This window comes from Kitasatospora sp. NPDC015120, from assembly GCF_043080305.1.
Taxonomy (GTDB): Bacteria; Actinomycetota; Actinomycetes; order Streptomycetales; family Streptomycetaceae; genus Kitasatospora.
In genome coordinates, this window is record NZ_JBIBVJ010000001.1 from 546,924 (window position 1) to 639,812 (window position 92,889).

114 protein-coding genes and 1 pseudogene are annotated in these 92,889 nt (G+C 72.0%); 15 read left to right on the forward strand and 100 right to left on the reverse strand.

Annotation, left to right across the window (positions count from 1 at the left end; translation table 11 throughout):
• Positions 1 to 137: 137 nt before the first annotated feature.
• Both ACF1AK_RS02450 and ACF1AK_RS02455 read right to left on the reverse strand, forming a co-directional pair.
• Complete coding sequence (locus ACF1AK_RS02450; protein ID WP_387671264.1) at positions 138 to 632, reverse strand: DUF3145 domain-containing protein; 495 nt, start codon at positions 630 to 632, stop codon at positions 138 to 140.
• A 354-nt stretch (positions 633 to 986) separates the two neighbouring features.
• Complete coding sequence (locus ACF1AK_RS02455) at positions 987 to 2,024, reverse strand: NADP-dependent oxidoreductase (protein ID WP_391496892.1); 1,038 nt, start codon at positions 2,022 to 2,024, stop codon at positions 987 to 989.
• Positions 2,025 to 2,114: 90 nt separating this feature from the next.
• On the opposite strand from ACF1AK_RS02455, the gene ACF1AK_RS02460 reads away from it, so the two are divergent.
• Both ACF1AK_RS02460 and ACF1AK_RS02465 read left to right on the forward strand, forming a co-directional pair.
• Complete coding sequence (locus tag ACF1AK_RS02460; RefSeq protein WP_391496893.1) at positions 2,115 to 2,579, forward strand: MarR family winged helix-turn-helix transcriptional regulator; 465 nt, start codon at positions 2,115 to 2,117, stop codon at positions 2,577 to 2,579.
• A gap of 150 nt (positions 2,580 to 2,729) precedes the next feature.
• Complete coding sequence (locus ACF1AK_RS02465; protein WP_391496894.1) at positions 2,730 to 4,265, forward strand: LCP family protein; 1,536 nt, start codon at positions 2,730 to 2,732, stop codon at positions 4,263 to 4,265.
• 58 nt (positions 4,266 to 4,323) lie between these two features.
• On the opposite strand, the gene ACF1AK_RS02470 is transcribed toward ACF1AK_RS02465, so the two are convergent.
• The 43 genes from ACF1AK_RS02470 to ACF1AK_RS02680 form a co-directional block, all read right to left on the reverse strand.
• Entirely contained in the window at positions 4,324 to 5,244 is a 921-nt protein-coding gene (locus ACF1AK_RS02470) for a 1-aminocyclopropane-1-carboxylate deaminase/D-cysteine desulfhydrase (RefSeq protein WP_391496895.1), read from the reverse strand.
• 659 nt (positions 5,245 to 5,903) lie between these two features.
• Positions 5,904 to 6,158, reverse strand: a complete 255-nt coding sequence (locus ACF1AK_RS02475) for a hypothetical protein (protein WP_391496896.1) — start codon at positions 6,156 to 6,158, stop codon at positions 5,904 to 5,906.
• Between the two features lie 25 nt (positions 6,159 to 6,183).
• A complete protein-coding gene (locus tag ACF1AK_RS02480) occupies positions 6,184 to 7,083 on the reverse strand; it encodes a DUF6349 family protein (protein ID WP_391496897.1) in 900 nt (299 codons plus the stop codon).
• A gap of 62 nt (positions 7,084 to 7,145) precedes the next feature.
• Complete coding sequence (locus ACF1AK_RS02485; protein ID WP_391496898.1) at positions 7,146 to 7,595, reverse strand: hypothetical protein; 450 nt, start codon at positions 7,593 to 7,595, stop codon at positions 7,146 to 7,148.
• Positions 7,592 to 8,059: a hypothetical protein gene (locus ACF1AK_RS02490; protein WP_391496899.1), complete on the reverse strand. Its 468-nt coding sequence runs from the start codon at positions 8,057 to 8,059 to the stop codon at positions 7,592 to 7,594. The genes ACF1AK_RS02485 and ACF1AK_RS02490 overlap by 4 nt, the downstream gene beginning before the upstream one ends.
• 760 nt (positions 8,060 to 8,819) lie before the next feature.
• The gene (locus ACF1AK_RS02495) at positions 8,820 to 9,356 is read right to left on the reverse strand and encodes a hypothetical protein (protein ID WP_391496900.1); all 537 of its coding nucleotides are present in this window, start codon (positions 9,354 to 9,356) and stop codon (positions 8,820 to 8,822) included.
• Positions 9,357 to 9,411: 55 nt separating this feature from the next.
• Positions 9,412 to 9,831, reverse strand: a complete 420-nt coding sequence (locus ACF1AK_RS02500; RefSeq protein ID WP_391496901.1) for a hypothetical protein — start codon at positions 9,829 to 9,831, stop codon at positions 9,412 to 9,414.
• A gap of 75 nt (positions 9,832 to 9,906) precedes the next feature.
• Positions 9,907 to 10,779: a hypothetical protein gene (locus ACF1AK_RS02505; RefSeq protein WP_391496902.1), complete on the reverse strand. Its 873-nt coding sequence runs from the start codon at positions 10,777 to 10,779 to the stop codon at positions 9,907 to 9,909.
• Between the two features lie 72 nt (positions 10,780 to 10,851).
• Positions 10,852 to 11,064, reverse strand: a complete 213-nt coding sequence (locus ACF1AK_RS02510; protein ID WP_391496903.1) for a hypothetical protein — start codon at positions 11,062 to 11,064, stop codon at positions 10,852 to 10,854.
• Positions 11,065 to 11,091: 27 nt separating this feature from the next.
• Positions 11,092 to 12,030, reverse strand: coding sequence for a hypothetical protein (locus ACF1AK_RS02515; RefSeq protein WP_391496904.1), 939 nt, complete (start codon positions 12,028 to 12,030; stop codon positions 11,092 to 11,094).
• A 164-nt stretch (positions 12,031 to 12,194) separates the two neighbouring features.
• Positions 12,195 to 13,280 carry an N-6 DNA methylase gene (locus tag ACF1AK_RS02520; RefSeq protein WP_391496905.1) on the reverse strand — a complete coding sequence of 362 codons (1,086 nt, stop codon included), beginning with the start codon at positions 13,278 to 13,280 and terminating at the stop codon, positions 12,195 to 12,197.
• Between the two features lie 91 nt (positions 13,281 to 13,371).
• Complete coding sequence (locus ACF1AK_RS02525; protein WP_391496906.1) at positions 13,372 to 13,971, reverse strand: hypothetical protein; 600 nt, start codon at positions 13,969 to 13,971, stop codon at positions 13,372 to 13,374.
• Positions 13,968 to 14,624 (reverse strand): hypothetical protein, encoded by a 657-nt coding sequence (locus ACF1AK_RS02530; protein WP_391496907.1) that lies wholly within the window; start codon positions 14,622 to 14,624, stop codon positions 13,968 to 13,970. The genes ACF1AK_RS02525 and ACF1AK_RS02530 overlap by 4 nt, the downstream gene beginning before the upstream one ends.
• Positions 14,621 to 14,995: a hypothetical protein gene (locus ACF1AK_RS02535; protein WP_391496908.1), complete on the reverse strand. Its 375-nt coding sequence runs from the start codon at positions 14,993 to 14,995 to the stop codon at positions 14,621 to 14,623. Before ACF1AK_RS02535 ends, ACF1AK_RS02530 begins: the two co-directional genes overlap by 4 nt.
• Positions 14,996 to 15,052: 57 nt before the next feature.
• Positions 15,053 to 15,403: a hypothetical protein gene (locus ACF1AK_RS02540; RefSeq protein ID WP_391496909.1), complete on the reverse strand. Its 351-nt coding sequence runs from the start codon at positions 15,401 to 15,403 to the stop codon at positions 15,053 to 15,055.
• A gap of 121 nt (positions 15,404 to 15,524) precedes the next feature.
• Positions 15,525 to 15,875: a hypothetical protein gene (locus tag ACF1AK_RS02545; protein WP_391496910.1), complete on the reverse strand. Its 351-nt coding sequence runs from the start codon at positions 15,873 to 15,875 to the stop codon at positions 15,525 to 15,527.
• Between the two features lie 60 nt (positions 15,876 to 15,935).
• The gene (locus ACF1AK_RS02550; protein ID WP_391496911.1) at positions 15,936 to 16,217 is read right to left on the reverse strand and encodes a hypothetical protein; all 282 of its coding nucleotides are present in this window, start codon (positions 16,215 to 16,217) and stop codon (positions 15,936 to 15,938) included.
• Between the two features lie 128 nt (positions 16,218 to 16,345).
• Complete coding sequence (locus tag ACF1AK_RS02555) at positions 16,346 to 17,497, reverse strand: PP2C family protein-serine/threonine phosphatase (RefSeq protein ID WP_391496912.1); 1,152 nt, start codon at positions 17,495 to 17,497, stop codon at positions 16,346 to 16,348.
• A gap of 10 nt (positions 17,498 to 17,507) precedes the next feature.
• On the reverse strand, positions 17,508 to 17,648 hold the full coding sequence (locus tag ACF1AK_RS02560; RefSeq protein WP_391496913.1) for a hypothetical protein: 141 nt from the start codon (positions 17,646 to 17,648) through the stop codon (positions 17,508 to 17,510).
• A 16-nt stretch (positions 17,649 to 17,664) separates the two neighbouring features.
• Complete coding sequence (locus ACF1AK_RS02565; protein WP_391496914.1) at positions 17,665 to 18,120, reverse strand: hypothetical protein; 456 nt, start codon at positions 18,118 to 18,120, stop codon at positions 17,665 to 17,667.
• A complete protein-coding gene (locus ACF1AK_RS02570) occupies positions 18,120 to 18,683 on the reverse strand; it encodes a hypothetical protein (protein WP_391496915.1) in 564 nt (187 codons plus the stop codon). The genes ACF1AK_RS02565 and ACF1AK_RS02570 overlap by 1 nt, the downstream gene beginning before the upstream one ends.
• 84 nt (positions 18,684 to 18,767) lie before the next feature.
• Positions 18,768 to 19,064 carry a hypothetical protein gene (locus ACF1AK_RS02575; protein WP_391496916.1) on the reverse strand — a complete coding sequence of 99 codons (297 nt, stop codon included), beginning with the start codon at positions 19,062 to 19,064 and terminating at the stop codon, positions 18,768 to 18,770.
• 151 nt (positions 19,065 to 19,215) lie between these two features.
• The gene (locus ACF1AK_RS02580; RefSeq protein ID WP_391496917.1) at positions 19,216 to 19,551 is read right to left on the reverse strand and encodes a hypothetical protein; all 336 of its coding nucleotides are present in this window, start codon (positions 19,549 to 19,551) and stop codon (positions 19,216 to 19,218) included.
• A 45-nt stretch (positions 19,552 to 19,596) separates the two neighbouring features.
• The gene (locus ACF1AK_RS02585; RefSeq protein WP_391496918.1) at positions 19,597 to 19,944 is read right to left on the reverse strand and encodes a hypothetical protein; all 348 of its coding nucleotides are present in this window, start codon (positions 19,942 to 19,944) and stop codon (positions 19,597 to 19,599) included.
• A gap of 115 nt (positions 19,945 to 20,059) precedes the next feature.
• Entirely contained in the window at positions 20,060 to 20,656 is a 597-nt protein-coding gene (locus ACF1AK_RS02590; protein ID WP_391496919.1) for a hypothetical protein, read from the reverse strand.
• A gap of 265 nt (positions 20,657 to 20,921) precedes the next feature.
• A complete protein-coding gene (locus tag ACF1AK_RS02595) occupies positions 20,922 to 21,362 on the reverse strand; it encodes a hypothetical protein (protein WP_391496920.1) in 441 nt (146 codons plus the stop codon).
• A gap of 138 nt (positions 21,363 to 21,500) precedes the next feature.
• On the reverse strand, positions 21,501 to 22,994 hold the full coding sequence (locus ACF1AK_RS02600) for a DNA cytosine methyltransferase (protein WP_391496921.1): 1,494 nt from the start codon (positions 22,992 to 22,994) through the stop codon (positions 21,501 to 21,503).
• The gene (locus tag ACF1AK_RS02605; protein WP_391496922.1) at positions 22,991 to 23,551 is read right to left on the reverse strand and encodes a hypothetical protein; all 561 of its coding nucleotides are present in this window, start codon (positions 23,549 to 23,551) and stop codon (positions 22,991 to 22,993) included. The genes ACF1AK_RS02600 and ACF1AK_RS02605 overlap by 4 nt, the downstream gene beginning before the upstream one ends.
• A 61-nt stretch (positions 23,552 to 23,612) precedes the next feature.
• Positions 23,613 to 24,089 carry a hypothetical protein gene (locus ACF1AK_RS02610; protein ID WP_391496923.1) on the reverse strand — a complete coding sequence of 159 codons (477 nt, stop codon included), beginning with the start codon at positions 24,087 to 24,089 and terminating at the stop codon, positions 23,613 to 23,615.
• 60 nt (positions 24,090 to 24,149) lie between these two features.
• Positions 24,150 to 24,581, reverse strand: a complete 432-nt coding sequence (locus tag ACF1AK_RS02615; RefSeq protein WP_391496924.1) for a hypothetical protein — start codon at positions 24,579 to 24,581, stop codon at positions 24,150 to 24,152.
• An 88-nt stretch (positions 24,582 to 24,669) separates the two neighbouring features.
• The gene (locus tag ACF1AK_RS02620) at positions 24,670 to 24,792 is read right to left on the reverse strand and encodes a hypothetical protein (RefSeq protein ID WP_391496925.1); all 123 of its coding nucleotides are present in this window, start codon (positions 24,790 to 24,792) and stop codon (positions 24,670 to 24,672) included.
• On the reverse strand, positions 24,789 to 24,992 hold the full coding sequence (locus ACF1AK_RS02625) for a hypothetical protein (protein WP_391496926.1): 204 nt from the start codon (positions 24,990 to 24,992) through the stop codon (positions 24,789 to 24,791). The genes ACF1AK_RS02620 and ACF1AK_RS02625 overlap by 4 nt, the downstream gene beginning before the upstream one ends.
• Positions 24,985 to 25,809, reverse strand: a complete 825-nt coding sequence (locus ACF1AK_RS02630; RefSeq protein ID WP_391496927.1) for a hypothetical protein — start codon at positions 25,807 to 25,809, stop codon at positions 24,985 to 24,987. The genes ACF1AK_RS02625 and ACF1AK_RS02630 overlap by 8 nt, the downstream gene beginning before the upstream one ends.
• A gap of 48 nt (positions 25,810 to 25,857) precedes the next feature.
• Positions 25,858 to 26,262, reverse strand: coding sequence for a hypothetical protein (locus tag ACF1AK_RS02635; RefSeq protein ID WP_391496928.1), 405 nt, complete (start codon positions 26,260 to 26,262; stop codon positions 25,858 to 25,860).
• Positions 26,263 to 26,349: 87 nt separating this feature from the next.
• On the reverse strand, positions 26,350 to 26,739 hold the full coding sequence (locus ACF1AK_RS02640) for a hypothetical protein (protein ID WP_391496929.1): 390 nt from the start codon (positions 26,737 to 26,739) through the stop codon (positions 26,350 to 26,352).
• A 96-nt stretch (positions 26,740 to 26,835) separates the two neighbouring features.
• A complete protein-coding gene (locus tag ACF1AK_RS02645) occupies positions 26,836 to 27,735 on the reverse strand; it encodes a helix-turn-helix domain-containing protein (RefSeq protein ID WP_391496930.1) in 900 nt (299 codons plus the stop codon).
• Between the two features lie 49 nt (positions 27,736 to 27,784).
• Positions 27,785 to 28,924, reverse strand: coding sequence for a hypothetical protein (locus ACF1AK_RS02650; RefSeq protein WP_391496931.1), 1,140 nt, complete (start codon positions 28,922 to 28,924; stop codon positions 27,785 to 27,787).
• 305 nt (positions 28,925 to 29,229) lie between these two features.
• Positions 29,230 to 30,333: an AAA family ATPase gene (locus tag ACF1AK_RS02655; RefSeq protein ID WP_391496932.1), complete on the reverse strand. Its 1,104-nt coding sequence runs from the start codon at positions 30,331 to 30,333 to the stop codon at positions 29,230 to 29,232.
• A gap of 27 nt (positions 30,334 to 30,360) precedes the next feature.
• A complete protein-coding gene (locus ACF1AK_RS02660; protein WP_391496933.1) occupies positions 30,361 to 30,732 on the reverse strand; it encodes a hypothetical protein in 372 nt (123 codons plus the stop codon).
• A gap of 213 nt (positions 30,733 to 30,945) precedes the next feature.
• A complete protein-coding gene (locus tag ACF1AK_RS02665) occupies positions 30,946 to 31,536 on the reverse strand; it encodes a hypothetical protein (protein ID WP_391496934.1) in 591 nt (196 codons plus the stop codon).
• 279 nt (positions 31,537 to 31,815) lie between these two features.
• On the reverse strand, positions 31,816 to 32,067 hold the full coding sequence (locus ACF1AK_RS02670; protein ID WP_391496935.1) for a hypothetical protein: 252 nt from the start codon (positions 32,065 to 32,067) through the stop codon (positions 31,816 to 31,818).
• 29 nt (positions 32,068 to 32,096) lie between these two features.
• Positions 32,097 to 32,954, reverse strand: coding sequence for a peptidoglycan-binding protein (locus tag ACF1AK_RS02675; RefSeq protein WP_391496936.1), 858 nt, complete (start codon positions 32,952 to 32,954; stop codon positions 32,097 to 32,099).
• An 83-nt stretch (positions 32,955 to 33,037) separates the two neighbouring features.
• Positions 33,038 to 33,397, reverse strand: a complete 360-nt coding sequence (locus ACF1AK_RS02680) for a hypothetical protein (protein ID WP_391496937.1) — start codon at positions 33,395 to 33,397, stop codon at positions 33,038 to 33,040.
• 157 nt (positions 33,398 to 33,554) lie between these two features.
• Here ACF1AK_RS02680 and ACF1AK_RS02685 point away from each other — a divergent pair, with 157 nt between their 5' ends.
• Both ACF1AK_RS02685 and ACF1AK_RS02690 read left to right on the forward strand, forming a co-directional pair.
• Positions 33,555 to 34,226 (forward strand): hypothetical protein, encoded by a 672-nt coding sequence (locus tag ACF1AK_RS02685; protein ID WP_391496938.1) that lies wholly within the window; start codon positions 33,555 to 33,557, stop codon positions 34,224 to 34,226.
• A 67-nt stretch (positions 34,227 to 34,293) separates the two neighbouring features.
• Positions 34,294 to 34,596, forward strand: coding sequence for a hypothetical protein (locus ACF1AK_RS02690; protein ID WP_391496939.1), 303 nt, complete (start codon positions 34,294 to 34,296; stop codon positions 34,594 to 34,596).
• A gap of 63 nt (positions 34,597 to 34,659) precedes the next feature.
• On the opposite strand, the gene ACF1AK_RS02695 is transcribed toward ACF1AK_RS02690, so the two are convergent.
• The 12 genes from ACF1AK_RS02695 to ACF1AK_RS02750 form a co-directional block, all read right to left on the reverse strand.
• Entirely contained in the window at positions 34,660 to 36,675 is a 2,016-nt protein-coding gene (locus ACF1AK_RS02695) for a hypothetical protein (RefSeq protein ID WP_391496940.1), read from the reverse strand.
• Positions 36,676 to 36,679: 4 nt separating this feature from the next.
• Positions 36,680 to 37,771, reverse strand: a complete 1,092-nt coding sequence (locus ACF1AK_RS02700) for a hypothetical protein (RefSeq protein ID WP_391496941.1) — start codon at positions 37,769 to 37,771, stop codon at positions 36,680 to 36,682.
• Positions 37,771 to 38,700 carry a hypothetical protein gene (locus ACF1AK_RS02705; RefSeq protein ID WP_391496942.1) on the reverse strand — a complete coding sequence of 310 codons (930 nt, stop codon included), beginning with the start codon at positions 38,698 to 38,700 and terminating at the stop codon, positions 37,771 to 37,773. Before ACF1AK_RS02705 ends, ACF1AK_RS02700 begins: the two co-directional genes overlap by 1 nt.
• 15 nt (positions 38,701 to 38,715) lie before the next feature.
• On the reverse strand, positions 38,716 to 39,627 hold the full coding sequence (locus ACF1AK_RS02710; protein ID WP_391496943.1) for a hypothetical protein: 912 nt from the start codon (positions 39,625 to 39,627) through the stop codon (positions 38,716 to 38,718).
• A complete protein-coding gene (locus ACF1AK_RS02715) occupies positions 39,627 to 43,808 on the reverse strand; it encodes a phage tail tape measure protein (protein ID WP_391496944.1) in 4,182 nt (1,393 codons plus the stop codon). Before ACF1AK_RS02715 ends, ACF1AK_RS02710 begins: the two co-directional genes overlap by 1 nt.
• 10 nt (positions 43,809 to 43,818) lie before the next feature.
• Positions 43,819 to 44,121, reverse strand: coding sequence for a hypothetical protein (locus tag ACF1AK_RS02720; protein ID WP_391496945.1), 303 nt, complete (start codon positions 44,119 to 44,121; stop codon positions 43,819 to 43,821).
• 26 nt (positions 44,122 to 44,147) lie between these two features.
• The gene (locus ACF1AK_RS02725; RefSeq protein WP_391496946.1) at positions 44,148 to 44,756 is read right to left on the reverse strand and encodes a hypothetical protein; all 609 of its coding nucleotides are present in this window, start codon (positions 44,754 to 44,756) and stop codon (positions 44,148 to 44,150) included.
• Positions 44,757 to 44,767: 11 nt separating this feature from the next.
• Positions 44,768 to 45,313 carry a hypothetical protein gene (locus tag ACF1AK_RS02730; protein ID WP_391496947.1) on the reverse strand — a complete coding sequence of 182 codons (546 nt, stop codon included), beginning with the start codon at positions 45,311 to 45,313 and terminating at the stop codon, positions 44,768 to 44,770.
• Between the two features lie 132 nt (positions 45,314 to 45,445).
• A complete protein-coding gene (locus ACF1AK_RS02735) occupies positions 45,446 to 45,883 on the reverse strand; it encodes a hypothetical protein (RefSeq protein WP_391496948.1) in 438 nt (145 codons plus the stop codon).
• A complete protein-coding gene (locus ACF1AK_RS02740; protein WP_391496949.1) occupies positions 45,884 to 46,156 on the reverse strand; it encodes a hypothetical protein in 273 nt (90 codons plus the stop codon).
• Positions 46,153 to 46,557, reverse strand: coding sequence for a hypothetical protein (locus ACF1AK_RS02745; protein ID WP_391496950.1), 405 nt, complete (start codon positions 46,555 to 46,557; stop codon positions 46,153 to 46,155). The genes ACF1AK_RS02740 and ACF1AK_RS02745 overlap by 4 nt, the downstream gene beginning before the upstream one ends.
• On the reverse strand, positions 46,557 to 46,964 hold the full coding sequence (locus ACF1AK_RS02750; protein ID WP_391496951.1) for a hypothetical protein: 408 nt from the start codon (positions 46,962 to 46,964) through the stop codon (positions 46,557 to 46,559). Before ACF1AK_RS02750 ends, ACF1AK_RS02745 begins: the two co-directional genes overlap by 1 nt.
• Before the next feature lie 118 nt (positions 46,965 to 47,082).
• On the opposite strand from ACF1AK_RS02750, the gene ACF1AK_RS02755 reads away from it, so the two are divergent.
• Positions 47,083 to 47,697 (forward strand): GIY-YIG nuclease family protein, encoded by a 615-nt coding sequence (locus ACF1AK_RS02755; RefSeq protein ID WP_391496952.1) that lies wholly within the window; start codon positions 47,083 to 47,085, stop codon positions 47,695 to 47,697.
• Positions 47,698 to 48,428: 731 nt separating this feature from the next.
• Here the strand turns inward: ACF1AK_RS02755 and ACF1AK_RS02760 are convergent.
• From ACF1AK_RS02760 to ACF1AK_RS02770, 3 genes are read right to left on the reverse strand one after another with little or no spacing between them, the layout of a single operon-like run.
• Positions 48,429 to 48,860 carry a DUF6093 family protein gene (locus ACF1AK_RS02760; protein WP_391496953.1) on the reverse strand — a complete coding sequence of 144 codons (432 nt, stop codon included), beginning with the start codon at positions 48,858 to 48,860 and terminating at the stop codon, positions 48,429 to 48,431.
• Positions 48,857 to 49,306 carry a DUF6093 family protein gene (locus tag ACF1AK_RS02765; RefSeq protein ID WP_391496954.1) on the reverse strand — a complete coding sequence of 150 codons (450 nt, stop codon included), beginning with the start codon at positions 49,304 to 49,306 and terminating at the stop codon, positions 48,857 to 48,859. The genes ACF1AK_RS02760 and ACF1AK_RS02765 overlap by 4 nt, the downstream gene beginning before the upstream one ends.
• Before the next feature lie 54 nt (positions 49,307 to 49,360).
• Complete coding sequence (locus ACF1AK_RS02770) at positions 49,361 to 49,774, reverse strand: hypothetical protein (RefSeq protein ID WP_391496955.1); 414 nt, start codon at positions 49,772 to 49,774, stop codon at positions 49,361 to 49,363.
• Between the two features lie 145 nt (positions 49,775 to 49,919).
• On the opposite strand from ACF1AK_RS02770, the gene ACF1AK_RS02775 reads away from it, so the two are divergent.
• Positions 49,920 to 50,165 (forward strand): hypothetical protein, encoded by a 246-nt coding sequence (locus tag ACF1AK_RS02775; RefSeq protein ID WP_391496956.1) that lies wholly within the window; start codon positions 49,920 to 49,922, stop codon positions 50,163 to 50,165.
• A gap of 292 nt (positions 50,166 to 50,457) precedes the next feature.
• Here the strand turns inward: ACF1AK_RS02775 and ACF1AK_RS02780 are convergent, their stop codons facing one another.
• From ACF1AK_RS02780 to ACF1AK_RS02885, 22 genes are all read right to left on the reverse strand, one after another.
• Complete coding sequence (locus tag ACF1AK_RS02780; protein WP_391496957.1) at positions 50,458 to 51,555, reverse strand: hypothetical protein; 1,098 nt, start codon at positions 51,553 to 51,555, stop codon at positions 50,458 to 50,460.
• A gap of 6 nt (positions 51,556 to 51,561) precedes the next feature.
• Positions 51,562 to 51,819, reverse strand: coding sequence for a hypothetical protein (locus tag ACF1AK_RS02785; protein ID WP_391496958.1), 258 nt, complete (start codon positions 51,817 to 51,819; stop codon positions 51,562 to 51,564).
• Positions 51,820 to 51,881: 62 nt separating this feature from the next.
• Positions 51,882 to 52,397 (reverse strand): pyridoxamine 5'-phosphate oxidase family protein, encoded by a 516-nt coding sequence (locus tag ACF1AK_RS02790; RefSeq protein ID WP_391496959.1) that lies wholly within the window; start codon positions 52,395 to 52,397, stop codon positions 51,882 to 51,884.
• Positions 52,398 to 52,536: 139 nt separating this feature from the next.
• On the reverse strand, positions 52,537 to 52,737 hold the full coding sequence (locus ACF1AK_RS02795; protein WP_391496960.1) for a hypothetical protein: 201 nt from the start codon (positions 52,735 to 52,737) through the stop codon (positions 52,537 to 52,539).
• Between the two features lie 116 nt (positions 52,738 to 52,853).
• On the reverse strand, positions 52,854 to 54,833 hold the full coding sequence (locus tag ACF1AK_RS02800) for a hypothetical protein (protein WP_391496961.1): 1,980 nt from the start codon (positions 54,831 to 54,833) through the stop codon (positions 52,854 to 52,856).
• A gap of 143 nt (positions 54,834 to 54,976) precedes the next feature.
• Complete coding sequence (locus ACF1AK_RS02805; RefSeq protein ID WP_391496962.1) at positions 54,977 to 55,579, reverse strand: hypothetical protein; 603 nt, start codon at positions 55,577 to 55,579, stop codon at positions 54,977 to 54,979.
• A gap of 41 nt (positions 55,580 to 55,620) precedes the next feature.
• Complete coding sequence (locus ACF1AK_RS02810) at positions 55,621 to 56,103, reverse strand: hypothetical protein (protein WP_391496963.1); 483 nt, start codon at positions 56,101 to 56,103, stop codon at positions 55,621 to 55,623.
• A gap of 225 nt (positions 56,104 to 56,328) precedes the next feature.
• Positions 56,329 to 57,048, reverse strand: a complete 720-nt coding sequence (locus ACF1AK_RS02815) for a glycosyltransferase (protein ID WP_391496964.1) — start codon at positions 57,046 to 57,048, stop codon at positions 56,329 to 56,331.
• A 37-nt stretch (positions 57,049 to 57,085) separates the two neighbouring features.
• Complete coding sequence (gene murF, locus ACF1AK_RS02820; RefSeq protein ID WP_391496965.1) at positions 57,086 to 58,474, reverse strand: UDP-N-acetylmuramoyl-tripeptide--D-alanyl-D-alanine ligase; 1,389 nt, start codon at positions 58,472 to 58,474, stop codon at positions 57,086 to 57,088.
• A 30-nt stretch (positions 58,475 to 58,504) separates the two neighbouring features.
• On the reverse strand, positions 58,505 to 59,134 hold the full coding sequence (locus ACF1AK_RS02825; RefSeq protein WP_391496966.1) for a C39 family peptidase: 630 nt from the start codon (positions 59,132 to 59,134) through the stop codon (positions 58,505 to 58,507).
• Positions 59,135 to 59,228: 94 nt separating this feature from the next.
• Positions 59,229 to 59,684, reverse strand: coding sequence for a hypothetical protein (locus ACF1AK_RS02830; protein ID WP_391496967.1), 456 nt, complete (start codon positions 59,682 to 59,684; stop codon positions 59,229 to 59,231).
• Positions 59,685 to 59,692: 8 nt separating this feature from the next.
• On the reverse strand, positions 59,693 to 60,319 hold the full coding sequence (locus tag ACF1AK_RS02835; protein WP_391496968.1) for an HAD-IA family hydrolase: 627 nt from the start codon (positions 60,317 to 60,319) through the stop codon (positions 59,693 to 59,695).
• 128 nt (positions 60,320 to 60,447) lie between these two features.
• Positions 60,448 to 62,043, reverse strand: a complete 1,596-nt coding sequence (locus ACF1AK_RS02840; protein ID WP_391496969.1) for a glycosyltransferase family 4 protein — start codon at positions 62,041 to 62,043, stop codon at positions 60,448 to 60,450.
• Complete coding sequence (locus ACF1AK_RS02845; RefSeq protein ID WP_391496970.1) at positions 62,028 to 63,209, reverse strand: hypothetical protein; 1,182 nt, start codon at positions 63,207 to 63,209, stop codon at positions 62,028 to 62,030. Before ACF1AK_RS02845 ends, ACF1AK_RS02840 begins: the two co-directional genes overlap by 16 nt.
• 134 nt (positions 63,210 to 63,343) lie before the next feature.
• Positions 63,344 to 64,258, reverse strand: a complete 915-nt coding sequence (locus ACF1AK_RS02850) for a UTP--glucose-1-phosphate uridylyltransferase (RefSeq protein WP_391496971.1) — start codon at positions 64,256 to 64,258, stop codon at positions 63,344 to 63,346.
• 77 nt (positions 64,259 to 64,335) lie between these two features.
• Positions 64,336 to 64,818 carry a hypothetical protein gene (locus ACF1AK_RS02855; protein WP_391496972.1) on the reverse strand — a complete coding sequence of 161 codons (483 nt, stop codon included), beginning with the start codon at positions 64,816 to 64,818 and terminating at the stop codon, positions 64,336 to 64,338.
• Positions 64,815 to 65,357, reverse strand: a complete 543-nt coding sequence (locus ACF1AK_RS02860; RefSeq protein WP_391496973.1) for a 2'-deoxycytidine 5'-triphosphate deaminase domain-containing protein — start codon at positions 65,355 to 65,357, stop codon at positions 64,815 to 64,817. The genes ACF1AK_RS02855 and ACF1AK_RS02860 overlap by 4 nt, the downstream gene beginning before the upstream one ends.
• 21 nt (positions 65,358 to 65,378) lie before the next feature.
• Positions 65,379 to 65,909: a deoxycytidine deaminase gene (locus ACF1AK_RS02865; protein WP_391496974.1), complete on the reverse strand. Its 531-nt coding sequence runs from the start codon at positions 65,907 to 65,909 to the stop codon at positions 65,379 to 65,381.
• Positions 65,906 to 66,460, reverse strand: coding sequence for a hypothetical protein (locus ACF1AK_RS02870; protein WP_391496975.1), 555 nt, complete (start codon positions 66,458 to 66,460; stop codon positions 65,906 to 65,908). Before ACF1AK_RS02870 ends, ACF1AK_RS02865 begins: the two co-directional genes overlap by 4 nt.
• A gap of 313 nt (positions 66,461 to 66,773) precedes the next feature.
• Positions 66,774 to 67,292 (reverse strand): hypothetical protein, encoded by a 519-nt coding sequence (locus tag ACF1AK_RS02875; protein WP_391496976.1) that lies wholly within the window; start codon positions 67,290 to 67,292, stop codon positions 66,774 to 66,776.
• Positions 67,289 to 67,798, reverse strand: a complete 510-nt coding sequence (locus ACF1AK_RS02880) for a hypothetical protein (protein ID WP_391496977.1) — start codon at positions 67,796 to 67,798, stop codon at positions 67,289 to 67,291. Before ACF1AK_RS02880 ends, ACF1AK_RS02875 begins: the two co-directional genes overlap by 4 nt.
• Before the next feature lie 223 nt (positions 67,799 to 68,021).
• Positions 68,022 to 68,615: an ATP-binding protein gene (locus tag ACF1AK_RS02885; RefSeq protein WP_391496978.1), complete on the reverse strand. Its 594-nt coding sequence runs from the start codon at positions 68,613 to 68,615 to the stop codon at positions 68,022 to 68,024.
• Positions 68,616 to 68,976: 361 nt separating this feature from the next.
• Here ACF1AK_RS02885 and ACF1AK_RS02890 point away from each other — a divergent pair, with 361 nt between their 5' ends.
• Complete coding sequence (locus ACF1AK_RS02890) at positions 68,977 to 69,837, forward strand: helix-turn-helix domain-containing protein (protein ID WP_391496979.1); 861 nt, start codon at positions 68,977 to 68,979, stop codon at positions 69,835 to 69,837.
• On the forward strand, positions 69,830 to 70,054 hold the full coding sequence (locus ACF1AK_RS02895; protein WP_391496980.1) for a DUF397 domain-containing protein: 225 nt from the start codon (positions 69,830 to 69,832) through the stop codon (positions 70,052 to 70,054). The genes ACF1AK_RS02890 and ACF1AK_RS02895 overlap by 8 nt, the downstream gene beginning before the upstream one ends.
• A 136-nt stretch (positions 70,055 to 70,190) precedes the next feature.
• Here ACF1AK_RS02895 and ACF1AK_RS02900 read toward each other — a convergent pair whose 3' ends face one another.
• The 3 genes from ACF1AK_RS02900 to ACF1AK_RS02910 form a co-directional block, all read right to left on the reverse strand.
• Positions 70,191 to 70,427, reverse strand: coding sequence for a DUF397 domain-containing protein (locus ACF1AK_RS02900; protein WP_391496981.1), 237 nt, complete (start codon positions 70,425 to 70,427; stop codon positions 70,191 to 70,193).
• A gap of 130 nt (positions 70,428 to 70,557) precedes the next feature.
• Entirely contained in the window at positions 70,558 to 70,944 is a 387-nt protein-coding gene (locus tag ACF1AK_RS02905) for an ASCH domain-containing protein (RefSeq protein ID WP_391496982.1), read from the reverse strand.
• Positions 70,945 to 70,954: 10 nt separating this feature from the next.
• Entirely contained in the window at positions 70,955 to 72,337 is a 1,383-nt protein-coding gene (locus ACF1AK_RS02910; RefSeq protein WP_391496983.1) for a transcriptional regulator, read from the reverse strand.
• Positions 72,338 to 72,814: 477 nt separating this feature from the next.
• Between ACF1AK_RS02910 and ACF1AK_RS02915 the strand changes: the two genes are divergently transcribed.
• The 4 genes from ACF1AK_RS02915 (at position 72,815) to ACF1AK_RS02930 (ending at position 77,216) form a co-directional block, all read left to right on the forward strand.
• On the forward strand, positions 72,815 to 74,515 hold the full coding sequence (locus ACF1AK_RS02915) for an asparagine synthase-related protein (RefSeq protein WP_391496984.1): 1,701 nt from the start codon (positions 72,815 to 72,817) through the stop codon (positions 74,513 to 74,515).
• Positions 74,509 to 74,820: a PqqD family peptide modification chaperone gene (locus ACF1AK_RS02920; RefSeq protein WP_391496985.1), complete on the forward strand. Its 312-nt coding sequence runs from the start codon at positions 74,509 to 74,511 to the stop codon at positions 74,818 to 74,820. The genes ACF1AK_RS02915 and ACF1AK_RS02920 overlap by 7 nt, the downstream gene beginning before the upstream one ends.
• Positions 74,817 to 75,251, forward strand: a complete 435-nt coding sequence (locus tag ACF1AK_RS02925; protein WP_391496986.1) for a lasso peptide biosynthesis B2 protein — start codon at positions 74,817 to 74,819, stop codon at positions 75,249 to 75,251. Before ACF1AK_RS02920 ends, ACF1AK_RS02925 begins: the two co-directional genes overlap by 4 nt.
• A 96-nt stretch (positions 75,252 to 75,347) precedes the next feature.
• Positions 75,348 to 77,216 (forward strand): ATP-binding cassette domain-containing protein, encoded by a 1,869-nt coding sequence (locus ACF1AK_RS02930; RefSeq protein ID WP_391496987.1) that lies wholly within the window; start codon positions 75,348 to 75,350, stop codon positions 77,214 to 77,216.
• A gap of 22 nt (positions 77,217 to 77,238) precedes the next feature.
• On the opposite strand, the gene ACF1AK_RS02935 is transcribed toward ACF1AK_RS02930, so the two are convergent.
• From ACF1AK_RS02935 to ACF1AK_RS02980, 10 genes are all read right to left on the reverse strand, one after another.
• Positions 77,239 to 78,045, reverse strand: a complete 807-nt coding sequence (locus tag ACF1AK_RS02935; protein WP_391496988.1) for a hypothetical protein — start codon at positions 78,043 to 78,045, stop codon at positions 77,239 to 77,241.
• Positions 78,042 to 78,371, reverse strand: coding sequence for a hypothetical protein (locus ACF1AK_RS02940; RefSeq protein WP_391496989.1), 330 nt, complete (start codon positions 78,369 to 78,371; stop codon positions 78,042 to 78,044). Before ACF1AK_RS02940 ends, ACF1AK_RS02935 begins: the two co-directional genes overlap by 4 nt.
• Positions 78,372 to 78,448: 77 nt before the next feature.
• Complete coding sequence (locus tag ACF1AK_RS02945) at positions 78,449 to 78,745, reverse strand: hypothetical protein (RefSeq protein WP_391496990.1); 297 nt, start codon at positions 78,743 to 78,745, stop codon at positions 78,449 to 78,451.
• Complete coding sequence (locus ACF1AK_RS02950) at positions 78,745 to 79,800, reverse strand: major capsid protein (RefSeq protein WP_391496991.1); 1,056 nt, start codon at positions 79,798 to 79,800, stop codon at positions 78,745 to 78,747. The genes ACF1AK_RS02945 and ACF1AK_RS02950 overlap by 1 nt, the downstream gene beginning before the upstream one ends.
• Position 79,801: 1 nt before the next feature.
• Positions 79,802 to 80,224, reverse strand: a complete 423-nt coding sequence (locus ACF1AK_RS02955) for a head decoration protein (protein ID WP_391496992.1) — start codon at positions 80,222 to 80,224, stop codon at positions 79,802 to 79,804.
• A gap of 129 nt (positions 80,225 to 80,353) precedes the next feature.
• Complete coding sequence (locus tag ACF1AK_RS02960) at positions 80,354 to 80,977, reverse strand: hypothetical protein (RefSeq protein ID WP_391496993.1); 624 nt, start codon at positions 80,975 to 80,977, stop codon at positions 80,354 to 80,356.
• 339 nt (positions 80,978 to 81,316) lie between these two features.
• A complete protein-coding gene (locus ACF1AK_RS02965) occupies positions 81,317 to 83,164 on the reverse strand; it encodes a hypothetical protein (protein WP_391496994.1) in 1,848 nt (615 codons plus the stop codon).
• A 78-nt stretch (positions 83,165 to 83,242) separates the two neighbouring features.
• Positions 83,243 to 84,040, reverse strand: coding sequence for a histidinol-phosphatase (gene hisN, locus ACF1AK_RS02970; RefSeq protein WP_391496995.1), 798 nt, complete (start codon positions 84,038 to 84,040; stop codon positions 83,243 to 83,245).
• Positions 84,041 to 84,135: 95 nt separating this feature from the next.
• Complete coding sequence (locus ACF1AK_RS02975) at positions 84,136 to 84,381, reverse strand: hypothetical protein (RefSeq protein ID WP_391496996.1); 246 nt, start codon at positions 84,379 to 84,381, stop codon at positions 84,136 to 84,138.
• Positions 84,382 to 84,543: 162 nt separating this feature from the next.
• Positions 84,544 to 84,882 carry a helix-turn-helix domain-containing protein gene (locus ACF1AK_RS02980; protein ID WP_391496997.1) on the reverse strand — a complete coding sequence of 113 codons (339 nt, stop codon included), beginning with the start codon at positions 84,880 to 84,882 and terminating at the stop codon, positions 84,544 to 84,546.
• 102 nt (positions 84,883 to 84,984) lie between these two features.
• Between ACF1AK_RS02980 and ACF1AK_RS02985 the strand changes: the two genes are divergently transcribed.
• The gene (locus ACF1AK_RS02985; protein WP_391496998.1) at positions 84,985 to 86,355 is read left to right on the forward strand and encodes an IS110 family transposase; all 1,371 of its coding nucleotides are present in this window, start codon (positions 84,985 to 84,987) and stop codon (positions 86,353 to 86,355) included.
• 172 nt (positions 86,356 to 86,527) lie between these two features.
• On the forward strand, positions 86,528 to 87,178 hold the full coding sequence (locus ACF1AK_RS02990; RefSeq protein ID WP_391496999.1) for a hypothetical protein: 651 nt from the start codon (positions 86,528 to 86,530) through the stop codon (positions 87,176 to 87,178).
• A gap of 35 nt (positions 87,179 to 87,213) precedes the next feature.
• Here ACF1AK_RS02990 and ACF1AK_RS02995 read toward each other — a convergent pair whose 3' ends face one another.
• The 3 genes from ACF1AK_RS02995 to ACF1AK_RS03005 all read right to left on the reverse strand — a co-directional run bounded on the left by ACF1AK_RS02995 (position 87,214) and on the right by ACF1AK_RS03005 (position 89,818).
• Complete coding sequence (locus ACF1AK_RS02995) at positions 87,214 to 87,594, reverse strand: hypothetical protein (protein WP_391497000.1); 381 nt, start codon at positions 87,592 to 87,594, stop codon at positions 87,214 to 87,216.
• Between the two features lie 143 nt (positions 87,595 to 87,737).
• Entirely contained in the window at positions 87,738 to 89,270 is a 1,533-nt protein-coding gene (locus ACF1AK_RS03000; RefSeq protein WP_391497001.1) for a terminase large subunit domain-containing protein, read from the reverse strand.
• Positions 89,267 to 89,818 (reverse strand): hypothetical protein, encoded by a 552-nt coding sequence (locus ACF1AK_RS03005; RefSeq protein ID WP_391497002.1) that lies wholly within the window; start codon positions 89,816 to 89,818, stop codon positions 89,267 to 89,269. The genes ACF1AK_RS03000 and ACF1AK_RS03005 overlap by 4 nt, the downstream gene beginning before the upstream one ends.
• 183 nt (positions 89,819 to 90,001) lie before the next feature.
• On the opposite strand from ACF1AK_RS03005, the gene ACF1AK_RS03010 reads away from it, so the two are divergent.
• On the forward strand, positions 90,002 to 91,210 hold the full coding sequence (locus tag ACF1AK_RS03010; RefSeq protein WP_391497003.1) for a hypothetical protein: 1,209 nt from the start codon (positions 90,002 to 90,004) through the stop codon (positions 91,208 to 91,210).
• A gap of 513 nt (positions 91,211 to 91,723) precedes the next feature.
• On the opposite strand, the pseudogene ACF1AK_RS03015 reads toward ACF1AK_RS03010, so the two are convergent.
• Both ACF1AK_RS03015 and ACF1AK_RS03020 read right to left on the reverse strand, forming a co-directional pair.
• Positions 91,724 to 92,008 (reverse strand): annotated as a pseudogene (locus ACF1AK_RS03015) (HNH endonuclease); the annotation flags it as partial.
• A 75-nt stretch (positions 92,009 to 92,083) separates the two neighbouring features.
• On the reverse strand, positions 92,084 to 92,889 hold an 806-nt coding region (locus ACF1AK_RS03020), incomplete at its 5' end, for a tetratricopeptide repeat protein (RefSeq protein ID WP_391497004.1).

Genomic DNA, 92,889 nt, shown 5'->3' on the forward strand with positions numbered 1-92,889 from the left:
GGGGGGCCCATCGGGGGGGGGGGGCCCTCCCCCCCCCGCCCCCCGGGCCGCCCCCCCCCCCCCCCCCCCCCCCCCCGGGCGGGGGGGGGGGGGGGGGCGGGGGCCCCCCCCCACCCCTCTCCCGTGTCCCCGTGCGGTCAGACCACCTGGTGCAGCCAGCGCACCGGGGCGCCCTCCCCGGCGTACCGGAAGGGCTCCAGCTCGTCGTCCCAGGGCTTGCCGAGCAGCATGGCGATCTCCGCCTCCAGGTCCGCCCCCTCGCTGCGGGCCCGGCGCAGGACGGCCCGCAGGCGGTCCTCGGGGATCAGGATGTCCCCGTGGATGCCGGTGACGGCGTGGAAGATGCCGAGCGCGGGCGTGCTGCTGTACCGCTCGCCCTCGGCGGCGGCGCAGGGCTCGCTGGTGACCTCGTAGCGCATCAGCTGCCAGCCGCGCAGCGCGGAGGCGAGCTTCGAGGCCGTACCGGGCTCGCCCTGCCAGGAGAGCTCGGCACGCCAGTGCCCGGGCGCGGCCGGCTGGCGGATCCAGTCCAGGCTCACCCGCACGCCGAGCACCCCCGCGACGGCCCACTCGACGTGCGGGCACAGCGCGCGGGGCGCGGAGTGGATGTACAGGACTCCACGTGTCGTCACCGGGACCTCCAGGCTGTGGACGAGGGTCGCCTTCCCCAGCTGCCTCGTGTTCGTGCCCGTAGTTGATCCGCAGTTACCCACGTTAGCCGACATTAAGCCACTAAATTGAGCAAAACGGACAGGCTTTCGCTCAATGCTAGTCGAATCCGCAACGAGGTCCACCCCTCGGTCGGATCTCTCCCCCGAACGGCCCCATCGCCGGGCGTGACCACCGTACCGCGCCGCCCCGCAGCACGGATGACGCACTTTCGGATTGGGGCGGAATGCGGTAGTGCGCCCGACGCCCCTCCGCCGGGTACGCAAACCGCCCCGCGCCGGCCGGGCCGGTGCGGGGCGGTCGGGCGTGACCGGGCGTCAGCCGTCCAGGCGGACCACCATCTTGCCGGTGTTGGCGCCGCGCAGCATGCCGAGGAAGGCGTCCAGCGCGCTGTCGATGCCCCGGGTCTCCGTCTCGCGGTACTTGAGCTCGCCCGAGCGCACCCACGCCGAGACCTCCTCGACGAACCTCGGCCGGAGGTCCTGGTGGTCGTTGACGAGCAGGCCCTCCATGCGGAAGCGCTTGGCGATGATCTGTGCGAGGTTGCGCGGAGCCGGGGTGGGCTCGGTCGCGTTGTACTGCGAGATCATGCCGCACACGACGATACGGCCGTGCAGGTTCATCGCCTCGATGGCGGCTTCCAGGTGCTCGCCGCCCACGTTGTCGAAGTACACGTCGATGCCGTCGGGGGCCGCGGCCAGGAGCTGCTCGACGACCGGGCCGTTCCGGTAGTTGAACGCGGCGTCGAATCCGTACTCCTTCACGAGGAGCTCGACCTTCTCGTCCGAGCCGGCGGACCCGATCACCCGCGCCGCGCCCTTCAGCTTGGCGATCTGGCCGACGACGCCGCCCACGGCGCCCGCCGCACCGGACACGAACACCACGTCACCGGGCTTGATCCCGGCGATCCGGGTCAGTCCCGCGTACGCGGTCAGGCCCGGCATGCCCAGCACGCCCAGGTAGGCCGGCAGCGGCGCGGCGTCCGGGTCCACCTTGACGGCCGCCCGGGCGTCGAGGGTCGCGTACTCGCGCCACCCGTGGAAGTGCAGGACGTGGTCGCCCTCGGCGAAGCCCTCGGCCCGCGAGGCGACGACCCGGCCGACCGCGCCGCCCAGCATGGGCTTGCCCAGTTCGTACGGCTCCGCGTAGGACTTGCGCGTCGACATCCGGCCGCGCATGTAGGGGTCGACCGACAGGTGGGTGTTGCGGACCAGGACCTCGCCCGGGCCCGGGGTGCGGACCGGCGCCTCGACGAGGGCGAAGTCGGCCGGGACCGGCCACCCCTGGGGGCGGGCGGTGAGGTGCCACTCGCGGGAGGTGGCGGGTGCTTCCGGCGCGGTCGGCTCGGCGGCCATGGTGATCTCCCCACGTGAAAGGTTGAGTCGGTGAAGTAACAATGGGCGTGAATAGTTCACGTTGTCAAATGTTCAGGTAGACTGGTGACCATGAACGCCCAGCCGCCCCGGGACACCGTGCCACAGGCCGACGAGATCACCCGCGAGGTCGTCGATCTCATGGCCAACCTGGTCGCGCTCTTCCACCGCGAGTACGAGGAGGCCGCCGCCGCCCGCTCGCTCACCGGAGCGCAGGCCAAGGTCCTCGCCCTGCTGCGGCGCGGCCCGATGCCCATGCGCCAGATCGCCCAGACGCTCAGCTGCGAGCCCTCCAACATCACCGGCATCGTCGACCGGCTGGAGACCCGCGGCTTCGTCACCCGCCAGCCCGACCGCCAGGACCGCCGGGTCAAGCTGGTCGCCGCCACCGACACCGGCAGCACCGCCTCCGAGGAACTGCGCGAGTCGCTGAACTTCGCCCGCGAGCCGCTCGCCGCACTCGGCCCGCAGGAGCGGACCCAGCTGCGCGACCTGCTCCGGCGGATGCTCGCCGGCGCCTCCGGACCGGGGGCGTGAGGAGCATCACAGCACCGGCCGCCGAATTGGCCGCCGATCGGAGGTAACCGAACACTCCCCCGAAACGTCTAACGTTCGGACAACCGGCACCCGCCCGCGACCAGGCGGTACGGGTGGGGCAAGAGAGCGGACAACGGGGGGACGGGAAGGATGAGCAGCAGCTCGCGCCGTCGGCGTGTCATACGGACCGTCATAGGACTCGCCGCCGTCCTGGTGCTGTCCGTGGCCGGGGCCGGGGCGTGGTTCTACCACCGGCTCGACACCAACATCACCACCTTCGACGCCGGCGGCGTCGCCACCGAACGCCCGCCCGCGCCCGTGCCGGCCACGCCGGGCGCCTCGGTGCCGGTCAACGTCCTGCTGCTCGGCTCGGACACCCGCAACGACGGCAACGCCGACCTCGGCGGCGGCGACGAGGGCGTCGGCCACTCCGACACCGCGATCCTGTTGCACATCTACGCCGACCACAAGCACGCCGTCGGCGTCTCCATCCCCCGCGACAGCCTGGTCACCGTCCCGTCCTGCCGGCTGCCCAACGGCGACTGGACCAAGCCGCGGACCAACCAGATGTTCAACGAGGCCTTCACCGTCGGCGAATCCGCCCAGGGCAACCCGGCCTGCACCCAGAACACCGTCGAGGCCCTCACCGGCCTGCGCATCGACCACACCATCGTGGTCGACTTCAAGGGCGTCGCGGCGATGACCGAGGCGATCAACGGCGTGGACGTCTGCGTCCCCAACGACGTCAACTCGCACAACATCAAGCTCAAGAAGGGCCAGCAGAAGATATCCGGCCAGCCCGCCGTCGACTACCTGCGCGCCCGCTACGGCTTCGGCGACAACTCCGACATCGGCCGGATGAAGCGTCAGCAGGCCTTCCTCTCCTCCATGATCCGCAAGATCCAGTCCCAGGGCTTCTCGCTGCCGACCCTGCTCCCGCTCGCCGATGCCGCGACCCGCTCGCTCACCGTCGACGAGGGCCTGGGCACCGCGATGAAGCTGGTCGACTTCGCCCAGTCGCTGCAGCAGATCAAGCTCTCCGACATCACCTTCGTCACCGCCCCCTGGCGGTTCTCCACCGTGCAGAAGGGCCGGATCGACCTCGTCCACCCCGACGTGGACACCCTGTGGCAGCTGCTGCGCGAGGACCGCACCCTGGACGGCCAGGCCACCGGCGAGGTCCCCGCCGCGGCGAGCGCGAGCACCGCCCCCGCCACCTCCGAGCCCTCCCCCGCCGCCTCCCCGCTCACCGCCGACCAGCTCGCCACCCCGGTCACCGTGGTCAACGGCGTCGGCACCGACGGACTCGCCGGCCGCGGTTCGGCGGCGATCCGCGCCCAGGGCTTCCAGAACGTCGCGCTCGGCCAGACCACGGGCGGGCGGCTGCGCACCGAGATCGCCTACGACCCGCCGTTCAAGGCCGTCGCCGACCAGCTCGCCCCGCTGTTCCCGGGCTCCCGGATGACCGAGGAGCCGGGCTCCGAGGGCATCACCGTCACCCTCGGACGCGACTACCGCCCCACCGCCGGCGCCGGGCCCGCCACCGGGGCCCCCGGAGCACCCGGGGCCCCCGCCACCGCGTCCGCCGAGCCCACCGGGCCGCTGCCCACCGGCGTGCCCAGCGGCATAGCCGAGAACAGCCGCACCGCGGACACCGACCCCTGCAGCGACCTCACCTTCGGCTGAGCCCTGGACCAGGCCCGGCCCGGACGGCCCGGAGCGGCCCGGCTCACCGCGGGCCGGCTCACCGCGGGTCGGGCAGTCCGGTGACGACGGCGGTGAGCCGGGTGCCGGGAGGGAAGGCCCCGGCCGCGGTGAGACCGTGCAGGGCCGCCAGCGTCTTCGCCACGTAACGGCGTTCCAGGGCGACGCCGTGCCGTCGCTCGAAGCCGGCCGCGAACTCCTCCAGCGCGGCCGGCACCCGTCCGTAGCCGCCGCCGTGGTGCCCGTGGTCGATCCGCCAGCCGCCGAACTCCCGCCCGTAGGCCTCCCGGTGCAACCGGGTCACCTCGCCCTCCAGGTAGCCCTCACCGCCGCGCAGCACCGCCACGCCCAGCGCCCGCGCCCCCGGCGGCAGCCCGGCCGCGATCCCGGCCAGCGTGCCGCCGGTGCCGACCGGGCAGCACACCACGTCCCGCTCCCCGAGCCCCGCCAGCTCCGCCACCACCGCCTGCGCACCGCGCGCGGCGAGCGCGTTGGAGCCTCCCTCGGGCAGCACCAGGCACGGCCCCCAGCGCCGTCGCAGCTCCGCCTCCCCGGCCCCGGCCGCGCCCCCGGCCACCCGCCCGGCCGCCTCCCGGTACTCGGCCCGGGAGAGGAACACCAGCTCCATCCCGGCCTCCTCGGCGGCCCGCAGCGACCAGTTCCGCGGCGCCCGGGCCAGCTCCTCGCCCCGCACCAGCCCGACGCTCGACAGCCCCAGCGCCCCCGCCGCCAGCGCCACCGCCCGCAGATGCGTCGAGTACGCCCCGCCGAAGGTCACCAGCCGCCGGTGCCCCGCACGCACCGCCAGCTCCAGATTGGGCCCCAGCTTGCGCCACTTGTTCCCCGGCACCAGCGGGTGCACCAGATCGTCCCGCTTCAGCCGCAGCTCCACCCCGGCCCGTTCGAACGCCTCGTCGGCACACTCGACCAGCGGAGTCGGCACACGCGGGGCTTCAAGCACCCGCCCAGAATACGGAGCACCCGGCCCCTCGCCGCCGCCCCTCCCCGTCGGCCGGGGCGCCGTCGTCCGGGTGAAACCCTGGCGCGTCGCGGCGTGGCGGCAGGCCCGATCCCCTAGGGTTTTCCCAGCCGGGGGGCGCTCGCACGGGTACGGAGGGTGGGGCGGGTGGGACTCGAACCCACGACCAAGGGATTATGAGACCCATCAACGATTCAGTCGGGCTTCACTGCCTGCCTTCCCTCTTCCCTGTTTTGCCAGGTCAGAGGCCCTTCGAGCCCAATCGCCTTCTCTGTCCTTCTTCGGCTTTCGTCGGGCTTCTCCCCCGCGCATTCCCCGCTGGTTCCCCAAGCGGCCTGCCCGGAGCACTTCCGTGCCGGCGCCAGGCCACTTGACCTCGGCCGATCGGCTCGCCGGAAAGCGGACCAGGGGATCGCCTTACCGCAGCAAAGCGGTTCCACTCCCGATATCCGGCGGCACGGGGAGCCCCACCGGATAGTTGGCTCAGCGACAATAGCGCACCCAAATTCCGCGCGGAATCCTTCTCCTACTCGACCTTGGGCAGTTACTTGGTGTAGCTGCCGTCCTTGTCGTCGAGGTGGCTGCGGGCCGGACGTACGCCCCTCCGCCCCGGACGGTGGAGGGGCGGTTCATATCCGTGGTCAGCGGCGGGGAAGGTCCTTGAAGGCGATGTCGGCGGTGTTGCCGTCGGCGTCGGTGATGGTGACCGTCGTGATGTGGTCGAGGAGGTTGAGCAGGAGGGCACCGGTCAGCTCCGCTTGGGTGGGGAGGGCGGCGGCGACGGTGGCGGCGACGGCGTTCGCTGGCGGGGCGGGGTCTTCGCCGCCGGGCCAGATGGTGGCTGCGGTGAAGGGGATGGTGGCGGTGACGGTGAGGGTGAAGGGCTGGCCGGTCATGCGGTGATCCTTCCGGGTGGGTGGGTCAGAGGAGGGTCTGCTGCTGGTGGGCGGCGGGGGCGGGGGCGGGGCGGTGGACCTTGATGAGGTAGCCGCCGCCGGGGGCCTTGCTGTGCTCGTGCCAGTCGTTGGCGGTGGTGGTCCACACCTTGAGGGGGCCGCCGGTGTCGAACCAGCCGGGTGGGAAGGTGGCGTCGCGGTAGGCGCGGAGCAGGGTGGCGTTCCGGCCGCCGACGCTCTGGGGCAGGGTGGGGAGGTCTCGCCAGCCGGGGTGGGTGTGGTCGAGTGCGTCTTCGATCGCCGCGTTCTGGTGCCGGCGGGCCGGGCCCTCCCAGTTGCAGGCGAGGCAGGCGCCTCGGCGTTCGGTGTGGGTGTTGAGGTGCCGGTCGAGGTGGGTGGGGGTGTGGCGGGTGGTCGGGGTCGTGGGGTGGCGGCCGTTGAAGCCGGGCTTCGCGTAGCCGATCATCCAGCTCGCGCGTCGGGCGTCGCGGGGGACGCCCTTGGGGAGGGCGACGTAGGCGTTGTGGCGGGCGAGGGCGCCGACGGCGGTGTGCGCGGTGATCCAGGCGCTGATCGCATCGACGCAGGCGGCGGTGTCGGCCGTGTGGCCGAGGTTGCGGGGCCCCTCGTAGATCAGGTGGTAGGGGCCGAGGGGGTCGGCGGGGTCGTAGTGGTGAAGGGCCGTCCAGGCTTCGTGGTCGTCGGGGTGGTGGGAGACGTCGGCCTGTTCGGTGACCCAGATGGAGGTGCCGTCGGGGAGGTCGATGCTGATGGCCCGGCCTGCGCTGCTCAGGTTGATCGAGGGGGTGATGCCGGCGGCGATGAGGGTGTCCCAGAGGAGGTATCCGGCGGCGGGGCGGTCCGGGTCGGATTTGTGGTCGGTGCGAGCGGCGATCAGCTCGCGGAGGTCGGCGAGGGTGGTCACGGGTTCTCCAGGTGGACGGGTGGGGCCGGGGCCCGGGTGGGCGGGCCCCGGCGGGGCGGGTGTCAGCGCAAGGTGTCGTCGTCGGGGTGGTCCCAGGGTCCGGGCAGGCATTCCTTCCCACCTGCGGTCAGCACGGTGTCGAGGAAGGTCCACAGGATGCGCAGCGGGTGGTCGGCCGGGAGGCGGTTGGCGGTTTCGGCGAGCGTGGCGTGGATCTCGTCGGTTCCCCACCCGTCGAGGCCGGGGGCGCCGGGGTGGCGTAGCTCGTGCTGGACGACGGCCAGGTGCTGGTCGTACGCCTCGTGTACGGCTGAGGCGTTCCAGGGTGTGGTCTGGAGGTCGCCGCAGACGCATGTTCCGGTGAACAGGCCGGGGCCGAGCTGCTCCATCACCAGGCGGTGGCCGTCGCGGAAGACGGAGAACAGCGGATCGTCCGGCCAGTGCGGGAAGTCGGTGCACTGCTCGCCGCAGGGGCCCGGGGTGTTGGCGGTGCGCCACGGGGTGGTGGTCACGGTGTGGTCCTTGTCGGTTCAGTCAGGCTGGGCTGCTGGGCGGGCGGGAGGAGGTGGAAGCCCTCGGCGGCGAGGAGGGCGCCGCGTCGCAGCTGGTAGTGGCCGCCGTCGCATCGGAGGTCGTAGGCGGTGTACTGGCTGCCGGGCCCGCAGATCGGGAGTTCGATCCGGAGGACGGCGGTGACGGTCCAGAAGCAGTGGGGGTTGCGGAGGCGTTCGCCGCGCTGGAGGGTTCGGCCGGGCTGGGTCGGGGTGGAGGTGGTGGCGTTCTGGTGGAGGTGTCGGCCGGTGCAGGGCGGGCAGAGCCGGTCGGTTCGCTCCCACGGGCGGAAGGCGCTTCGGGTGGTGGCGCCGCAGTCGGCGCAGGTGGTGGTGTCGTGGTGGCCCCCGAGCTTGTAGTGGGTGACGCCGGGGAAGCGGGTGATGCGGACGGTGCCGAGGTGGCGACTGCGGATGCTGATCATGGGTCCTCTCAGGTGTGAGCAGGGTGGGCTGGTGGTGGAGGTCGTTGAGCCAGTTGAGTAGGCGGGGAAGGTTCTGGTCGGGGCCGTAGGTGAGGTAGGTGCCGTCCGCCGAGGTGCAGCCGAACCAGTCGGCGAGGCCGAGGCGCTTGCGGGAGTTGACGCGGCCCATGTGGACGGGCTTGCCGAGCTGGTGGGCTTGGCGGGCGAGGCGTTCGGCGACGGCGCCGGTCTTCCAGGCGGTGGTGCCGGCGAGGAAGAGGACGTCGAAGTCCGTCCACGGGAGCAGGTCGTTGGCGTCGCAGCCGTCTTGGGCCGCGTAGGCGGCGGGGATGCCGAGGGATTGGATGCGTGGGAGCCACGGGGTGGAGTCCGTGAACGTTCCGGCGGCGTCGAATGGGCGGTCGGGGGCGACGGCGAACAGGCAGTTCTGGGGGCCGTGGCGGTGGACCTGGTGGGTGAGCCAGGTCCACCACCGTTCGGGGCCTGGCCAGCCGCTGCCGAAGCGGCCGTTGTCGGCTGCCCACCACGCGCCGGGCGGGATCTTGTTGCCCTGGCGCGGGGTGGTGATGCAGCCGAGGTCGCCGGCGGTCATGGCGTGGCGGATCTCAGGGGTGGACGGGTTAGCGAGGTACAGCATCGGTGGGGCTCGTTCGGAGTATTCGGGCGTTGAGGAGGCAGAGCTGCGGGACGCGGGCGGGTATGTCGGCGGGTCGGGTGTCGGTCCGGGAGTGGGCGGTGGGTGGGGTGTTGGTGTGGCGGGTCACGGGTGGTGCTCCGGGGTGAAGAGGTGGCGGGTGTTGGTGACTGGCTCGCATTCGGCGGGGCAGCGGGTGCGCTTCCAGGGGCGGCCGTAGTGCTCGTGGTGGCGGTCGGGGTCGTCGGGGGTGCAGCGGACGGGGCGCCATCCACGTGATCCGCAGTGGGGGCACAGGCCGAGGGGGTCGGTGCCGTCGGGGGTCACGGGGTGGGGGTAGGGGCGGGCGGAGCCGTCGGCGGGGCGTCCGTTGGCGGGGTTGAAGAGGTAGTACGGGGATCGGGGGTGGACGGGTATGGACCACCAGCGGTGTTCGGGGTCGGTGGTGAGGATGTGGCGGGCGTTGAGGATCGCGTAGCCGTCGCGCAGGGGGGCCCAGCGGACGAACGCCCAGCCGGGGCCGGCGAAGCGGCTGTGGGTGCGGGTGGCATCGCGGGTGCGGGCGTCGGGGATCGTGGGGGCTGCTTGTTCGAGTTCTCGGCGGGTTCGGGCGACGACCACGGGGACGAGGTCGAGGGGCACGTCGCTGATGTCGATCTCCACGGGAGGAGTCCTGGTGTCGGGGCCGGGCGGCCAGCGCCGCCCGGCCGGGTGGCGGCTACGGCAGGCGGTTGCAGGTGCCCTGGTGGGTTCCGATCCGGGCGGTGACGTGGAGGGGTTCGGGGCCGCCGGTCCAGGTGATGGTGCGGCCGTTGGGGCCGGTGGTGAGCGTGAAGTCGATGTCGGGGAAGGCGTCGGCGAGGCGCTGGGTGATCTCGGTGTCGGGGCGTTCGACGCGGTAGGTGCCGGGGGTTCCGGTGCAGCCGACGTGGCGGCGGTTGTGGCCGCGGCTGGCGCGAAGGTGGGAGTAGAAGAGGGCTCCGGTCCAGTCGCATCCGGTTCGGCCGCAGGCCAGGTCCTCCCACAGGACGTCGGATCCGGGGTAGGGCCGGGGGGAGTGCAGCTCGAGGTCGTCGAGACGGTCCAGGGCCTTCGTCGCGGACTCGGCGTTGCGGCGGGAGGTCAGGTTGAGGGGCATCGGGTTAGTCCTTGGTGTAGGTGGTGAGCCAGTCGCCGACGGCTCGGATGTCGTTGGTGAGGTGGTGGATGTCGCTCACGCGCTCGCCGTCCGGACGGTGGTGGCCGGGTGGGCGGGCTGGTGGACCGGTATGCCGTTGCGGAGCGAGGCGTGCTCGGTGAACCAGCGCCGGGCGGCTTCGTCGGTGGCGGGCTGGGTGTAGCGGCGGCGGTTCTGGTTGAACCAGAAGCCGCCGGTGCGCTCCCATATCTCGCCGTCGTGGACGATGTGGTCCCCGTCTGCGAGGTGCGCCGGCACGGGCGGGTACGGGATCGGGGGAAGACTGGCGGGGTCGATCTGGCGGTGGGCGACGAGGGTGACGGGCGTGTTGCCGGTCGGGCGCATGGTGGTGGGGAACTGCCACCAGGTGTCGGGGAGGGCCTTCATGCCGCCCCGGGTGGGCGGGGTGACGGTGCGGGTGGTCCGGCGGTACTCGCTGCGCCCGAGGTGCCGGACGTTGGTGACGACGGATTCGTGGCCGCTGGCGGTGTGCACGATGATGTCGCCGGGGCGTAGCCAGCGGCTGGGGAGGGTCATGACGCCGAACTCGTTGACGGGGCGTTCGGGGTGGCGGGCTGCCGGGGTGGAGTTCCAGCGGGTGATGTAGGCGGCGATGTCTTCGGCGAGGGCGTTGATGGCGTCGGCCGGGCTGGTGTCGCCGAGGGCGCGGTGGTGGATGGTGACGGCGTGGCTGGGGTTGGTGGCGGGGTCGCCGAGGTGGTGGGTGGCGGTGAGGCCGGTGAGCTCGTCCGGGGTGGTGGTGATGTCGGCGCGGTGGTCGGAGATCCGTATCTCGGTGCCGCCGGGCAGGGTGACCACGAGGTATGGGGCTCGGCCGCCGTTGCTGGTGGTGATCCTTCTGCGGTGGAGGGCGAGGCTGGCGAGCTGGCCGACGGTGGTGTCGATCACGGGTTGTCCCTTCTGGCGGGGCGGGGGCCGGGGGCGCGGGTGCGCCCCCGGCGTCGCGGGAGGGCTGGTGGTTCAGGAAGTGGGGGTTCGGCGGTTGCGGGAGGCTGTGGTGAGGTGCTGCACATCGCGGGCGAACTGCTGGTTCTCGGCGTGCCGCTGTGCTCGGCGGCGGGCGGCCTTCGCGGCGGTGCCGGTGCCGGCGTAGCGGTAGCAGGTGCAGCCGCGTTGGGCGTATCGGCACTTGCGGCGGTAGCCGGGGTTGGTGTTGGCGAGGAGGCGGGCCACGGGTGGCTCCTTGGGGCTGCGTCGTGGTCAGTTCGGGTTGGTGGTGTTGGCCGTGGGCTTGCGGGGGCGGGTGTTGGAGGCGGGGGCGGCTGTCTTGGCGGCCCGGGTCGACGGCTTGGCCGGGGTGGTCTTCTTCGCGGGGGCCGTCTTCTTCGCGGGGGCCGTCTTCTTCGCGGGGACCGCGTTCTTCGCCGGGGTGGTCTTCTTCGCCGGGGTGGTCTTCTTCGCCGGGGTGGTCTTCTTCGCGGGGGCCGTCTTCCTCGCCGGGGTGGTCTTCTTCGCGGGGACCGCGTTCTTCGCCGGGGCCGCTGCCGGCTCGGGGGCGCGCTTGCTGGCGGGCCGGGTGGTGTCGGCGGTGGGCAGCTCGGCCGGGTCGGCGCCGCTCTGGGCGGAGGTGGTCGGCTCGGACTGCACCGGCGGGGTCGGCTGCTCGGCGTCGCCGGGCTCCGTGGCTCCGGTGTCTGCCTCGACCTCGGCGGACTTGGCGGTGTCCGCGTCAGGCTCCGGGAGGTTGCCGGTGTCGCTCGGGTCCGGGCCGTCCTCGTCGTTGGTCGCCTCCTGGTTGGGGTGGTGGGCGGCCGCGTCGGCCTCCCAGGGGCGGTGGCCGACGTAGTAGGGCTTGGCGTCGAAGGCGGGGAGCAGGTCGTGGGTGAAGATGTCGTGGATGGCCAGGGCGGGGTCACCGTCGAGGTCGTGGAGGTTCAGGACCTTGTGGTAGCTGCGGCCGGGGCGAAGCGGGCGGGGGTGGCCGGGGCTCGGTGCCGCGGCGGGGGTGCGGGGGGCGGTGATCCAGAGCTGGAGGGTCGTTCCCTCGGTGCGGGCCCGGCCGCCGAGGGTTCGGCCGTCAGCGTTGGTGAGGCGCTGGACGTTCAGGTCGTCGTCGGCGTGGGCGGTCGGGCGGTAGTCGTTGAGCATCTCGGCGAGGTCGTTGAACGCGATGGCGAGGGTGGAGGCGGTGATGATCATGGTTGGCTCCTCCGGGGGTGGGTCGGCGCGGTGCCGCCCCACCCCCAATCATTTAGATTCAATACTCGTTTTGATCAAAGAGGGGGCTTGTTTCCCCGCTCCCCCCTGGCTTGTGTTTAGATTCTATACTCATTTTGGGGTGGGTGTCCAGTCTCCTTCCCAGGTCAGGCGGCCTGCGCCGACACCGCTGCGGCCACCATCCGCTCGGCCCCGCCGATCGCCGCCATCATCGTCATGTCGCGCACGATGCCGTCCCGGTGCTTAAAGATCGCGGCCTTCTCCTCCAGAGCCAGCTGTTCGGTGATCGCTTCGCGCAGGGTGTCCCCGCACCAGACCGTGGTGTGCGGGCCGAGGTCCCAGAGGATCAGGTTCGTTGCCGCGCCGGCTGCGGCGATGGGGTCGATGTCGGCCAGGTGCCAGCGGCAGGTCCGCGGGTCGATCTGGTGCTCGCGCATCAGCTGGGCGGCGGCGCGCACCATCCCCCCGGTGCCGGCGGCCGGGTCGCAGATGCTGAACCCGGGCTCGACCTGGGAGCAGTCCCCGAGCTCCATCCTCGCCATCAGCTCGCAGACCTCCGGCGGGGTGTGGTACTCCCCCAGCCCCTCGCGGGCTCCGTGGCTGCGCAGCCCGGTGATCGTCCACGACATCAGGTCGCACTCGGCGAGGTCGTAGGGGTCGATGGAGCCGGTGAGCTCCAGCAGGCTGTTGGTGATCGCGGCGTGCGCAACGGCCTTGACGCACGACAGCTCGTGGTCGTTCAGCGACTCCTCCATCCACGAGTAGATCGGCCGGGCCCGGTTGGCGAGGTCGGGGCGGCGCAGCCACCAGTAGGCCCAGCACTCGCGCATCAGCTGGAGGAGGTCCTTGGCGTCCAGGTCGAGCATCCAGTCGGTCTGCAGGTGTGCGTCTTCGCCCTTGATCGGCCACAGGGACAGGGCGGCGACCACGCCGACGGGTATCTCCATCCGGCTGCCGCCGTGGTTGCGGTGCCACGCGCCGGCGACGGCTTCGGCCGTACGGCGCGCCGCCTCGTGCGGGCTGGTGCCGCGGGGCACGGGGAAGCGGCGGGCCTTGCGCTTCGGGGCGGGCCTCGTGACGGGTTCGGGCGTGTTCACGACCACGGGGGCGACCGGGGCCGTCCGCACGGCGCGCGGACGGGACTCGTCCCTCGGGCGGAAGTAGTCGACCTCGTCGTCCTCGTCGTCCACGACGGCCGGGGCGAACAGGTTGAGCTGCTGGGTCCGCTTCATGGCGGTTTGTCCTCTGATTCTGGGCATGGAAAAGCCCGGCCGGTCAGGGAGGCGACCGGCCGGGCCGCAGGAAGGGCAGGAGAGGGAGAAGTCAGCCGGAGGGCGGCGCCTCGGCCAGCCGCTGCGCCTCGGTCTCGACGAGGTGGCGGGCGATGGCCGTGGCGTACCGGCCGCTGATCGTGCCCGCGTCGGCGAGGCGGGCGGCGATGGCGAGCGTGGCGGCGTCGGCGCCCTCGTGGTCCAGGCTGTTCAGGTACTCGGCGGCTGCGGTGACCTCCGCCTGGAGGCCGATCAGGGTGTCGGCCAGGCCGGGGCCGTCCTGGAAGACGCCCCGACGCGGTCGGCGCGGTGCGCGGGCACTCCCCTGCCGACGCGCCGGCTCCCCGGACGGGCCGGGTGGGGCGGCCTCTCCGCCTACCTGGGTGTCGAGGCTGTGCAGCAGGTGGGCGGCGGCCCGCACGTACTCGCCGCTCAGGTGGAGCGCGGTGTAGGCGAAGAAGGCCGGGCCCGCTGTCGCGGTGAGGCGTTCGCGGTGCTGCTGCGGGGTCAGTCCTCGCAGTTCGCGGGGGCGGTGCCCGTAGGCCCCGGTGATCGCGGCGTCCACCATCTCGCGGGCGGTCCGCTCGATGTGCGGCTGGAGTCCGAGGCGGGCGCTCACTTCACGCAGGGCGGCGGGGAACGACCCGTTCACCGGCCCTCCCCTCGGGGGGTCGTCAGGGACAGCACCCAGTAGTGGTCGTCGATGTACGGGTCGCCGTTCAGGTGGGCGTCCAGCACGGCGAGGGCCCGGTCGTAGGCCGAGGGGATGGAGTTGGCGTTGAGAACGAAGGCGAACCCGCCGGCGTCGAGGACGGCTCGCTTCGCGCCCTCCGCCAGGTCCCCCGCGGTGATGGCCGTGATCTCCCAGTCCTTGTCGAGGACGACCGACCAGCGGGGTGCGTCCGTCCGGGGCTCTGCTGGTGTGCAGTCCTCGCACCGGTGGGGGCGGTGGTAGGCGTTGGCCCTCTCGGTGAGCATCTCGGTGACGGCCTCCGGCGCGTCGGCTGCGGCCTCCATGGCCGCGGTGAACCACGTGTGGCTGCGTTCCGCGCTGACCGGCCCGGACTCCAGGTCGTGCAGGTGGAGGCGGAGCTCGGCGGGGTTGAACGGGACTCGCTCCCGGGCGAGGAGCCGCCCGTCGGCGTAGCCGAGGACGTGGGTGGCGCCGGTCAGGGAGTCCCGGTCGATGACGAGGTCGACCCGGCCCGGGGTACCGAGCAGGATCGAGGACATGGCGGCGAGGTTGGTGACCGCAGTCAGGGTGGCGTGGACCGCTTGGGGCACGTTCGGCGCGGGGGCGTTCATGAGCTCCGGTCCGTTGCTCGGGGGTGCAGGTGGCCGTTGTTGAGGATGCAGATCCCGGTGACGGTGGCCAGAACGGTGACGTTGCGCAGGTCGCCGCCCTGGTGGATCGCCTTGTGGAACAGCTCGGGGTAGTGGAAGTGGCGTGCCAGCTGCCGGTACTGGCCGAGGTCGATGACATTGAATCCGGGCAGTCGATTGGCCCAGGCGAGGGTGATGCCGTGCTCGACCAGGGCGCCGGCGGCGTGGACTTGGGCGGGGGGAAGGTTGTGGCCGACGATCTGGGAGACGACGGCGGGCAGGTGGTGCTCGGGGACGTAGGCGAGTTGTTCGCGGAGCGGGGCGGACAGGTCGGGGCTGGGGGTGTGAGTCATGGCGGGTCCTTCGGGTGGGCCCGGCCGCGGGGGCGGCCGGGCCGGGATGAGGGAGGTTCAGGAGTTGAGCTGCGGGTCGTTGAGGAGCGCGACCGCGATGTCCGCGACGACCTCGCCGATCCGGCCGTAGTCCGCCCGGATCGCCAGGGCGTGCTCGTACAGGTCCGCGTAGTAGCGGTCGCGGACGAGTTCGTGGAACTGGACGAACGTCAACGAGGCGAAGGCGTCGGGGCGGATGCCCCAGCCCACGGAGATGGCGTGCTCGACCATGCCGAAGCCGTTGGCGACGATGCCCGCGCCGATGCAGTCGGCGGAGTTGATGGCGTCGAGGATCGCGAAGAGGTGGTGCTCGGGGCCGCGGATCTCGGCGATGCCAACGGAGAGGCCGGGGCCGATTTCGATGCTCATGGTGTGTTCCTGTCGGTGTACGCGTCGGGACGACGGGTCGGTGGGGGTGAAGCGCGCCGGCCGGTCTGCGTGTTGATCGGGGTGTTCGCGCGGGAGGGGGTGGTCCGGGAGCCGGGGAGGGTCAGGGGTTGAGCTGCGGGTCCTCGGCCAGTGCGGCGGTGATGTTCTCGACGATGTCGCCGATCCAGTCGTAGTCCGCCCGGACCTCGATGACGCGGCGGAACACCTGGCCGAAGTGGCGGTTGCGGACGAGGTCGTGGAACTGGTCGTGGGTGAGGGGCTGGTTGCTGTGGGAGCGCAGCAGCCAGGCAGTGGTGGTGGCGCTGGTGATCATGGCGAAGGCGTGGTTGACGAGCGCGGCGGAGACGGGCCCGGCGTCGTCGAGGATTTCGGCGACGGTGGCGACGTGGTTCTCGGGGCAGCGGGCTCCGATGATCGCGGTGTTGAGCGGGTCGACGGCGAGGTCGGTCACGGAGTTCTTCCTTCTGGATGGGGCGCCCCGGCCGGGTGGCCGGGGCGCCGGCGGGGCGGGTCAGGCGGTGAGGTAGTCGAGGACGGCGAGGGAGAAGCCTCGGGGCAGTGCGCCGGGCCCGGCGTCGGTGCTGGTCGCGTAGTTCTCGGCGATGTCGAGGGCGTCGAGGACGGCGGCCTCTCGGTCGGGTCGGGCCATGAGCCGGGCGACGGAGTCGAGGGCGAGGGCGGCGGCGGAGAGGGTGAGGTGGTGGATGTCCTGTTCGGCGCGGGCCGCTCGGGAGCGGGCGAGGCTGGCGTAGTGGCGGGCTTCGGCGGCGGCAGCGGCGGTCAGGGCGTTCACGGTCGTTCCTCCCTCTTCGGGTTGGGGCCTCCCCCCTTCCCTCTTGATTTAGATTCTATACTCATTGCGAATGGGGGTCCACTCCCGCAGGAAATTCTCAGCCGGTGGACGTCGGGTATTTCCGCAGGTCAGGGCTTCGGAAGTGCCACGACGAGGGCGGTCGCGTTGTCGGCGTGCTCCTCTCCGTACACTCGCAGGCTGGCCACCCGGGCCCGCTCGACCGCGTCGCTGACCAGCGCCCCCGCTGCGGACTTCGCCGGGTACAGATCGAGGACCGTCGCCGGGTAGGCGCCGAACCCTCCGGCCAGCCGCCCGCCGGCTTCCTCCAGCGGCTGATAGGCGCCGTCGCTGCACAGCAGGATCCGGTCCACGCGGCCCCGGCTGACCGTCCGCTCGCCGATCTCCCCGTAACGCAGGTCCGCCAACAGGTTGTGGTGGTCGTTGGGGCCCACGGGCTGGTTCCGGGACCTCTTCCTCTGCGCCAGGTTGTGGTCGGTGGTCAGCAGCTCACCCAGGCCGGTCGGGCTGATCGCGTAGGCGCGGGAGTCGCCAGCCCAGCCGACGCGCAGGCCCGTCCACGTGGGGTGCCAGGTCACGACGACCGCCGTCGTGCCCGCTACCCAGCTGTCGGTGCTCGCCATCCAGCCCGGCACCGCGTCCCGTCCGAGCCTGATCGCGTCGCCGGGCGAGCCGGTGGACGCCGCGCTGCGGGCCAGGAGGGGCGCGAAGTGCCGGACGAACCCGGCGACCTCTTCATCGTCCCCGATGCCGTCGCACACCACGAACGCCCAGACCCCGCTGGCCCGGTCCCGGTGGACGGCGAGGGCGTCGCACTGCTCCCTGCGAAGGCCGCGCGACTGCGCCGCGGAGACGACCGGGCCGACCGGGTGGATCCACTTCGTTGAGTCGGCGAGGTCGGACAGCCGGGTGATCTCGTCCCGGCCGAGGTCCTGGTAGGTGCCGTCAGCGCGCCGCCGGCCGGTGACGAACACGGAGCCCCGGAAGAACGGGGCCCGCCCGCCACCGGCGAGGCCCGCCCACAGCTGCTGCGCGTAGCGGTTGGCCTCCTCCTCGAACGGCCCGTTGCCGTGGTGCAGGATGTACGGGCCGATGGGCAGCGAGGAGTATCCGGGGCCGAGGTTCGACTTCAGCACGGACTGTTCGGCCGACGTGTGGACGACCACCGGGCGGCCCACCGGGCGGCCCAGCTCGTCCTGGATTCCGTCCGGGTCAAGGACGAGGGCAAAGGTCTTGATCATGTCGTTCAACTCTCTTGTCATTCGGGGATATTCAGAGCATGGCGATCAGTGCCTCGTGGGCGTAGACACAGTCCTCGCAGCACAGCTCGCCGAAGACCCAGCCGACGAAGTCGCCGGGCTCGACGGTGAACTCGCAGCGGGCGCAGGTGATCTCCCGCAGGGCGCGGAGCACGACTCGGCTGCTCCGATCAGGTCGACGGCCGCGCGGCCCACTGGCGGTGGTCGTAGACCTGTCTCCAGGGGCTTCTGAGCGTGACGACGGCGTGGGAGTCCACGAAGAGCGCCATGCCGGCCATTCCGTCGATCACGGTCCGGGCGAGGTCCTGGCGAGCCTTGCCCGGAGGGACCGTGTGCGCGGCGGTGCAGCAGGCGGGGTCCGCGCGCCAGGTGATCCAGTCCGCCGCCGGGCAGTCGACCCGCCACAGTGCGCGGATCTCCACGCCGCCGAGGATGTCCTGCTCCTCGCTCCAGCCGGGAAGCGTCCGGAGGTCGGCCGGGCAGCCGTCCTCGCCGATGTGCGGGATGCTGTCGCGGGCGTCGCTCAGGTACCAGCAGGCATCGCGGGCGGCATCGCCGGGGTCGCTGCCCGCCGCCTCTGACCACAGGTCCGCGTGCAGGCGTACCCACATGTCGATGCGGATCATCACGGCCGGACCAGGCTGGAGAAGGCGGTGTGCATCGCCCCGATCATTCGCTGGATGATCTGGCTCGTGTCGACCTCGAGGTCGGTGGGCCAGCCGCCGTCGCCGATCGGGCCGAAGAACAGGACCGGCCCTCGGGCCTCGAACCGCGGGCCACTGCCGGGGAGGACCGAGATGATCAGTGTGGCGTATTCGTTCACCGGCTGGCCCTCGCTGTGCTGCCGGCTCGCGAGGCTGAGGACGTGCACTCCGTGGGCACAGGAGGCCAGCCGGGTGTACTCGATATCGCCTTCAAGGAGCTGAGCGGCGACGGCCCTGCGCTGAGGCTTGCCGGCGGGGATGTTCACCGGCTTGGCGGCTCCTGCGGGGGTGATGAGCAGGGCGTTGGGCTGGGCGTCGGTGAACTCGTGCTGCTGGTAGAGCCTGGGCTTGCCCGAGGGGTCGTCGTCGACGCGCACGGTGCAGGCCCCTGCCGGGCGGGTGATGAGAACGGTGGCGAGGTGGTCCTTGTACTTCCCGGCCGTGATCCGGATTCGGTGGCCTGCGGGTGCTCCGGTGGTGGGCATGTCGGTGTTCCTCTGCTGGGGCTGGGTGATGGCGGGTGGGTGGCCCGGGGGCCGCCGGACGGCGGCCCCCGGGCCGGGCGAGGTTCAGGAGACCGGCGGGTACCAGGCGTCGACCGCCTCGAAGAACGCGTGGTAGGAGCCGCCCCCGGCCTCGTTGGAGGGGAACGTTCCGGTGATCGTGTCGAGGTGGGCCTTGCGGGCGTCGAGGAGGGTGAGGTCGACGCGGACGCGTCCCTGCTTGGGGCCTTCGCTGAAGCTGATCTTGACGGTGCGGTCGTCCTCCGGGGTGACCTCCACGAAGACGGAGTCGAGGATGGCGCGGGCCTGCATGCCCGGGTTGTTGATCCGGGCGGCCACGGCGACGGCGATGCTGGCGTACATGGGGTTTTCCTCTCTCGGCCGGGGGGTCTCTCCCCCCCCTGCTTTACGTCTCTATTTTATACTCATTCAGGAGTGGTGTCCACTCCCTCTCCGGACAACTCCCTTTGCCCGAAAGCTCGTTGGGCCCGCCCCCGCGCGGGGGCGGGCGTGCTCAGTGGCCGAGCTGGGTGGCGACGGCGTCGAGGACGGCCGCGGCACACGCGAGGTGCCGCAGTGCCGCCGCATCCCCGTCCCGGGCCGCGATCACGGCGAGGTCGACGGCGGTGGCGATCACTGGCTCGGACATGCCCGCCAGCCACCGGGCATACGGACGCGGTGCCCCGACACCCTCCCACGCGGCGTGGACGGCACATTCGGCAACCGCGGCGGCGTAGGCGGCGGACAGGTCGGCGAGACCGTGCGTGAGGGCGAGGTGGGCGGCGAGAGGGGTGAGGTCGGGGGCGCCGAGGAGCACCCGGAGGTCGACTGGAGCAGTGGCGATGGTCATGGTTCTCCCGGGCGGGCGGCCCCGGCGAGGGGCCGCCCGGAGTGGTCAGTACGAGTCGAGGCGGGGGTCGGTCGCAAGCAGTCCGAGAGCGAGGCGGGCGATGCGCAGCTGGTTGGCGCCGGCCCAGGCGTCACCGACGCTCCGGGCTGCGCTGTCGGCGAGCATGAGGAGCAGGGCGGGGCTCACGTCGGACAGCCATTCCGTGAAGGACTGGGCGTGGGCGATCTGGCTCCAGGTGTCGCGGACTGCGGACTCGGCGATGGCCGCTGCGGTGGCGGTCTCGTCGTCGGCGAGGTCGTAGTGCCGACCGATCCAGGCCGCGAGGGTGCCGTCGAGCAGATGGGCGTGGAGCTGCGGGATGGCCTGGGTGGCGTCGGCGGTGGTGATGGTCACGATCTTCCTTACTTCTGGTTTCCCTGATTCCCTACATCAAGATTCTATACTCATAGCAGTGGGTGAGTCCACTTCGGGGTGATTGAACTGCCGTTTGTTTCAGCAGGGTTGGCTTTCACTCCGCCGCCTCCATGGATGCGGGCCAGCTGACACCGGCGAGCGCGCGGCGATACTGCTCCGGCAGGTCGACCACCGGGTGGCCGAGCCAGTCCCGGCCCATGTGCGCGAGGATGCAGGCGTCGGCCTTGTCGTAGCGTCCAGCGCCGTCGCACTCCAGGCCGTACCGCTCGGCGACGGCGTCACGAACCAACCCCTTGGCGACGCGGGCGCGCACCGTCTTCGGGTGCTCCTTGGCGGGGTTGGCGACGCCGCAGGCGTAGATCGTCCGCTGCACAGGCGGGACCTGCGCGTAGGGGATGCGCCGGCGCCACAGCTCCTGGGTGACCATCCACCACAGTCCGGCGAGTTCGTGGTGCCCGGCCTGCGCACCGTGCCCGTACGCCGCGCCTTCCACCACGACCAGGTCGGCGAGGCGGACCCGGTCAGTGATCGCCTGGAGGTGCCAGTCGAGGCGGGCGTGACCGCGCATCCCGGCCTTGGGCCGCAGGGCGTCCGCCCAGTCCGGCCCGGCCACGCCGGTGGAGGTGAGAGACAGGTCGAGGCCGATGACCAGGGGGACAGGGCCCTTGGCCGTCGTGACGGTGGTGCTCATCGGGTTCCTTCTCGTGGCTTCCCGCCGCCGGCCCCATCCGGGCTGCGGGTGCTTGTCGTGGTGGTTCGCGGTTGGGTGCGCGGGCCCGCGCCGTCCCCGGCGGGCCGCCGGGTGCCAGCACGGTGCGGGCCCGCGCCGGACGGTCAGTTGCCGTTCAGCTCTTCCATGAGCGAGCCGAGTTCGGCGAGGCCGTGGACGTGATTGCGCTGGCCGACGTGCGCGGAGGCGCGCCCGGGGCGGGGCGCGGGCGGTGGGCACAGGCCGGTCAGGCGGCGATATCGAGGGACAGCTGCTTCTCCTCGCCGGCGGGCTGCTCCTCCGTGTCGGCGTCAGCGGCTGCCTGGCACGCCTCGCACTTCTGCTCGCCGACGGCGTGGTGCTTGTCGACCCCGGCGGTGGTGCCGCAGATGTCGCGGGCCTTCCCGGGCAACGGCAGGTCCGACTCGTCGACGCCATCCGCGGTGGCGATGACCTCGCCGTCGAGCCAGATCCGGCCTCCGCAAACGCCGTCGAACCGCCGTGGATGGGGGGCGACTTGGGTGATGCACTGCGCCCGGTGGGGGCAGGGTACGCAGTTCGGCAGGACCGGTGCGCAGAGCTCCGTGAGGCCGCCCTTCGTCTTCCACTTCCCCTCAGGGGGGCTGTAGCGGGGGTCGCGGAAGCAGGCGGGCATGAAGCGGTCGGTGTCGGGCAGGGCGGTGAACACAGGTCGGGGGCTTTCTCGGTGGTGGCCGCCCGCACCCCGGGTTGGGCGCGGGCGGCGGGAGACGGGGTCAGGGGTTGAGGTGCCGGCCCGGACAGGGTTGGGCGGCAGGGCGCGGCCTCGCGGGGGCCGACTCTCCGGTCACAGGACTTCCAACAGTTGGCGGCCGATCCAGCGGGCGACGTTCACGCTGACGGCGTTGCCTGCCTGCATGGTCTGCTCTGCGGCGTTGCCGAGCACGATGTAGCTGTCCGGGAACCGTTGCCCGGCGAGCTGCTCCTTCGGCTTCAACATCCTGAACCAGCAGTCGGCGATGGACTCTTCGGTGACGACGATCGCCGCCGACTGCTTGGTGGACAGGGTGTGGAAGGGCATTCCGGCGTGCTTGGGCGCGGCCTTGCGGTACGGGACGACCAGGGTGTTGCGGTCGCGCGGGTCGATGTGCCCGCCGGGCAGGACCAGGCCGTGGTGGTTGCCCTGCGCGGTGACGGCGGCCAGCGGGCTGTGCACGCTGGAGGCCGTGGAGTGGTTGCGGTACTCCACGACGAACGGCGACGGCGGGGTGAGGAGTGCTTCGGACTCGCGGGTGGTGCGGGTCCGAAGCGGCTGGCCGACCGGGTACGGGGTGGTGTTCCACGAGCCGCCGGTCGGGACGAGCAGCGCCTCGCCCTGCTTGGTGGAGCGGGTGGGCATCGGCCGCTGGGTCAGGGCGTAGGAGCGGTCTCCGCCGTCCTTGCCGTGGGTGAGGGTCACGGAGTACGGGACATGCGGGAACAGGGCCATGCCGGCGCGGATGCGGTCCATGGTGGTGCTGGCCAGCGGCTTACGGCGTGACCCGATGCGCGTGCCGAGGTCGGTCCAGTCGATCGCGGCAGAGGCGGGACGGACGAACGGCTCGACGAGCGCCCGGTTGCAGCGGGAGTTGGGGCACCGGTAGTCGTACTTGACGCCGTACTTGCCGATGGTCACCGCCGGGTCCCGCCACGTCTGCACGGCGTTGACGTGCTCGCCACACTCGAAGCACCAGGCCGCCGGCGAGGGGGTGAGGTTGGGCTTGCGCATGCCGCGGCGGGTGAACGTCACGTAGATCCGGTCCCGCCACTGCGGGGCGTGGAGGTTGTCAGCGTCGCCGATGTGGGCCGAGCTGACGCTGGTGACCTGGTAGTTGTAGCCGAGGGCCTGCATGGCGGCGATCCACGTCGGGAACAAGATCCAGTCGGTGGCGAACTCGACGACGTTTTCCACGACGATCGCCCGGTACTTGTGCACCTCGGCGGCCCGCACGACACACCAGGCGGTGACGCGGGTCTTCTCGAAGGCCGCGTCGGGCAGGGCCTTGAACTCGTCGTCGCCATCAGGCAGCTCGAAGGTCTGGTTCTCGCGGGGACGTCCTCCGGCGGGGCTGATCTCGGTGCAGATGACGCTGGCCCACAGCACGTCCGCCTTCGGGAGGTAGCGCATCGGCAGGGCGCTGACGTCGATGCGAAGGTGGTCGGCCTTGGGGTGGTTGGCGGCGTGGGTCTCCAGGGCGAGCGCCCAGTGGTTGACGCCGAGGACGAGTTCGAGCCCGGCTTCACCCAGGCCGGTGCTGGAGCCGCCGGCGCCGCAGAGGAAGTCGATGAACTTGACGGTCACGACGCCCCGCCTCGGTGCTCGTTGTGGCCGGACAGGGGGCGGGAGGGCGGGGTTGCCGGGTCGCCGGGGGCTTCGCCCTGCTTCGGGTGCTCCAAGTCCTCCTCGGCGGAGGGCATGAGGCGGAAGGTGACGGCCGCGATGGCCTCGGCGGCGTCCGGATTGTCGAAGATCAGCCGGTCGTGGATGTTCTCCAGCGAGACCACGGCGTCCCGGATGCGCTCGCGCAGGAGCTTGGCGTCGTCCGCCGGCGGGAGCTGGGTTCGGGCGGCGGCGGGCGTGGCGCAGCTGGTGTAGTCCTGGCTGTCGGCCGTGTCGTGCGGCCCGTCGCGGTGGGGCCTCATCGCCGGTGCCCAGTGGCTGGAGCCCGGGACGATGCGGGTCTTGCTCAGGTCGGTGACGGCGGGCCGGACTCCGTGGAGTGTCTCGTGGGCGAGTCGGGCGAGGAGGTTGTCGTGGGACGAGGTTGTGGGCCGTATGTCGGGCATGGCGTGGAAGCCGAGGCGGGTCGGGAGGTCGCCGTCGGACGGCGCGGGGTCGGTGTTGTGGTGGTCTGTCATCGTGAGTCCAAGAGGTCAGGTCGGACACTTGAAGTGTCCCCATGCAGGTTTGGGGTGTGGGTCAGTAGACGCGGATGCCGGTGTGGTCCACGGACCGGCGGAGGAAGGCGAGCCAGGGAGCCCAGTCCCTGTAGGTGGCCTCGATGTCGGCCCGCCGGTCGGCCGGGGCCGCGTCGTAGGCGGCGAGCGCCGCCGCGACCTCGGCCGGTGCGATCACCCAGCCGTCGTTGCCGGCGACCTTGTAGTGCGGGATGCCTCGGATCTCCGCTTCGGTGGCGCTCATCCTCGCGGCGTAGGCGGCCTGGATGGCGGCGAGGTTGGCTTCCTTGCCCGGCAGGACCTGATCCGGTCCGGTGAAGTCGTCACGGGTGAGGCCGAAGGTGCTGAGGAGCACGTGGTCGGGGACCGGCGGGTCGGTGAGCATCCCGAAGTCCCTCATGACGGTTCGGATCGTCGCCATTCCCCCGTTGCTGAAGAGGTGCCAGCAGGTGCGGTCGTCGGTGCCGTCGGCCTTCTCGATGTTGAGCTGGAAGCCCATCAGGTTCGTCTCCGTTCGGGGGCGGGCCGCCGTTGCGGCCCGCCTGGCTGGTCGTGGTGGTCAGTGGCTGCGGATGCCGGCGAAGTCGCCCGCCAGGCGGAGGAAGCCGATCCATCCGTCCCAGTCGTCGATGCGGGCGCTGGTCGCGGCGCGGTCGTCGTACGGGGCCCGCTGGTAGGCGTCGAGGGCGGCGGTGATCTCGGGCGGGGTGATCAGCCAGCCGTCGCCGGTGGCGAGCTTGTGCCGGGGGATGCCGGCGGGCTCGGCGGCCCCCGCTTCGCGGAGGGCTTCGACGACGGCCTTGGTGGCGGAGTCGTCCACGGACCGGCCCCCGCGGATGGCCCTGTCGAAGGCAGTTTCGGCGAGGCGCAGCATGTCCAGGTCGTGGATCATGCCGAAGCCGTCCATGGCCCGCAGGACCGTCGCGTGCGTGAAGTGGTCGAAAAAGAAGGTGGCGGAGTACTCGCCGTCGAGGTGGTAGGCCCTGCCCATCAGGTGGCGCCTTTCGTGTCCGTAGTGGGGGTCTGCAGGGGCCCCGGCCCGTGTTCGCGGGCCGGGGCGTGGCGGCTGTTCGCCGGGTTCAGAACTTGGTGCGGGTCTGCCGGACGGACCTGCGGATGCGGACGGCGGACCGGAGGGCGTACACGGCGCCCAGGAGCGCGGCCACGGCGAGCGTGAGGGCGGCTGCTTCCACGGCGTTCATTCGGTCTCTTCCGGGGTCGTGGTGTAGGTGGCGGTCGTGGCGTCCAGGTCGGCGTGGCCGAGCCGCCTGGCCGCCCACTTGCGGCCTCCGGCCGGGGACAGCAGTGGCGGAGGCTCCGGGGAGGCCCAGAAGAGGCCTGAGAGGCGCCGGAGGGCGGCATGGGAGTCGGCGGGCGGCGGGCCGGGCGTGCTGTCAGGCATGCCGGCTGGCCTTCCGGGCCGGGCAGTCGCGGGCGGTGTAGAAGCGGACCATGGACAGGTACAGGCCGTTCGTGTCGCCTATTCGGTTGCAGTACTCGATGGCGGTGCGCAGGTCCTTGTCCTCCTCCGGCGTCTGGGGGTGGGCGAGGGGGCAGTAGCAGGGGACGCCGAGGCTGTGGTCGCCGGGGATCAGCTCGGCGAGGGTGACCTGTACGACGACGAGGCGGTCTCCGTCGGCCAGGACGTAGCGCGGCCAGTCGCGGCTGGCGTGGTGCTGGATGATCTCGCCGGGGAAGCTCTCCGCGATCTCGGCGGCCCGCTGCGCCGCTTCCGTCACGGAGCCTAGGGGCGGGGTCGGGGCGTAGGCGGCGGGCCCGTACTCGTGGACGGTGGTCAGGGAGACGACCGCCGAGTGGGGAACCGGCTCGGGGAGCATGCCGCGGCCGACGAGGAAGCTGTCGATGGCGACGAGGAGCGGGGCGAGGAACGCCCCGTGCGGCGCGTCGGGACCGGTGGGCGTGGAGTCGTAGACGACGTGGTGGACGGTCGGGTTGTCGTCGCTGTTCCGAACGACCAGCCACTCGGTGACGCTGTCGAGGTGGGCGGGGAGGCCGCCGGCGTAGGCACTGGGGCCGATCGCCAGGTGGGTGCCGTCGGGCAGCGCCGCGATGATCAGTTCGCTGCCTCCGCAGCAGTCGATGTCGGTGACGAGACCTCGGCGGCGCAGCGGGGTGATCAGGGGTTCGTAGGTGGCGTAGGCGGCCTGCCAGGCGGGGTCGTTGACGTGGCTTCGGCCGGGCAGGGGTGCGAGTGGCACGGGGTTCTCCAAGAGGTCGTCGGGCGTTGGGGTTGCTGGGTGTGCTGGTCAGGTGAGGCGCAGCAGGCGGCGCAGTAGGTGGCTGCGGCCGGTGCGGGCGGCGGGCATGGAGGGCGGGGGCGGGAGGTACCGGGCGAGGACGGCGAGCAGGGGGTCCGGTGCGGTTCCGAGGTGGTGGTAGTGGCCGAGGAGGGTGGAGTCGTAGAGGGGGGCGTGGTGGCCGGTGGGCAGGGTTCGGGTGACCTTCCAGCCGGTGGCGCCGCTCGGCTTGCGGGCGGTGGCTCCGCCGATTCCGTCGTCGGTGATGTCGAGGAGGGAGCCGTCGGGGAGGTGGAGGTGGAGGCTGGCGTGCTGCCGGCGGCTGGCGATGTGGAAGGTGACGCCGCGGTGGCGGGCGAGTTCGGTGATCGGGCTGTACCAGGGGGCGAGGACGGGGGTGTCGGGCAGCGTCACGGCGGATCTCCAGTAGATGGGGACTGACAGATGAGTCCCCATACAAGTTGGGGCCGGGGGGATGCACTCCCCCCGGCCACGGGGGTGTCAGGCGGCCTGATCGGCGGCGTGGCGGTCGGCCCAGGCGGTGAGGGCGCCGGACATGGAGCGCATGTTGTGGGCGACGATCCGGGCGTGGCCGATGTCGAACCGGTTCGGCTCGGCCGGGAAGTCGTAGCGGCCGAGCCCGAGGGAGGCGACGAGCTGGTCGACCCTCCAGGACAGTTCGGCGGCGGGGCTGTCCGCGGCGTCCTCGTCGACCGCGCCGCTCACGCGGCCGTGCAGGTCGGCGATCTCATCGAGGTCGCGGTCCACGCTCTCGTCCTCGGCGCGTTCGACGGCGATGGCGCGGACGAGCGGGTCGAGGATGCTCGTGTAGTCGAGGGCGTAGGTCCAGCGCCCCTTGGAGTCCTTGGTGGTGACGAGCGTGGGCAGCATCCCGTTCTTTCCTTTCCGATCGAGGGGGCCTCTCCCCTTCATGTCTTTATTCTATACTCATTCGCGGGGGTGGCACAACACCTGACTTCTCGTTATCTACTCGTTATATCGATGTCGTTGGCGCGCTCCACGCGCCACCTCCATCGCCTTCTCCCGCGCGCTCCGGACATCGTCCGGCCGCTCCATGGCCTGCTGCCGCTGCGCCGCGCCGTCCCGCAGGTAGTCCGCGAACCGCTCCTGCTCGGCACGGCGCGCTTCCTCCTGCCGGCGCTTCTCCTCCGCCTCCCGGGCCGCCCGGGCGCTGGTCCCGCACGCCCGGCAGTTCTTCGCCACCCGCTTGTGGCGCGGGCACGCACGCCCCGCCTTCCCCTGACGCGCAGACTCTTCCCCTGCGGCGTCAGCCGTGGGGGGTAGGGGGGCAGGAAGGACAGAGGTAGGAGAAGGAAAAGAAGGGGTTCCCTCGGGGGAACCATCAGGGTTCCCCTGCGGGAACTCACTGGGTTCCCCCGGGGGAACCCTGGACTGGGGCGGCGATGGGTCACCCTGGGGGAACCCATCGCGCTCGGCGGCCCGCGCCTCCCGCTTCTCGACATCCCTGTACGTGCGCGCGGGAGCCGCCGGCTTGGCGCGGGCGACACCCGGCCGGGCGAGCCGGGGGTTGCGCGGCGCGGTGGAGGCCGCCCTCCGCCGCTCGTGCAGTTCCTCCGCCTGCGGCAGCGTCGGCAGCACCAGCGGAAACACCCGGTACGTCGCGGTCCGGCCGGGCTTGCCGACCTCGATGCGCTCCACGAGGCCCTTCTTCACCAGGTTGGTGACCAGCGTGATCGCGCGCTTCTCGCCGACGCCCGTCCAGGCCGACAGCCGGTGCGCGCCCGGCCGCGACAGCCGGGTCTCGTCGTCGGCGGAGTCGCAGATCTTCATCAGCGCGAGCTTCTCCGTCGGCGTGACCACGTCCGGCGGCAGGTAAGCCGCAACGAGCATCAGGTGAATCGACATGCGGGCCCTCCCCCTCGGCGGCGTGGTGCGGTGCAGTAGCGTGCCGCGCTCACCTCTTGGCCGCCCGGACGTCGATCCGGCGGGACGCCTTCTTGGTGACCGTGCGCAGCGGCACCGCGATGCCGGCGGCGACGAGGGCCTTCACCATCCGGTCCGTGTCGGGGACGGTGGGGATCGGCGCGTCGAGGCTGTCGAATATCTCGATCATGGCCCGGATGTCGGGCTCCTCCATGCGCTTGTCCTCGCCCTGCCAGTGCAGGACGTTGCTCCCGTACGGGCCTGCCTTGACGCCGTCGACGGCCTTGCGCACGAACTTCTTGATCCGGTCGGCGTCCGCCCACTCGCGGTGGGCGTTGACGTAGTCGGCCAGGTGCATGGCCACGTCGGCGTCGTCGTGGACGATGTTGGCCTGCACCGGCCGCCCGCCGACCGACTCGCCCCAGCAGGCCGTGGCGAACGGGCAGAAGTCGCACTGCGCGTCGATGCCGGGCCCGAGGAACGTGCGGGGCGCTTCGTCGGGGTGGGTCGTGTCGGCTATCCGCTCCAGCCACCACACGGCCTCTTCGGCGATCTCCGGGTCGTACGGGATCTCCTGGATGTGCTCCTCGCCGTTGTCGCGGCAGATGAACCGCAGCCGGATCCGCTCGACGCGCAGAGGGCCGAGGCGGGCCAGGACCCGCTGGCCGTCGTCGTCGGAGAACCCTCCGGTGGTCAGGAGCCGGGCGTACGTCATGACCTGGCGCAGCTCACCGGCGGTCGCCCCGTACCGCAGGACCTCGTCCCAGCGGTAGACGGTGCGGGTCTTGATGTCCTCGACGGTGATCACGTCGGCGGGCACTCTGGGGCGCAGGCGGCGCGGCAGCTGCCGGGCGGTGATCCGGTCGAGCTGGACCACGTCGATGCTGCCGCGGATCGCCGCCTCGGCGACCTTCTTCTCCACCAGCCAGCCGAACTCCCGCCGGGCGGCGGTCGTCAGGCCCTCGTGGATGTAGGTGCCGAGCATCGCGGCGGGGCTGACAACGTGGTCGGTCCTCTCCCAGCCGTGGTAGATGTACGCGGCCCGACGCTCGCAGACGAGGTCGGACGCGCCGAGCTGGCGCTGCCGGGACCGGGGCCGGGCCTGGTCGGCGGCGTCGGCCGCAACCCAGATGGACGGCGACTCGGGCCGTTCCAGAACGGGGGTGGACATGGGTGTACTGCTCCAAGAGGTCGAGGGGCGGGGGCGGGGCGCCGTGCCGTCGGGGCCCCGCCCCCGAGAGAGGACGGCTCTACGGCGCGCCCAAGGCGGGTGGCGGGCAGTCGCAGCCGCCTACGCAGGCGCAGCCCGCGCAGCCGGGGCACCAGTCCTCGGGCGGCCAGCCGCATTCGGTGCAGCAGTCGCAGCGGGCATGGCAAGCCGCGCCGTGGCACAGGGGTGCCGGGCGGAAGTTGCTGATCATCGCAGGCACGGGGAGGTCCGGGCCGCCCTGTTCGGGGTGGCCCGGCCTGGCACCGCTACGCGGCGGCGGCGTGCGCCGGCGGGTCGCCGAGGACCTCGGCGTCGGCTTCGGCCTGCTGCGCCTCGGCAGCGGCCCGCAGCCGGGCCGCATCGGTCTCGGGCACATCGTCCATGCCCGGCTTGGGGGCCGCCAGTTCAGCGGCACGCGCCCTGACCGCGCTGCGCACGGTCTTCCACTCCGGCTCGGTCAGGCCCGTCGCCTCCCAAGCGTCGAGCTCGTTCCACAGGGCCAGGCAGGCGTCGCGGTCGACAGCCTCGGCGATGCGCTTCATCCACGGGCCGGTGCGGTCGCCCGTCAGCTCGGGCATGTCGCGGGGCTGGGAGTCGATGGAGCAGCCGAGCATGCCGAAGATCAGGTTCTCGTAGGAGAAGTTCGGCAGCGGCATCGGCTTGCCGGCCTCGACGCGGAACTTCAGCGTGCGGGCCTTGATGAGTTCGGCGGGCTTGTCGCGCCGCATCCGCACCCACACCGTGGAGTCGAAGCCGGTGTCCTTCTGCGTGCTGACCCGCCACTCCTTCACGGACTTGCCCCGGACGACGAGCGGCTGGCCGTTGCCGTCGGTCGCCGATATCTCCTTGCCCCGGGCCAGCATGATGGCGATGCCCGGCATGGTCTGGAGCATGTAGATGATCTTCGCCCACCGTTCGGTGGTGTCGTTCCAGTGGTGGCGGCCGATGTCGATGATCGCGTCGGGGTTCTCGGCGAGCTTGGCGCGGTTGCGGTCGCTGCGCTTGGCCCGCTCGTAAGTCCAGTTGGACAGCATCCGCCACAGCGCCGAGCCGGAGTCCATGACGAACACGATCGGCTTCTCGCGGTTGGCAGCGGCCCGGCGGGCCTCCCACCACACCGCTTCGACCTGCTCGGCGATCGATTGGTAGGACCCGTCGTGGACGATCACCTCGAAGCGGGCGCCGGGGATTCCGGCGTACTCGTCGGCGGAGCCCTCGGCCAGGTCCATCACGTACATCTGGCCGACATGCTCGGACTTGCTGAACTCGATGGCCTGGTAGGACTTCCCGGCGCCCTCCTCGCCCTCGGCGAGGATGAAGGGCCATGGCACGACGCCGGTGGGCTTACGGGACTTGAGCTTCGGTGGCACGGTTCGTTCTCCAAGAGGTCATGGTGCTCAGTCCGTGCGCAGGGCGCGGACTTCGATGTGCGAGCCCCATTCGGGGTGGCGTTCGATGAGCAAGCGGGCGTATCGACTGCGGAAGTCGTTGTTGAGCCGGAAGTCGTCGGCGCTGAGGGTGGCGCGGCCGTAGCTGTAGCGGACGAGCTCGAAGAGCATGCCGAGGCTGATCTTCGAGAAGCGCGCTTCGATGCACTCGGCGGTCAGCCGCTCCAGTTCGGTGAGGACCCACGGGTTGAGGTCGTGGAACTGCTCGAACCGCTCCTGGATCGTCTGGATCGTGCCGCAGCGGGGCTCTTGCGGGCTGGGCAGGACGACGCGGCGGACGGCTTCCAGGCCGGGCAGGTGGTCCTGTGTGACGGCAAGCACGTGCTCTCTCCCCTCGACGTGATGGGGATACTACGAAGATTCCCCATACAAGTCGAATCCCCTGCCGACATCCCGCCACGGGAAGCCGACATGGTGTCGCGCTCGACGCGCCTCAGCAGGGCGGAGGTCGCACCGTCATAAACACCCCCAATCTCGACCGGAGGGCCCACCGCCCCCCTTATGTCTAGATTCTATACTCTCAAATGGGGGTGGTCAACTCTTCTTCGAGGCGCCACGGGTCAAGATCACCGAGCCCGGACCGGCGTAGGTCCCCTCACGCAGGCTCTTCTCCACCTGCTCATCGATGACCACCGGCTTGCCCTTCGGCACCTCGTTCATCCGCGCGGCTCCCTCAAGGGCGCTGTCCAGCAGCCACAGCGGGGAGCTGGACACCTTCCAGTCCGGCGCGGGGAACGTCCCCGTCTTGAGCGCGTGGTCCAACCTCGGCAGGCCGTGCATCGCGTCCTCGCCGACGATCATGGCGACGAACTCCTGCTTGCCGACGATCGGCGGCAGGTCCGCCACGTGCACGGCGAGCGCCGACACCAGACTCCGCCCCGGAGACTGCTCCTGCAGCAGTTCCTCGACGACCGCCATGTTCGGCTCCTTCGGGCGAGCAAACCGCTCGCCGAGCCCGACCGCGAACTGGAGCGTCCAGTAGGCCCGGCCGCTGATGATCTTCGCGTCCGAGTAGTCCAGCGAGCCGCGCTGGATCCACTGCGCCGTGGCTCGCGGCGGCCCGCCGTAGATCGCCGCGAGCTCCTGCCCGCCCACAATCACCGGCTTCTGTACTGTGCCAGCCACTGCACCGCTCCCTACCATCTCCGACGATTGAGTATTAAGTCTACGCCGCAGGGATTCAGATTCCAGGCGCCGGAATTTCGGGTGCTACAGTCGAAGATCCAAGAGGTCGGGCCCCCATTCCATGCGGAACGGGGGCCCAACTTGTATCCGGGGCGGTGCGGTCTTGCGACCCCTTTCGGCTCGCCCTCCGGCTGCGGGAGGCGGGTTACTCGTGGGCGGCATGCCCGGTGCGCGCGGCCAGGCAGACGGCCGCAGAGGAGGTCGGCCCGGCGGCGCGGGTCACTGCGGCAGTACGGCCTTCACGCCCGGGTACGCCGGCGGCTTCGCGTAGCCGAGCAGCCAGCCCCAGCGAGGGGACACGAAGTGCTCCGCGAGCCGGAACAGCGCGTAGTACGCGAAGGAGACGACCGGCACCAGCACGCCGGCGAGGGCGGCCGGGTCGAGGTCGAGGCCGTAGCGGGCAGCGACGGCGACGAGCCAGCCCACCAGGGCGGGCACGCCGGTGCGCACGAGCGAGGCGTAGAGGTTCACGGAACTCCTGCTGCTGGAAGGGATGCTGGTCAGGACCACAGTCGGCTCCAGGTGGCCGGGCCCGGCAGGCCGTCCGCGTCCGTGCCGCCCCAGCCCTGGGCGCGCTGGAACGCGGCGGTGTTGAGCCGGTCGGCCTCGCCCCACGAGCGGGACGGCCCGACCTTGTAGGCGCCGCCGAAGCCCTTGCGGACGAGCTGCTGGCCGAGCTGGAGGATCGAGTCGTTCTCCCGGCCCGGCCCGAAGGTGTCCCGGCCGGGGAAGGGCGGCGGGCCGGACGGCTGCGGCGGGGTGGGCCGGTTGCCGAGGCGGGCGGCGACGCGGGCCCGGAACTCTCCCATGTCGATGCCACGGGGGTCGGGCTTGCCCGGCTGCCACTCCTTGTGGCCGATCACGGACCGCTCGCTCCAGCCGTGCGCCCGGCACACCGCGGCGGCGGCCCGCACCATCGCCTCGACCTGGGCGTCCGGCCACGCCTCCGACCCGGTTCCGCTGTTGATGCACTCGAAGCCGTAGAAGCGGGAGTTGCCGTCGGTGTTGGCCTGGTCGGCCGAGGGCAGGTTCCGCTCGGCGATGACCGCGGCGAGCACGTCGCCGTCCCCGGCGCCGGCGTGGTTAGTGCGGCCGTAGCCGACGAGGTGCACGCCGCCGTCGCGGTCGATGACGCCGTGGCACAGCGGGCCCGGAAGCCCGGCGTAGCCGTCACGGCAGATCTCCACGGACGCGCCGGTGCCGGTCGTGGCGGTGTGGTGGATCACGATGCCGTGGACCGGCCCCCACGCACCCTTCGCATTGCGGTTGTGGTTGCGCCAGTTGCCGATCTCATTGACGGAAAGCCCCTCGCCCCGAAGGGAGTTGAGGAAACCGTCCGCGCTCAGTGGTGTAGCCACAGGATGGTTCGCGTTTCTCCCCCGCGCACCAGGTGATGGGTCATTCTCAGCAGCCCGCCCAAGCCAACGGCCGGACCGCTGCCCTACGGGTGACCGCCCTTCGACAGCAGCCACAGCTGCAACGCCGCGACGACCAGCGGGGCCACGAACGCACCGATCAGCCACCGTCTCGCGGCCGCCGCCGAATCCTCAGCCGCCGCCCGGGCCCGGGCCTCCGCTGCAAGATCGCGTTCAAGGACCGCAAGTCGCTGCTCGGTCAGGCGCTGATCGGCAAGGTAAACGTCCTTGGTCACGGCCTGCTCGATCCGGCCAGCCAGGACCTGGAGGTCAGCGCGCAGGTTCTCGCGGAGCCCGGCGATGCCGTCACGCTGGTCCTCACGGATCTGGAGGATGGCGCGCTGGAGCTCCCACAGCGTGGGCTCTGCGGTCGGCGGGACGCTCACTGAAACTCCGAAAGGGCGTTCCCCGCGCCGAGAACCATCGTACGGGCTGGTCGCGACAGCCCCGAACTGGCGCAGCACTCCAGGCGACATCACCCAATCGGGTGAGACCGGGGCCGATGCCCGCCGGCGGCGCGCACAAGGCAGTACGGTCGTCGCCGTGACGACCACCGGCCTCTCTGCGACACTCCCGGGCATCACCGCCCGGGGCTACCGTCTGGCCGGACTCGGCACCCCGCCCCTGGCGCTGCCCTGCGCGCGGCGCCTCGTCTCCTTCGTGAACGCCGACACCGGGATCTCCGTGCTCACGTTCACCGACCGCACCACCATCCTCCAGGTCAAGAGGACGATAGGCTACGAACTGATCAGCAATCTGCCGGAGTTCCGTCTCCTGGAGACCGTCACATCCCTTGTGCGGCTCGCTGAATGGGCTGCGCAGCTGCACCCGCGCTTGATCGACATCATCGCCGACGCGCTGGCCTCCGGCGCGCCCCTGGCCGACGCCCTGTCGGACCTTGACGACCAGATGCGACGCATGCTCATCGCGGCGATCGCCACCGATCTGCCGGAGGTCGGGCACACCTCATGGCGCAGTGAGTTCGACCGGCTGCTCTACCGGCTCCTCTTGACTCTCGCCCTCGCCGCTCACCTGTGCTGGTCCGTCGTTGCCGCGGCGGCGGAGGAACCGCCTCCCGGGCCTCGTTGCGGCCCGGACCTTCCCCCTCTGACGATGGCGTGCGGGATCAGGCGGAGAACCATCCCGATCGTCCCCCGGACACTCCATCTGGGCCCCCGTGCGCACGGGGTCACCGGATTCCGGCTCGCCGCCTAGACGGCGTCTAGCTCCCTGCGCACGGGTCTCCAAGCCGCCCGAGTCTTCACCCACTTTGGAGAACCCCGTGTTGGACTTCATCGTCGCGCTGTTCCTCGACGTCTCGATCAACCTGGTCGGCCGCGTCGCTATCGACGCTATCGGCCACCGGTTCCTGCTCGGCCACTCGGCCACGCACGAGCTGCCTGCTCCTACCCGCCGTCACCCGTCTCGTCGGGTTGCTCACCTCCACCGGGTGGCGGAGCGGCACCGCGCCACGCGTCGGCTGCCGGCCAGTACCACGCTGGAGGCCCGCGTGGCGGAGCGGTCGCGTCGGCCCCTTCGCCCGCGCGTCGTTAACCGGCGGCGCCCGGGCGGGCGTCGGGCGTAGCGACACGGCAGGGCCCGGCGTCCTCGCGGGTGCCGGGCCCTGCCGTGTGGGCTGGCGGGTCGGTCAGTCGATGCTGTTCCACTCGACGTTGCCGAAGGACAGCCAGCCGCCGAACGCGCCGGACGCGTTCCAGACTTCCAGGTTGCCGTTGGGCTGGACGTACAGGTTGGCGCCGACGTTGTTGGGGGTGGCGACGGGGAAGACCTCGCCGACCTTGGGCCGCAGGTTCGGATCGTCAATGGTGCCGATCACGCCGCTGGTCACGCCCGCCGGAACGGACAGGATGCCGCGCAGCGCGACCATGCCGTCCGGGCGGCGCTTCGCGGTGACGCTCTGCCAGCCGGCGAGCTGGGTGCAGCCCTGTTTGAAGGTGACCGGCGACCAGGTGCTGTTGTTCTTCACCAGGCCGCTGCCGAGGACGATGTCGCCGCCCTGGAGGCGCAGGCCGGTGTCGGTCTGGAGGAGCACTTCGCCGAGCAGTGCCCGGATGACCAGGCCGCCCTTCGTGAGGGAGAGCGAGGCGATCTGGTCGGCGAGCTGGGCCGTCCACGCGCTTGGGCTGATAGAGGTGATCGCAGCCTTGAAGCTGCCGTCGGTGCGCCGTGCGGTCAGCTCGACGGTAGCTTCGTCGGCCTGCTGTGTGCTGGTGCCAGCGGTCCCCCGGATGGACGCGAGGCCGCTGAGCCCGGTGGCGGCGACGGCGAGTTCGTACCGGCCCTTCGGCGCGTAGCCGGCGGAGGGGCCGCCGGCCAGGAGCGACAGGGTCGGGGTGTGCGCGCCGTCGGCGCCGACCTGCGGGCCGCTGAGGCCGGTGAAAGGGGCGGAGCCGTCGGGGGTGGTGGCGACGGCTGCGGTGAGCCCGGCCGGGCGGCGCTCGGCGGCGGCTCCGGAGTAGAGGAGGACGGACGGTGCTGCTGCTCCGCTGCCCGGGTCGACCGGGGACAGGAGCACCCGTCGGCCGGACCCGGCGGTCTGGAGGGTGCCGCCGGTGATGGTGCCGCCCTCGATCGTGGCTCCCTTGATCAGGCGGCCGTCGATCGCGTCGGCGGACAGCGCGGTCGCGGTGATCGCCCCGGCGGCGACCTTGTCTGCGGTGACCGCGTTCACGGCGAGCTTGTCGGCGGTGACGCTCAGGGCCTTGATCTCGCGGCCGGTGATCGCTCCGGCGGCGATGGTGCCGGCGGCGACCGCGTCCGCGGCGATCTTTCCGGCGGTGACGGCGTTTGCCGCGAGTTTGTCGGTGGTGACCGCGCTGGCGGCGAGCTGCCCGGCGGTGACCGCGCCCGCGGCGAGGACCGCGGTGTTCACGGCCCCGGCGGCGAGTTTGGCGGTGCTGATCGCACCGGTGGTGATCTCGCGTGCGGTGATGGCGTCGGCGGCGACGGTGCCCGGGGTGACCGCGTCAGCAGCGAGCTTCCCCGCGATGACGGCGGCCTCGCCGAGCTTGGTGGCCGTCACCGCGGCGTCGGCGATCGCGGGCGCGTCGATCGCGCCGACGGCGACCTTGGCTGAGGTCACGGCGTCGTCGGCAAGCTGGAGTTCACCGACGATGCCGGCCAGGACCTCCTGGGCGACGACCGGCGCGGGACCTGCGAACGCGGTCACGGTCGGGCCGGACGCCTTCCCGGAGGTGGTGCGCGTGAGGAGGGCGACCCACACCGGCGTGCTGGTCGGCACGGTGGCGGTGCCGCCCTGCGGGGTCTCGATGGTGGTGATGAGGGTGGCGGGCGACGGGGTGAAGGATGCGGCGGTCGCGGCGTGGACTTCGACGCGGGAGAAGTCGAGGGGGCTCGGCGCGCCGTCGGCGAACCGGCCGTTCCAGCCGACCCGGACACCGCCGAGGACCGGTGTTGCGGTCGGTGTGGCGGGCACGGGCGGGACGGGGCCGTTGACGATGTTCAGCGCGGTCGTGCCGTCGGGCTGCTGGCCGATGACGGCCCGCAGTTGGCCGTCGGCGGTGACCTTGAGTGCGCCGTCGTCGATGCTCGAGTAGGCGAGGTGGGAGGAACGGGACAGCTCCGGGAGGGCTGCTTCGAGCGCGGCGATGCGCTGGGCGAGGTCGTCAAGGGCGTTGGGCACGGGTTTAGGCTCCGAGGGTGAAGGCGGGGGCGAGGCGGAGGTTGACGGTCTCGGGGCTGTCGCCCTCGGCAGGGCGCAGCGTCCAGGCGACCACGCGGCACCAGCCGTCGAAGCTGGCCCACTGGTCGCGGATGGACACCCGGACGTCATCGCCGATCGACCAGGAGCCGATCGGCGCGGCGGGGTGGTCGACGACGGTGATCTCCTGGACCACCGAGGTCCGTTGGCGGCGGTCGCGTTCGGCGCGGGCGAGTTGGGCGAGCGTGGTCGGGTCGGTGATGCTGGGCCGGTCGAGGACGGTCTCCATGCGCAGGCGGCCGTCACGGACGGCGTCGACGACCCGGACCTTCGCGGAGCCGTCGCCGGCACCGAGGCCAATGACGACCTGCGCGAAGTCGTCGGCGTCGTCACGGATCGGGGTGGGCCTGACGATGTTGACGCCGCTGGCGAAGTAGATGTCGTCGCGGCGGGTCCCCAGGCGGGGCCAGCCGACCGTGACGCGCTGCTCCGGCTGCTCGCCGTTCCAGGAGACGTTCTCCGTCCATTCGGGTCCCCGGTCGAGGCCGGTCGCGTCCCGGAGCACCGACGACAGGGCGGGGGCCTCCCACTCCTTCGTCGCGTAGGGGTGTTCGCTGTCGCCGAGGAGCAGCGGACTTCCTCCGGGCGGCAGGTCGACGCGGACGCCGAGGTCTCCGTCTGCCTGCTCTTGGCAGTACGCCCACACGTCGGCGATCACGCGGCACGGGTCGGTGCCGGTGTAGGGGCCGCGGCCGCCGAGGTTGCCGTGGAGATCGCGGCGCCGGGTCAGGTAGGAGCTGAATCCGCTGGCGTCGAGCGGCAGGACGTGGTCCTCGGGGGCGGTGGTCCACAGCAGGCCGCCCCACATCAGTCGGCGGTCGCGCTCGGCCCACAGCTTCGTCGTTCCGGCCTTCGCGTCGCGGGGTGCGAGGTGCGCGAACTTGGGGGCGAGGGTGGCGCGCATCGAACCGGGCCCGTTGAGTTCGGGTCCGAAGGCGACGCCGGACAGCGGCAGGTCCCGGGCGAGGACCTGGCCGCTGAGGGCGTCGGTGATGAAGTACCGGTAGACCGGCGGCATCAGTAGATGCCTTCGGTGAAGTTGACGGTCGTGACCATCGTGGTGTTGCCGTTGACGTCGATGCTGCCCTTGGAGTGGTCGTAGCGGCCGGCCTGCACGGTCAGGGTCTGGGTGGTGCCGCGCTGCTCCGGGCGCCACCAGAACTGGTCGACCATGGTGATGTCGTTGCGGGAGACGTAGCTGACCGAGTCGGTGTCCATCTGCGCTTCGTTGCCGATGACACCGGCGATGGTCTGCCGGAAGCCGATGAAGACGCTGCCGGAGACACGCAGGCCGTGGAGGCTGGTGATGACGGACGCCTGGGTCGCCCAGTACGGCACGTCGAAGGACACCCTCGCGCCGGACGGCCAGTTCTCCTGCCAGACGCCGACCTCGTCGCCGATCGGCGCGTAGCCGAAGCCGCCGATGGTGCAGACGCGGTGCTCCGACCTCGGGTTGGCGATCCGCCGCAGGTCGGTGATCATCGCGTCGGTGATCGTCTGGCAGTTCGGCGGCTGGGTGATGCGGGCGAGCGGGATCGCGGTCATGCCCGGCGGCACGGTGGTGGTGGTCGCGCTCACTCCGGGGATGACGTGGAAGTAGCCGATGTCGTCCGCCGCCGGGTTGCGGTTGCCCTCGTACTCCGGGTCCTCGACGCGCAGGCACAGCAGGTCGCTGCGGCCGGTGGCGCCGGTCGGCGCGATCGGCACCGGGTGGTCGCCCGAGTTGTACTGGGTGTAGCTGCCCTGCCCGAAGACGTTGCCGCGGATGATCGCGGACCCGTTGCCGACGCGCACGCCGGGCCCGGGCGTCGGGGTGGCTCGGACCTTGAGGTCGCCGCCCTCGGTGATGCCCTGGCTGCCGCTGGAGAGGTCGCGGATCATCATGCGCAGCGCACGGGCAGGGTGGATGCCGCCGGTGACCATGAGGGGCGGCTGTATGAGCGTCATTGCGGTGGTGCGTCCTTACAGGGAGGTGTAGGCGGATCGCCAGGTGACGGCGAGGCGGGCGGTGTTGGTGGCGTCCTGGGCGGACCAGCGGATGTCGGAGCGGCCCGGGGGGATCGCGAACGCGTCGAGGCGGGAGCGGCGGGTGAGGAGCCCTGCGACGCTGCCCTGCCCGTTGCGGGTCACCCAGCGGGTGCCGGGCCGGGTCTCGATGTCGATCCACTCGCCGTCGCCGAGGGCGAGCGGCTGGAATTCGAGGACCGCGTCGGGGTGGTCCTCGATCCAGACCTTCGGGTTGACGACGGGCCCGGTGATGCGGATCGTCGGCCAGCTGGGCCGGTTGCCGTGGTTGACCGCCCGGCCCGGCCTCGACTCGGGGTCGGCGGTGCCGGCGGCCATCGGGGCGCGGAGCGGGGCGGTGAAGCCCTGCTTGTCCTGCTTGGACGTGTCGAGCGGCATGGTGACGCCGGACACCTCGGAGGCGTACCAGGCCGGATCGAGGCCTTCGTAGGTGATGTGGACGGGGATCCAGCCGTGGACGGCGCGGGCCATGCTGACGGGCTGGACACTGTCGACCCGCCCGAACTGGCAGCGCGGGTCCTGGCCGGGGCGGCTGATCCGCAGCACGTCCACGGCGCCCGGCTCCAGCCGCACCGGGCTGTCCGCGGTGGCCTCCAGCCGGGCGAGCAGGTCGAAGGCGGCGGCCGGGTCGCCGGGGGTGCGGATGCCCGCCTGGATGCGCAGGGTCCGCGCGCCGAGGAGGTCGCGGCCCGGGTAGGAGCCGTCTTCGCCGGGGATCGGCTGGGCGGTGCTGCGCTTGACGGGGGTGCCGGGGCCGTCGATGTCCTCGATGAGGACGCGGGTGCCGTGGCCGATGACGACGCCAGCCAGGTCGACCTGCCAGTCCTGGAGGTCCGGGAAGGTGTCCATCAGGCGCGGCCTCCCCTCTGGAGGTGGCGCAGCCTTCGCATCACGGCGTCGGCGACCTGCTCGCCGGTGACCGACGTGCCGGTCACGCTGATCGGCATCTCTCCGACGAGCGGCGCGCTCGCGCGGTCGCGCAAGACCACGGTGGTGGCCGGGGCCTGGCGGGCCGGGACGAGCTTCACGGCGGCGCGCGCGGGCACGGCGGAAGCCGGGCGGGGGGCGACGACTGCGCCGTCGGCGAAGGCGTGGACCTTGCCGCTGGCGGGCCCGTAGAGGACCGTGCCGCCGAACCGGCGGGCGGTCTCCTCCAGGATCGCCTTGCTGCGCGTCCTCTTGGCCGGGCTGAGGGGGATGTAGGACTCCCCCAGGGTCTCGGGCTCCGCGAACACGCGCCAGGTGCCGGCGGGCACGATCTCGGCGATGTGGTTCTCCGGGCCGCGCGGGGCGCGGATGCCGCCGTTGGCGTAGAACTCGACGATGCCGCCGTTCGCCTTGCGAGCCGCGAACGGGCTGTCCCAAGCGCCGTTGTTGTATCCGGCGGCGCCCTGCGGAGTCAGCACCACCGGGATGTCGATCCGGGACGGCGAGTTGACGTTGACGTTGATCGTCTTCTGCCCGGGGATGGACTTCACGGAGCCGCCGATGGCGTCCAGCTGCGCCTGGACGGCCTTCATGTCACCCGACATGAGGGCCTTGGTGAGGTTGCTCGCCGCTTCGGAGCCCTTGGACTGCGACACCTGCGCGATGAGGCTGAGCATCGCCGTCCACTCCTCCTTGGACGTCATCCCGGCGCCCTTGAACGCGGCGACGATGTTGTTCAGGTCCGGCGGGCTCATCGGCGGTGACGTTCCCCATAGGGCCTTGAGCTGCGCCATCGCCTTGTCGACGTCGCCGGCGAGCAGGGCCTGCGCGAGGGCGTTGGCGGCGTCCAGGCCCCGGGCCTTCGCCATCTGGTTGATCAGGTCGAGGCCGGACCCGAGGTCTGCCTGCGCGACCGTCGTCGCCGCTCCGACGGCCGCCGACATGTCGGTGATCGCCATCTGCTGCATGAGCTTGCCGAACACGGCGACGTCGTCCGTCTCGGCGGCCTTCGCCCAGGCACGGGCGGTGTCCTGGCCGTACTTCTCGGCGATCAGCGGGACCTGCTCCAGCCCGGCCCGGTAGGCGTAGTTGGAGCGGGCGGTGCCTTCCTCGACGATCTTCTCCAGCTCGTCGGCGACCTGCCCCTGCCCGTTCTTCAGCTTGGTGACGAGCTCGTCGAGCATCCCGGCGCTGGACACGCCGAGCTGCGCGAAGTGGTCGACGAGGCCGGTGTGCCCGGACACGGCCAGCTCGGACAGGTTCTTCTGGAAGTCGCGCTGGTTCTGCAGCTGGCGGCGCATCTCGCCCATGTAGGCGTCGAGGCCCGCCTTGGTGACGGCGGTGAGGTCGGCGAGCTGGTCGGCGGCGCCCGTCTTGCCCTGCTTCAGGTTCTCCACGAGGTCGTGGGCCATGCCGGCGGAGGCGTCGCCGAGCTTCGCGAAGTGCTGGGCGAGTGGGGCGTAGCCGCGGGAGGTGAGTTCGTCCAGGTCGGCCTGGAAGGACTTGTGGGCCTGGGCCTGCTCGGACAGCTTGGTGATGTACCCGGACAGGGACGTCTTGGCGAGGTCGACCTGCACGGCTCCGGCGCGGTTGCTCTCCGCGACGCGTTCCTGGGCGGCCTTCCACGCGTCGGCCGGGGCGACGATCGCCTCCATGGCCTTGCCCAGGGCCTTCATCTCGTCCGAGTACTTGACGTTGCCGTTCTTGTCGGTCGGCAACTGCATCGACGGCGACCACACGTCCATGTTGGTCTGGACGGTCTGCTTGATCTTGGCGTTGACGACATCCATCGCCGCAGCCTGCTCGGCGTCCTTCTTGATGGCGTCGTCCCACGTCTTGCGGCGCTCCGCCAGGATGCTCTTGGCCTTGTCGTACGAGGCGTCGAAGCCGCCGACGGCGGCGTCCCACGACGCGGCCTTCGCCAGGTCCAGCTTCTCGTTCAGCTTCGCGAGCTTCTCGCCGCCGGACATGAGACCGTCGATGACCTCGGTCATCTCCAGGCCAGCAGCCTTGAGCTTGGCCATGTCCGCGGAGTTGGCGAGGGATTCGGCCAGCGCCCGCATGCCGGCGCCGACGTCGTGCTGCTCACGCTCGGCGCGCAGCGCCGCAGTGAGGTCGTCGGTGACGGCCTTCGCCTTCTGCTTGCTGGCGGAGTAGGCGGCGTAGCCGAGGACGCCGACGGCGAGGATGCCGGTCAGCCCGGACACGGCGAGGGTCGTGCCGCGCAGCAGCGCGGGGAGGATCGACGCCCCTGCCTGCGCTTCGGCGGCGGCCGTGCGGAATGCCACGAGCTGGGAGGAGAGCTGGGCGATGCCGGCGCGGGCGACGAGGGCGATGGCGCCGAGCGCCATGAGGACGCCGATCGCCGACTTCACCGGCCCCGGCAGGTCGTTGACCGCGCCGGCGACGATCGACGCGTCCTGAGCGAGTTCCTGGAGGACGGGCAGCAGGATCCGCCCGATGTCGATGCCTGCGGCGGCGGCCTCGTTCTTGAACAGCGAGAACTGGCCGGACACGGTGTCCATCTGGATCGAGTACGCGCGCTGCGTCGCGTCGGCCCGCTCGACGGCAGAGGTGATGGCCGAGTAGGTGTCCGCGTAGTTCTTGCCGTCGGCGGCGGCCAAAGCCAGCATCGCCCGGACAGCCCGGATGTCCTTGAAGTAGTTGACGGTGGCCTCGGCGGCGCCCCCGGTCGCGGCGTTGATCTTGCCGAGGACGACGTACAGGCCGTCCTGCTCGACGGCGGAAGCCGCGGACTCGTAGCCGAGGCCGTGGATGAGACCGGCCAGATCCTTCGTCGGCTTCATCAATCTCGACATCAACATGTTGAGGCTGGTGGCGGACTCAGCCGCGGGTATGCCGGCGAGAGTGATGGCAGCCAAGGCAGCACTCAGGTCGTCGAAGCTGATGCCCGCGGCGGCCGCCATCGGGACGACATCGCCCAACTGGGCAGCAAGCTCCTCGAAGGAGATCACGCCCTTATTGACCGTCATGAACATGATGTCCATGACGTCTGCTGCCGCCGAGGCAGGCATGCCGTACGCCTTCAGGACGCCCAGCAGCGCGGTCGCCGCCGTCTCCGTCGTCGTCAGACCAGCCGAGGCGCCCTTCGCGGAGACCTCCAGGATCTCCATCGCCTCCGCGCCGTCGAAGCCGGTGGAGACGATCTGATACAGGCCCTCGGCCAGCTGCGTCGCGGTCTGCGGCAGCTCCGTGGAGAGCCGGACGATCTCGTCCGTGAACGCCCTGACGTTGTCCCCGGTGATCTGCTCAGAGATCGTCAGGACGTTCGCCATCTCCTTCTCCAGGGAGATGGCTCCGGCGACGCCGGCGGCGAGGATCGCGCCGAGCACGAGTCCACCCGTGACGAACCCGGAAACCCGGGCAGCGGTAGCCGCCTGGGCCGCGGCGGCGGCCTCGTTCTGCGCGCGGCCGACCTCGGCGGCGGCGGTCGCGGCCCGCCGAGCGGCCTGCTCCTCCGTCTCAGCGAGGGCGCTGCGCGCGGAACTCGCCGCCACGGCGGCCTGCGCCGCTCCGGCGCTGGTGCGCTCGGCGAGCGCCGACGCCCGGGCCGCGGTCTCCTGCGCGGCCGCGGCCCGCGCGGCCTGGGCGGCCTGCGCCTCGCCGGCGCGGGTCGCGGACTCGGCGGCCGCCTGCGCGGTGCGCTGCGCCGCCTCCGCGCCGGCACCGGTCGTAGCCTGCGCGCGGGCGGCCATCGTCTGGGCGACCTCCTGCGCGCGGGTCGCCCGGGTCGTCGCCTCGATCGCCGCTGCCCGCTCGGCCTCCGCGCGGGCGGCGGACTGCGCGGCGACCGTCTCAGCACGGCCGGACCGCTCGGCAGCCGTGGCGGCGGCCTGCTGGGCTGCCGCCGACCGCTCCACCGCGGCTCGAACTTCCTGCTGCGCGACTGCGGCGGCCTGCGCGGCGGCGACCTGCGCCCTGCCGAGCCGGTCGGCGGCAGCCTCGACCCGCTCCAGCTCGGTGCGGGTACTGGACAGTTGCCCGTCGAAGGCACGGAGCTGCTGACCTCCGCCGCGCAGTCCGGTCGTCAGACCGGCCAGCCCCGCCTGGAGCTGGACGTACAGGGTGTAGGCGCCCGCCACCGGGCACTCCTTATCTGGGCCGCGCGAGCAGCCCGATCTTCACCCCACGCCCCTCGGCCCCTTCCGGGACCTGCTCGTTCTCCATGTCGATCAGCTCGCAGCCCGGACAGCGGTGCGTCTGCGAGACGTACGCGTACCGGTCGCCGCCCTGAGCGGGGTCCCACTCCTGCGGCCTCGTCCCGCAGCCCTCACACACATCCCGCCGGTACGCCGCGAAGGCGAGGGCCTTCTCCCGGTCCAGCGCCGTCCACCGGCCGCCCGCAGCCCCCATCAGCTGCGAGTGCGGAATGCGGTACGCCGCGCACAGCTCCATCTGCGCGACGAACTCAGGGTCCGAGGTCAGCCTTTTCCCAGGTCAGCCCTGAGCTTCTGGTTGACCATCAGCGCGCCGGTGAACAGCACCTTCGCGTCGCCGTCCGCCCACTCGTCCAGCAGGGTTTGGGCGTCGGCGACGGTCATGCCGTCCACCTCGGCACCCGACTCGTCCCGCTCCACGTGGCTGGCAGCGATCAGGGCCGCCGGGAACGTCGCGACGTTGTACTCCATGCCGCGGTCGGCCTGTTCCTCCGTCGGGGCATGCTCGGCGAGCAGCGCCTCCCACACCGGCCGGGGCAGCGCGCGGAACGTCAGCTCGATCGTGGCGTCGGCGAGGGCCTGTTCGGCCGTCGCGAGGACCGAGTGGGCGATGACGACCTGCGGGTGAGCCGCCACGAAGGCATCCACCTGGCCGTCCTCGACGCCGTGGCCGGCGGCCGCCGTCCGCGCGGCGGCGCGGGCCTGCGCCAGCTTCAGCTGCGCGTCGGCGACGGCGGCCTTCGCCGCGTCGTCGTCGCAGATCCGCACCGTCCGCTCCGGCAGCGAACGGGCCCGGAGCCGGGCCATCTTCGCGCGCCAGTGCGCATCCCGCGCGACGGCCTCGACGGGAGGCTCGATGATGTTGGTCGTCATCGCCCGCCCCCTCAGCCTGCGGCGGCGGCCGGAACCGGCGCGTCGAGAGTCGGCAGGTCGGAGATGGAGAACGAGACCTTGTACTTCGCGGGCTCGGTGCCGGTGCTGTAGCTCGGCGCGCGAGAGCCGACCCGAACCGGGAAGATGTCCAGGCTCTTGGACTGCGGGATGTCGCCCTTGCGGAGGATGCAGACGTAGCCCGCGGTGTCCTTGGCGAGCAGCGCCTCGACAACCTCGGACCCCAGGTCCTCGTAGAACGTCAGCGACGACGACGCGGCCTTGTCCTCGCCGGGGATCGACGTGGCGAACTTGTTGCCGAGGTCCGGGGTCTCGATCGGCGAATTCTCAAGGCTCCAGCCCTCGATGTCGCTGACCTGCTTCGACAGGTCCGTTGCGCCCGGGCCGGTCAGCTCGGCCCGCGTCGGGATGTTGGTGGGAGCGGAGATCGTCTTGAGGAAGAGGATCTTCGTGATACCGCGGCGCATGAACCGCTGCTGCGTGGATGCCACGCTCGACTCGCATTTCCGGGGAGCCAGGAACCCGGAGATGGTGACCACCGGAGACCCGCTCTCCCCTGACGGCCACCCACGAGAAGGGGGTGGTCGGGGAGTCAGCCCGTGCCGGCGGCCGGGCGTCCGTGCTGGGTCTCCACGGTGAGGGTGCTCAACCCCGAAGGGTCGGCGGCACGGTCAGCTGTCAGGTGTCGTGACGTGCAGGATGATCCGCGCGATCCAACTGTATACGCCGTTCGCGACGGTCACCCCGTCCTCCTTGTCGATCTCCCGGCCGATCACCGTGTGCCCGGCCGGGAGGATCGGCGTCGCGAAGCCGCCCTTCGCCGTGGTGCCGAGCACCGCCGCGCGGCCCTTGTCCGCCATCCACTCGGCCTGCTCCGCCGTCGACCCGACCGACGTGAGCTGGTAGAGCATGCGGCCGTCACCGGCCTGGTCGCCGAACGGCGGCCCGGACGAGGTGCCGCCGAGCGGGTACAGCACCTGGTACGGGATCGTGTTCCCGGTCGGCTTGTCTGCGGCGACCGGCGGCGCACCGTACCCGCAGCTGCGGCCCGTGCCGGCCGCGAGCGCGTCCCGCAGGGCCAGCGAGACGACCCTTCCCTGAACAGGCATCTACTCGCCCTCCTCGTCGTTGTTGCCCGCCTCCGCGTCGGCGACCCGGCTCGCGGTGATCTGCCCGGCCAGGTCAAGATCCGCGTAGCGAATCAGCCCGGCCCGGTCCCAGGCGGGCATGTCCGCCGGCGACGCCTCCGTGTACAGGCCCAGCTCGCCGGTGTCCTCGTCCACGACCTCCAGCACGAGGACCATCCGCGACAGCAGCCCGGCGCCGTGCGCCCGCAGCGCCCCCGCGACGGCCTGGTGGATGTCGTCCGTCAGCTGGCTCATCCGGTCACCACCTGTTCGGCGACGCGGCCCATCGCCGCGAGGAACAGCGGCTCGACGCGTTCCACGGACGGCCCGACGTGCGGGAACGGCGGCTGGTGGTAGACGCGGCCGAGGCTGTCCGGCCCGACGAAGCCGTACTCCAGGCGCGGACCCTGCGGGCGGCTCGTCCCGACGATCGCCTCCACCCCGGTCGCGGACGTGCGGACCTCGGTGGTCCACGACCGCCGGTAGTCGCCGGTCTGCACGCCGGGCCCGGGGCGGCCGGACGCGGCGGCGCGAATCGCGGTCTCCAGCAGCATCGCGTGATGCCGAACTACTACCGTCGCCGCCGGGCCCGCAACCGCGGCGCGAGCCTCCAGCTGCGCGGCGACGACGGACGCGTTGCTCGTCACGCCGGCCATCAGCCCTCCACCTTCTCCAGCTCGGCGCGCTGCCGCTTGCCCAACGCCCACTCCGTGAGCTGGAGGAGCAGCGCCCGCACGAACTCGTGCGGGCCGCCGTCCTGAAGGTCGTGCCGGTCGAGGACGGCCCGCTCGGTCTCCGCCGGGTCGAGGGCGGCGAGGAACGCGGCGGCAGCCGGCCCCGGGTCCGGGTCGGCACCGACAACGACCCGGGCCGTGCCCTCCCACACCGGGTCGGCGGTGGGGCGCAGCAGCAACAGAACCTCCGGCGGCTGCCCGGCGGTGTGCTGGAGCTGGTAGGAGGCGACGTGATCGGCGATGTCGTGGCCGTCGATCTCCAGGCGGACGACCGGTCCGGCGGCCTGGATGCGGACATGCCGCAGCTCGGAAGGGGTTGTGGGGGTCATGAGGCCGAGCCTAGGCGTGGCAACGGACATCCTTCGGGGGAACCGGGCGCGGGCACATCCTGCTGTGCTGTACGCGGTTCCCCGGACGCGGAGCACCTGTCCTGGAGAGAATCAGGACATGGCTCAACTCCAACCGCTGTCAGCCGAACTGGAGAAGCAGCGCGAGGAGTACGTGCAGCTTCTACGCGCCGGGCAACTCTCCCCGTACTCCCTCCCAGCCGTGGCATCCGTCGTGGAGGAAGCCGTCCTCGCGCGTGCATGGGCCCGGACCAGCTACCTGTCCGAAGCAGTGGGAAGCCGAATCTATGTGCTTTCCGTGGCGGGGACGCACCCGCGGGTCAAGGTCGGCATGACGGCCTGCGTCCGGAGCCGCATCGTCACTCACTTGAACGAGTACCACTGCAACGGGCACGGACTCGTCGACGCATGGATCTCGAACGCGTTCCTCGACGCAGGTCGCGTGGAGACGGGCATGCACAAGCTCCTGCGGATCAGTCATCGGACGAGCTACCGGCGGGAGGAGTATCCGGGTACAGACTTCGAGAGCATCTGCGATTTGGCAGCCTACTTCGATGTGAGGCTGAGCCTCACGGAGGATCAGGTGCGGTTCCACGAGTGGAAGCAGCAGGACCGCGCGCGCACCCGGGCGGAGGGGCGCCTTCGCGTGGTCGAGCCCCACGCCACGCGTGCCGTACAGGTCGGCGACGCAGACGGGGAAACCGACAGTAGCTGATATTCGAAGCATAAGACCAGATCAGCACCCGAATCCCCGACCGGCATTCAACGAACTAAATCTACCGCCGCCATCATCCGCGCGCCCGATTGGCTCGCGAGCGCCCCGCCTGGGGGTTTTCCTCTGATATTCTCCTGCACGCAGCCGACTCACCGAGACGGCGCCCTCTCCACAGGAGGGAGGTAATACGGGATTGAGCACCGGCATGGATTCGAACGAATCTCCGCTGGTGTGGACGTGGCTCCGGCGAACTGCCGACGCATCGGCGGTGACCGTCTGTTGCATTGAGATTATGGTCAGATTTTTCCATATTCTCAACGGCTAGCGCCGAGAGCTGCGGGGACGACCAGGCGCCCGCTTACGCCGGGCCGCCCCCTTGTCCGCGCCTGTCCCGGGGCATCCCGCGTCAAGGTTGCACGCCTACTGCGGGGTGCCCCTCCCTATTGCGTGGACTCAGCCCCGAAGGGCCGTTAGAAGGCTACCACTCCTGGAGACTTCTAACGCGTTTCAATGCAAAACAATGGAGCCAATCCATGTGGTTTAGGGCCATGATCCCCCAGGCTTCCCGACCCGAAAGAGCACTGGAAACAACAGCGATCGGCACGCTTTCCCCTCCCAAAGGGCAAAACCGTGACCTGCGGCGATACATTATCGCTTCACTCTTTCGGAGCAATGGAGACGGCCGCCCCCTGAGGACTGGCGCTCGCTAAACGCCAGCCCTCACACCGGATCTACGCGGCCACAACCTCGTCGATTCGCGTGACCCGGGCGACCGCCACGGTGCTCGCCTCGCCCGGATCGAGAGCCTGCCAGGTCCGCCCGACCGTGCCGGCGGTCGGAGATTTCGCGGTCACGACGGTCACCAGGTCACCGCGCTGCGGGAGCGGCGCGGACAGCGGGGTGACGAGCCCGTACCAGGAGGCGGTGTCCTCCAGCCACCGGCCGCCAACCAGGTGCTCGACCGCTGCGAGGCCATGAGCGGAGAGCACCGCACCGGCCCCCTGCCACACCGTGGTCGTCGGCGCGGGCCCCACCAGCCCGGTGACAACGTCCAGCACGGGGGTGCCGGTCGGCCTGCTGATCCGCACCTCGTCCACCATCACGGTCGTCTCCAGGACCTGCCGGACGGCGTCGAGGTCAACCGGTGCCGTGGGGGTGCTCACGCCGCACCGCCGCTGGTCTTCTCGATCCGCATCCACGTCTGCCGGACAACCGACAGGGCGCCCGTCTCCCCCGGGTCGAGGATCTTGAAGGTTCGGCCGACAGCGGCCGGGTCGGTGCTCTTCGCGATCGTCACCGTGTTGCCCTCAGCCGCGACGGGCGCCGACATCGGCGTGAAGAGGAGGTAGCGGCCGTCGCCGTCGTCGCGGTACGGCTGGCCTTCCAGACGCAGCACGACGCCGGGTCCGCCGGACGCCCGGTGGAGGCCGGGCCCCTGGTAGGCGATCTCGTCGGGTCCGGGTACGTACTGGCCGGTTTCGGGGTCGAAGACCGGTTGGCCGGGCTTGCCGATCTTGACTTCCTCGGTCAGGAGGGTGCGCTCGATGAGGGCGATGGTGCCGCCGAACGCGGGCATGGCGGAGCTGGGGTCGGTGGTGGGGGTGGTCATGATCCGAGCGTAGGAACCGCGAACGACATCCTGCCCTGCTCAGGATGCCGTCTTCTACTTGGTGCCGGTCCCGGGCATGTGGGTGTCCACGGTGAGCACCACCTCGTCGTCGATCCCGACCATCGTGCCGGCGTCAGGCGTGATCTTGACGATGACGAACGTCCGGCTCACCGACAGGTCGTCGTCCAGCACGTCGTGCCCGTCCGGCGCCAGCGCCTTCGTGACATTGAAGCAGTCCAGTTCCCCGACCATCGCGTAGTTGAGGAAGTTGCCGATGGCCTGCGCCGGTATGGGTTGCGGCCATGCCTGCTTCGGGCAGGGCACCGATCGGGCATCGACGGACGGGCTGCTGCTCGGCGTTGCAGCGGCAGAAGCCGGGGCTGGGTCCGTGGGGGTGGCCGCGCAGGCGGTGAGACTGCCGACGAGGACAGCACCCAGGAGCAGCGGCGTGATCGAGCGGCGGTGCACAGGTCTCCCCCGACGGCTACAACAAGCAGTTTCTGCAGGTCAGACTATCCGAGCGGCCCGCTGCACCCGGCAGGAGCCCGCGACCGGACCTCGAGTACGAGATCGGGCTCCTGCGCGGCACTGCGCCGCCACTAGCATCTGCCGCATGAGCAGCGACGCGACCCCTGTGATCTCCGGCGGCTGGCCGGCGTGCGGCCACGAAAGCCCGGCCGACACCCCGCGCACCGACCCCGGCCTTGGCCGCTGCCTGCGCCCGCGCGGCCACCGCGAGCGGGCGGACGGAACCGGCCCGGTCCTTCACCGCGACCGGTTGCACGAGTGGGAGGAGCAGCCCGAGCAGCCGTGGTGGACCACCCTCGGGCTCGACTCCGACGGCAGCCCCCTGACCTGACCTTCCAGCGACCGGGCGAGCTGTCCGAACCCGGCGTTTCGGACAGTTTCCTATGAGGACAGTAGAAGCCCCACTGATCATCCTTCGCGCCAGCACCACTGCCAGCCGGTCAGGACGCCGAAGGCAGCCGAGCCCGCCCCCTCACTCGCGGCGCGGTCGCCGATCGGGTACCCGCCGAACCGGATGAGATCGAGCCCGGTGTCCACCGCATCCGGGAAGAATCGCCACCGGACCACACCGGTGCTCGGGGGCCAGCACCAGACCGACTCCCGCACGGCCGCCCCCTTCGCAGTCACTCGCCGCTCGGGATACGGAGTTCACGGCGCAGGAAGTCCGCGTAGAGCGTGAGCACGTCGACGTTGACGGGGTGGGTACCGAGGGCCATGGCGGTCCAGAGCGCCATATCGTCTTCCTTGTTCACGCCGGCGGGCGTCTGGTATTGCCCCCACCATTGCCAGACCGGGTGTCGCAGCATCGCCAGAACACCGTCGGGTCGGAGCACGCACACCATCTCGGTGTCCGGCTGGTGCAGTCCGACGGCGCTGCCGAGCACGGCGACGACTTGGAGCGACGCCGTGCTCATCACGATCGCGGTCGCGTGCACGAGGGCTTCGTCCGTTGCCGCTTCGACCACCGTGAGCAGGTCCGCGTAGTCCTGGTAGGTGGGCGCCAGTTCACTCCACAGGTCGCCGCCGTCTCGCAGGATCTCGATCTCTCGGGCGGCCAGGGAGTCTTTGAAGTCCTCGACCGCTTCGGCCGGGAGGCCGAGCCCAGCCCCGACGGCCTCCGCGAACTCGTCGGCGCCCACTCCGCTGGTGCCGCCGGTCGCCAACCTGAAGGCGATCGGCATCAGAAGCCGCTGCTTCGACCAGGGCGGCATCCGCGGGATGCCAGCCACGTCGAAGCCCAGCTCGTTGGCCATGTCGAGAAGCCCGTTGTGTAGTTCCGGGGGTGAGCGCCGGGAGTGGCGGCGAGCGGCGGCCAGGTCTTCGTCCGCTCGTTCGTCGTTCTCCTCGCTCGTGTAGTCCGCCCCGGTGACCGAGGCCACTCGGCCTTCCTCTGTCATCCGACGAAGGTGTCCGGTGATCGTCGCGCGCAGGTCGGCCGGCGAGCCGCTGCGGAAGGCCTGACCGATCCCTCCGCCGACCAGCGTCTTGGCCGTGGCACGGCCCTGCCGGACCCCTCGGGCCAGGATCTCGGCCTGCGCCACCGTTTCGGGCAGGAGAACCGCGCCGGTGCCCCGGCCCTGGCCGAGGCCGCGCCGGGGGTTGCGGGGAAGCAGACCGGCTTTCCGCCACCGCTCCAGTTGGTAGACCGACACGGTCACACCGCGGGCAGCGAGCGCGTTGATCAGTTCTGCGTCGGCGCCCGAGGGCGGTGTTCGAGGCATGCCGCATTACAACCCCGCGAAGTGGCCGCTGGCAACGAATTCCCGGCGTGAGGTCATGAAGGAGCACCAGTCGATCACCGGAAGGACCAAGCCCTCGTGATCCACAGTCTCTTGAGCGGCACCGAAGCCGCTCCCTACGTCGGCCTCCTCGCCGCTGTCGCCGTCCACCTTCGGCAGCTCGCCCTGCTGGCCGGCTTCCTCGTGGCCCTGCGGGGTGTGCGAGGCCGGGGCCGCAACGACATGTTCGAGGACTTCGCTCGCCATCTCGCAGCGCGGCCGAGGCGGCAGGGTCGCTAGCGGCTCGGGGCACGAACTACCACCGGGTTCTACTGCTGGACCTGCGCAGTCGCCCCGGTGATCTGCGCGGCTTCGTCGGTGTGGCCGTTCGAGAAGCAAGCGGCGACTGCGGCGAAGTCGGCGCTGTGCCACCGCTCGGGGCGCATACGGATGGTGATGTCCTCGGCCAGCTGTTCTGCGGTCGCCTCCAAGTACGCGTCAGCGACGGAGGGCTGCATGTAGCGGCGGGCCATCGCGGCGCGTTCGGCGGGGTCGACGCGGTCTTCGATCGAGACGACTGGGCCCTCCACGCTCACGTACTGGCACGGCGGCTCCTCCTGCTGCGCGCAGAGCGTGAATCGGCCGGCGGCCCGGATCAGCCGGGCCTTCGCCGAGGCGCGCCCGGTGAGCACGGTCAGCAGGCCGCCCGGGTGGTAGGAGTACCAGATCGGGACGGCCAGCAGTCCTCTGCTCGGTTCGGCGCCATCGCCTCCAACGGCGAGCACCCCGACGTGGGGGGCGGCCAGGAAGGTCTCTCGGGCGGCGATGCTCATGGCGAAGGGCACGGGGCAGGTCTCCTGGGCAGGGCGGTGGGCCGCAGGAGGGCGTGTGCGGCTTCTGCTGCATACCCGGAGGGGTGTCCTGTCGAACGTGAGAGCCCCCAGACGGCGGCATGCGAGCACGCCTCCGCCTGGGGGGATCGGGCTACGCCTGCTGCGGCAGGCCCGCGCCGTCGGCGGGCGTGGTCCAGATCGGGATCTCCGCTGCGTCGGGGGCCGCCCAGATCGGGATCTCCGGTGTGTGCGGGGCCGCCCAGATCGGGATGTCGGTGGGCGCGGCGACGGCGGCCGGGGCGGCTATGAGGGCGGCGAGGGCCGTAGCAGCCGCGATGGTGATGAAGCGCATGGTTCCTTCTTCGGGTCGTCGGTTGGTCGGTACTGGGTGCTGTGGAGCCGGGCTGGGAGGCACTGGCTCCTTGACTGCGGGCGGTCCGCGCACCCGGGTGACGGCCGGGAGGGGGTTCACGGCCTTGCCTGGAGGTGGTGTTGGAGACGGTCGATATCGCGGCTGCTGCTCAACGCCTCGTACCTGGCGAGGCTGTCCCGATACTGGGCGGTGGCCTGGTCGTGGCGGCCGGCACGGTCGTCGTCCTGCCCGAGGTACTCGGTGACCCTGGCGGCCCAGTGGGCGTCGGGGACGGCGGTGAACTCGTCGCGGGCCTGGAGCAGCAGGTGCTGGGCCTGGTCGTGGTGGCCTTGCAGGGAGTGGGCTTCGCCGCTGCGGGCCAGGGCGCGGGCGGCGTTGCGGCGGTCCGGGGTGGGCAGGGCGAGCAGGTCGGTGCGGGCGCGGTCGAGGAGTTGGTGTGCTGTGGTGAAGTCGCGCCGGGTGGCGGCGATCGAGCCGGCCATGGTGCGGGCGAGGGCGGCGCCCCGGGGTCGGCCGAGGGTGTCGTAGAGGTCGATCGCCGCTTCGAGGTAGGGCGCGGCGAGGACGAGCCGGCCGGCGTCGTGCAGGACGGCTCCGAGCCCGGCGGTGTACTGGGCGATGCCTTCGGCGTCGTCGGCGGCCTGGGCGAGAGTGAGGGCGAGGCGGTACTGCTCCAGTGCGTCGTCGTACCGCTGGGCGTAGGTCAGGCCGAGTGCGAGGGCGCTGGACATCTCCCGCTGGGCCTGGGGATCGGCGCACCGCTGTGCGGCTTCGAGGCCGTCCTCGTGGTGGAGGATCCAGGCGTCGATGGGCCGGTCGAGCTGCCACAGGGGCCAGAGGGCGTGGGTGATCTGCCAGCGGAAGGTGTGCTTGCGGAGTCGTCGGGCGGCGTCCTTGGCGGGTTGGAGGGCGGCCAGGTGGGCGCGCAGCCAGGTGCGTGCGGCGTCGGGGTCGGTGAACTCTGTTTCCTCGCCGGCCGGGTGGTGGTAGGTGCGCGGCAGTTCGCGATGGTGCGGGGCGAGGAGGCGTTCGGCGCGGGTGGCGGTGCGCAGGAGGTAGTCGAGGTAGGAGAGCGTGGCAGTGGCCGCGCCGGCGGGGCCGTCGTGGTCGGCGATGCGCTGTTGCGCGTGCTGGCGGATCTCGGGGGGCATCCGGTACACGTCGCCCCGGCCCGGCGCTTCGCCGACGGCTTCCAGCAGGGCGCGGTCCGTGAGGAGGCGAAGGTGTGCTCGGGCTTCGTCGGTTCGGAGGCGGGTGGCTGCCGCTGTTGCGGACGCGTCGAGGTCGGGCGCCGGGACGGCCGCGAGCAGGCGGTAGACGCGGGCGGAGTCGTCCGGGAGGCCGCGGTATGCGGCGTCGGCGGCGGTCACGGTGCTGTTGTCCGTTTGGTCGGCTGGGGGTTGGGCGGGGGCCGCTGCGGCGTGGAGACGGCGGTGCGGGGCGTGGGCGAGGTCGGCGGCCATCAGGGACAGCGGGCGGGGCAGGTGTCCGCAGATGGCGGCGATCCGTTCGAGTGCGGCGGGGTCTTCGGCGGCCCGCTCGGCGCCGAGGACGCGGGTGAGGAGCGCGCGGGAGGCGTCGGGTGCGAACGGGAGGAGGTGGTGGTGGACGGCTCCGTGGGCGGTGAGGCCGGGCAGTGCGTTGCGGCTGGTCACGACCACCAGGCAGCTGGGTCCTGCGGGCAGCAGGGGGGTGACCTGCTCGGCGTTCGCGGCGTCCTCCAGGACCAGCAGCAGTCGCCGTCCGGCTGTCGCGGAGCGCAGCATCGCCTCCAGTTCGTCTTGCGGCCAGGGGAGTTGGGCGTCGGTTGGGTGTCCGAGGGCGCGCAGGAGCGAGCGGAGCGTCTCGGTGGTGGGTGTGGGGCCGCCGGGCGCGGTCGCGCGCAGGTCCGTGACCACTTGGCCGTCCGGGTAGGAGGGGGCAAGGGTGTGGGCCCAGCGGTGCGCCAGGGCGCGTTTGCCTGCTCCTCCGGGTCCGTCGATCACGGCCAGCGGGGACGCGAAGTCCGGTACGGCGCTGAGGACCCGGGCGAGCGCGGTGAGCGACTCCTCCCGGTCGGTCCACGTGGCCGGCACAGGGCGGAGCTGGCGGGGAACCGGCGGTGCGGGCGCCCCTGGTGCTGGCGCGTGGATGTGGACCCCGCCGGTGATGCTTCCGGCTTGTACGACACTGCCGTGGACTGTGCCGCCGTTCACCCGCATGTCGTTCGTGTCGCCGCTCACGGTGTCCGTTCGGCGTTGTCGGGGACACGGGGCGGGGTTCGGCGGACGATGGTGCAGCCGGACAGGGCGACGATCTGGTGGACGGCGAGGGCGAAGGGAAGTCGCGGGTCGCGGTAGTCGACGAAGGGGGTGTAGGTCCGCGTGGTCGGACCGCCGACGGTGGGTGCGTAGAGGTAGCCGCGTATGCCTGCGGGTTGGGGGTTCTTGACGTACAGCAGAACGCTTCCTGTGTCTCCGAGGTGGGGGCAGGCCCGGTCGGCGATGGTCGCGCAGGGCGCGCAGGTCGGCGGGTGCATGGTCAGCAGTTGCTCCGGCCAGTCGTGCCCGCCGTCGGGGTCGTCCTCGATGAGCCACAGGGTGCCGTCGGCGGTGCGATCGGCGGGCCTCTTGCAGCCTTGGCAGAGCAGTTGGCGCAGGGCGCGGCGCTGGCGGGGTCCGTGGGCGTCGGCGAGCCGGACTCTGCCCGTCGGGCGGCCGCCCCACCGGGCCCACAGTGCGCCGTGCCCGTCGCGGTCGTACGGTCCTTCATCCAGGTAGCGCAGGCCGGTGGAGCCGACGAGAAGCCGCGAGTCGAGCAGCCGTTCCCCTTCTCTGGCCATGACCCACGGGGCGCCTGTGCGAGTGGGCGCTTCGGTGCCGGTCACGGCTGGTCCTGCGGGGGGCAGGGGCGGCCGGGCCTGCCGTCGGGAAGGGAGTCCGCGCCGACGAGGCGCAGTGCGGGAAGCGGTCCGTGGTAGTCGAGGTCCTCGGTGACGGTGAGCAGGTGCCAGCCCCTCCAGGTTCCGGCGCGGGCGAGGAGGCCGTCGTGTCGGGCTTCGACGCCGCAGGTCAGGCTTCCGGGGGTGGCGAGGTAGGCGGTGCTGGTGCGGGCCGCGCCAGGCAGGGCCTGCCGTACGAGCTGTTCGGGGTCGGGTCCGCCGGGGGCGTGGACTTCGGCACGCAGCCCGTCCGGGTAGGCGGCGGCGGTGGAGGCGTAGCGGCGTGCATCGCCGTCGGTGCCGGCGGTGATGGTGGGCTCGTCGGGGTGGGCCGCGAGCAGCAGGACGGGGAGGCCGGTGCGGGCGACGACGCGGGCGGCGATGTCGCCGACGGCCCGGGGCGCGGACGTCGCGGGGGTGGTCATCGGGCGTGCTCCGGGGCGGTAGGGGGCCGGGTTCGGGGTGGGGCGGCGGACGACGAGGAAGACGCCGCCGGTGGTGGACGGCAGCCATCGGCCCGGGTCGGGCGGGCGTCGCACTGGAGTGGTCGGCGGCGGGATGGGGGGCTTCACTGGTCCCTCGGTTCGGGGTTCGGGCATGGCGGTGCCGTCGGCGCGGCCTGCTCGGCGGCGGCCGGGACGTGTGTGCGGTCAGTTCTGGTGCTGGCGGGCCCAGGTGGCGGCTGCGGTGCCGCGCCGGCGGCGTTCGGCGGGCGCGATGCAGACCTGGGCGATCGCAGCGGCCAGGTAGGCGGGGTCGGGGTCGGCGAGCCAGCCGTTGGCGTCGTGGCCGCCGTTGGTGATCGCGTGCTCGGCTCCGGTGCCGGTCACGGCGATGGGCGGGCAGCCGCTCACCATCGCCTCCCACAGGGACGCGCCGGTCGTGGTCGCGGTGGTGAGGAAGGCGTCGGCGGCCCCGTAGACGGCGGGCATCTCCGTGTGGTGGCGGTGCCCGGCCACGAACACGTCCCCTGGGATGCCGAGGGCGTGGGCGAGGTCGACGGGGTGTTCGCTGTCGGGGCCGGTGAGGTCGGGGCCGCCGCAGACGAGCAGGACCGGCCGCTGCTCGGCGGGCAGGGTGCTGCTCGCCGCGGCGAACGCGGCGAGCAGCAGCGGCAGGCGCTCCCCCGACGTGAGCGTTCCAGCCCACACGATCAGCGGCCTCAGCTGCGCGGCGCTGGTCCATACCCGTTCGAGGTCCGCGTCGCGGTAGGCGATGCGGCCGGTCCAGTGGGGCAGGACGCCCCGGGGCTCGGTGACGAGCAGGCGGCGCAGCACGGCGGCGCGGGCTGTGGTCCGCGGCGCCCGCGCCAGCGTGAAGTGGTCTGCCGCGGCTCGGAGCTGGACGGGTGTGGGCGTGGTGACGAGCACGGGTTGGTCCCCCGGGGAGTGTGTGGTCGGGTGCCGCTCAGAGCGCCGGGGCGGTGGCGAGGGTACGGGCGAGGTGTTCGAGGTTGAGGCCGTGCGCGCCCTTGATCAGGACGACGGCGGGCGTTCCGATGTCGGTGAGGAAGCCGGTGATCAGGGTGTGGGCGTGGTCGCGGTTGTCGGCGTGGGCGGTGGTGGTGCCGCCTTGGGCGGCCATCTCGCCGAGGAGGCGGGCGCCTTCGCCGATGGTCACCAGGTGGGTGATGCCGCTGCGGGTGACGGCGACGCCGGTGGTGGCGTGCAGGGCCTCGCTGTCGTCGCCGAGTTCGGCCATCTCTCCGAGGACGGCGAGCAGGGGGCGGCCCGCAGCGAGGGCGGGGAGGGCGTTGAGGGCGGCGGTGACGGATTCGGGGCTGGCGTTGAAGGCGTCGTTGACGATGGTCGTGCCGTCGGGGCGGTCCAGGGGCTGCATCCGGCCGCCGGAGTCGATGGTGGCGGTGGCGAGCACGCGGGCGATGGCGGCAAGGTCGAGGCCTGCGGCGAGGGCGATGGCGGCGGCGGCCAGCGCGTTGGTGACGTGGTGCTCGCCGTGCACGGCGAGCTGGACGGCCTCGGATGCGCCGTCGTGGGTGAGGGTGAAGTGCGGGCGGCCGCGGTCGTCGAGCTTGATGTCGGTGGCGCGCACGTCGGCGCCCGGATCGGTGCCGAAGGTGAGGACGGCGGCTTCGGTGTGCTGGGCCATGGCGAGGACGAGCGGGTCGTCGGCGCACAGGACGGCGGTGCCGGTCGGGGGCAGGTTCTCGACGATCTCCTGCTTGGCCTGGGCGATGGCGCGGCGGCTGCCGAACTCCCCGAGGTGTGCACGGCCGATCGGCAGACAGCACGCGATGTCGGGCGGGGCGATGGCGGTCAGGTGCGCGATGTGGCCCTTGCCGCGGGCACCCATCTCCAGTACGAGGAAGGCGGTGTCCTCCTCGGTGCGCAGCACCGCGACGGGGTGGCCGAGTTCGTTGTTGAACGAGCCCTCGGTGGCGACGGTGGGTCCGGCGGTGGCGAGGACGTGCTTGAGGAGGTCCTTGGTGCTGGTCTTCCCGGCCGAGCCGGTGATACCGATGGTGATGCCCGTGAAGTCGCCGGCGATGGCGCGGGCGAGGTCGGCGAGGGCGGCGAGGACGTCGGGGACGACGATGCACGGCGCGCCGGCGACGGGCCGGGTGGTGAGGGCGGCGAGGGCTCCGGCGAGGACGGCCTGCTGGGCGTGGTCGTGACCGTCGGTGTGCTCGCCGGGCAGGGCTGCGAACAGGCCGCCCGGGGCGACTCGGCGCGAGTCGAAGGCGACCGGGCCGGTGACGGTGCTGTCGGGGTCGGGGACCGCGGCGAGCGTGCCGCCGGTGAGGACGGCGACCTGTGCGAGGCTGGTGGGCAGCATGGTGAGGGCGCTCCGGGGGCGAGGGGCGGGTCAGTTGGGGTGGGGGCCGAGGATGATGCCGCGTCCGGCGAAGAACCGGTCCAGGGCACGCCATTCGATGCGGTGGTTCTTCTGCGAGACGCCGGGCCAGCCGCTGGGGTTGTGGATGGTGACGGTGCGCTCGTCGGCGGTGTGGGCGAGGACCAGGTGCCCGCCGCGCTGCGGCGGCGCGGGGTCGAGAGTGCGGATGGACTGGTGGACGGAGAGGATCACGAGCGCGCCGCCGGTGATCTCGCGGTGGACGGTTTCGCGGGTGAGGGAGCTGTCCGGGCGGGCGGCCAGCTGCCACCGGCCGGTGACGTGGCGGGCGAACGGCTCGTGGAACAGGCCGCCGACGGTGTCGCCGTCGACGGTGTAGGCGCCCGCGTCGACGAGGTCGCGGGCGAGGGGCACGGGCTGCGGCGGGTCGATGCGCCAGTGGGCCAGGGCCATCCGCAGGCAGGCGACGCCGCACAGCCGGCCCGCCCACCAGGCGTACTCCTCGCGGGTGTCGGCGCCGGAGGTGGCCCAGCGGGGGTCGTCGGCGGCGGTGCGCTCGCCGGTGGCGATGCCGGCGGCCAGCGCGGGGGTCTGGTACTGGGAGAAGTAGGGGACGGCGTGGGCCTTGGTGTTGCTCGTCATACTCCAGTCTCGCTTCGAGGGTCGGGCGGGTGGCGGTGCCGAACGGCTGCTCGGGGATCTGTCACCGGGACGGCGGAGCCGAGGGGTGCACCGCTCAACTGTTCCGGCGGAGCCGCAGCCGGGACAGCCGGTCGCCGACCGCCTCTCCGAGCAGCGCGGCGCGCGTGGGCTTTCGCCGATGGCTCCGGGTGCCGGCGATCGCGGGCGTTCGGCTGTACGCGACGGCGTGAATGACCTGCGGGTCGGCGGCGGCCGGGTTGGCCGTGTCGGGGCCGAGGTCCTTGCGCGACAGGTGGTCCCAGACGAGGCTGTTGAGCCTCGTGATGCACCGGGCGCACGCGAACATCGGGGCGGTGGCTGCGGCGACCGTGACCGGGCCGATCCACAGCACCGCGACCTCGTCGCGCCCGCAGTACAGCCAGCATCGGCCGGTCTCCCACGGGTTCCTGTCGTCGGGGACCGGTGTGTGCGGGCGCTCCGCACGGGAGAGCGAGGTGATGTCGGCAATGATCACCCGGTCGACGGGGTCGAGTTCGCGCAGCGAGGCCATGTCGGCTGTCAGAGGCTGGCGGGGACCTGGACGGGGATTCCGAGGGTCGCAAGCCGTTGAGTCAGGGCCTGCGGGTTGATGAAGAGTTCGGCGGGCATGCCGGCGGCGCGGGCACCGGCGATGAAGCCGGGCTGGTCGTCGAAGAAGTACACCTCACCGGGGTGGAGTCCGAGGCGGTCGGCGGCGGCCTCGAAGGCGAGCGGGGACGGCTTGGTGACCCGCAGGTCGGCGGAGGCGAAGGCGTGGTCGACGGTGATGCCGTGGACTTCGAGGTCGGAGTGCAGGGCGTTGGTGAAGTTGGAGAGGACCGCGCAGGGCATGCCGGTGGCACGGATCCGGCCGAGCAGGTCGATCATGACCTCGTCGGGGCGGCCCCGGTCGGCGCGCCACGGGGCGACCGCGGCGGCGGCCGCCGTGGCGCCGAAGTCCTTGGCGAGGCGCAGTTCGACGCCGTCGGCCCATTCCCGGTCGGTCATGAGGCCGACCTTGGCCTCGGTGTAGGAGGGGTGGTCGTAGGCGTAGCGGGCGATCGTGCCGGGTTCGAGGCCCGCGGCCTTCTCCCCCTGGGCGGCGCCGGAGTTGTCGAAGTGCCGGAGCACTCCGTTGACGTCGAACAGCAGGGCGCGGATCGTCATGCCGGTGGGTCCTTCCTGTTGGGCGCGCCAGGGGCGCTGCCGGGCGGGTATCGGGTCGCGGGTGGGGCGGGGGCGGCCGGGCGGGGCGAGGAAGTGCGATCCGCTGGGGTGCGGCTCGGCGGTCGCGGTCACGAAGGGCCCCCGGCCGTGACGGCCCGCTGGTAAGTCTCGGTGTAGCGGTCGGCGACGTGCTCCCAGCCGTAGCGCAGGCGCGCGTGCATGGCGGCGTTGGCGGCGCGGCGGGCCCGTTCCTCGGGCTGGGTGAGAGCGTGGACGAGGGCGGCGGCGAGGGCGTCGGCGCTGTCGGGCTGGACGAGCCAGCCGTTCGCGCGGTCCCCTGCGGGGGTGATGATGCGGGCCGGGCCGCCGGTGGAGGTGGCGATCGGCGGACAGCCCGCTGCCATCGCTTCGACGTAGACCATGCCGAACGGCTCATTCACGGCCGGGGCTGCCATCAGGGTGGCGGTGCGCAGCCCTTCAGGGAGGTCGTCGTGGCCGCGGTAGCCGGCGAAGAACACCGAGTCGGCGATGCCGAGGTCCCGGACCAGTTCTGCAGGGTGGGTGCCTTCGCACTCCCCGGGAACGCCTCCCCACATGAGGAGCACCGGTTCGGGGTTGAGCCGGGGCAGGGCTCTTGCGAACGCCTCCAGCATGATCGGCACCCTCTTGAACGTGAGGAAGCGGCCGGTCCACAGGACGATGGGGCGGAGCGTGCCGGTGGTGGGGTCGGTGAAGCGGGCGAGGTCGTGTTCGGTGTAGCGGATGCTGCCCGGTTCGCCGCTGCGGTCCCAGCCTCGCGGGTCGGTGACGAGCCAGTGCCGCAGGTTGTCGAGGCGCTGTTCGTCGGTGCGGGTGCCGGGGGTGAACCGGTCGGTGGCGACGCCGTTGGCGATGACGGGGATGTCCCGGTCGGCCAGGTTGGGCAGGAGTTGGCGGGCGAGGTCGCGGTCGTGCTCGGAGACGGTGACGATCGAGCCGGCGAGCGTCGAGGCGTGCCGCAGCCTGAGGAGCCAGGGCAGGGAGTGCTCCCACAGCGTCCAGTCGGTGGCGGCGAGGAGCTGGTGTTCGTCGTCGTCGAGGTTCCATTCCAGGGCGAGGGCGTCGACGGCGGCGGCCCGGTCGGGCCTGCTGGTCGGGAGTTCGGCCGCCAGGTCGGAGGGCTTGCGGCCGAGGCACATCGCAAGGTCCAGGCGGTCGCGCATGCCCGTGATGATCTTGAGTTCCGTGCCGTGGAGGGTGGTGACGCGGGGCAGGTGCGGGTGGACGCGGGCGGCGGCCACCTGGAGGTGCGACAGGTGGTGCAGGTGGAGGAGGTGCGCCGGCCCGTTGGGTCGCGGCTGGGTGAGGTGCTTCTCCCAGGCGCCGGTCAGGTGTTCGGCGGCGATGTCCGGCACGGCGGAGAACATCGGGTCGGGGCAGCCGAGATCAGGTGTCGACCGGTCCTCGAAGGAGGGGTGGAACGGCCGGTCCGTCTCCTGGCCTTGGGGGTTCTCCCCGTTCTTCCACAGCGCGTACGCGGCGTTGTAGTCGTAGGGGTAGGGGGTGAGGCCACGGTAGAAGGTACGGGCGTGGCCGAGGTCGCCGGGCTGGCCGAGGGAGCCGACGAACTGACGGGTGCTGTGCCCGCGGGTGTCCAGCTCCCGGTTGAGGTAGTTGATCACGTAGGCGGAGCCGCCCCGGGGGAAGAACAGGCAGGCGGTGTCGATCCTCAGCTGGTCCGGCACGGGGCCTCCGTCGCGGGGCGGGTCGGGATGATCAGCGGGAGGACCCCGGCGGTCTTGCCGGACCACATCAGGTCACCGTCGGCGCGCGGTGCCCGGACGGTGACGGCAAGGGTCTGGGCCAGGTGGTGCTGGTCGCGCATCGCGGCCGGGCTGCCGAGGGTCAGCGTCGCGGTGGCGGGTTCCCATCGGAAGGTGGTGTCTGCGAGGCCGATCCGCTGGAACTCGGCGGCGATGCGTTCCTCGGTGACCGGGCGGCGCAGGGCCTGGGCGACGGTGCAGCGTCCGCGCTGGCCGACGGGGCACCGGTTCGCCTCCGTGCAGACCTGGGAGCCGAAGATGTTGGCGCGGTCGGTGCGGCCGAGGACCAGCGCGAGGGCGCACGAGTTCGTCTCGTAGATGGGGTGGCGCGCGTACCGCTCGGGCAGGTCGCCGAGGAAGTTCCGGGCCTCCTCGGGCCAGACCTCGGCGTTGGCAAGGTCCGGGGCGAGGCCGGCCAGGGCCGGCCACAGGTCGACGGCCTGCTGGACGGCACTGGCCTTCACCTTGAGACCGACCGTCACCGAGCACTCGGCCCATCGTGCTGCCCAGCCGAGGACCCGTTCCATGGTCTCGGGGGTCGAGTTCTCCGGGAGCGCGGGCCGCCAGTAGTGGACGATCGGGATCTGCGCGGCGTTCAGGCGGGGGAAGTTGTCGCGCAGCTGTTCGTGGCGGATGCCCTTCTCGATGTCGGGCCCCAGGCCGGAGTACGAGAGGTACACGACGACGGGCAGGCCGGCGGCGCGGGCGGCGACGAACTCGGCGATCACGTCGTCGGGGATGTGGAACTTCGTGATCACGCACACCGGGTTGCGCACGCCGGCGGCGACGAGGGCGCGCAGCAGGCCGACCAGGTGCGCGCGGTTGGGCGGGGTGGCGAGGGCGTCGGTGTACGTGTACAGCGCGTAGGGCTTGCGCGGGTGGTAGTGCGGGTGGGCGAGGAGTTGGCGGACGGTCTCCTGCGGGGTGGCCAGCTCTTCGGGCTTGACGAGGAGGAGGCCGAGCTGGCGCAGGTAGCAGTACTCGCAGCCTGCGGGGCAGCCCTGCACGCCGTTCATCACGCCCCAGGTGTCGTGCGTGTCGATGACCGGTTCGAACGACTTCGGAGGCTTCGGGGAGGTGGTGATCATCTGTCCTTCCGGGTTCCCCGCCGGGGTGGGGGGGGGGGGGGGGGCCCCCCCCCCCCGGGGCGGGGGGGGGGGGGGGGGGGGGGGGGCGCCCGGGGGGGGGGGGGCCGGCGCGGCCCCCCCACCCCGGTGGACTGTCAGTCGGTGGTGGCGGTCGGGCCGCCGTCGAGGGCCTGGACCATGCGGCGCAGCGCGGGCCCGTACTCGGGGTGGGTGAGGGCGTGCGCGAACTGGGCGGTCAGGTAGGCGAGGGGGCCGCCGGTGTCGTACCAGTCGCCTTCGATCACCTGCCCGTACAGGGCGCGGCGGGCGGCGTAGGCGTTGAGGGCGTCGGTCAGGTAGAGCTCGCCGACGGGGTTCTCCTCGAAGCGGCGGTACTGCTCGCGCAGTTCGTCCACGACGCCGGGGGTGAGGACGTAGCCGCCGATCGCCGCGAAATGGGACGGCGCGTCCTCGGGCTTGGGCTTCTCCACCAGGCCGGTGATCCGCAGCGAGCCGTCGCCCAGATCCTCCTTGACGACGGGGACGCCGTAGCGGCCGGAGTCAGCCGGGTCCATCGGCATCAGGGCCAGCACCGGGGCGTTGGTCTTCTCGTAGGCGGTGATCAGCTGGCGGGCCCGGGGCACGCGGGCCACGAACACGTCGTCCGGCCAGAGGACGAGGAAGGCTTCGTCGCCGAAGTTGCGGGCGGCGTTGAGGACCGGGGTGCCGTTGCCGTAGGGGCCGTGCTGGTAGAGGTAGGTGATGTGGCCGCGGCGGGCCAGGTCGGCGACCTCCTCGACCGCGTCGGCGTAGGCGGTCTTGCCGTCGGCGCGCAACTGGTCGACGAGCGCCGGGTTGGGCCGGAAGTGCTCCTGGATCGCCGACTTGTCGCCCGAGACGACGATGGTGATGTCGGTGATGCCGGAGTCGATCAGCTCGCGGACGGTGTGCTCGATGACCGGCCGGTCGCCGACGGGCAGCATCTCCTTCGGGGTGGCCTTGGTGAGGGGCAGCAGGCGGGAGCCGAGGCCGGCGGCGGGGATGACGGCCCGGCGGATGGTGGTGGACATGGGGTGCTCTTCCTGTGCGCGTCCTTCGCCGTGCCGGTCGGCACGGCGTCCGGACGGTACCAGCGGTTACCTGGTGATCACTGGGGGTGGTCGGTGGGTGGGGTGGCCCACTTGGTGCCGACGTACTTGTCCGGCAATAGCTCGGCCATCGGAACCAACAGGCCGCGCCCGGCGCGGGAGACGACCACCTGGATACCCGGGGCGTAGTCCGACACCAGCTCGCGGCAGCCACCGCACGGGGAGACGATGCGGGCCGGTCCGCCCTCCGAGGACTTCGGGAAGCGCACGGCCGCCACCGCCACCAGCCCGCTGGCGCCGTACAGGGCGGCCTGCGCGAGCGCGGCGCGCTCGGCGCACAGCGAGTAGCAGCCGACCATGGCCTCCATGTGCAGGCCCACGTAGATCCGACCGTCGTCGGCCAGGATCGCGGCGGCGATCTGGTGGCGACCCTCGACGTAATGGCAGCGGATCGCGTCGTACGCGGCGGCGACGACGCACTGGGCGTTCGCCTCACAGGCCCCGGTCGGGTTCGGGTCGAAGACGGGCTCGACGAGGTTCATGCCGCGACTCCGAGGGCCGCGCCGAGGGTGTCGAGGTGGATCTGCGACGGCTGCGGCCCGCGGCTGCCCTGGTACTTGCCCTGGTAGAGAAGCGGTTCGCCCTGGGTGCGACGGAAGTCGACCTGCGCGAGGGAGAGGCCGGCGTAGACCCGGACCGGCTGCACGACTCTCAACTGGTGGGTGAGCTGGCCGTGCGAGCCCTGGTCGATCAGGTCGGCAGTGACGTGCGAGAACACGCCAAGCCGGGCGGAGCCGGAGCGGGAGTGCATGACCGGCACGTAGTGGTCGGAGCCGATCACCTCGACCGAGGAGCCGAGGTAGATCCGGCCCGGGTCGAGGACGATGCCCTGCTCCGGGATCTCCAGCGTCTCGAAGTCGTTGGGGCGCCGGGTGTCGAGCACCGTGCTGGTGTAGACGACGAGCGTCGGGCCGAGGGTGAGGTTGTAGGAGTTCGGGTTGACCTGGGCGGGGTCGAACGGCTCGATGGTGAGCCGGCCGGCCGCACGCTCCCGTTCGATCTCCGGGCCGGTGAGGATCATGGGATGTGTCTCCGATCGGAGTCAGCGGGAAGCAGCGAGGAGTTCGGGCCGGGCCGGGGCAGTGGCCTCACTGATCCGGCCGAAGTGCCCGTCGTAGAGCCGGACTTCACCATCAGCGGCGGTGAAGGTGAACTGGCCCATGCGGTCGCCGGCGTAGACGAGGGTCGGCTGCACGACCTCGATCTCCAGCGTCCAGCAGTGTTCCGCGCCCAGGTTCCCCATGTCGGCGCTGTACTGGAGAAAGACTCCGAGACGGCCAAGGCTGGAGCGGCCGATGAGCGACGGCACGTAGTGCGTGCTGCCGACGGCCTCGACAGTGGTGCCGAGGTAGATCCGGCCGGGCAAGAGCAGCGCCCCGGTCGGAGGGATGGTGAACTCGTCCAGCGGCCTGGCAGTGGAGCGGCTGTCCAGCTCGTGGCTGCGGTGAACCCGCAGCACCGGGCCGAGCCGGTAGTTGTACGAGTTGGGGTTGAGCTGGGCGGGGTCGTACGGCTCGATGGTGAGCCGACCGGCCAGCCGCTCGGCGGCGATCGCGGGGCCGGTGAGGATCACGACAGCACCTCGCGCGCCACAACCCGCGCCATGTCGCGCAGTTGAGCCAGCGATCCAGTGTTCTCCACGCGGTGGTCGGCGTCCACGATGTCGCCCTCAGTCGGGTGGGTGTCGCTTCCGGCGGATAGGTCGCCCCGACGGTCCTTGCGCTGGTGCCGGATGTCATCCGGGGCCCAGACGTGGACGAAGACCGCGCCGAGCGCGCGCATCGCGGCGGTGTCGGCGGGCCGCATGTCGTCGCAGAGGATCACCAGGTCCGGCCGGTCGTGTCGCAAGTCGGTGACCGTCGTGGCGAAGGCGCTGGTGAGGGCGTCGGGGTTGATGCGGCGCAGGTGCTGGCCGAGGGCGTTGAGCAGCGCGCCGTCCTGCTGGCCGGGCTGCGGCGCGGGCAGTCCGGCGGCCCGGTAGACGTGGGCCTGGAGTTCGTACAGGGGCGCGCCGAGCTTGACGACGGTGACGGAGCAGTCCTGCGCGGCGATCGCCTCGGCGAGCATGCTGGTGAACGTCGACTTCCCGGCACCCGGGCGACCGTGGCTGGCGACCAACGTCATCGGAGACCTCCTGGAGTCCGTAGGGGCCCGGCGTCCGGCCGGGCCGTTCTGGTGCGGGTGGTGGCTGTCGGCCCGGCACCCCAGTGGCGGGCCGACAGCCGGCTCTGCGGGCAGCACCCGTGCCGCGAGCCTGTTGCGCCGCTGCCTCTTCCACCCGTTCGAGGCGGCGGCGGTGGACGCGCTCGGAGTGCGAGCCGAGCAGGTCCACCGGCGGCTCCGCGGATCGGTGGAGCCGCCGCCCGCCCTCACCCTGGGCGGGCTCCTCGTCCCCGCTGCCAGCCACGCCCTTTGGCAGCGGCAGGCAGCGGGAGGTTCAAGAGGCCGGGTAACCGGCCGCGTGCAGCCGCTGCCGGGCGAGCGTGAGCGCGCGGGCGAGACGGTGCGGGTCGGTGCACTGCGCCGCGGCGCCCGGCGCCGCGTACGGGGGGATGAGCCAGAGCCTGCCGTCGATCCGCTGGCCCAGCGGCGGGCACGCCACGGTGGTTGTCGAACGGCGACCGCCGTCCAGGCGCAGCACCTCGGACCCCAGCCACACGGCGGGGCTGGGTGCCACGAAGAACTCGATCGAGTCGAGTTCGTGGTTCCTCAGGACCGGCCCGGCGAACGCCTGGTGTTCCTCTTGGAGGATGCGGTGAGCGGCCAGGCCGAGCTGTCGCGACACCCGGACGGCGACGAACCCCTCACCTGCGGGGACCGACACCAGCCTTCCGGCCTGCCAGGCGCTCCACGCGGCGTCGGGGCGGCGGGTCAACCCGGCGAGCCACCGCATGCCCTCGACCAGGCCCACCGAGCGGGCCGCCCGCTCCCCGGCGGTCGTGGGGGACACGGTCATGACGCCTTCCTTCCGCCGCCGGAGCGCGTGGAGCCGATCGGCCCCCTCAGCCGGGGGCGGACCCGCCGCAGTGCGACCGCCAGGTCCAGGTGGGAGGTCAGCCGTCCGCTGCCGTCCGGCCGGACGGCCCAGTACATCCCGTTGGTCTCCCCCGGTGTGGGCGGCGGCATCAGGATGGCGGGGGCTTCGTCGTCGCCGGTCAGCAGTTCGGTGCCGCGCAGGTCCCAGCTCGGCAAGCGACGTACCGGCACCAGCCAGGTACTCGTCCGCGTCTGCCGGTCGACGAGCAGTGGACCGACCGGACGGCCCGCTGCGTGCAGGTCCGCGACGATGGCGGCGGTCTCGCCCCCGTCGGCCACGCGCACGGCGTCGAAGCGGCAGCCCAGCCGGACCAGCGCGGCCCGGCCCCTCTCCCACTGTCCAAGGGCGAACCGAGGGTCGGTGTCGACGCCGGCCAGCCAGCGCCACCCGGCCGGAGCGGCCAGCGATAAGCGGCCGGAGATCACGAGGTGTCCTTCCGTCGGGAGGAGGAAGAGGAGGGGGCTACCCGGCCGCCGCACACGGCGGTGATACGGCGGCCGGGCAGGTGGCAGCGGGCCGAGCGCCGTTGATCGGCCCTCGTGCGCGGCTCCTGCGGTGCGGGCCGCGAGCCGCGCGGCTGCCGTTCGGGGTGGAGCGGGGCCGGACGGGAGAGGACTCGCCTCTGCTATCCGGAAGTTCGGGGATGGTTCAGGCGGCGAGCCGGTCCCTGCCGCCGAAGCGGGCCCTGAGCGCCACGGCGCGGCGGCGCGCGGCCGAACCGGCGCGGACAACCGTCGGCCGGGAGACGATGTGCTGCGGGAAGAGGACGGCCTGCTGCTCCCCCACTTCCCCGAAGGCCACTCCGGCCTCCGGCGGCAGGACATCGAGCTCGAACCAGACGGAGAAGCCCACCGGCGCTCCCGTGTCGTCCGTGCGCTGGTGGTAGCCGTGATCGTCCGCGTAACCGTCGACCACGGCCAGGCCGCGCCCGCCCGTCGCCGACATGTCCTCGTTCGTCCCGTTCATGGCGGGGACGGCGAGGCCGCCGTCGGTCACTGTGATCCGCAGACGCTGCCCGGTCAGGTGCCCTTCGACCAGCAGCGGAAGTGCGGTGTCCGCCTGGTCAGGGCCGTGCTGGATGCCGTTGGCGATCAGCTCCGATGCGCAGACCCTCAGCGCGTAGCGGCGGTCGTCATCGAGCCGGATACCGGCCAACTCGGTTACCTGGTGAAGGAGTTCGTTCCTTGCGGTCCCCACCGCGGCGTCTCTGAGGGGGACCTCGATCTTCAGAACTGGGCGCATCACAGATCCTCCGGGCCGTGCAGCGGACAGCAGGGGATGATTCCGAGGGGCGGCCTCAATCGGTCGCACGCGATCGCCATCAAGCGACAGGGCAGCCGACACGGCGAGCCCCTGGGTCTGACGATCACTCAATCACTGGTACAGCGAGCCAAGTTGGGCGAGTCATCCGCCGCGCGTGACGCTCGGCTCGCAACCCGTCACAGGAAGCATGCCGAAGTGCGCAACCAGTTTGCAAGCTGTTCGACGAAACTCGCAGATTTGCGATTCGTGGGGTGCGTGCGCGTTCTAGAGTCTCCAGGAGCTGTAGCGCGCGCACAGATCGGGCAGGCAAACTGTCCGCAGGCATCTCGGGAGGGTTCACGTGGCAGTGCAGCAGACCGTCCGCCGGCGACGGCTCGGCGCAGAGCTCGTGCGCCTGCGTGATGCGAGCGGCCTCAACGGCGAGCAGGTAGCCGCGCAGGTCGAGGGCTGGAGCGGAACCAAGCTCAGCCGGGCGGAGAACGCCAAGGTGGCGGTCAAGCCGGACGAACTCGCCCGACTCCTCAAGTTCTACAACGCCAGCGAGGAGCTGACCGCCATCCTATTGGACCTGGCACGTAACGGCAGGAAGCGTGGCTGGTGGCAGAGCTACAACGAAGCACTCGATGATCTCGCCACCGACTTCATCACGCTCGAAGCGGACGCTGCTTCGTTCTCCGAGTACGAGCAGGCGTTCGTTCCGGGACTCCTCCAGACTGCCGACTACGCGCACGCGATCATTGAGGCGCTGTCCGCCGACCCGGACGTCAACGTCGAGGCTGCTGTCGAGATCCGAATGGCGAGGCAAGTCGTTCTCACTCGGAAGGACAAGCCGCTGGAGCTGTGGGCGGTGATCCACGAGTCCGCTCTGCGCAGCAACGTCGGCGGCGACGCGGTCATGGCCGACCAGCTTCAACGGCTTCTGGACAGGGCCAAGCTACCCAACGTCAATATTCAGATTATGCCCGCCAACGCCGCCGTCCACCCTGGCATGGCCGGCAGCTTCACCATCATCGGGTTTCCACATCAGAGGGACCTCGACGTCGTCATGATCGAGGGGCTTCTCGACGGGCTGTGGGTCGAGGAGCCTTCCAAGGTGGAGTTCTTTCGGACGAAGTTTCGGCAGATCACGGCCGAGGCCATGCCTGTCGAAGCCTCGCTTCGTTTCATCTCCGAGCAGAAAGACAGGCTCAGCCATGAGTAAGTATCTGCCCAACGCTGCCGCGTCTGGACTGACCTTCAAGAAGTCCAGCTTCAGCGGCAACAACGTCAACTGCGTGGAGTGCGCGGTCGCTTCCGGGGAGGTCGTAGTTCGCGACAGCAAGAATCCCACCGGGCCAGCCCTGCGTTATGACGCAGCCGCATTCACCGCGTTCGTGAACGCTGTTGCCACCGACGCTCTGGTGCCAGCCACCGCCTAACGATCCATGTTCGCCTGTACGGCCCGACACTCCCGAAGTGTGTCGGGCCGTACGTGCCGTAGCAGGCGAGTTGATCGTACGGAGGCTGTTGCCGGTCTGACCAGACTTGGCGACAGCCTCCGTATGCGTTCCACTGCTAGAGCCCACCGAATTCTCCGGCAGCGGCACCGGCTTTGAACGCCTCCCACTCGGCCTTGTCGAAGACAAGCACCGGCGCCTCGGCGTCGGCACCATGCCGCATGACGATGTACTCACCGACGAAGGCGATCTGCGGACCGTCGGGCGGCGAATCCGGGGCGGCCAGCCACTGCGCGTCGGTGAGGTCGAGGTCGTGGGGCTTCGATGGCCGAGGCCGAGTCGGTTCGTCAGGCACTGCAGGTCTCCGGTGCGAGGGTAGTCACGGGCGGGGCCGCTTCGGGGCGGGCACCCGCCAGTATCCCGCCTTCCACGCGGCGCGGTGCCCTCTGCCGGTTCAGAGGGGCGGTGTGTGCTGCGGATAGGGTTCACCAGGGTCTCCCGATTGGGGGAAGGAGCTGGATCTCGATGGCCAGCGCGCCCCGGGTCTCCTTCTCCGGCGGGTAGATGGCCCGTAGGGCGGTGAGGATGCCGTGCGGGGTCGTCCCCGGGTTGATGGCAGCGGCTTGCTCGTGATCGAGCAGCGCGACGAAGTCCGGGTAGCGGGTGATGCGGACGACGCGGCAGGTAGCCGGGGCGGCCTCCTCGGTGTGGAAGGTGATCGTGTCGCCGGGGCGGATCGCAGCCTTTGCGGGGCTCGCGGTGCGTACCTCGATCGTTTTCACGCCGGCGGCCACCAGAGCGTGGTACTCGGGCCGCAGGTGGAGGGTCTGCTGTGCGCTCCGGCGGTCGGCGGCGGTGCCGGTCGTCGGCACAGCGGGGCGCTCAGGCCCCGGCGACGGCATGGATTCGTTCCCGCGCGGTCCGGGCTGCCCCTGCGGGCGAACCAGCAAGTTCGGCGTCGAGTTCGAGGAGACGATCGGTGATGCGGGTGGAGGTGACGTGCCCGAACAGGTCGACGGCCCTCGCGGTGGCCGCGGCGGCCCCGTCGAGGTCACCGGCCCGTACGTAGGCTCTGGCGAGGGCGACCTGGTCGAAGGCGCGGCTGCGGGTGCGTTGCTCGGGGCGAAGTGCTGTGCCGTCCTGGATGGTGGTGATCGCGCGCCGGGCCTGCGCCGGGTCGTGCTCGCCGGCGATGAGCTGGCAGACGCCGACGGTGACGGTGTACTCGGCCGTGTCGAACCAGCCGACCCACGGTGGGACCTCAGCGTCTGCTTCGAGGGCGTGTTCGGCGACCGCGATGGACCGCTCGACTGCGGGGAGGTCGCCGAGGGTGGCGTGGCACCGGGCCTCCAGGGTGGCTAGGACAGCGCGCAGCCGGTCGGGTCGGCGCTTGCGAGTGCCGTACAGGCCGGCCTGGACGAGGTCGAGGGCGTCGGCCGGCCGGTCGAGGTGGTTGGCCTGGCGGGCGAGGCAGTTGAGGAGGTGGCCGGCGATGCCGGCGCCTGCGGGGCCTGCGGCCTTGGCGGCCCGGAGGCCGAGCAGCATGTAGTGCTGGGCCTCGGCGTGCCGGCCGACGTCGTGGGTCATCCATCCGGCGACGCTGGCGAGGTCGGCGACGGCGACGAACAGCTCGCTGCCGACCTTGTCGCTGGTCCGGCCGTGCTTGACCATCTCGGTGATGTCGTGGAGCTGGCCGACGACGGCGCGGCGGGAGAGGCCGCCGCCGTGCGCGTTGTCGAGTCGGCGGAACGCCTCGGTGGTGTCGCGGATGCGCTGGACGTCGGACAGACCGAGGCGGCCGGGGCGGGTGGGGGCGGGGAGTTCGATCGTGTCGGGCAGGTGAAGCCAGGGCTGCACGGCGGCGTGCAGGTCGGCGCCGGCCAGAAGTCGGGCGGCGGTGGGGGTGGTGTCGTCGGTCATGGCATCGCTCCGGGTGGTGTCGAGGATCGCCGCGACGACCGCCGCGCCCGACCAGGCGGAGGTGGCGCCGGCTGTGGGGCGGCCGGTCATGCCGATGTCGGCGGGCGCGAGGCGCAGCGGTGGGGTGCACAGCCGTCCCAGTGCCTCGGCGAGGTAGGCGGGCAGGGGTTCGCGGGGTTCCTGGCCGGCGATCCATCGGGGGACGCGGGAGCGGTCGGGCTGGATGTCGCGTCTGCCGTGCTCGGCTGCCACCTTGGCGATCTCCTTGACCAGTCGGCCGTGGCTCGCCCCGCTGCGGGTGACCCAGTAGGCCAGGGTCGTGTTCAGGCGTCGTCCGGGTTGCACCGGGTGCTCCCCCTCTGCTCGGTGGCGCCGTGCCGTGCAGGTCAGGCTCATCAGCGTACGCGGCAGCGCCCCAACATCGCCCGGTTGAACGGGTGTTCGCAGCAAAACGCAGCAGCACGCACCGCTCGGTGTCTCGCGCATCCGCACGCAGGTGCACCGGGTACGCACCTGTTCGCGCAGCGGGGTGGTGCGGTGTCGTGGTGGTCGTCCGGCGAGTGCCGGAGTGACCTGACCCGGAGGAGACCCGATGGACCTGATCACCGACTTCGAGCCCGAGATCAGCGAGCACGAGGCCGACGCGCTGACCAACGGCCGCCAGCGCAGCAACGACAGCGACAAGGACAACTACTTCGAGTAGCAGAACCGCCGGGCCCCCGCGGGGCCCCGGGCGAATGGGCGAGGTCGGGGGTCCGGTGCGGCGTGCTGCCGTACCGGGCCCCCGGTGACGTGCAGGGCTGTCGGCGGGATGGAGGCGTGATGGACGGGGACGGGCGTGGACGGTTCGGGGCCGGTGTCGCGGTGCGCGGGGTGGGCGACGGGCGCGGTCGGCTGACGGTGGCCGGGGACTGCGGCGCCGACACGGCGCAGTTGCGGGCTGGGCTGGGCGCGGCGGCGGAGGGGCGCTGGTCGGATCTCACGAGGTGGCCGGGCTCCTACTGGGTGCTCGCCGAACAGGCGGGCGGGGACCGGTTCGTGTGCGGGGACCTGGCCGGGGTGCGCGGGATCTGGCACGGACGGGACCGGCGGGAGGGGGTGGTGTGGTCGAGCGACCCCGGCGCCCTGGCCGCCCGGGTGGGCGCGTCGGTGGACCTGGAGGTGCTGGCCGCGCACCTGGCGGTCGGTGAGCACCACTGGCCGAGCCGCAGCCAGTGGGCCGGGGTTCGGCGGGTGCCACCTGGGTGGGGCCTGCTCCTCACCGGCGGAACGGCGCGCCTGGTCGATGTCCGCGGCATCGAACCCGCCGCCGACCCGGTCGCCGGGGCCTCCCGGCTCGGCGAGGCCCTGACCACGGCGGTCCAGCGAAGGGTGAGGGCGGCGGGCGGGTCGGTCGGCGCGGATCTGTCCGGCGGGCTGGACTCGGCGGCGGCCGTGCTGCTCGCCGCGCAGGTGGGCCCGGTGCGGGCGGTCACCTACACCGACGCCTGGACCAGCGCCGAGGACACTTTTTACGCGGTCCGGGTGGCCCAGCACGCCGGGATCGAGCACACGATCGCGCGCGGCGGGCCGGGTGAGTTGCCGTTCGGCCTCGACGGGGCGCCGCCCACCGTCGAACCCGCACCTGCGGTGATCAACCTGGCGCTGGACCGCTGCTACCTGGAGCCGGTGGCGGGTCTGCCACTGCACTTGACCGGGCACGGCGGCGATGTGGTGCTGGACTCCTCGGCGGCGTGTTGGGTCGGGCAGGTCCAGCGCGGTGCCGTACGCGAGGCGCGAAGGGCGGCGGTGGACTTCGCCCGGCTGCGGAATCTTGGGCCGGGCCCGTACTGGCGTTCGCTCAGGCGGGCCGCCGGGACGACGCCGGAGCGGGCGGCGGCCGAGGTCACGGCCCGGCTGCGGGCCGGCACCCCCGCGTCGAGGGGCATCGGGTGGGCGTGGTGCCGGCCGGGCCCCGGCGCCGGGTGGCTCACCGAGCAGGGACGGCACGCGGTCGCCGATCTGCTGGACGGCGCGTGGTTCGATCCGCTGTACGGCACCTTCGCGGACGAGGTGGACCAGTGGGCGGCGCTACGCGCAGCCGGGGACGACGCCCGCGCCTGCGCCCCGCTGTACGAGGCAATCGGCATCCGCCCGGTGCACCCGTTCCTCGACAACGAGGTGGTCCGCGCCGCGTTCGCGATCGAGCCCTCCGCCCGCCGCGGCACCTACACCTACAAGCCGGTGCTCGCCGCGGCGGTGGACCTGCCGGACTGGCTGATCGGGCGCCGCTCCAAGGGGTCGTTCACGGCGCAGCGCATCCAGGGCCTGGCCCGTCACCGCCGCGCCCTGGAGGAGCTGGTGGCCGGCAGCGCGCTGGTCACCGAAGGGCTGGTGGACGCCGCCCGGGTGCGGGCGGCGCTCGCCGACGCCGCGACCGGCCGCAGCGCCGAGCCGATCGCGGACCTGCACCACCTCGTGGTGACCTGCCGGTGGCTGCGCGGCCCGGTGGCCGCCCCCGAGCGGGCGGTGGCGGGATGCTGACCGTCCCGGCGTACGTGCGCCACGCCGGCGTTGACGGGCGGACCGCGATCCTCGACCTGCGGGCCGGGCGCTGGGTGATGCTCGACCCCGCCGCCTCGCTGATCTGGCAGGCCCTCGTGCTGCGGGGCGGTACCGACGGGCTGGCCGAGGAGATCGCTGCGCCGCGCGGCGCCGACCCGGCCGCCCTCGCACCCGCCATCGACCGCACCGTCGCCGCTCTTCTCGCCCGCGGCCTGCTCGCCGACACGACCAGGCCACCAGCCCGCCGCCGGCCGTGGTGGCGCCGCACCGGAGGTGCCCGATGACCGTGATGGCCCCGCCCGCCCGGCCCCGCGTCCCCCTCCGGTCCCGGCCCGCCGCCCTGCTCGCCCTGGCCGGCTCGCTGCTGCTGCACCGCCTCCCGCTCCGGCACCGCGTGGCGGTGCTGCGCCCGCTGGGACGGGCCCGCTACGCGGCCCCGGACCGGCTCGGCGCGCGGTACGAGGCCGTCCTCGCGGTGGTGCCGCGCTGGTGGCCGGGCCGGATCGCGTGCACGGAGATCGCCGTGGCGACCGTGCTGGCGTGCGCGCTGGCTGGCCGCCGGGCGGACCTGGTCTACGGCGCCCGCGTCCTGCCGGACGCGGCGCACGCCTGGGTGGAGGTGCCCGGGGCGGCGGTCGGGCGGGACGTCGGGGACGCGTGCGACCGCCCGTGGACGCCCGTCGCACGCTTCCCCGAACGGGTGAATCCCGTATAGCAGAGTTGACGCCCTGGCGGGCTGAACTCGACTTTTCCCGATCAGTGTTGGGGAATCCGGTTGCCCGGGAGGCGGGCGCGGGCGCCTGATGGTCGGGTGACCGCCCTGCCTCTCCCACCGGCCGCCGCCGGACAGATCCCGCACATGGTGCTGGAGGCCGACCGCCACGACGACGCGACGCTCACCGTCGGCACTGTCACCGTCCTGCGCCGCCTTCCGGCGGCGCTGCACCGGGCCCTCGCCCTCGGATGGCGCACCGACCGCCCGGCCGTCGTCCTGCTCCTCGCCGCGCAGGCGGTGACGGCCGCTCTGACCGTCACCGCCCTGGCGAGCACCACCCGCCTGCTGAACGCGATGTTCACCGCCGCCGACCTCGGCAGGGCGTTGGCCGCGCACACCGGGCCGCTGGCGCTGCTCGGCGCGGCCGTCGCCGGCCGCTACCTTGCCGAGGCCGCCGCCCAGGGCGCCGCCGCACGACTTGCCCCGAAGGTCGTGCGCGAGGCCGACCTGCTGGTGATCGCCTCCGCCACCCGCGCCGAGGCCATCGCCTACGAGGACCCCGCGTTCTCCACCGCCTACGAGGCCGCCGCCGACGGCACCGACCGCACCCGCGACCTCATCGAGGACGCCCAGCGGATCACCTCCGCCGCCGCCCGCCTGGCCGCCGCCGCCTTCTTCCTCGCCTACCTGTACCCCGCACTGCTGCCGCTCCTGCTCGCCGCCGCCCTGCCCGCCGGCTGGGGCGCCGTGCGGGCAGCCCGCATCCGCCACGCCGCCCACCACCGCACCCTCGCCGACTCCCGGCTGCGCCGCGTCCTGCGCGGCTACACCACCGAACGCGCCACCGCCGACGAGATCCGCACCGGCGGCATGGCGGGCTTCCTCACCGAGCAGTACCGCACGGTCTCCGCCCGTCTGGAGGCCGAACAGCTCACCGGGGCCCGCCGCGCCATGATCGCCACCGGCACCGGCGACGCCCTCACCGCGGCGGTCACCCTCGGCATCTGGCTGGTGCTGCTGTGGCTGGCCACCACCGGCCGCACGAACCCGGGCGCCGCCGGCGCCGCCGCCCTCGCCCTGCGCACCGCATCCGCCGCCACCGCCGCCACCCTCGCCGCCGGGGCCGGGCTGTTCCGTACCTGCTTGTCCCTGGACGACTGGACCAGCTTCCTGGGGATCGCCGACCGGTGGGCGAACCAGCGCGGGACCACCCCGATCACGGGCGCACCGGCCGTCATCACCGCCACCGGCCTCACCTTCACCTACCCCGGCACCGAGCGCCCTGCCCTGGACGGCATCACCCTGACCCTGCGCCGGGGCGAGGTGGTCGCGCTGATCGGGGAGAACGGCTCCGGGAAGAGCACGCTGGCGAAGCTCCTCACCGGCCTGTACCTGCCGACGGCCGGCGCCGTCGCCTGGGACAGTCAGGACCTCGCCGACACCGACCCCGTCAGCGTGTTCGAGCGGGTCGCCGTCGTCCCGCAGGACTACACCCGTTGGCCGCTCGCCGCCCGCGAGAACATCACCCTCGGCCTCCCCGCACCGGACGCGAAGGTGCTGGCAGCCGCCGAGGCCGCCGGCGCGGACGAGGTCCTGGCCCGGCTCCCCCACGGCCTGGACACCTCACTCGCCCGATCCTGGTGGGGCGGGCACGACCTCTCTGGCGGCCAGTGGCAACGCATCGCCGTCGCCCGCGGCTTCCTGCGCGACGCCCCCGTCCTGGTCCTGGACGAACCGACCTCCGCGATGGACGCCCGAGCCGAACACCACGTCCTCACCCGCCTCCGTGCCCTGGCCGCCGGCCGCACCACCCTGTTCGTCACCCACCGCTTGGTCAGTGCCCGGCTTGCCGACCGCATCATCGTCCTCCAGCACGGCCGCGTCGCACAGGACGGAACCTGGGATGAACTCTCCACTGTCCCGGGCCTGTTCCACGACTTGCTGAAGCTCCAGGACGACCGCTGATCGGAAGGAATCCGCTCGTCGGTCAGCGGCCGTCGTCCTCGGCGGGCGTACCTCCCGGCCACGGCTCGAAGCGGCGTGTGCAGCGGGGATGGGAGATCGGCCACTCGGCGGCGTCCTCGACGGTACGGAGGGTCCGGACCGCTTTGTCGGGGTCGGGATGGCTGGTCCATCCGCAGTCGTAGCCGTCGAAGACTTCGACCTGGTTGATGCCGTGTTCGCGGGCGGCAGCGAGAGTTCCGGTGTTGGTGGCGACTGCGGCACGGGTGTGGAGTGCGGCTTCGGCCCAGGCCAGGACGGGCATGCGGGTGCCGTTGCGGTAGACGACGCGGTCGAGGCGGTAGGTCGCGGCGAGGCGGTCGGCGAGCGCACGGGCTGCGGCCGGGGTGCCGGCGGGGTCGGCAGTGAGGAGCGGCAGGTCGTGGCGGGCCGCTGCGCGGGCGGCGCGGTAGAACGCCCCGGAAGCGCGGACGGTCTCCTGGGCGCGCCGCAGGAGGTCGCTGTAGGTGTCGGCGGTGAGGGCCCGCAGGGCGTCCTGGTGGATGGGTGTCCACTCGAAGGTGCGGCCGATGCCGGCGGTGGCGGCGCGGGCGGCTTCCTCGTAGAGCCGGGCGACCTCCCGGTGCGCGAAGTCGCCGATCACCGCTTCCACCGCGTGGTGAAAGGTGCGGATCGCGTCGGCGAACGCGGCGAGGGCGGACGCGAGGCGGGCGGTGCGGCGGCCCGCTGCAAGGGCGGTGAGCACGGCCGCTTGCGCGGCGGCGAGGGGCTGCCAGGCCGCGCCGAGGTCGTCGGCGGCCCGCTCGGCGTCGGCTTCGGGTGTGTCGGTCATCGGGTGCGGCGGGCCGGGGTCAGGACGCTCACGTCGAACTGGGGGGCGGTGTCGCCGCCGGGTGCGGTCTCGTCGGGCCCCAGCGTGTCGTGGAGGCCTGCGAGTTGGCGTTCCAGGCCGCCAAGGTTGGCGCTGCGGTCCATGGTGACGACCCCGTCGACGACGAGGCGCAGGGGGTCGGCGAGCAGCGCGGCGCGGCGTTCGGCGAGGACTTCGAGGGCGACGGCGCGGGCGGTGCCCAGGCGGGTGTGCCGGGCGGTGAGGTCGTCGGTGCTGGTGGTGGGGCCTAGCTGGGCGAGCAGCCAGGCGAGGACGGTGGGGTCCACGGGCGGTTCCGATCGTCGTGCGCGGCAGGACCGGCACCCTTGGGAGAGGTTGGGTGCCGGTCCTGCCGCGGTGGGGGTCAGTCGGTTCGGGTCTTGCGGGTCCGGGCGGCCTTGGCCGCCGGCTGCTCCTCGGTACTGGCGCTGGCGTCGTCGGCGTCTGCCTGGCCGGTCGGCAGGGTGGCGCCTGCGGAACCGGCCGGGCCGTCGCCGTCGCCCGGACCGTCGTCGGCCGGGTCGTCGTCGGGGTGCCAGGCGCCGGGGTGGGTGATCAGCTCGGCGAGTTCCCGGGCGGGGATCTCGTCGGGCAGCAGCACGAGACGGTCCCCGGTGGCGGGGTCCTCCAGGTGGACGGCGAAGGCGAGTCGGCGTGCCATCACAGGACCTTGGCCACGATGTGGCAGTCCGGGGTGTGAAGGACCGGCATGGCGACGGCGGCGCCCTTGGTCCAGATCTGCACCGGGTCGTCCTGGACACCGCGGGTGAGGACGATGCCGGGGGCGTCCTCCTTGAGGATCTCGGGGTTGGTGCCGCGCGCGAGGACCAGGGCTTCGGCGGTGACGCCGTAGAGGGTCTGGCCCCACTTGGCGCGGTCCGGCGGCAGCATGATCCACCGGTCCTCGGGGAGGACCTTGGTGGCGGTGCCGTCGACGTTGACCTGCGCCTTGTACAGGGTCACCGGCGGCAGGCCGTAGTCGTTGCGGACCGCGTTGACCTCGGCGACGGTGAGGGTGCGGGTCGGGGTGTTGGAGGGGTTGACGCTCCGGTAGTAGGCGGCCCGGTAGGCGTTGTTCCGGGCGAGGTGGGAGAACGCCTTCTTGCTGGTGACGACGAGCTCGGGTTCGGGTGCGCCGAGGTCGTCCAGGTACTGGAGCCAGCCGAGTTCGTCGGCAAGCGGGTCCGACGTCGGGTCACTCCACGGCTTCGGCGCGATGGGCATGTTGCCGGCCGGGACGCCGAAGTCCACCTCGATGCTCAGGCCGTTCTCGGTCGCGGCGTCGAGGGTGAAGCGGCCGTCCACCAGCACGTCGCCGGCGGCGAGTTCGAGGCGGGAGCGGATCGCTTCGATGTGCCGCTCGGCGTCGTCGAACAGCAGCTCCAGCAGCCGGTCCTGGTCGGCGCCGTGCGACTGCTCCAGCAGGATCTGCTGCTGCTCACCGACGATCAACTTCTGGCCCAGCGCGGGCAGCAGCCCTTCGCGGGTGGTCTCCCACGCGGTCCGCTCGGCGAACGCCACGGAGGCGTCGTACGCGCGGTACTTCGCGGTGTTGACCCGGCGCCCGTTGCTCTTGATCCGCCACTTCACCTCGGGGACGACGAGGGTCGGGAAGACGGTGCTGGTGAGGAGGAAGTCCGCCGGGGTGGGGATGGCGCGGGCGAAGGTGGTCAGGTCGGCCGCCGAGACGCCCTTGATGAGGTCCTGGAGGGACACGTCAGGCCCCCCAGCGGATCAGGGCGCCGGTGGGCGAAGCGGTGATCTTGGTGACGTCGATCCCGCCCGGGATCTTGGAGGCGCGGGCGGAGCCGTGCCACAGCAGCGCGCACGGGATCTTCGGCTGGCCGGGCGAGAACACGCACTCGTCGAAGACCAGGCCCGCGAGGACCTGGCGGCCGTCGGCGGCGGCCGGGTCGTACGGCCCGTACAGGCCGGACGCGGTGATCTTGCCGAGGGGGACGCCGGACAGGACGCGGCTGTACGGCTGCGCGGGGTCGGCGGACGCGACGTAGTGGGTGCCGGCGACGAGCTTCGAGGCGTCGATGGTGACGGTCTCGGTCTGGTCGGTGCCGTGGAGGCTGGCGAGCCACGGTCGGCCGTGGGCGTAGTTCGCCGTGGTGGTGATCGGCTGGACGGTCAAGGGGTGTGATCGCCTTCAGGAGCTGGCGGTCACGCACTCACCTGCTGGTGGTGCCGTCCACGAAGGCGTGTTGGGGCGTGGTCCCCTGGTCCCGGTTCACTGCCGGGTCAGACGGTTCGGGGTGTGCGGTCAGGTGGTGAGGTAGCCGCGCCGCTTGGCCATCTCGGTGCCGACCGAGCTGGTGACGGGGGCCTGGCCCCGCAGCGGCGGGCCGCCGGCGGGGGAACCGCTCGGCGCGGGCGGGGTGGCGGGCGGGGCGGCCGGGCCGAACAGCTCCGGTCGGCGGTCGGCGAGGGCCTTCGCCGCGTCGGCCACAGCCTGCTGGTCGGCGTCGTCGGGTACGTCGAGGAGACGGACCGCGTCGTCCAGGTTGGCACCGGCCGCGCCGAGGCGGGTCAGCGCGGAGTGCCGGATGGCCTGGTTGAGACGCTGGAGGGCTTGCTGCTCACGCTGGACGGCGGCCTGCTCGCGCTGGGCGGCGGCCTGCTCCCGGCGTTCGACTTCGGTGAGGGCGGCCTGCTCGGCGGTTCGCTGCGCCTCGATCCAGGTGGAGAGGGCCGCCGCGTCCTGGAAGCCGAGGTCGGTGACGAGCTTGCGGACGCCGGCGCGGGAGCCCTGGTCTTTCTCGCGGGCGAGGAGCCGCGCAAGGGTGTCCTGGGTGATGAGGGTGCTGCCGGGGTCGGTGGCGGCCGGGTTCTGCGGTGCGGCCGGGTCTCCGGCGGGCGGGGCGGCCTGGGGCAGGGGGGCAGTCATCGGATTCCTCCGCAACAGCGCCCCCGCGCCAGTGATCAGTGTAGCTACTCCCTCGTCCGGTCGGCGGGCGTGATTGCGGTCGTGTGGTCTCTGGCCTGTATGGGTTCCCCCGGGGGAACCCATAGTGTGGCTGCCCATGGGTTCCCCCGGGGGAACCCATGGGTTACGCGACGGGAACCCACTGGTTCCCCCTGGGTAACCCCTTTCTTTCCTTTGTTCCTGCTTACTTCCTACCTTTCCCCCCAACCCCCCACGGCTGTCGCCGCAGGGGGCCAGGAGAGCCCGGGCACAGCGAAGGGGTCCGGGCATCCCAGCCCCCGCAGGGGCCCAAAGGGCCCTCTACGGGCTGCTCGGGCCCTCCGGAGTGATCTTCTGCCTATCGGCCTTCCGGAGCGGCGCAGGGGGGATCACAGGGCCTCCGACGGGCAGCCCGAGGAAGGCCCGGACTGCGGCGATGTCGTCGGTGGCATCGGCGAGGCGGGCAGCGGCGTCGAACGCCCTGGACTGGATACGCTGCACCTCCTGCGGGATGTCCGCGATCGGGTACCCGGCGTCGGCGAGCATCCGCACGCACGTCTCCAGGGAGAACAGCCCGGCCTGGTAGCCCTTCGCGGCCTGCTCCAGGGCCTCCGCCTTGTCGGTGGGTACGTGCGGGCCCCAGACGAGCTGACCGGCGGGCAGTTCCCCGCTCGGCCAGCCGACCTGCCCGGCCTGGAAGAGGCGGCCGACCATGCGCAGCAGGATCTCGTACTTGTGGGCGCGGGCGAGCCGCATCTCCCCCACCAGGGCATCCAGCGGCCCGAGGGCGAGGGCGAGCGCGTACCCGGACGGCACCTCGGACGGCTGGACGGTACCGAGCCCGGACGCGGTCAGCCGGCTGTTGCCCGCGAGCCGGTCGAGGAGGTGGTCGGTGCGTTCGCGCAGCTCCCGCAGCTGAGGGGAGGTGTCCAGGGTGGACATCGAGCCGCCCTCGTTCAGGGACCACACCGTGCCGGCCTCGACCCGCAGTGGCACCGCCGCGCCGGTCGTGCGGTCCTTCGGGAGCCGCACTCCGGACAGGGCGACGATCGGCGTGCCGGTCGTGCCGGACGCGGCCGAGGAGTCCGTGTCGGTTGCGGCGACCTCGTCGAGGATCTGCATCACCCGGGAGATCACCGGCTGTCCCCAGTGCTCGCCCACGTCCGGGATGGTGTTGGTGAGGTGCACGACTGGGAGGAAGTCGATCTGCAGGTCCAGTCCCTGGAGGACCTGCCCGTCCCGCCGGACCCGGTAGGTCGCCTTGTCGGCGGGCAGCGTGTACACGGTGTGCCCGGCCCTGAGGTCTTCGAGCAGCCACTCGGCGTCGGTGAGGTAGCAGGTGACGCCGGCCGGGCGGTCCGGTGCCCACGGGTAGGTTCGGGTGACCTGGCCCGTCGCCGGGTCTGCCCGGTCCCCGGGCAGCAGGACCCGTTCCCCGTCCGGCCCGGTCGCCCACTCCCGGTAGGCGCTGCCCTTCTCCGGGATCACCGGCACGGTCGCCCCGCTGATCGGACCCAGCTCGTAGGTGATGCGGCGCAACCTGGCCTTCTGCCCGGTGGCGGGGTCCTCCGGCAGCTCCCACGCGAAGTGCACCCGGGCGGGGAACTGCGCCGAGTCGACTTCGTCCTCGGTCCACTCGGGGTAGAAGAAACCGGGGTCCATCGTCCGCAGGACCGGCCTCCCGGCCTGGGCGTCCCAGGCGAGGGTGAATAGGCCGTCGCCGTAGCGCACCGCGGACCGCTCGGCCTGCTGCATCCGCATCGGCAGCAGCTCGCGGCGGGCCCACGCCCGGAGCCGGTCCTGGACGTCCCGGGCGAGGGCGGCTTCCGGGGTCGGCTCCCCGCCGTCGCCCTCGGCCCCGGGCACGACGATGCTCTGCGACGCGCCGAGGAGGTAGTTCAGCGCCGCCGCGTTGAGCTTCGCCGGGTCGCCCAGCTCCCGCCGGTCCACCCCGGATTCGTCGCCGGCCGCGTAGGCGAGCTGCCCGGCCTGATTCTGGTCGTAGGCGGCGAGGATCTTGTACGCCTGGAGGCGCCGCAGGTCCTCCGGCGGCACCCAGCCCGCGGCGAGGTCCCCGAACGGGCCGATGCCCCGCCGGGGCGCGGTGGCCATGATCGGCTTGTAGTTCAGCCATGACCAGCCGTCGATAATCAACTCGCGCAGGCCCACGATGCTGCCCTCCCAGGCAACCAGGCCCCACGCCAGTGGCCACCCTACGGGGTGGGCAACCGGAAGCCGCCGGGGAAGTTACAGGCCCAGACGACGCAGGGTCTCCTCGTGGAGCAGGCCGTTGGAGGCGACGGCGTCGGCGCCACCCGGGCCGGGGACGCCGTCCAGGCCGGTGAAGCGGCCGCCAGCCTCCTCGACGATGATGCAGTTCGCCGCCATATCCCACAGCGACAGCTCCGGCTCGGCGGCGATGTCGACCGCGCCCTCGGCGACCATCATGTAGGACCAGAAGTCGCCGTAGGCGCGGGTGCGCCAGCAGGCCCGGGTGAGGTCGAGGAACGGGTCGAGGCGGCCGCGCTCCTCCCAGCCGGACAGCGAGGAGTAGGAGAAGGAGGCGTCCTCCATCCGGGAGACGCCGGAGACCTGGATCCGGGAGGCCTTGGCGAGGCTGCGGCCGGCGTAGGCGCCGAGGTCCTTGGCGGCCCACCAGCGGCGGTTCAGCGCGGGGGCGGAGACGATGCCGACGACGGGGCGCTCCACGCCGTCCGGGCCGTCCTCCAGCAGGGCGATCAGGGTGGCCCAGACCGGGACGCCGCGGATGTAGTTCTTGGTGCCGTCGATCGGGTCGATCACCCAGCGGCGCGGACCCGAGCCCTGCAGGCCGAACTCCTCGCCGAGCACGGCGTCGCGCGGGCGGGCCCGCTGCAGGACGCTGCGCACCAGCTCCTCGGCGGCCTTGTCGGCGTCGCTGACGGGGGTCAGGTCGGGCTTGGTCTCGATCTTGAGGTCGAGCGCCTTGAAACGCTCCAGGGTGACCGAGTCCGCCGAGTCGGCGAGGACGTGGGCGAGTCGGAGGTCGTCGTGGTAGTCGGCCATGGTCGAAACCCTAGCCGCTAGCCGTCGCCGCAATCGGCAGCAGCCCACCAGGTAGGAGCCGCAACCGGGGGTCCTCCACGACGCGGCGCCACTGATCAGACCGCGATGCGGCAACCCTCGTCGAAGCCCTGCCGGTCGACCATCACCTTCTGGGCGGGGGTTATCTTCGCCCACTCGGCGTCGCACAGGGCCGTGTCGCCCTGCCGTCCGCCGGACTGGACGATGGCGAGCTGGGCGTAGCGGCCGACGACCTTGGAGGCGTCGCGGTTGCGCTCGGGGTCGCCGAGCCACTTCGCCGCCCACTCCGGGCTGCCCTCGGTTGGCGAGGCCGACGGGGCCACTGCCTGTCCCGCCCCAGGCGCCGGGGCGGTGCTGCTCGAAGTGCAGGCGGACAGGCCCGAGACGGTCGTGATCAGTGCTGCTGCGGCAACAAGCCGCGCCCCCGTGTTCATGAGGGCAGACGGTAGCAGGGTCCACGAACAGTTCCGGCCGCAGGTCAGGGGCTATGCCGCTCCGCCGTCGGCCACCGGGGCCGCCCTCTCCGCGATCTGCGCCCACAGGCCGGCCGGGTAAAGGTCGACCTGCAGTGCGAGTTCCAAGCGGACGATGGTGGCCGTGTCGGCGAGCACTTCGCCGGCCAGCACCCGGTTGACGGTGCCGTGGGAGACGCCCGCCCTGCGGGCGACCTCCCGCGCCGACCACTTCAGGGCCTTCATCCGGCCCTGAAGCTTCAGCACGAGGGCGCGCCCAATCACGGCTTCCGGTGGTGCATCCGGCACGAGTTCGGCGTCCGGCCACTTCCCGGCCGTGAAATCGGCCGGTGGCAGTTGATTGCGCGGCACCCCTCGTCCTCCCGGTACTGCTGGCGGCGCTGACCACCCCATCCTGCCCGGTTCCGAGGATCTTCCTTGCATTGCCACAGGTGGACCATTTATGGTCCACCTGTGGCGCGCCGCGTCACCCGTGCGGAACGCCCCGCCGACGAGCCCGAGCTGTGTTACGGCCAGCGGGCTTCACCGGTGTTGTCGGCGGGCGTCCGCGGCGGTCACCCGCTGGAGGAGGAGAGCGTGGCACCCGCCTTCTTCGCCGGCATCGACTGGTCCGAGAACCTGAACGACCTCGTCGTGGTGGACCGGTCCGGGGAGGCCGTCGCCAGCCTCCGCTTCGAGGCGACACCGGGCGGCATCCGCAGCGTCCTCGCGGTTCTGGCCGGGCTCCGGACCAGCCACACGTTCTCCCGCCGGTCGGTGCCGGTCGCAATCGAGGCCAGCCGCGGCCTGCTTGTCACCGCGCTGCGCCGCCACGGCCAGACCGTGATCCCGATCCACCCTTCCACCGTCGCCCGCTACCGGGGCCGCCTCAACCCCGGCAACCGGAAGAAGTCCGACGCCGGGGACGCCACGCTCCTCGCCAACATCCTGCGCACCGACGGCCACGCCCACCGCGCGCTGCACACCAACTCCGAGGACGCCGACGCGGTCGGCGCCCTGACCCGCGCCCAGCTCCGAGCCTCCCGGACCCGCCAGTACCACTACCTCCAACTGCGTTCACAGCTGCGGGCGGTGCACCCAGCCGCCGTGACCGCCTGGGCGCACCTGGGCGGCCGACTCATCCGCCCCGAGGCGCGGGAGTTGATCGCCCTCGCCCCGACCAGCGGCCAAGCCGCCCGTCTCACCCGCAGGCAGATCCGCGCCGCACTCGAACGCTCCGGCCGGACCCGGCTCCTCGACTCCGAGACGGACCGCCTGTTCGCCCTGTTCCGCGAGCCGGTCCTGCACAACCCCCCGGCCGTGGAAGAAGCTCTCGGCCAAGAAGTCCTCACCACTCTGCGGTTCCTCGGCGAGGCATCCCTGAGCGTTGACGAACTCACCGCCGCAGCCGGCGAGTTGTTCAGCCAGCACCCACAGAGCCACATCTACCTGTCCTTCCCCGGTGTCGGACTGCTCACCGGCGCCCGCCTGCTCGGCGAACTCGGAGACGACCCAGCACGGTTCGCCACCGCGAAGGGCCTCGCCGCCTACGCCGGGGCCAGGCCGTTCACCTGGGCGAGCGGCACGTCCCACACCGTCCTGCACCGCAGGGTCGCGGCGAACAAGCGCCTGGCCGGCTACGGGCACCGCTGGGCATTCGCCTCGCTGACGAAGTCCCCGCAGTGCCGGGCCCACTACGACAAGCGGCGGGCCGCCGGCGACCGGCACAACGCCGCACTGCGCCGCCTGTTCGGCAAGCTCCTCGCCTCACTCCACCACTGCCTCCTCCACGACGAACTGTTCGCCCCCGAGGCAGCGTGGCCACGACCCCCCGGCCCTGCCTGACGCCTCGGGCGGGTGGACGGGCGGCCGGGCCGGAGCAACGCCTGACAATCCACCCCGGGCCGCGAGCCCCGACGCGGGAACGGTGCCGCCCGGCCGCCTCTCCGCCCACCCGAAGCCAGCGCCCCGAGCCGGGGCAAGCCCACTTCACGAACCTGCGGAAGGACCAGCACTGATGCGCGGCATCCTCGACGAGAGGTACCTCAACACTCTCTGCGACCACCTACGCAGCACGCCACCCGCTGGCGGCGACTGGGTGACGCGCGCCCGCGCCTGGGCGTCCCCGCCCGGCAGCGGGCACCCGGGAGCAGCCCTCAAGGTCGCCGCCAACCGGCAGGCCCTCTACGAGGTCGCCGGTGACGCCAGGCTGCCGCTCCCTCTGGGCTACGGTCCGGCGTCCCGCTACCAGGCCATCGCGCAGGACAACGCGCTCGCGGTCACCCTCGCAGTGTTCGCGGTGATGGCCGCCACCGCGCCCGACGGGCAGGCCCACACTGCGGAAGGCCCCAGCATAGGCACGGTGCTCGGCGGTCTGCCCCGCCGCGGGAACGCCCAGGCGATCACCGCGAGGGCGACGATGCGGGCGATCGAGACGGTCAGCCGGCAGGCGATGTCCCGGCTCGTCCACGACGCCGCACGGGCCCGGGGCTCGGTGGTCGACCTGCGGACCGTTGCCGCACTCGGGTTCTTCGTCGCCGGAAGCAACCGGCCGCAACAGCTCGCGACGAACCCCACGGGGCACTGGCCGGACGCCCTTCACGGGCAGCTCTTGTGGACACCGGTGCACAAGGTCAGCGGGGACTTCGCCACCGCGATGGCCGAGTAGGCGCCTGGCCGCCTTTCCGGATCGGCGAATCCGGTTCAGGACACGAAGACCATCGGGGCGAAGGGGTTCGACCAGCCCTCCACGCGGACGGTGTACCCGAAGCCGACCAGGGCACTCACGACGGCGGCGGTCAGGGCGTGCGCGGCATGCTGAATCACGGCAAGCTCGTCGTCCTCGTAGGGGTCGACGGCGGCAGTCCCCACGCGCTTCTGCTCGGGCCGGTCCCAGCAAAGCAGCAGGTGCTTGTCGCCGAGATCGGCGCCCATCCCGCCGGGGTGTGTGTCGCGGCCGTCCCCGCTCTTCGAGTCCAGGTACATCGGGATGCCGATCTTGGCGAGGTCGGCCTTCACCCGCACGGTGAGGTCGGCGAGCGGGTGCCCGTCCAGGGCGTGCCGGTCGGCAGGCAGGAGCGTCATGGCCCGACCGTAGCGAGCCTGAGACCTGTGCACGGGGCGTTGACCGAAGTTGTTCGAGACCGCCCGTCCAAGATCGAATCCGGTCTCAGCCCTCCGGTGCGGGTGGCCGCCGATCCACCATCGGAAGTCACCCGCACCGCACCTCAACGCCTGCCGCGAAGTCGGCCGTCGTCCAGGCCCTGCGACAGAGCATCGAGCCCGGCGCCGGCGAGTTCCGTCAGGCCATGGACCGCGGCGTCCATCCGGTCCGGGGAGTCCATCCCCGGAACCCACGTCGCCATCTGGCCCTCCAGCTCCGGATAGTGACCGACGTGGTGGACACGGCCCTGCTCATATAGCTGTGCCACCGGCTCGGCCCTCAACCTCTTGCCGACCTTCGCGTTGACCTCCACGATCATCGGCATCAGCTGGCCTCGGGCCTCACCGTCTCGGGCGAGCTGGTCCCACGCCTGCGCGAGGACCTGCTTGGCCATGTTCCCGCCGTAGTTCGCCTCCACCACGATGGCGTCCGCCCGCAGGCTGAGCGCCAGCCGGCACGCGGTGAGGCCCCAGTCGTTCGCCCCGAGCGTGCCGGACTCGTCCGCGACGACGTACAGCTGCTCCTGGTAGTCGCAGGCGAGCCCGATGATGCCGGTCTCGTCGTTGACGGCGGAGTCCCCGCCGGACGGGTCGACCGCGACGACGACCCGGGCCATCTCCGCGCCGGCGAACTCCACCGGCGTCACCCGGGCCCGATCGATCCAGGCCCGCTGCCACACCCCGCCCTCGACCGGCCGGGGCTTCTGCATGAACAGGCTCCACCACACCCGCTCGCCGACCGCACGCCTGATCCCCGCGAGCGCCTTGTGCCCGTACCGGGCAGGCCACAGCGGCTGGCCGACCTTCCGGCCGAGCGCGTCGTCCGGGCTGTCCGCGATGGCAGGCAGGTCGATGATCGTCCAGTCGTCGGCGGTCTCGCCCGCGAGGATCCGCCCAGCGAGATCGTCTTCGTGCCACCTCGTCTGGATGACGATGACCGACCCGCCGGGCTCCACCCGCGTCAACAGGACGGCCTGCCACCACTCCCACAACCGCCGCCGCATCGTTGGAGATTGAGCTTCCGCGTCGTCCTTGATCGGGTCATCGACGATGGCGAGGTTCGCGCCCTTGCCGGTGAGGCCGCCGCCAACACCGGCCGCGAACAGGCCGCCCTCCCGGCCCGCGATGTCGAACCGGTTCGCCGCCTTCGACCCGGGGTGGAGCCGAATGCCCAACTGCTCGCCCCACTCGGTGATCGCATCCCTGATCCACCGGCCGTGGTCGTCCGCCAAGTCGGACGAATACGAGGCGATCATCACCCGGTGGTCAGGCTGCTGGAGGAGGTACCACAGCGGCGCCCACCGGGCCGCGCGGCGGGACTTGCCGTGCCGGGGCGGCATCGTCAGCAGCAGCCGCACCGACTCCCCCGCAGCGATCCGCCTGAAGGCATCGTCAACGAGGTCCAGGTGGGCGGCCTGCATCTCCCGGCCCTCGGTGAGCACCGCGGCGAGCGACCCAGGCGAGTGCCGCAGCGCCATCTCCCGCTCGACCTTGGCCAGGCGGGTGCGCAGCGCCGGGGACGCCTGGGCGGCGATCGCCCTGCGCCGCTCCGCAGGCAGCCGCCGGTACTGCTCGACCAGGCCGTCGGTCGCGCTCACTCGCCGTACCGGACCACGGCCGGGTCGGTCAGAGCAATCAGCGCCGCCAGCTCGTGACCGGTGGCGTCCGCTGCCAGCTCGATCGGGCCGCCGTCCTGCCCGGTGACCTCCGTCTTCGCCGGCTGGTCGAGGCCCAGCAGCCGCGCCCGCCGCTCCATGATCCTCAGCGCCCGGTCGATCGCCGGAAGGTCCCCGTCCTTCACCGCCTTGCGGTAGGCGACGAGGAACATCCGGTCCAGGCGGGCGTCCTCCACCGCCCGCAACTCCTCCACCGCGGCCTGCGACCCGGCGATCCGGTGTTCGAGAGCCTGCGTCACGTCCCGGTTGACGGAGCGGATCAGCGTCTCGTCGTCCGGGGCGGGGCGGCCCTTGGTGTACAGCTCGTGGCCGTACCCGAGCGGGTACGCGATCCGGTCGGAGTTGACGGTGGGGTCGGCGGCGAGCTTCCGGCCGACGGTCAGCGGGTCGGCGCCGGCGAGGCGCAGTTCTACGGCGTCGGCCCGCCGCCGTGCGATGGCGGCGCGCTGGGCCCGGTTGGGGCGGGGCATGGGCGCAGGTCCTTCGGGTGCGCCCCCGCGCCACCCCCATGATCCCCCATGGGGCGTACGTCCACGATCAAGGGCAACGGAAGTCTCCGGCCCGGCAACTCACTCGCGGAATCGCTCGGGGCGGCCGTACCGTACGGAAGTCCGCCCTGCGCGCGCCGGCCGGACGAAGGGAGGACGGGAAGGGTGGACGAGCGGCAGTTCGCAAGCATGGCAGGCCAGTTCATGCGTTCGAGCCTCGATTCGTGGCGACGCCCGCAGGGCCAGGCATTCGCCGTCCTCCACGCGGGAATCGGGTGCGAGCACCTCCTCAAGGCCCTGCTCTGCCGCTACGACCCGCTGCTCATCTCCGACAAGGCCGACTGGTCCCACCGCTTCCACGCGCTCGGCTTCGGCGATGCACCCGGAGTGAAGCCTCTCAGCGAGGCGAAGACCATCGGCATGGTCGAGGCGTTCAAGGTCGCGTCGACCACCATGCGGGGCCGAATGCCCATCGACGAGAAGGCGTTCCGGCCGGTTGCTGACGCCCGGAACAGCGTCGCCCACTACGCCTACCACGACGAGCAGACCGCCAGAACGGTCCTGGAGAGCGGCCTTCGGGTCGTAGAGGCCGTGCGCGCCGAACTCGGCCTTGACCCGGCCGCTTTCTGGGGTGAGTTCCGAACCGTGTTCACCGACCTGGACAAGGTGGCGGCGAGCCCGGGCCAGCCGGCGTGGGCCAACCGGCCGTCGCTGGAAGTCGCCGCCGAGGAGCAGGCGCTCGTCGAACGCGCCGCCGCCCGGCTGGTGCTCAGCGCCGCTGTCTCAGCGGCCGTCGAACTCGCGCCCGGGGGGTTCACGGATCGCGCCGACAACCACGAGCACGACACCGCTCTCACCGCCCTGGTGACGGGCCTCCGTGTCGCCGGCTCGCGGGCGCGCCAGTCCGCGACCGATCTGCTCACGGAGTACGGCGTGCTGCCGTTCCCGGCCCGGCCGGACTCCACCCACGCTTCCCCGGGTATCAACCAGCGGGCGAAGACCGCCATGGCGGTCAAGGTACTCATCTCGTCGAGCGTCATCGCCGGGCTGGTCGACATTTCGCGCACCGAACATCCTGACCTGCCGATTCTCAAGATCGTCGACACGATCGACCGCTCAGGTTGGCTGCGTGGCCGCCAAGGTCCTGACGACGGCTACCTCGGGTGGAGAAGATGTCCGGCGTGCGGATACAGCGGCACGGCGGGAGGGAACCTCACCGCCGTGCCCTGCGAGTGCTACGACACGGACTGCGAGCACCCGGGCCACCAACTCGATGTTGGTGTCGCCGAGTCGTTCTCCTGCCTGTTCTGCGGGCTTGCTCTCACGGACGGCGAGGAGGTCGCCCTCGCCGGAGTCGCCCACCGGGACGCCTGACCAGACCAACCCAACGGCACCCAGGAGGAGCGGCCCGGCCGGTGGGTGCGCGGGCCGCCCGCCCCTGGGCGGGTCGGTGCTCCGCCCGGCCGGACCGCCGACCGGGTGTGAGGAGCCTGTGGTGAGTGCCTTGGGGAAGCAGGCACTCGGCCCGCTCAACGAAGGTGCCTCGCCCGGGGCACGGTGGGTTGCTCTGTCGGGGGGACGTGGGTGCGATCGGCCTCGGTGTCGAGCGGCTGGTTCGCCTTTCCTTCGCGACTGGGCCGGTGCTACCTCGGCCGATGACTCCGGGTAGCCTTGGCGCGGTGCCCGCCGGTACCGCGAGACGCACAATCTTGAGGGCCATCACCGGCGGGCACCGTCGTGTCCGGCCCGGGTTCTCGGGCGGCGGTCACCGCAGATGGCCGACGCGGCGCCCCAAGGACAGGCCGAGGCGGCAGCGGGCGGGTGCGGCGGGCGTATCGGTCGCTTCGACCGGCCGCCCAACTGCTCCGCCCACCGCCGCACCGCCGACTACGCGGCGGGTTCGTACTCCACGGTCGTGGTCGGGCACTGCTGGGCGATGCCGGCGAGCGCGCCGGCCTCGGCCGGATCGGCGGCCAGGCTCCAGCGGAGCTTCGTGGAGACCCACTCGGCGGCGTAGCGGCAGTGGACAGCGGCGAGCGGCGGGAGCCATTCGAACGGGTCCTTGTCCGCTTTCGACCTGTTCGACTTCGCGGTGACCGCGACGAGCGTCAGCGGGCTGCCCTGGTCGTTGGCGTAGGCCTCACGGCGCCCGGCATTCCAGGCATATCCACCGACTGGCAGGGAGCGTCATTCCGAACGTGCCATATTCCTCGTGCCGGGGCGCGCGGCGGTAGCCGCCACGCTCGCCTACGGATCGAGCCCCTCAAGCCAGTCGGCCACGGCCAGGGACTGCTGTAGATCTGGTCCGAAGAGGTCGGGGTTGGCCTGGGCGAGGGTGCGGTAGCGGTCGACGGCTTCCTCGACGGCGGCCAGGCCTTCCGCCCGCCGGCCCACCTCACCCAGCCGGACGGAGAGGTTGTTGAGGGCGCTGGCGAGGTCGGGCAGGTAGGCGTCGGGGTTGGCCTGGGCGAGGGTGCGGCGGATGGCGACGGCTTCCTCGACGGCGGCCAGGCCCTCCGCCCGCCGGCCCACCTCACCCAGCCGGTTGGAGAGGTTGTTGAGGGCGCTGGCGAGGCCGGGCAGGTAGGCGTCGGGGTTGGCCTCGGCGAGGGTGCGGCGGATGGCGACGGCTTCCTCGACGGCGGTCAGCCCTTCCGCCCGCCGGCCCACCTCACCCAGGTCGACGGAGAGGTTGTTGAGGGCGCTGGCGAGGTCGGGCAGGTAGGCGTCGGGGTTGGCCTCGGCGAGGGTGCGGCGGATGGCGACGGCTTCCTCGACGGCGGCCAGGCCCCCCGCCCGCCGGCCCACCTCACCCAGGTCGACGGAGAGGTTGTTGAGGGACATGGCGAGGTCGGGCAGGTAGGCGTCCGGGTTGGCCTCGGCCAGGGTGCGGTAGCGGTCGACGGCTTCCTCGACGGCGGCCAGCCCTTCCGCCCGCCGGCCCACCTCACCCAGCCGGACGGAGAGGTTGTTGAGGGCGCTGGCGAGGTCGGGCAGGTAGGCGTCGGGGTTGGCCTCGGCGAGGGTGCGGCGGATGGCGACGGCTTCCTCGA

Coding starts and splice junctions, on each gene's coding strand:
- ACF1AK_RS02460 (WP_391496893.1), top strand. CDS start 2,115: ATGAACGCCCAGCCGCCCCGGGACACCGTGCCACAGGCCGACGAGATC.
- ACF1AK_RS02570 (WP_391496915.1), bottom strand. CDS start 18,683: ATGCCCACCACCGGAGCACCCGCAGGCCACCGAATCCGGATCACGGCC.
- ACF1AK_RS02855 (WP_391496972.1), bottom strand. CDS start 64,818: ATGAACCTCGTCGAGCCCGTCTTCGACCCGAACCCGACCGGGGCCTGT.
- ACF1AK_RS02775 (WP_391496956.1), top strand. CDS start 49,920: ATGAGCAGCGACGCGACCCCTGTGATCTCCGGCGGCTGGCCGGCGTGC.
- ACF1AK_RS02825 (WP_391496966.1), bottom strand. CDS start 59,134: ATGACGAGCAACACCAAGGCCCACGCCGTCCCCTACTTCTCCCAGTAC.
- ACF1AK_RS02720 (WP_391496945.1), bottom strand. CDS start 44,121: ATGGAGCTGTGCGCGGCGTACCGCATTCCGCACTCGCAGCTGATGGGG.
- ACF1AK_RS02785 (WP_391496958.1), bottom strand. CDS start 51,819: ATGGCGAGCGAAGTCCTCGAACATGTCGTTGCGGCCCCGGCCTCGCAC.
- ACF1AK_RS02755 (WP_391496952.1), top strand. CDS start 47,083: ATGGCTCAACTCCAACCGCTGTCAGCCGAACTGGAGAAGCAGCGCGAG.
- ACF1AK_RS02650 (WP_391496931.1), bottom strand. CDS start 28,924: ATGTCCACCCCCGTTCTGGAACGGCCCGAGTCGCCGTCCATCTGGGTT.
- ACF1AK_RS02515 (WP_391496904.1), bottom strand. CDS start 12,030: ATGATCATCACCGCCTCCACCCTCGCCATCGCGTTCAACGACCTCGCC.
- ACF1AK_RS02765 (WP_391496954.1), bottom strand. CDS start 49,306: ATGACCACCCCCACCACCGACCCCAGCTCCGCCATGCCCGCGTTCGGC.
- ACF1AK_RS02590 (WP_391496919.1), bottom strand. CDS start 20,656: ATGAGCACCACCGTCACGACGGCCAAGGGCCCTGTCCCCCTGGTCATC.
- ACF1AK_RS02575 (WP_391496916.1), bottom strand. CDS start 19,064: ATGTACGCCAGCATCGCCGTCGCCGTGGCCGCCCGGATCAACAACCCG.
- ACF1AK_RS02835 (WP_391496968.1), bottom strand. CDS start 60,319: ATGACGATCCGCGCCCTGCTGTTCGACGTCAACGGAGTGCTCCGGCAC.
- ACF1AK_RS02615 (WP_391496924.1), bottom strand. CDS start 24,581: ATGGGCAGGGCCTACCACCTCGACGGCGAGTACTCCGCCACCTTCTTT.
- ACF1AK_RS02780 (WP_391496957.1), bottom strand. CDS start 51,555: ATGCCTCGAACACCGCCCTCGGGCGCCGACGCAGAACTGATCAACGCG.
- ACF1AK_RS02610 (WP_391496923.1), bottom strand. CDS start 24,089: ATGGGCTTCCAGCTCAACATCGAGAAGGCCGACGGCACCGACGACCGC.
- ACF1AK_RS02455 (WP_391496892.1), bottom strand. CDS start 2,024: ATGGCCGCCGAGCCGACCGCGCCGGAAGCACCCGCCACCTCCCGCGAG.
- ACF1AK_RS02920 (WP_391496985.1), top strand. CDS start 74,509: ATGCTGACCGTCCCGGCGTACGTGCGCCACGCCGGCGTTGACGGGCGG.
- ACF1AK_RS02465 (WP_391496894.1), top strand. CDS start 2,730: ATGAGCAGCAGCTCGCGCCGTCGGCGTGTCATACGGACCGTCATAGGA.
- ACF1AK_RS02915 (WP_391496984.1), top strand. CDS start 72,815: ATGGACGGGGACGGGCGTGGACGGTTCGGGGCCGGTGTCGCGGTGCGC.
- ACF1AK_RS02945 (WP_391496990.1), bottom strand. CDS start 78,745: ATGGCACGCCGACTCGCCTTCGCCGTCCACCTGGAGGACCCCGCCACC.
- ACF1AK_RS02875 (WP_391496976.1), bottom strand. CDS start 67,292: ATGACCGTGTCCCCCACGACCGCCGGGGAGCGGGCGGCCCGCTCGGTG.
- ACF1AK_RS02935 (WP_391496988.1), bottom strand. CDS start 78,045: ATGACCGACACACCCGAAGCCGACGCCGAGCGGGCCGCCGACGACCTC.
- ACF1AK_RS02795 (WP_391496960.1), bottom strand. CDS start 52,737: ATGCGCTTCATCACCATCGCGGCTGCTACGGCCCTCGCCGCCCTCATA.
- ACF1AK_RS02885 (WP_391496978.1), bottom strand. CDS start 68,615: ATGCGCCCAGTTCTGAAGATCGAGGTCCCCCTCAGAGACGCCGCGGTG.
- ACF1AK_RS02490 (WP_391496899.1), bottom strand. CDS start 8,059: ATGATCAGCATCCGCAGTCGCCACCTCGGCACCGTCCGCATCACCCGC.
- ACF1AK_RS02830 (WP_391496967.1), bottom strand. CDS start 59,684: ATGGCCTCGCTGCGCGAACTCGACCCCGTCGACCGGGTGATCATTGCC.
- ACF1AK_RS02705 (WP_391496942.1), bottom strand. CDS start 38,700: ATGACGCTCATACAGCCGCCCCTCATGGTCACCGGCGGCATCCACCCT.
- ACF1AK_RS02580 (WP_391496917.1), bottom strand. CDS start 19,551: ATGACCATCGCCACTGCTCCAGTCGACCTCCGGGTGCTCCTCGGCGCC.
- ACF1AK_RS02995 (WP_391497000.1), bottom strand. CDS start 87,594: ATGACGCTCCTGCCTGCCGACCGGCACGCCCTGGACGGGCACCCGCTC.
- ACF1AK_RS03005 (WP_391497002.1), bottom strand. CDS start 89,818: ATGCCCCGCCCCAACCGGGCCCAGCGCGCCGCCATCGCACGGCGGCGG.
- ACF1AK_RS02725 (WP_391496946.1), bottom strand. CDS start 44,756: ATGACGACCAACATCATCGAGCCTCCCGTCGAGGCCGTCGCGCGGGAT.
- ACF1AK_RS02850 (WP_391496971.1), bottom strand. CDS start 64,258: ATGTCCACCACCATCCGCCGGGCCGTCATCCCCGCCGCCGGCCTCGGC.
- ACF1AK_RS02805 (WP_391496962.1), bottom strand. CDS start 55,579: ATGGCCAGAGAAGGGGAACGGCTGCTCGACTCGCGGCTTCTCGTCGGC.
- ACF1AK_RS02745 (WP_391496950.1), bottom strand. CDS start 46,557: ATGGCCGGCGTGACGAGCAACGCGTCCGTCGTCGCCGCGCAGCTGGAG.
- ACF1AK_RS02710 (WP_391496943.1), bottom strand. CDS start 39,627: ATGGACACCTTCCCGGACCTCCAGGACTGGCAGGTCGACCTGGCTGGC.
- ACF1AK_RS02990 (WP_391496999.1), top strand. CDS start 86,528: ATGCGCGGCATCCTCGACGAGAGGTACCTCAACACTCTCTGCGACCAC.
- ACF1AK_RS02535 (WP_391496908.1), bottom strand. CDS start 14,995: ATGACTCACACCCCCAGCCCCGACCTGTCCGCCCCGCTCCGCGAACAA.
- ACF1AK_RS02625 (WP_391496926.1), bottom strand. CDS start 24,992: ATGCCTGACAGCACGCCCGGCCCGCCGCCCGCCGACTCCCATGCCGCC.
- ACF1AK_RS02605 (WP_391496922.1), bottom strand. CDS start 23,551: ATGACAGACCACCACAACACCGACCCCGCGCCGTCCGACGGCGACCTC.
- ACF1AK_RS02740 (WP_391496949.1), bottom strand. CDS start 46,156: ATGAGCCAGCTGACGGACGACATCCACCAGGCCGTCGCGGGGGCGCTG.
- ACF1AK_RS02735 (WP_391496948.1), bottom strand. CDS start 45,883: ATGCCTGTTCAGGGAAGGGTCGTCTCGCTGGCCCTGCGGGACGCGCTC.
- ACF1AK_RS02540 (WP_391496909.1), bottom strand. CDS start 15,403: ATGAGCATCGAAATCGGCCCCGGCCTCTCCGTTGGCATCGCCGAGATC.
- hisN (WP_391496995.1), bottom strand. CDS start 84,040: ATGGCCGACTACCACGACGACCTCCGACTCGCCCACGTCCTCGCCGAC.
- ACF1AK_RS02700 (WP_391496941.1), bottom strand. CDS start 37,771: ATGCCGCCGGTCTACCGGTACTTCATCACCGACGCCCTCAGCGGCCAG.
- ACF1AK_RS02620 (WP_391496925.1), bottom strand. CDS start 24,792: ATGAACGCCGTGGAAGCAGCCGCCCTCACGCTCGCCGTGGCCGCGCTC.
- ACF1AK_RS02555 (WP_391496912.1), bottom strand. CDS start 17,497: ATGACAAGAGAGTTGAACGACATGATCAAGACCTTTGCCCTCGTCCTT.
- ACF1AK_RS02640 (WP_391496929.1), bottom strand. CDS start 26,739: ATGCTGCCCACGCTCGTCACCACCAAGGACTCCAAGGGGCGCTGGACC.
- ACF1AK_RS02860 (WP_391496973.1), bottom strand. CDS start 65,357: ATGATCCTCACCGGCCCGGAGATCGAACGGGAGCGTGCGGCCGGCCGG.
- ACF1AK_RS02565 (WP_391496914.1), bottom strand. CDS start 18,120: ATGATCCGCATCGACATGTGGGTACGCCTGCACGCGGACCTGTGGTCA.
- ACF1AK_RS02845 (WP_391496970.1), bottom strand. CDS start 63,209: ATGATCACCACCTCCCCGAAGCCTCCGAAGTCGTTCGAACCGGTCATC.
- ACF1AK_RS02475 (WP_391496896.1), bottom strand. CDS start 6,158: ATGACCGGCCAGCCCTTCACCCTCACCGTCACCGCCACCATCCCCTTC.
- ACF1AK_RS02810 (WP_391496963.1), bottom strand. CDS start 56,103: ATGACCACCCCCGCGACGTCCGCGCCCCGGGCCGTCGGCGACATCGCC.
- murF (WP_391496965.1), bottom strand. CDS start 58,474: ATGCTGCCCACCAGCCTCGCACAGGTCGCCGTCCTCACCGGCGGCACG.
- ACF1AK_RS02895 (WP_391496980.1), top strand. CDS start 69,830: ATGAGTAAGTATCTGCCCAACGCTGCCGCGTCTGGACTGACCTTCAAG.
- ACF1AK_RS02530 (WP_391496907.1), bottom strand. CDS start 14,624: ATGAACGCCCCCGCGCCGAACGTGCCCCAAGCGGTCCACGCCACCCTG.
- ACF1AK_RS02645 (WP_391496930.1), bottom strand. CDS start 27,735: ATGTCGATTCACCTGATGCTCGTTGCGGCTTACCTGCCGCCGGACGTG.
- ACF1AK_RS02750 (WP_391496951.1), bottom strand. CDS start 46,964: ATGACCCCCACAACCCCTTCCGAGCTGCGGCATGTCCGCATCCAGGCC.
- ACF1AK_RS02960 (WP_391496993.1), bottom strand. CDS start 80,977: ATGACTGCCCCCCTGCCCCAGGCCGCCCCGCCCGCCGGAGACCCGGCC.
- ACF1AK_RS02500 (WP_391496901.1), bottom strand. CDS start 9,831: ATGCCCCTCAACCTGACCTCCCGCCGCAACGCCGAGTCCGCGACGAAG.
- ACF1AK_RS02870 (WP_391496975.1), bottom strand. CDS start 66,460: ATGACGTTGGTCGCCAGCCACGGTCGCCCGGGTGCCGGGAAGTCGACG.
- ACF1AK_RS02520 (WP_391496905.1), bottom strand. CDS start 13,280: ATGAAGCGGACCCAGCAGCTCAACCTGTTCGCCCCGGCCGTCGTGGAC.
- ACF1AK_RS02925 (WP_391496986.1), top strand. CDS start 74,817: ATGACCGTGATGGCCCCGCCCGCCCGGCCCCGCGTCCCCCTCCGGTCC.